110 protein-coding genes, 1 tRNA gene, 1 other RNA gene and 2 pseudogenes (1 of these 114 cut by a window edge) are annotated in these 112,483 nt (G+C 59.2%); 50 read left to right on the top strand and 64 right to left on the bottom strand.

The features are described from left to right. The 4 genes in view from KBY08_RS15930 to KBY08_RS15915 are tightly spaced (at most 43 nt apart) and all read right to left on the bottom strand, a layout consistent with a single transcriptional unit that may run on beyond the window. Window positions 1-455, bottom strand: the 5' portion of a protein-coding gene (locus KBY08_RS15930; protein ID WP_011267320.1) for an N-acyl amino acid synthase FeeM domain-containing protein. The gene continues 205 nt to the left of window position 1, outside the view; the window shows 455 of its 660 coding nt (coding positions 1-455); the start codon lies at window positions 453-455; its stop codon lies beyond the left edge, outside the window. Next, a complete protein-coding gene (locus tag KBY08_RS15925; RefSeq protein WP_011267319.1) occupies window positions 430-1,653 on the bottom strand; it encodes an MFS transporter in 1,224 nt (407 codons plus the stop codon). Before KBY08_RS15925 ends, KBY08_RS15930 begins: the two co-directional genes overlap by 26 nt. A gap of 43 nt (window positions 1,654-1,696) precedes the next feature. Further along, window positions 1,697-2,626: a ThiF family adenylyltransferase gene (locus KBY08_RS15920; protein ID WP_024660676.1), complete on the bottom strand. Its 930-nt coding sequence runs from the start codon at window positions 2,624-2,626 to the stop codon at window positions 1,697-1,699. 15 nt (window positions 2,627-2,641) lie between these two features. Next, complete coding sequence (locus KBY08_RS15915; RefSeq protein WP_080267689.1) at window positions 2,642-3,751, bottom strand: alpha/beta fold hydrolase; 1,110 nt, start codon at window positions 3,749-3,751, stop codon at window positions 2,642-2,644. 143 nt (window positions 3,752-3,894) lie between these two features. On the opposite strand from KBY08_RS15915, the gene KBY08_RS15910 reads away from it, so the two are divergent. Together KBY08_RS15910 and KBY08_RS15905 are read left to right on the top strand one after the other, a co-directional pair. Continuing rightward, window positions 3,895-4,710 (top strand): isocitrate lyase/PEP mutase family protein, encoded by an 816-nt coding sequence (locus KBY08_RS15910; protein WP_024660675.1) that lies wholly within the window; start codon window positions 3,895-3,897, stop codon window positions 4,708-4,710. Window positions 4,711-4,741: 31 nt separating this feature from the next. Further along, entirely contained in the window at window positions 4,742-5,083 is a 342-nt protein-coding gene (locus KBY08_RS15905) for a hypothetical protein (protein ID WP_024650968.1), read from the top strand. A gap of 93 nt (window positions 5,084-5,176) precedes the next feature. Here KBY08_RS15905 and KBY08_RS15900 read toward each other — a convergent pair whose 3' ends face one another. From KBY08_RS15900 to KBY08_RS15885, 4 genes are all read right to left on the bottom strand, one after another. Further along, on the bottom strand, window positions 5,177-6,304 hold the full coding sequence (locus KBY08_RS15900; protein ID WP_024660674.1) for a sensor histidine kinase: 1,128 nt from the start codon (window positions 6,302-6,304) through the stop codon (window positions 5,177-5,179). A gap of 133 nt (window positions 6,305-6,437) precedes the next feature. Then, on the bottom strand, window positions 6,438-6,677 hold the full coding sequence (locus KBY08_RS15895; RefSeq protein WP_011267313.1) for a hypothetical protein: 240 nt from the start codon (window positions 6,675-6,677) through the stop codon (window positions 6,438-6,440). 78 nt (window positions 6,678-6,755) lie between these two features. Further along, window positions 6,756-7,199 carry a LexA family protein gene (locus KBY08_RS15890; protein WP_003407014.1) on the bottom strand — a complete coding sequence of 148 codons (444 nt, stop codon included), beginning with the start codon at window positions 7,197-7,199 and terminating at the stop codon, window positions 6,756-6,758. Window positions 7,200-7,336: 137 nt separating this feature from the next. Then, a complete protein-coding gene (locus tag KBY08_RS15885; protein WP_024640596.1) occupies window positions 7,337-8,599 on the bottom strand; it encodes a M20/M25/M40 family metallo-hydrolase in 1,263 nt (420 codons plus the stop codon). Window positions 8,600-8,951: 352 nt separating this feature from the next. On the opposite strand from KBY08_RS15885, the gene tal reads away from it, so the two are divergent. Beyond that, window positions 8,952-9,893 (top strand): transaldolase, encoded by a 942-nt coding sequence (tal, locus tag KBY08_RS15880; RefSeq protein ID WP_024660673.1) that lies wholly within the window; start codon window positions 8,952-8,954, stop codon window positions 9,891-9,893. Window positions 9,894-9,978: 85 nt separating this feature from the next. On the opposite strand, the gene rssC is transcribed toward tal, so the two are convergent. Together rssC and rssB are read right to left on the bottom strand one after the other, a co-directional pair. After that, the gene (gene rssC / locus KBY08_RS15875; RefSeq protein ID WP_003315067.1) at window positions 9,979-10,464 is read right to left on the bottom strand and encodes an anti-sigma factor antagonist RssC; all 486 of its coding nucleotides are present in this window, start codon (window positions 10,462-10,464) and stop codon (window positions 9,979-9,981) included. Continuing rightward, window positions 10,461-11,645, bottom strand: a complete 1,185-nt coding sequence (gene rssB / locus KBY08_RS15870) for a two-component system response regulator RssB (RefSeq protein WP_003407019.1) — start codon at window positions 11,643-11,645, stop codon at window positions 10,461-10,463. Before rssB ends, rssC begins: the two co-directional genes overlap by 4 nt. 267 nt (window positions 11,646-11,912) lie before the next feature. Here rssB and KBY08_RS15865 point away from each other — a divergent pair, with 267 nt between their 5' ends. Continuing rightward, window positions 11,913-12,212 carry a PilZ domain-containing protein gene (locus KBY08_RS15865; protein ID WP_024660672.1) on the top strand — a complete coding sequence of 100 codons (300 nt, stop codon included), beginning with the start codon at window positions 11,913-11,915 and terminating at the stop codon, window positions 12,210-12,212. A gap of 88 nt (window positions 12,213-12,300) precedes the next feature. Here KBY08_RS15865 and KBY08_RS15860 read toward each other — a convergent pair whose 3' ends face one another. Then, window positions 12,301-13,002, bottom strand: coding sequence for a VacJ family lipoprotein (locus tag KBY08_RS15860; protein WP_003407022.1), 702 nt, complete (start codon window positions 13,000-13,002; stop codon window positions 12,301-12,303). 198 nt (window positions 13,003-13,200) lie between these two features. On the opposite strand from KBY08_RS15860, the gene KBY08_RS15855 reads away from it, so the two are divergent. After that, window positions 13,201-13,809: a hypothetical protein gene (locus tag KBY08_RS15855; protein WP_003407024.1), complete on the top strand. Its 609-nt coding sequence runs from the start codon at window positions 13,201-13,203 to the stop codon at window positions 13,807-13,809. A 103-nt stretch (window positions 13,810-13,912) separates the two neighbouring features. Next, on the top strand, window positions 13,913-14,182 hold the full coding sequence (locus KBY08_RS15850; protein WP_032655219.1) for a DUF4404 family protein: 270 nt from the start codon (window positions 13,913-13,915) through the stop codon (window positions 14,180-14,182). Between the two features lie 253 nt (window positions 14,183-14,435). Here KBY08_RS15850 and queF read toward each other — a convergent pair whose 3' ends face one another. The 4 genes from queF to KBY08_RS15830 form a co-directional block, all read right to left on the bottom strand. Then, window positions 14,436-15,266 (bottom strand): NADPH-dependent 7-cyano-7-deazaguanine reductase QueF, encoded by an 831-nt coding sequence (queF, locus tag KBY08_RS15845; RefSeq protein ID WP_024661067.1) that lies wholly within the window; start codon window positions 15,264-15,266, stop codon window positions 14,436-14,438. Window positions 15,267-15,396: 130 nt separating this feature from the next. Further along, complete coding sequence (locus KBY08_RS15840; protein ID WP_024661066.1) at window positions 15,397-16,641, bottom strand: lipoprotein-releasing ABC transporter permease subunit; 1,245 nt, start codon at window positions 16,639-16,641, stop codon at window positions 15,397-15,399. 75 nt (window positions 16,642-16,716) lie between these two features. Further along, window positions 16,717-17,400 carry a lipoprotein-releasing ABC transporter ATP-binding protein LolD gene (gene lolD, locus KBY08_RS15835; protein WP_172452211.1) on the bottom strand — a complete coding sequence of 228 codons (684 nt, stop codon included), beginning with the start codon at window positions 17,398-17,400 and terminating at the stop codon, window positions 16,717-16,719. Window positions 17,401-17,407: 7 nt separating this feature from the next. Then, window positions 17,408-18,658 (bottom strand): lipoprotein-releasing ABC transporter permease subunit, encoded by a 1,251-nt coding sequence (locus tag KBY08_RS15830; protein ID WP_003405692.1) that lies wholly within the window; start codon window positions 18,656-18,658, stop codon window positions 17,408-17,410. Window positions 18,659-18,760: 102 nt separating this feature from the next. On the opposite strand from KBY08_RS15830, the gene KBY08_RS15825 reads away from it, so the two are divergent. Both KBY08_RS15825 and KBY08_RS15820 read left to right on the top strand, forming a co-directional pair. Then, window positions 18,761-19,348 carry a PilZ domain-containing protein gene (locus KBY08_RS15825; RefSeq protein ID WP_003405698.1) on the top strand — a complete coding sequence of 196 codons (588 nt, stop codon included), beginning with the start codon at window positions 18,761-18,763 and terminating at the stop codon, window positions 19,346-19,348. Window positions 19,349-19,389: 41 nt separating this feature from the next. Beyond that, window positions 19,390-20,112, top strand: coding sequence for a glycerophosphodiester phosphodiesterase (locus KBY08_RS15820; RefSeq protein WP_003405702.1), 723 nt, complete (start codon window positions 19,390-19,392; stop codon window positions 20,110-20,112). Window positions 20,113-20,154: 42 nt separating this feature from the next. Here KBY08_RS15820 and sthA read toward each other — a convergent pair whose 3' ends face one another. Beyond that, window positions 20,155-21,549, bottom strand: a complete 1,395-nt coding sequence (sthA, locus tag KBY08_RS15815) for a Si-specific NAD(P)(+) transhydrogenase (RefSeq protein WP_003436620.1) — start codon at window positions 21,547-21,549, stop codon at window positions 20,155-20,157. A gap of 165 nt (window positions 21,550-21,714) precedes the next feature. Next, window positions 21,715-22,737 (bottom strand): FAD:protein FMN transferase, encoded by a 1,023-nt coding sequence (locus KBY08_RS15810; RefSeq protein WP_161633378.1) that lies wholly within the window; start codon window positions 22,735-22,737, stop codon window positions 21,715-21,717. Window positions 22,738-23,119: 382 nt separating this feature from the next. On the opposite strand from KBY08_RS15810, the gene KBY08_RS15805 reads away from it, so the two are divergent. Continuing rightward, window positions 23,120-24,412, top strand: a complete 1,293-nt coding sequence (locus KBY08_RS15805; RefSeq protein ID WP_003405709.1) for an MFS transporter — start codon at window positions 23,120-23,122, stop codon at window positions 24,410-24,412. A gap of 64 nt (window positions 24,413-24,476) precedes the next feature. Here the strand turns inward: KBY08_RS15805 and KBY08_RS15800 are convergent, their stop codons facing one another. Then, window positions 24,477-25,739, bottom strand: a complete 1,263-nt coding sequence (locus KBY08_RS15800; RefSeq protein ID WP_058399278.1) for an MFS transporter — start codon at window positions 25,737-25,739, stop codon at window positions 24,477-24,479. A 147-nt stretch (window positions 25,740-25,886) separates the two neighbouring features. Then, window positions 25,887-27,350 (bottom strand): glyceraldehyde-3-phosphate dehydrogenase, encoded by a 1,464-nt coding sequence (locus KBY08_RS15795; protein WP_024640601.1) that lies wholly within the window; start codon window positions 27,348-27,350, stop codon window positions 25,887-25,889. Window positions 27,351-27,540: 190 nt separating this feature from the next. On the opposite strand from KBY08_RS15795, the gene mfd reads away from it, so the two are divergent. The 3 genes from mfd to KBY08_RS15780 all read left to right on the top strand — a co-directional run bounded on the left by mfd (window position 27,541) and on the right by KBY08_RS15780 (window position 34,349). Continuing rightward, the gene (gene mfd / locus KBY08_RS15790) at window positions 27,541-30,993 is read left to right on the top strand and encodes a transcription-repair coupling factor (RefSeq protein WP_011267304.1); all 3,453 of its coding nucleotides are present in this window, start codon (window positions 27,541-27,543) and stop codon (window positions 30,991-30,993) included. An 11-nt stretch (window positions 30,994-31,004) separates the two neighbouring features. Further along, window positions 31,005-31,529 (top strand): CsiV family protein, encoded by a 525-nt coding sequence (locus tag KBY08_RS15785; protein WP_011267303.1) that lies wholly within the window; start codon window positions 31,005-31,007, stop codon window positions 31,527-31,529. Between the two features lie 75 nt (window positions 31,530-31,604). After that, the gene (locus KBY08_RS15780; RefSeq protein WP_011267302.1) at window positions 31,605-34,349 is read left to right on the top strand and encodes a DEAD/DEAH box helicase; all 2,745 of its coding nucleotides are present in this window, start codon (window positions 31,605-31,607) and stop codon (window positions 34,347-34,349) included. 13 nt (window positions 34,350-34,362) lie between these two features. Here KBY08_RS15780 and KBY08_RS15775 read toward each other — a convergent pair whose 3' ends face one another. Then, window positions 34,363-34,929, bottom strand: coding sequence for a cysteine hydrolase family protein (locus KBY08_RS15775; RefSeq protein ID WP_058821963.1), 567 nt, complete (start codon window positions 34,927-34,929; stop codon window positions 34,363-34,365). A 113-nt stretch (window positions 34,930-35,042) separates the two neighbouring features. Between KBY08_RS15775 and KBY08_RS15770 the strand changes: the two genes are divergently transcribed. From KBY08_RS15770 to xopG, 6 genes and pseudogenes are all read left to right on the top strand, one after another. Next, on the top strand, window positions 35,043-35,792 hold the full coding sequence (locus KBY08_RS15770) for a 3-oxoacyl-ACP reductase family protein (RefSeq protein ID WP_003315093.1): 750 nt from the start codon (window positions 35,043-35,045) through the stop codon (window positions 35,790-35,792). A gap of 178 nt (window positions 35,793-35,970) precedes the next feature. Next, window positions 35,971-36,060: transfer RNA gene (locus KBY08_RS15765), tRNA-Ser, on the top strand. 639 nt (window positions 36,061-36,699) lie between these two features. Continuing rightward, window positions 36,700-36,933, top strand: a complete 234-nt coding sequence (locus KBY08_RS15760) for a hypothetical protein (RefSeq protein WP_164990223.1) — start codon at window positions 36,700-36,702, stop codon at window positions 36,931-36,933. 60 nt (window positions 36,934-36,993) lie between these two features. Next, window positions 36,994-37,392: pseudogene (locus tag KBY08_RS26825) on the top strand (M91 family zinc metallopeptidase); the annotation flags it as partial. A 172-nt stretch (window positions 37,393-37,564) separates the two neighbouring features. Then, window positions 37,565-38,017, top strand: a complete 453-nt coding sequence (locus KBY08_RS26820; RefSeq protein WP_225651173.1) for a recombinase family protein — start codon at window positions 37,565-37,567, stop codon at window positions 38,015-38,017. Window positions 38,018-38,366: 349 nt separating this feature from the next. Then, window positions 38,367-39,023 (top strand): XopG/HopH/AvrPtoH family type III secretion system effector, encoded by a 657-nt coding sequence (gene xopG / locus KBY08_RS15745; protein ID WP_079998110.1) that lies wholly within the window; start codon window positions 38,367-38,369, stop codon window positions 39,021-39,023. Between the two features lie 22 nt (window positions 39,024-39,045). Here xopG and KBY08_RS26815 read toward each other — a convergent pair. From KBY08_RS26815 to KBY08_RS15730, 3 genes and pseudogenes are all read right to left on the bottom strand, one after another. Beyond that, a pseudogene (locus tag KBY08_RS26815) lies at window positions 39,046-39,959 on the bottom strand (tyrosine-type recombinase/integrase); the annotation flags it as partial. A 434-nt stretch (window positions 39,960-40,393) separates the two neighbouring features. Continuing rightward, window positions 40,394-41,881 carry a M10 family metallopeptidase C-terminal domain-containing protein gene (locus KBY08_RS15735; protein ID WP_060400640.1) on the bottom strand — a complete coding sequence of 496 codons (1,488 nt, stop codon included), beginning with the start codon at window positions 41,879-41,881 and terminating at the stop codon, window positions 40,394-40,396. 629 nt (window positions 41,882-42,510) lie between these two features. Further along, the gene (locus tag KBY08_RS15730) at window positions 42,511-42,768 is read right to left on the bottom strand and encodes a DUF1652 domain-containing protein (protein WP_111522483.1); all 258 of its coding nucleotides are present in this window, start codon (window positions 42,766-42,768) and stop codon (window positions 42,511-42,513) included. Window positions 42,769-42,983: 215 nt separating this feature from the next. Between KBY08_RS15730 and KBY08_RS15725 the strand changes: the two genes are divergently transcribed. The 3 genes from KBY08_RS15725 (at window position 42,984) to KBY08_RS15715 (ending at window position 44,714) form a co-directional block, all read left to right on the top strand. Continuing rightward, complete coding sequence (locus tag KBY08_RS15725; RefSeq protein WP_024651626.1) at window positions 42,984-43,487, top strand: cupin domain-containing protein; 504 nt, start codon at window positions 42,984-42,986, stop codon at window positions 43,485-43,487. 261 nt (window positions 43,488-43,748) lie between these two features. After that, window positions 43,749-44,279, top strand: a complete 531-nt coding sequence (locus KBY08_RS15720) for a hypothetical protein (RefSeq protein ID WP_096103742.1) — start codon at window positions 43,749-43,751, stop codon at window positions 44,277-44,279. A gap of 66 nt (window positions 44,280-44,345) precedes the next feature. Further along, window positions 44,346-44,714 carry a c-type cytochrome gene (locus KBY08_RS15715; protein ID WP_003405739.1) on the top strand — a complete coding sequence of 123 codons (369 nt, stop codon included), beginning with the start codon at window positions 44,346-44,348 and terminating at the stop codon, window positions 44,712-44,714. Between the two features lie 65 nt (window positions 44,715-44,779). On the opposite strand, the gene KBY08_RS15710 is transcribed toward KBY08_RS15715, so the two are convergent. Further along, window positions 44,780-44,950, bottom strand: a complete 171-nt coding sequence (locus KBY08_RS15710; protein WP_003405741.1) for a DUF6021 family protein — start codon at window positions 44,948-44,950, stop codon at window positions 44,780-44,782. A 150-nt stretch (window positions 44,951-45,100) separates the two neighbouring features. Between KBY08_RS15710 and KBY08_RS15705 the strand changes: the two genes are divergently transcribed. Continuing rightward, window positions 45,101-45,520, top strand: coding sequence for a hypothetical protein (locus KBY08_RS15705; protein WP_003405745.1), 420 nt, complete (start codon window positions 45,101-45,103; stop codon window positions 45,518-45,520). Between the two features lies 1 nt (window position 45,521). On the opposite strand, the gene KBY08_RS15700 is transcribed toward KBY08_RS15705, so the two are convergent. Beyond that, window positions 45,522-45,851, bottom strand: a complete 330-nt coding sequence (locus KBY08_RS15700; RefSeq protein ID WP_024641415.1) for an EthD family reductase — start codon at window positions 45,849-45,851, stop codon at window positions 45,522-45,524. A gap of 152 nt (window positions 45,852-46,003) precedes the next feature. On the opposite strand from KBY08_RS15700, the gene KBY08_RS15695 reads away from it, so the two are divergent. From KBY08_RS15695 to KBY08_RS15685, 3 genes are all read left to right on the top strand, one after another. Then, window positions 46,004-46,297 carry a DUF6388 family protein gene (locus KBY08_RS15695; protein WP_003396701.1) on the top strand — a complete coding sequence of 98 codons (294 nt, stop codon included), beginning with the start codon at window positions 46,004-46,006 and terminating at the stop codon, window positions 46,295-46,297. 125 nt (window positions 46,298-46,422) lie between these two features. Continuing rightward, a complete protein-coding gene (locus KBY08_RS15690; RefSeq protein WP_010427065.1) occupies window positions 46,423-47,112 on the top strand; it encodes a crotonase/enoyl-CoA hydratase family protein in 690 nt (229 codons plus the stop codon). 123 nt (window positions 47,113-47,235) lie between these two features. Beyond that, the gene (locus tag KBY08_RS15685; RefSeq protein ID WP_024651623.1) at window positions 47,236-48,207 is read left to right on the top strand and encodes a magnesium and cobalt transport protein CorA; all 972 of its coding nucleotides are present in this window, start codon (window positions 47,236-47,238) and stop codon (window positions 48,205-48,207) included. 63 nt (window positions 48,208-48,270) lie between these two features. On the opposite strand, the gene KBY08_RS15680 is transcribed toward KBY08_RS15685, so the two are convergent. Further along, complete coding sequence (locus KBY08_RS15680; RefSeq protein WP_011267292.1) at window positions 48,271-48,999, bottom strand: amidotransferase; 729 nt, start codon at window positions 48,997-48,999, stop codon at window positions 48,271-48,273. Window positions 49,000-49,608: 609 nt separating this feature from the next. Between KBY08_RS15680 and KBY08_RS15675 the strand changes: the two genes are divergently transcribed. Beyond that, the gene (locus tag KBY08_RS15675; protein ID WP_011267291.1) at window positions 49,609-49,980 is read left to right on the top strand and encodes a rhodanese-like domain-containing protein; all 372 of its coding nucleotides are present in this window, start codon (window positions 49,609-49,611) and stop codon (window positions 49,978-49,980) included. Window positions 49,981-50,035: 55 nt separating this feature from the next. On the opposite strand, the gene KBY08_RS15670 is transcribed toward KBY08_RS15675, so the two are convergent. The 9 genes from KBY08_RS15670 to KBY08_RS15630 all read right to left on the bottom strand — a co-directional run bounded on the left by KBY08_RS15670 (window position 50,036) and on the right by KBY08_RS15630 (window position 58,325). Further along, window positions 50,036-50,866, bottom strand: a complete 831-nt coding sequence (locus tag KBY08_RS15670) for a transglutaminase family protein (protein WP_003371560.1) — start codon at window positions 50,864-50,866, stop codon at window positions 50,036-50,038. Further along, on the bottom strand, window positions 50,863-51,822 hold the full coding sequence (locus tag KBY08_RS15665; RefSeq protein ID WP_003405759.1) for an alpha-E domain-containing protein: 960 nt from the start codon (window positions 51,820-51,822) through the stop codon (window positions 50,863-50,865). Before KBY08_RS15665 ends, KBY08_RS15670 begins: the two co-directional genes overlap by 4 nt. A gap of 12 nt (window positions 51,823-51,834) precedes the next feature. Next, on the bottom strand, window positions 51,835-53,244 hold the full coding sequence (locus KBY08_RS15660) for a circularly permuted type 2 ATP-grasp protein (protein ID WP_003371557.1): 1,410 nt from the start codon (window positions 53,242-53,244) through the stop codon (window positions 51,835-51,837). Window positions 53,245-53,409: 165 nt separating this feature from the next. Beyond that, complete coding sequence (locus tag KBY08_RS15655; RefSeq protein ID WP_162488885.1) at window positions 53,410-53,622, bottom strand: hypothetical protein; 213 nt, start codon at window positions 53,620-53,622, stop codon at window positions 53,410-53,412. Window positions 53,623-53,705: 83 nt separating this feature from the next. Beyond that, window positions 53,706-54,047, bottom strand: a complete 342-nt coding sequence (locus KBY08_RS15650) for a ribonuclease E inhibitor RraB (protein WP_003371555.1) — start codon at window positions 54,045-54,047, stop codon at window positions 53,706-53,708. A gap of 247 nt (window positions 54,048-54,294) precedes the next feature. Then, entirely contained in the window at window positions 54,295-54,531 is a 237-nt protein-coding gene (locus tag KBY08_RS15645; RefSeq protein ID WP_003405762.1) for a hypothetical protein, read from the bottom strand. Between the two features lie 190 nt (window positions 54,532-54,721). Beyond that, window positions 54,722-56,809, bottom strand: a complete 2,088-nt coding sequence (locus KBY08_RS15640) for an LTA synthase family protein (RefSeq protein ID WP_024661024.1) — start codon at window positions 56,807-56,809, stop codon at window positions 54,722-54,724. Window positions 56,810-57,072: 263 nt separating this feature from the next. Further along, a complete protein-coding gene (gene speE, locus KBY08_RS15635; protein ID WP_003371548.1) occupies window positions 57,073-57,933 on the bottom strand; it encodes a polyamine aminopropyltransferase in 861 nt (286 codons plus the stop codon). Between the two features lie 200 nt (window positions 57,934-58,133). Then, window positions 58,134-58,325, bottom strand: a complete 192-nt coding sequence (locus KBY08_RS15630) for a PLDc N-terminal domain-containing protein (RefSeq protein WP_003315122.1) — start codon at window positions 58,323-58,325, stop codon at window positions 58,134-58,136. Window positions 58,326-58,480: 155 nt separating this feature from the next. On the opposite strand from KBY08_RS15630, the gene KBY08_RS15625 reads away from it, so the two are divergent. Next, a complete protein-coding gene (locus tag KBY08_RS15625) occupies window positions 58,481-59,407 on the top strand; it encodes a ZIP family metal transporter (RefSeq protein ID WP_003405769.1) in 927 nt (308 codons plus the stop codon). Here the strand turns inward: KBY08_RS15625 and KBY08_RS15620 are convergent. Continuing rightward, entirely contained in the window at window positions 59,404-59,922 is a 519-nt protein-coding gene (locus tag KBY08_RS15620) for a hypothetical protein (RefSeq protein ID WP_003405772.1), read from the bottom strand. The two genes, KBY08_RS15625 and KBY08_RS15620, sit on opposite strands and share 4 nt — an antisense overlap. Before the next feature lie 100 nt (window positions 59,923-60,022). After that, window positions 60,023-60,568 (bottom strand): ankyrin repeat domain-containing protein, encoded by a 546-nt coding sequence (locus tag KBY08_RS15615; RefSeq protein WP_003405774.1) that lies wholly within the window; start codon window positions 60,566-60,568, stop codon window positions 60,023-60,025. 346 nt (window positions 60,569-60,914) lie between these two features. On the opposite strand from KBY08_RS15615, the gene KBY08_RS15610 reads away from it, so the two are divergent. Continuing rightward, the gene (locus KBY08_RS15610; RefSeq protein ID WP_003315128.1) at window positions 60,915-61,193 is read left to right on the top strand and encodes a DUF3509 domain-containing protein; all 279 of its coding nucleotides are present in this window, start codon (window positions 60,915-60,917) and stop codon (window positions 61,191-61,193) included. Window positions 61,194-61,303: 110 nt separating this feature from the next. Here the strand turns inward: KBY08_RS15610 and KBY08_RS15605 are convergent, their stop codons facing one another. From KBY08_RS15605 to aroC, 6 genes are all read right to left on the bottom strand, one after another. Beyond that, window positions 61,304-62,026 (bottom strand): helix-turn-helix transcriptional regulator, encoded by a 723-nt coding sequence (locus tag KBY08_RS15605; protein ID WP_024640612.1) that lies wholly within the window; start codon window positions 62,024-62,026, stop codon window positions 61,304-61,306. Window positions 62,027-62,280: 254 nt separating this feature from the next. Then, complete coding sequence (mtnC, locus tag KBY08_RS15600) at window positions 62,281-62,964, bottom strand: acireductone synthase (RefSeq protein ID WP_024640613.1); 684 nt, start codon at window positions 62,962-62,964, stop codon at window positions 62,281-62,283. Between the two features lie 16 nt (window positions 62,965-62,980). After that, window positions 62,981-63,526 (bottom strand): 1,2-dihydroxy-3-keto-5-methylthiopentene dioxygenase, encoded by a 546-nt coding sequence (locus KBY08_RS15595; protein WP_011267284.1) that lies wholly within the window; start codon window positions 63,524-63,526, stop codon window positions 62,981-62,983. A gap of 80 nt (window positions 63,527-63,606) precedes the next feature. After that, window positions 63,607-64,221, bottom strand: a complete 615-nt coding sequence (locus KBY08_RS15590; protein ID WP_003405783.1) for a methylthioribulose 1-phosphate dehydratase — start codon at window positions 64,219-64,221, stop codon at window positions 63,607-63,609. Then, entirely contained in the window at window positions 64,218-65,381 is a 1,164-nt protein-coding gene (locus KBY08_RS15585) for an MFS transporter (protein ID WP_111522481.1), read from the bottom strand. The genes KBY08_RS15590 and KBY08_RS15585 overlap by 4 nt, the downstream gene beginning before the upstream one ends. A 30-nt stretch (window positions 65,382-65,411) precedes the next feature. Then, window positions 65,412-66,503, bottom strand: coding sequence for a chorismate synthase (gene aroC, locus KBY08_RS15580; RefSeq protein ID WP_111522480.1), 1,092 nt, complete (start codon window positions 66,501-66,503; stop codon window positions 65,412-65,414). Between the two features lie 141 nt (window positions 66,504-66,644). On the opposite strand from aroC, the gene KBY08_RS15575 reads away from it, so the two are divergent. Beyond that, window positions 66,645-67,676 (top strand): alpha/beta hydrolase, encoded by a 1,032-nt coding sequence (locus KBY08_RS15575; protein WP_058822461.1) that lies wholly within the window; start codon window positions 66,645-66,647, stop codon window positions 67,674-67,676. 143 nt (window positions 67,677-67,819) lie between these two features. Beyond that, window positions 67,820-68,623: a hypothetical protein gene (locus KBY08_RS15570; RefSeq protein WP_024642073.1), complete on the top strand. Its 804-nt coding sequence runs from the start codon at window positions 67,820-67,822 to the stop codon at window positions 68,621-68,623. 94 nt (window positions 68,624-68,717) lie between these two features. Here KBY08_RS15570 and prmB read toward each other — a convergent pair whose 3' ends face one another. Then, a complete protein-coding gene (prmB, locus tag KBY08_RS15565; protein ID WP_024651614.1) occupies window positions 68,718-69,626 on the bottom strand; it encodes a 50S ribosomal protein L3 N(5)-glutamine methyltransferase in 909 nt (302 codons plus the stop codon). A gap of 261 nt (window positions 69,627-69,887) precedes the next feature. Between prmB and KBY08_RS15560 the strand changes: the two genes are divergently transcribed. From KBY08_RS15560 to KBY08_RS15550, 3 genes are all read left to right on the top strand, one after another. Then, window positions 69,888-70,478 carry a cysteine hydrolase family protein gene (locus KBY08_RS15560; RefSeq protein ID WP_003315142.1) on the top strand — a complete coding sequence of 197 codons (591 nt, stop codon included), beginning with the start codon at window positions 69,888-69,890 and terminating at the stop codon, window positions 70,476-70,478. 148 nt (window positions 70,479-70,626) lie between these two features. Beyond that, a complete protein-coding gene (locus tag KBY08_RS15555; protein WP_003405796.1) occupies window positions 70,627-70,944 on the top strand; it encodes a hypothetical protein in 318 nt (105 codons plus the stop codon). A gap of 45 nt (window positions 70,945-70,989) precedes the next feature. Continuing rightward, window positions 70,990-71,547 (top strand): Smr/MutS family protein, encoded by a 558-nt coding sequence (locus KBY08_RS15550; protein ID WP_003405798.1) that lies wholly within the window; start codon window positions 70,990-70,992, stop codon window positions 71,545-71,547. 458 nt (window positions 71,548-72,005) lie between these two features. On the opposite strand, the gene KBY08_RS15545 is transcribed toward KBY08_RS15550, so the two are convergent. Together KBY08_RS15545 and KBY08_RS15540 are read right to left on the bottom strand one after the other, a co-directional pair. After that, window positions 72,006-72,173, bottom strand: coding sequence for a hypothetical protein (locus tag KBY08_RS15545; RefSeq protein ID WP_003405800.1), 168 nt, complete (start codon window positions 72,171-72,173; stop codon window positions 72,006-72,008). Window positions 72,174-72,264: 91 nt separating this feature from the next. Next, entirely contained in the window at window positions 72,265-72,474 is a 210-nt protein-coding gene (locus tag KBY08_RS15540) for a hypothetical protein (RefSeq protein WP_003343114.1), read from the bottom strand. Between the two features lie 488 nt (window positions 72,475-72,962). Here KBY08_RS15540 and folE point away from each other — a divergent pair, with 488 nt between their 5' ends. Both folE and KBY08_RS15530 read left to right on the top strand, forming a co-directional pair. Further along, window positions 72,963-73,508 (top strand): GTP cyclohydrolase I FolE, encoded by a 546-nt coding sequence (folE, locus tag KBY08_RS15535; protein WP_003343112.1) that lies wholly within the window; start codon window positions 72,963-72,965, stop codon window positions 73,506-73,508. A 73-nt stretch (window positions 73,509-73,581) separates the two neighbouring features. Beyond that, window positions 73,582-73,959, top strand: coding sequence for a glutaredoxin family protein (locus tag KBY08_RS15530; RefSeq protein ID WP_003405811.1), 378 nt, complete (start codon window positions 73,582-73,584; stop codon window positions 73,957-73,959). Between the two features lie 21 nt (window positions 73,960-73,980). Here the strand turns inward: KBY08_RS15530 and KBY08_RS15525 are convergent, their stop codons facing one another. From KBY08_RS15525 to KBY08_RS15515, 3 genes are read right to left on the bottom strand one after another with little or no spacing between them, the layout of a single operon-like run. Beyond that, window positions 73,981-74,367 (bottom strand): lysozyme inhibitor LprI family protein, encoded by a 387-nt coding sequence (locus KBY08_RS15525; protein ID WP_024643171.1) that lies wholly within the window; start codon window positions 74,365-74,367, stop codon window positions 73,981-73,983. A 30-nt stretch (window positions 74,368-74,397) separates the two neighbouring features. Further along, a complete protein-coding gene (locus KBY08_RS15520; protein WP_003343108.1) occupies window positions 74,398-75,000 on the bottom strand; it encodes a glutathione S-transferase family protein in 603 nt (200 codons plus the stop codon). Between the two features lie 39 nt (window positions 75,001-75,039). Next, complete coding sequence (locus tag KBY08_RS15515; protein WP_225651172.1) at window positions 75,040-76,206, bottom strand: PLP-dependent aminotransferase family protein; 1,167 nt, start codon at window positions 76,204-76,206, stop codon at window positions 75,040-75,042. Between the two features lie 82 nt (window positions 76,207-76,288). Here KBY08_RS15515 and KBY08_RS15510 point away from each other — a divergent pair, with 82 nt between their 5' ends. After that, entirely contained in the window at window positions 76,289-76,759 is a 471-nt protein-coding gene (locus tag KBY08_RS15510) for a MarR family transcriptional regulator (RefSeq protein WP_024640620.1), read from the top strand. 116 nt (window positions 76,760-76,875) lie between these two features. After that, on the top strand, window positions 76,876-78,069 hold the full coding sequence (locus KBY08_RS15505) for a benzoate/H(+) symporter BenE family transporter (protein ID WP_111522477.1): 1,194 nt from the start codon (window positions 76,876-76,878) through the stop codon (window positions 78,067-78,069). Between the two features lie 28 nt (window positions 78,070-78,097). Here the strand turns inward: KBY08_RS15505 and KBY08_RS15500 are convergent, their stop codons facing one another. Further along, window positions 78,098-79,033, bottom strand: a complete 936-nt coding sequence (locus KBY08_RS15500) for a S66 peptidase family protein (RefSeq protein WP_111522523.1) — start codon at window positions 79,031-79,033, stop codon at window positions 78,098-78,100. A 231-nt stretch (window positions 79,034-79,264) separates the two neighbouring features. Here KBY08_RS15500 and KBY08_RS15495 point away from each other — a divergent pair, with 231 nt between their 5' ends. Continuing rightward, the gene (locus KBY08_RS15495; RefSeq protein ID WP_011267273.1) at window positions 79,265-80,272 is read left to right on the top strand and encodes an NADP-dependent oxidoreductase; all 1,008 of its coding nucleotides are present in this window, start codon (window positions 79,265-79,267) and stop codon (window positions 80,270-80,272) included. 75 nt (window positions 80,273-80,347) lie between these two features. Here KBY08_RS15495 and pyrF read toward each other — a convergent pair whose 3' ends face one another. Further along, window positions 80,348-81,046, bottom strand: coding sequence for an orotidine-5'-phosphate decarboxylase (gene pyrF, locus KBY08_RS15490; RefSeq protein WP_003415842.1), 699 nt, complete (start codon window positions 81,044-81,046; stop codon window positions 80,348-80,350). Between the two features lie 291 nt (window positions 81,047-81,337). Here pyrF and eat point away from each other — a divergent pair, with 291 nt between their 5' ends. Both eat and KBY08_RS15480 read left to right on the top strand, forming a co-directional pair. Next, window positions 81,338-82,702: an ethanolamine permease gene (gene eat, locus KBY08_RS15485; protein WP_024660977.1), complete on the top strand. Its 1,365-nt coding sequence runs from the start codon at window positions 81,338-81,340 to the stop codon at window positions 82,700-82,702. 118 nt (window positions 82,703-82,820) lie between these two features. Next, window positions 82,821-82,988, top strand: coding sequence for a DUF2897 family protein (locus tag KBY08_RS15480; protein ID WP_003405831.1), 168 nt, complete (start codon window positions 82,821-82,823; stop codon window positions 82,986-82,988). A gap of 37 nt (window positions 82,989-83,025) precedes the next feature. Here the strand turns inward: KBY08_RS15480 and KBY08_RS15475 are convergent, their stop codons facing one another. Continuing rightward, window positions 83,026-83,865 carry a substrate-binding periplasmic protein gene (locus tag KBY08_RS15475; protein WP_011267270.1) on the bottom strand — a complete coding sequence of 280 codons (840 nt, stop codon included), beginning with the start codon at window positions 83,863-83,865 and terminating at the stop codon, window positions 83,026-83,028. A gap of 252 nt (window positions 83,866-84,117) precedes the next feature. Between KBY08_RS15475 and KBY08_RS15470 the strand changes: the two genes are divergently transcribed. Then, on the top strand, window positions 84,118-84,660 hold the full coding sequence (locus tag KBY08_RS15470) for an exonuclease domain-containing protein (protein ID WP_003405835.1): 543 nt from the start codon (window positions 84,118-84,120) through the stop codon (window positions 84,658-84,660). 112 nt (window positions 84,661-84,772) lie between these two features. Next, complete coding sequence (locus KBY08_RS15465; protein WP_003343080.1) at window positions 84,773-85,054, top strand: pyrimidine/purine nucleoside phosphorylase; 282 nt, start codon at window positions 84,773-84,775, stop codon at window positions 85,052-85,054. Between the two features lie 59 nt (window positions 85,055-85,113). On the opposite strand, the gene KBY08_RS15460 is transcribed toward KBY08_RS15465, so the two are convergent. Beyond that, window positions 85,114-86,883, bottom strand: a complete 1,770-nt coding sequence (locus KBY08_RS15460; RefSeq protein ID WP_024660978.1) for an ABC transporter transmembrane domain-containing protein — start codon at window positions 86,881-86,883, stop codon at window positions 85,114-85,116. Window positions 86,884-87,170: 287 nt separating this feature from the next. On the opposite strand from KBY08_RS15460, the gene KBY08_RS15455 reads away from it, so the two are divergent. Further along, window positions 87,171-87,341, top strand: coding sequence for a PA1571 family protein (locus KBY08_RS15455; protein WP_003315168.1), 171 nt, complete (start codon window positions 87,171-87,173; stop codon window positions 87,339-87,341). A 74-nt stretch (window positions 87,342-87,415) separates the two neighbouring features. Here KBY08_RS15455 and pdxB read toward each other — a convergent pair whose 3' ends face one another. The 4 genes from pdxB to dnaX form a co-directional block, all read right to left on the bottom strand. Continuing rightward, window positions 87,416-88,558 (bottom strand): 4-phosphoerythronate dehydrogenase PdxB, encoded by a 1,143-nt coding sequence (pdxB, locus tag KBY08_RS15450; protein ID WP_024660979.1) that lies wholly within the window; start codon window positions 88,556-88,558, stop codon window positions 87,416-87,418. An 89-nt stretch (window positions 88,559-88,647) separates the two neighbouring features. Beyond that, window positions 88,648-88,902: a sulfurtransferase TusA gene (gene tusA, locus KBY08_RS15445; protein WP_003371482.1), complete on the bottom strand. Its 255-nt coding sequence runs from the start codon at window positions 88,900-88,902 to the stop codon at window positions 88,648-88,650. 137 nt (window positions 88,903-89,039) lie between these two features. Continuing rightward, the gene (locus KBY08_RS15440; protein WP_002552818.1) at window positions 89,040-89,366 is read right to left on the bottom strand and encodes a YbaB/EbfC family nucleoid-associated protein; all 327 of its coding nucleotides are present in this window, start codon (window positions 89,364-89,366) and stop codon (window positions 89,040-89,042) included. A 61-nt stretch (window positions 89,367-89,427) separates the two neighbouring features. After that, window positions 89,428-91,638, bottom strand: a complete 2,211-nt coding sequence (gene dnaX / locus KBY08_RS15435; protein WP_024660980.1) for a DNA polymerase III subunit gamma/tau — start codon at window positions 91,636-91,638, stop codon at window positions 89,428-89,430. A gap of 100 nt (window positions 91,639-91,738) precedes the next feature. Between dnaX and KBY08_RS15430 the strand changes: the two genes are divergently transcribed. Together KBY08_RS15430 and acpA are read left to right on the top strand one after the other, a co-directional pair. Beyond that, a complete protein-coding gene (locus KBY08_RS15430; RefSeq protein ID WP_024660981.1) occupies window positions 91,739-92,533 on the top strand; it encodes a substrate-binding periplasmic protein in 795 nt (264 codons plus the stop codon). A gap of 93 nt (window positions 92,534-92,626) precedes the next feature. Then, the gene (gene acpA / locus KBY08_RS15425; RefSeq protein ID WP_024660982.1) at window positions 92,627-94,312 is read left to right on the top strand and encodes an acid phosphatase; all 1,686 of its coding nucleotides are present in this window, start codon (window positions 92,627-92,629) and stop codon (window positions 94,310-94,312) included. Window positions 94,313-94,317: 5 nt separating this feature from the next. On the opposite strand, the gene KBY08_RS15420 is transcribed toward acpA, so the two are convergent. After that, window positions 94,318-95,442 carry a mechanosensitive ion channel family protein gene (locus KBY08_RS15420; RefSeq protein WP_003405859.1) on the bottom strand — a complete coding sequence of 375 codons (1,125 nt, stop codon included), beginning with the start codon at window positions 95,440-95,442 and terminating at the stop codon, window positions 94,318-94,320. Between the two features lie 334 nt (window positions 95,443-95,776). After that, window positions 95,777-95,873, bottom strand: an RNA gene (ffs, locus tag KBY08_RS15415) — signal recognition particle sRNA small type. A gap of 226 nt (window positions 95,874-96,099) precedes the next feature. On the opposite strand from ffs, the gene KBY08_RS15410 reads away from it, so the two are divergent. Beyond that, a complete protein-coding gene (locus tag KBY08_RS15410) occupies window positions 96,100-96,588 on the top strand; it encodes a GNAT family N-acetyltransferase (protein ID WP_024660984.1) in 489 nt (162 codons plus the stop codon). A 56-nt stretch (window positions 96,589-96,644) separates the two neighbouring features. On the opposite strand, the gene KBY08_RS15405 is transcribed toward KBY08_RS15410, so the two are convergent. The 5 genes from KBY08_RS15405 to KBY08_RS15385 form a co-directional block, all read right to left on the bottom strand. Then, window positions 96,645-97,811: a putative zinc-binding metallopeptidase gene (locus KBY08_RS15405; protein WP_003405864.1), complete on the bottom strand. Its 1,167-nt coding sequence runs from the start codon at window positions 97,809-97,811 to the stop codon at window positions 96,645-96,647. A gap of 297 nt (window positions 97,812-98,108) precedes the next feature. Next, window positions 98,109-100,472, bottom strand: a complete 2,364-nt coding sequence (gene ligA, locus KBY08_RS15400; protein WP_032655298.1) for an NAD-dependent DNA ligase LigA — start codon at window positions 100,470-100,472, stop codon at window positions 98,109-98,111. Between the two features lie 124 nt (window positions 100,473-100,596). Beyond that, complete coding sequence (zipA, locus tag KBY08_RS15395; RefSeq protein ID WP_003405868.1) at window positions 100,597-101,460, bottom strand: cell division protein ZipA; 864 nt, start codon at window positions 101,458-101,460, stop codon at window positions 100,597-100,599. Between the two features lie 250 nt (window positions 101,461-101,710). Then, a complete protein-coding gene (gene smc / locus KBY08_RS15390) occupies window positions 101,711-105,199 on the bottom strand; it encodes a chromosome segregation protein SMC (RefSeq protein WP_024660797.1) in 3,489 nt (1,162 codons plus the stop codon). Between the two features lie 4 nt (window positions 105,200-105,203). Then, entirely contained in the window at window positions 105,204-105,863 is a 660-nt protein-coding gene (locus tag KBY08_RS15385) for a GntR family transcriptional regulator (RefSeq protein WP_011267259.1), read from the bottom strand. Window positions 105,864-106,140: 277 nt separating this feature from the next. Between KBY08_RS15385 and xdhA the strand changes: the two genes are divergently transcribed. From xdhA to guaD, 4 genes are read left to right on the top strand one after another with little or no spacing between them, the layout of a single operon-like run. Continuing rightward, window positions 106,141-107,595 (top strand): xanthine dehydrogenase small subunit, encoded by a 1,455-nt coding sequence (gene xdhA, locus KBY08_RS15380; RefSeq protein ID WP_024660796.1) that lies wholly within the window; start codon window positions 106,141-106,143, stop codon window positions 107,593-107,595. Beyond that, on the top strand, window positions 107,588-110,107 hold the full coding sequence (gene xdhB, locus KBY08_RS15375; protein ID WP_024660795.1) for a xanthine dehydrogenase molybdopterin binding subunit: 2,520 nt from the start codon (window positions 107,588-107,590) through the stop codon (window positions 110,105-110,107). The genes xdhA and xdhB overlap by 8 nt, the downstream gene beginning before the upstream one ends. Beyond that, entirely contained in the window at window positions 110,104-110,943 is an 840-nt protein-coding gene (gene xdhC, locus KBY08_RS15370) for a xanthine dehydrogenase accessory protein XdhC (RefSeq protein WP_024641687.1), read from the top strand. Before xdhB ends, xdhC begins: the two co-directional genes overlap by 4 nt. A 17-nt stretch (window positions 110,944-110,960) precedes the next feature. Then, window positions 110,961-112,274, top strand: a complete 1,314-nt coding sequence (gene guaD / locus KBY08_RS15365; RefSeq protein ID WP_032655303.1) for a guanine deaminase — start codon at window positions 110,961-110,963, stop codon at window positions 112,272-112,274. Window positions 112,275-112,483 lie beyond the last annotated feature (209 nt).

Genomic DNA, 112,483 nt, shown 5'->3' with positions numbered 1-112,483 from the left:
ACGTCGTAGTTTTTTTCTTTCAGGCAATACTGCAAAGCCGCTTTTACCAAGGCAGCAAAAATACCGTAGGGGTAAGCCGAAAATATCTGATCACGGTGCCTGGCCGGAACCATGAGTCGCGCACATTCGATCAGCGCGCCTTGCGCAGTTGCCCGTATCCCGGAAATGTCGGCAAAATTGTCGATGGGCAGACCTTGGTCCCCGTCGACAATCATGCGCATGACCCCCACGGCGGCTCCCTCGTCGTCAGTGGCGAGCAGGTAGACCGAGTTGGCATGGTAGCGATCATTGCGAGGATCGGTGTCATCCCCGTCCAGCCAACCTAACTCCTCGCTGTACACTTCCTGCCAAACAGCCTTGACCAGGGCGAGTTCGATATCAGAGTTTGCAAGTAACACGTTACCTTTGAAATCCTTCGACGTGGCTTCGTCAAAGGACAGTGTCGATCCGTTCATGTTGTGCATTCCATAGCGTGTAGGTATAGGAAACTGCCATTATTGAAACAATCATTGCGACTGCACTGATGACACCTACGACGGGCGCTTCAACGAACTCGAGAAGTGTTCCCAGCAGGAAAGAACCTATCGGACTGCCCCCCATGAAAAACAACATCAGTAACGCTAACACCTGAGCTTTATTGCCTGAAGGGGCATTTTCCTGAATCAGCGTCTGCCCCATGCTGAGGGCAATACCGCCCAGAAACCCCCAACTCAATACCCCTAAAAACAGAATCCACTCTGTGAGCACGGACGGGATAACCGCCAGCAGTAACGACGCGAGCAGGCAGGAACTGATCAGTGCCCGTAATTTATTTTCTATCCCGCCCTTGACGGTCAAGACAATGACGGAAGCGATCAACCCGACCATAAACACGATATTGAACAGCGCCAACAACGAGGCGTCGTACCCCGGCAACCGGGAAATATGTAGGGGCAGCATGACGAAAAACGAGCCCAGAAAGAACACACCGATCAGGCCGTTCAATAACAGTACCGGGAAGATGACCGGGTGCTGAATGGAAAACCGCAGCGCGGTACTGGTTTCAGCGATCAGGCCGGAATGAGGCTTGCTGGGTGTGGTCACCGAAATATAAGAGGCGGCCAGGGACGACATCCCGAACAGAAGCGACAACAACAAGAACATCAGACCGACGCCCACCTGCGGTGCAAAACCTCCAATGGCGAAACCCACCGTCTGAATCCCGAACTCAATCCCGATGTTTATAGTGACGATCTTTTGCAACTGTTTCTTGCCCAGTACATTCAAGTAAAGTTCTCTGGCAGGCGCACAAAAGGCCGACAGCACGCCAAAGGCCAACGCATACACCAGCACGTTGGCGTAGGTTATTGCGGACTGGTAGCTCCAGACGGCGAAGACCAATGCCGTCAGCGCGCCACCCAGGTACACGCAGACCAATAACCTGCGCACCGGCTTGCGATCGGCAACATAACCGCCATAGATCACCAGCAGCAGCACCGGCAACATCAGGCACATCTGGGCGATGCCAAATTGAAAGGCCGATGCATGAACGACGCTGATCAGTACCCAGGGCAGAAATACGCTTTGTATTCCCACACAAATGAACCACAGACTGGAGGCCAGGAGGAACCTGGAAATATTGTGCCGTTCCTGAGTATCGAGCACTTCGTTCACGGCGCCTTCCTCAAAGGGCTGGCCCCGATCGGGGCCAGCTGGTTCAATTGACATTGAAGTGCTTGCGATGCTCCTCGGGGTTTGCCCACGTGCCGTCGAACTCATAAATACCGTTGTCGAACGTAGAGCCGTCGAACCAGTAATACTTGGGCATGGGGGGAAGTTCGGTGCTGTACGGTGCGCCCTCCAGGTCGCAAAGCATCAGCGCTGAACGACAGAGAATCAGGTAATGCGAGGCCGTCGGTGCCACGGAAAGAATAGGCACGTTTCCTGTGTCTTTCATCCAGCTGAAAATATCGGGAATGCTCGGAAAACGAGGCTGATAAGAGGCCTGGAGCATGACCAGCCTTTCGACCAGTTCAGGTGTCATCTGCGCCTCTTCCGGAATATCGTAAAAATCCTCCAGCGTCAGGCCTGCCTTGTCGAACTTGTAGATGTTGGCGCCCCAACCGACCACCGAGGATGCCAGCAAGCCTTTGCACCTGGCTGAGTGACGGTACGCCCTGTGCAGTGCATAGCGCTCGGCAATGCTGTAGAAGTCCATTTGATCCAGCACCAGATCACAGTCTTCCACAAACGCTTCAGCGGTGTGCTTCTGTATACCCTCCGGAAACACATCAACGCTCACGTCCCCCGCCAAACGGTGAACCAGCTCGGCAACCACCAACGCCTTGTTACGACCGACGGTTTCCACTGAAGCACCAAACTGTCGGTTGATATTGCTGATTTCGAAAGAATCGGGATCGGCAATTTTGATATGCCTTACACCCAACCGTGCCAGCCCGAGGGCCACGGCACCGCCAATACCCCCTGCGCCTGCGACGCCGACAACAGCATTGGAAAGCTTACCCTGATTGGCCATCTGCTCCAGTTTCGAGTTGCCGAGAAAACAACCGCTGCGTGAAACCCGCTCGTTGTATACCCGCTCGTCGAAAACGCCTGGAAATTTAACAATGCGTGCTTTCTTCAACATGATCTGCTCCTTGCTTTAGTTGCGGCCACCGCAAAAACTACAGGCCAGTGACAATCGGTTATATGAGCCTTCCAGAAAAACCCGTACTTCGCGATAGAGTTCGAAACGCTTTTTTTCAAATAACATGGCGTGGGTGCCTTTATCGATCAGCACGTACCGTTTACTGGAAGCATTGCTCAGGTGTGTGTACAGCCAGTCGATATCCGCCGCGGTGGTCAGCACATGATCATAATCACCGCGTGTGATTAACACAGGCACCGTGATTGTGGCAGGGTCCCAATACACGCCATGCCAGGCATCGTAGATATCCTGGGCAAAGCCTCCGGGTACTTTAATCATGTTCTTTTGATGCGCTCTTTCCAGCGCTGCATCACCGGGCCAGTTTTTTATAAACCCTTGTTCAAGCTGCGTCTCGGTGCCCGCCGGACGGTCTTCTTCTATCATGGACAATCGCTTGTCGACCGGAATCTCATAAAAGCTCTTGTCGGGTCTTTCGGCACTGCCGAACAAGCCTCGGACAATCTCCGGGCTTGTGGTATCACGCCGGACGATGGGCGAGTTGAACACGACCTTGTCTACTTTTTCGCCGTGCGCGCTCAGGTAATACCCCACCGGTATCGCGCCCCTGGACGTGGCGATAATCGTCAGCTTTTTAGCACCGGTAAACTTCAATACATAGTCGACGGCGGCATCAATCACGGGCACCAGGCTTTTGGCATTGCCCACCGATTCACCGTTGGCGTGTGGACTGGCCTCGCGCATTTCCGAATAATCATCAGAACGACCATACCCCGGCAGGTCCACCACCCAGGCCTCGCGTCCTGAATTGGCGACGTCTTGGGCCCAGGAATAACCGTCAATGGCGTACCCGGCCGAGAGATTACCTGAAATGGTTGCGCCATGAATAAACAGAACAACTTGTGACTCTTTCATTGTTTGAGTGTGGGTCCCTTTCGGCGAATCACGCCAGAGGGCCATTTTCATCGCGTCAGTTTTTAGCGTGACGGTATGAATTTCCACACCGTCTATATTTGCGGCTGAACTGGCAGGCAGTGGCGCCGCGCTCACCATTAAGGCGGTGGTACAGGACGCAATAAACAACGCAGCAGAAGCAATCCCTTTCATCAGTCGACGTCCTTGCGATAAAGTGGATAAAAGCATTCCATAGGGGCTGCTTGTTGTCTGTTCAAACTTTTTTAAGCCCCTTCACTTTTTTTTAATCATGCGTGCTGCGAAGAGGACTATGCTTGGCCATTCAGGGAGGCGCCATGAACACCAGCCAGGCATTCAGAAAGTTACATGAACGCAATGAGTTATTCGTCATGCCCAATGCTTGGTGTGAGGGAAGCGCGCGCCTCATTCAGCAGTTGGGCTACGCCAGCCTCGGCACCACCAGCGCGGGGATTGCCTATGCACAGGGCTACCGCGATTCATCTCCCTCGATGGACAATGAAGATCGCTTTGCGGCGATTGAACGCATCGTTCGGGCAGTGGACATACCCGTGACGGCAGACCTGGAGAACGGTCTGGCGAAAACACTGAGCAAGGTCGAGGAGCATTTCAGAAGAGCCCTGACCGTCGGCTGCGCCGGTGCGTCCATTGAGGATATATCCGACTATCATGACCCGGACACCCCGCTGTATTTCTCCATCGAAGAAGCGTGCGATCGGGTGCGCGCTGCGAGCGAGGCCGCCCACGCGCTCGATGCCGATTTCATCGTCACCGCCAGGACCGACTATCTGCTTGGAGCGCACGCGTATTCGTTGACCGAGGTTATTAAACGGCTGGTCGCGTTTGAAGAAGCTGGAGCCGATTGTCTGTTCGCACCCGGCGTGAAGTCGATCGAGGACCTTGAGGCGATTCAGAGAGCGCTCAGCAAACCTCTCAACGTCCTGCCTGTTTTCGGTATGACGATTGACAGACTCAGGGCAGTAGGCGTTCGCCGGATCAGCCTGGGCAGTTCATTGTTTCGTAACGCCTACCGGCAGATCTTCACTGTTTTACTTGGATTGGAAGAACCAGAGGGGCTGGATTTTCTACAATCGGGACTGAGTCTGAATCAGCTCGATGAAGTGATGCGTTAGCCAGGATCGAGTGTTTGCATGGAGCATACATGTGATATCCGATAGAAACCGAAATCCCGTTATTGGTCTCGAGAACGGCGTGACGATCAACCGTAGCTCCTTTCGTCTGGCCTGGCGGACGCTGAGGTTTGGTAAAGCAGAGCAGTTGGCAACTGAGATGGCAGGCGTTGAAAACTTACCCGTTTCGACGACAGGCCTGGCGACGGTACTGAGCCCGGCCATGCGGCTTTTTGACGGGTGTGCAGACATGGGTCTATGGGACGATGATACTTATGACCTGTTGATCATTTGTCTTCCCCCCGACGGCAGCAGATCGGACACCTACAGGCATCTCATCCGTGTGGCACGTCAGGGTGTGATTATCCTGCGCTGACTTTCAGGCCATGACGGGCGCGTTATCAGGGACAGGCAGCTCTGATCCGGATGCTCTTCAGTTGCCTCGCAACTCTATCGCCGCCACGCGACCTCACTCCGAATTCAACGGAATAATCACCGCAAACGTAGTCCCCAGATCCGCTTTCGACGTCACCTCGATACGCCCGCCGTGCGCATCGACTATCCTGTCGACGATGAACAGGCCCAGCCCCAGGCTTGAATAAGGTCCGTTGTCGGTCATCTTTTCGGGTGAGTAACGGTCCATCGGGTTGAAGATGAACGGAAGCACGTCTTCGGGAATCGGGCTGCCGGTGTTGTGGACGGTAAAGTGGAGCTCGTTCTTCGAGACGGCCAGCGTCACTTCGACGGGATCGCTGCTATTGCCGTGCTGTATGGCGTTGCCGATGAGGTTGGAGAAGACCTGCTCCAGGCGATCGCCATCGAAGCGGCCAATGACCGGTTCGTCTGAAGTCAGACGAATGTCTGCTTCCGGGTGGACCGTACTCGATTCTTCAACGATGCGGACGCAGATGGGTTGCATGTCTACTTCGGTCTTTTTCAGCGGGATGCCGGGACCGATCTGTGAGCGCGTGAAGTCGAGCAGGTCGCCAACGATCTGGTTGGCCCTTTTCACGCTGGAATAGATCCTCGATGCGACCTTGGTTGGCCGCGCGCCCAGATCATGGGTGCGCAACAACACGTCGGCACCCAGCAGTATGGCGCTTAGCGGGGTGCGCAAGTCGTGCCCGAGAATGCCCAGAAAGATGTTGCGTGACGCCTGGATCGCGCTGGTATAGCTGGAGATAGACTCGGCCAGGGCCTGATCTATCGCCTCGTTGAAACGGATCATGTCTTCGATCTGCTGTTGAGTGTCCAGCGCCTCTCGCGACATCCACTGTTTGATCACGCTCGCCCGTAATGCCCGAAACTCCGAGACCACCTGATCGATGGTGAAGCCCGACATCAATCGAGTGATCGCGTGGCTTTTCGCTGCGGTCTGTTCATCTGACGCGCCGTGCCCTTGCGACTTGTCGACCTGCTGCTGCGACGACTGATCCGTTTGCAGATCAGTGGCGATGGCCCGCAGCATTCGCTCGGCATGGTCCCTGAGCTCTGCGGTATCCAGAGGCTCGCCGAGCGTGGACAGGGTGCGTGCGAAATCGGTCCATTCGCGCACGATAGGCTCGATGTTGTCGAGGATGAAGCCTGATAACCGCATAGCCATTCAAACCTGAACATGAACCCGGCAGACTGCAGATTCGTAGGGTGAGCCAAGTATCCGTCCCGATCAGGCGGACAGATACAATATGGAGTGAAGTTCACACAGGCAAGGGTATAACGGAATACCGAATTTAATCGGCAAGTGCCTGTAAACGAGCCTGAACTGCATCGTCGAAAATGATGTAAAGCGCTTCGGCATCGGCTGGGCGCAGCTTTCTGCTGGTCTCCAGACCGTGAATGTATTCGATCTGCAACGCCGCTTCGGCTTCCACGTCGGCGCGAGTGCTGGTTGCGTCGAGCGCCCTTACCAGATCACTGATTGCTCCCTGTAGAGGCTTGGGGAGCCGTAACTGGTCAAGTCGTTCTTGCATGCGCTCGGTATTCCGCTAAAAGCCAAAGAGTGGGCAGCAGATCATGCAGCGGCGTGCAATGCAAGAACATGCGTCTGTTCATCGATGAGCTGATGATGCAGCGCGGCCCTCCAGCAGGTTTTTCAGGCTGTAGGTCACCACGCCCAGGATGATCAGGTCATCGTTGTCGGTGACATGCAGTGGTGGGTAATCCGGGTTTTGCGATTCCAGAATCACCACATCGCCGCGCATGTGCAAACGTCGGCAGATCTGCCGTGCATTGAGCGAGGCAACGACGATGTCACCGTGCTCGGCGTACTGGCTGCGGTCGACCACCAGCATATCCCCGCTGCACATGCCGCCCCCCTGCATACCTTGATCTTCGATCCTGGCCAGGTAGGCGTGCGGCTCACGGACCTCACAAAGCTCGGCGATGGAAACATGCTTCTCTACCACTGGCGATCTGGAGCCAACGGACGACAGCGATATGAACGGGAGTTTGATGCCCCCTGCCGACAACGGGCCAAGGAAGGTAACACTCATGAGGCGAGCCTTTTCTGATTAACTGTATACATATACAGTTAATCGTTTATCGGCGGTCAGGTCAATCGCAATGCCAGATACCTCGACAGATGGCGCGGACCGAAGACCACGCCTTTCAGCGCTCACCTCACAGGCCATCAGGGCGTTGCATCACCCTTCGACAACTGCGTAATCAACGCCACGGTCAGGTAAAGCCTGGGTGCGATGCTCGATAACTCGATGTATTCATCGTCGGCATGCAGGCCGGCACCGACCACGCCCATGGTTTCGAGCACCGCAGGCTTTGCACTGCCCGGCACGTAGGCATAGCCAGCGTCGGTACCGAAACGCATGGCAATCGGCTCCAGAGTGCGACCGGTTTTCTGGTAAAGCGTCTGCGCGGTTTTCGCCAACTGGTCGGAGCCAGGATTTCTGGCCAGCGGCGGCCGGCCTTTTTCCATTCGCAAGGTCACTTCGGTGCCATCGACCAGCGTCTTCTTCACGATCTTTTGTCCGTCAGCCAATACGCGATCGCTCTCGCTGAGGTCGGAATAGCGCATGTCCGCCTCGGCCGAGGCGCTGGATGGAATGATGTTGCGCTTCTCCCCGCCCTTGATCAGCGTCCAGTTAACGGTCGTGCCTTTGCCCGGGTCGCCGAGGTCCTTGAGTTGCAGCAACTGATGCGCCAACTCGATGGCCGCATTGCGCCCGGCCTCGGGCGCGGAGCCTGCGTGTGAAGACTTGCCTTTGACATCGAGGAGCAGGCCATTGATGCCGTTGGTGGCGACGGTGACGGCATCCTTGTCTGGCGGCTCGAACGAAAACACGTAGTCATGCTGGCGGGCGAGTCCGGCGATGACTTTTTTCGAGCCGCTGGAGCCGGTCTCCTCGTCCGGGTTGAAGAGCACAGTGAGCGTGCCGAACGCCTTGAACCGCTCATTCTGCAACAGCTGCAGCGCATGCAGAATCATCGCCACGCCGCCCTTGGCGTCTGCCACGCCCGGACCATAGGCGCGCTCGCTGTCGAGTCTGAACGGACGCTTGGCGGCGGTGCCCGGCCCGAACACCGTGTCGTAGTGAACCATCAACAGAAAAGACCGTGTGCCGGTGCCTTTGAAAGTACCGACGATATTGTCCCCCGCCGAAGGCTCTGCCGGCGTGGTGGAGACTTCTGCGCCCAGCGCCTTGAGACGTTCGACCAGCATTGCGCTGACGGTCTTCAGCCCGGGAGCCTGGCCGGTGCCTGTATCGACATCAACGAGCTGGCGGACAGTGTCGAGGTAGGCCGGTTGTTCGGCCTGGGCTTTTTTCAGCAACTGATCGGGTGACAGCTCGGCGGCGTCGGCAACCATGGAAAACACGCCCATGGACACCAGGTAAAGTCCGATTGCGGCAGTGATGGGGAAGCGTCGTGAATGCATGCTGGTTCCTTCAGATGATCGCGAGTTGAACAGCATCTTTACCCCAATGCGCCGCTCGACGCCACAGGCCAGACCGGTTGCGAGACCGGCTCATCTCAAGGCAAATGTCTGCTGCCAGAGGCCCGATGGCCTGATAGGTCCGGCAATCGTGCAGCGCGCAGGCCGCTAGGCAGAGGTTAAATTCATATCGAGGGAACAAGCGGTCAGTGCGAGGCTCAAAAACAGTCTAGACAAAGGTATTCACGACAATGCCGTCCCTCAAGGCCTATCATCGGCAGCAGAAACGCTGCGGCCTTGAGTGGTCGACAGCGCTCGGGTAATGTCATCCAACCGCACAGGACAGAGCACGCTCATGACTTCCAAGCTGGATCAACTCAAGAAATTCACCACCGTTGTTGCTGACACCGGCGACTTCGGCGCAATCAAGAGCCTCGAACCCGAGGACGCCACCACCAACCCTTCCCTGCTGCTCAAGGCCGCTTCCGACGCAAACAACGCCAAGATGCTGGGCGAAGCGTTCGACGGTAGCAAGGGCGACATCGGCCTGGCCTGCGACCGCTTTGCAGTCGCCATCGGTCAGGAGATTCTCAAGGTGGTTCCGGGCCGCGTATCCACTGAAGTGGACGCACGCCTCTCGTTCGACACCAACGCGCTAATCGAGCGCAGTGAGGGTTTGATCGGTCTGTACGACGCCGCAGGCATCAAGCGTGATCGGGTGCTGATCAAACTGGCCGCCACCTGGGAAGGTATCCGCGCAGCTGAGAAACTCGAGAAGGATGGCATCCAGACCAACCTGACCTTGCTGTTCTCCTTCGCCCAGGCAGTCGCCTGCGCCGAGGCCGGGGTGTTCCTGATTTCGCCGTTCGTGGGCCGTATCTACGACTGGTACAAGAAGTCGACAGGCACCGACTACACCGGCGCAGAAGACCCGGGCGTGCAGTCGGTAACGCGCATCTACAACTACTACAAGGCCAACGACTTCAAGACCGTGGTCATGGGTGCGAGCTTCCGCAACCTGAACCAGATCGAACAGCTGGCCGGTTGTGATCGCCTGACCATCAGCACCGATCTGCTCAAGAAGCTGGCGGAAGATACCGGCACTCTGGAGCGTAAGCTTACCCCGGATAAAGCAGGTGAGAAACGTTCGGATACGGTCAAGAACTTGACCGAAAGCCAGTTCCGCTGGGCTTCCAACGAAGATGCCATGGCTACTGAAAAGCTGGCTGAAGGTATTCGCCAGTTCGCTCGCGATCAGGAAAAGCTGGAAGCACTGCTCTCCGCCAAAAAAGCCTGAACATGAAAAAGGGCGACACCTTCGCAGGTGTCGCCCTTTTTGCTGCCTGCCGTTCTGAGATCAAAGAGACAGACGCAACTGATGCCTAGCGCTGACCTTCCAGTGCATTGACCAGATCATGGAACGCTTCACGATTGGAGTCGTTGAGGCCCATGAGGATCTTGTGCGCTTCGAGCACCTTGGCTTTCACCACTTCTTCGCACTGGTCCTGTGAAGGCAGATCAGTCAGGCACTCAGGCCGCGGCAGAGGCCGGTCAACGATGTTGAAGACCTGGTCAAAGCCCATCGACTGCAACAGGCGCGTGATGTCCTCGTGAGTGGTCACAAGGGTCGGCAACAGGCCTACCTTCTGGCGCGACAGAATCGACAGTTTGGCCAGCAAGCCCAGCGTGGTGCTGTCAATGCTGCGCGTCTCGGTCAGATCAATGACCACCGCCGAGAAATTCAGCGCAGTGAAGATGCGCTCGATAGTCGCATCCAGGGCCGAACACAGCGTCAACCGCACTTCACCCACGAACTTGAGAACGAAGGTGCCTTCCTGCTCGGCGAACTGGATTCTACCGGTACTCATTCAAGATTCCTGCTTAACACTAACAAGGCGATATCATCCGGCATCTCCCCTAGCGTTGCCAATTCAAAAACCCGCTGCAAGCCATCCAGGCTGCCGCCAGCCGCCTTGACCAATTCGGGAAGGACGGCTTCTTTCTCTTTGAGTGTATCACCGGGTAACAAGTCCAGTATGCCATCAGACAACATGGTCAGACTGAAGGACTCGGGCAGATCGATTTCGTGATCCTGATAGGTGGCCTCGTTGAACAACCCGACAGGCAGTCCACGACCTTCCAGATAATGCGCCTGCCCTTCGGAATACAACACAGGCAATGGCAGATGTCCGCCCACTGCGTACGTCAGTTTACCTGACTCTTCGTCGATGACACCGCCGACCATCGTAACGTGCTTGCCCAGCTTGCAACTGATGAGGCCACGGTTGATATGCCCCAGCACATCAGACGGCTTGAATTCCGGAAGCGTGCCGCCACGCTTGGACTCGAACAGCAGCCGAGTGGTCATGAACTTCAGCAGCACGGTGATGAACGCCGATGACGCACCATGCCCTGAAACATCAGCCAGATAGAAGGCGACGCGCCGTTCGTCGACCCTGAAATAATCGACAAAGTCGCCGGACAGGTACAACGATGGAATGATCTGGTGCGCGAACTTGAACGCGTCAATTGACCACGGCGTGATCGGCAGCATGTTCATCTGCACTTGCCGACCCGCGTCCTGGTCTTCCTGCAACAGATGAAGACTGGCTTCGAGTTCGCGATTGGCCTTTTCCAGCTTTTCGCGATAGACCTGGTTTTCAGTGAGCAGGCGCGCCCGATCCAGCGCACGACGCACCGAATGCTCGAGTACGGCAAGATCTTCGAGGGGCTTGATCAGGTAGTCGGCAGCGCCGAGACGCAAAGCTTCGACTGCATCGCTCATCACGCCCGCGCCGGAGACGACGATGACAGGCGTCTGAGGAGCAATGGCCGTCACCTGACGGATCAGCTCAAGCCCGCCCATCTGTGGCATGCGTAGATCGCAGACCACCAGATCGGGGTTCTCCTGCTCGAATATCTGAATTCCCTGCAAGCCATTACTCGCTTGCAGAACGCTGAAGCCACTGTCTTCAAGGTAGGCGGCAAGACTTGCGCGCACTACGTCGTCGTCATCGATAATCAGCAGCTTGGCACTGGTTTTTGGCATGGGGGCAAACGGCGCCAGATCAGGTTGGCGTAGGCGGCCCGGGATTACCGGAACCCGCTTACTGGATTCGCTTCTAGCCTCTCCGCAATAACACGCAACAACTTGATAAGTCTGTCGTGTTTCAGAGGTGCCCTTCAAGGCGCAGACGGTACTCCCATCCGACGGGTGTTTCAAGCATGCTCCTACCCTCACTTTGCGCTCTTTACATCGCAAATCACCCAGAGTTATAAGAACTCACAAATCAGCAACTAAAACGAAGGACTGTACATGAGTCGAAATGATCGCGACTACGAGGAAAAACGGGATTACATCCGCATGCGCGTCGATGCAGACGTCAACCTGATCCATGCCGGCCAAGTGATTCCCGCCGTGTGCATTGACCTTTCCAGCTCGGGCATGCAGGTTCAGGCGCCACGCTCGTTCCAGGTGGGAGACAAACTCAGCGTGAGCATTGTCTCCGACCATCCTGCGCTCAAGGGGCTTGAAGCCGAAACCGAGGTGGTCTGGGTGAATGATGAAGAAGGTGGTGGACAGAAACTGGGGCTTTCAATCATCTCGATGAAGTGAAAACGGGCGGAACAGGTTCACACTTTTACAAAATAATAAAGGCGACCCAGGGTCGCCTTTATTGATTCAAGCCGATGCAAGGTAGCGATTAAAAATCGTCTTCGACCTTGCCGTCCTTGACCTTGAACTCGCGGTTCTGCAGGTAGGCATTGCGAATGAAGGTGTAGCGATCGCCGCTGACCATGCGCTCGGCAGACAACAGGCTGGCACGCGTATCGATCAGGTTGACGCCCAGTGCAGTGTTACGGGTCGGAACGTGATCGATGTAGCGGTAGGGCGAGGTATAGGTGTCCGGGTACTTGGCGATTGCATCACGTACAGTGCTTGGCCCCAGCAACGGAATGACCACGAACGGGCCGCTCGGCACGCCCCAATAGCCCAGCGTCTGACCGAAGTCCTCATCATTGCGTTGCAGGCCCATGCGGGTGCCAACGTCGATGAAGCCCAGCAGGCCGAAGGTGGTGTTGACGATCAGACGCGCAGTGTCGACGCCAGCCGCTTCAGGCTTGGCTTGCAGCACGTTGTTCGCCAGATTGCCGACATCGCCGATGTTGCTGAAGAAGTTATGGATACCGTCTTCGACGAATTGCGGTGCGATGTACTGATATCCCTTGGCCAACGGCTTGAGCGTGTAAGCGTCAAGGATATCGTTGAATTTGAAAATGGGACGGTTGATGCCTTCCCACGGATCATCTTCAGCGGCCTGCACGGCCACCGGAACCAGCGCGATGCCGGCACACAGGGACAATTGCAGCAAACGTTTGATAAAGCCTGCACCGGTCACGGGCATAGCTGACACTCCTGATCGAGATATCGAAATAATGACGCGGGTGCTACGCCCCACACGCTAGGACAGGGAGTATAAAGCCTTCTGTCGAGAATAAGGCAGGTCTGTCAGCAAAGGGTTGCTGATAAACTCCGTCATCGCACCTTCATCGAAGTGTCACAAAAGATCGGTAGCGTTTCTCGATATTTCAGAGAGATCCTCATGCTCGCCCCGGTCCTCACGCCTCTGCCAACCTTCCCTGCCCTGCTGTTCGGCCTTAGCGGCTGCCTGGTGGACTTCGGTGCGCAGGCCGCAAACTCGCGCGCACCCGGCCATGAGCACACGCAGCTCACACCGGGTGCAAAGGCTATTCTGCAGACCCTGCGTGACCAGAGCATGCCTTGCGCCTGGCTCGATGAACTGCCTGAAAACGTGAGCGCTGCACTGGCTGCACCGGTGAGTGACTGGATGATTCCCGCCCCACGCCCGACCGCAGGCTGGCCCGCCCCGGATGCCTGCTGGATGGCATTGATGGCCCTGAAAGTCAGCCACCTGGATGGCTGCGTACTGATCAGCGGCGACCCGCGCCTGTTGCAGTCCGGGCTGAACGCCGGGCTGTGGACCATTGGCCTGGCATCCTGCGGCCCACTGTGCGGGCTCTCGCCTTCACAATGGCAGGCACTCAGTGATGCCGAACGCGAACGGCGACGCGCGCAGGCCACACTCAAACTCTATTCGCTGGGGGTGCATTCGGTGATCGACCACCTGGGCGAACTGGAATCCTGCCTGGCCGACATCGCACTGCGTCGCAGCAAAGGCGAAAAACCCTGATACATATGCAGCCAGGTGCAGACTGGATTAGTCTTGAGTGAACATGGACCTTTAGCTCTTCGGCGAAGTCCATGAGACAGACTTATCAATCAAGGAGCACCTCATGCCTGCCCGCGAACTGCAAGAACAACTCGATACCCTGCGCGAGCAACTGGAGCACAACCCGCCGATGTCAGAGTCCGAGCGGGAAAATCTGCGCGAACTCATGCAACAAATTGAAACTAAAATTCAGCTGGAACAGGCCACCCACGAGCAGGACAGCAGCCTGGCTGATGGTGTGAATCTGGCCGTCGAGCGTTTCGAGCTGGAGCATCCGACCATTGCCGGGACCTTGCGCAACATCGTGCAGACGCTGGGTAACATCGGAGTCTGATCGGGGAATGCCGCTCTGCTGGCTCTGCGTCCGGCCGCTGATACGCGGTGCGACGCGGAGTTGTGACGCAGAGCGTCACCCAATGCATGCCGACGCGGAGCGTCGGCACGATAATCCTAAACCTGGAAACGTCAGACAGTGGGCGCCGACGCGTTGCACCGGCGCTGATGACCACACACCTATCGTTCCTCACGCTCCGCGTGGGAATGCCGTCCCGGACGCTCTGCGTCCACTCCCATGGTGCCAGACGATACTACTGCCGCGCCAGCCTGCGATTGTCCAAGTCGAGTGTTTCAGTGCTGCGGTACGGGTTGATGTCCAGACCACCGCGGCGCACGTAGCGCGCATACACGGTGAGCTTCTCCGGCTTGAGCAGGCGCTGCAGGTCGAGGAAGATTCTTTCCACGCACTGTTCATGAAAATCCGAGTGCTGGCGGAAGCTGACGATATACGCCAGCAGGCTGGCGTGATCCAGCGCTGCGCCGCGATATTCGACCACTACGCTGCCCCAGTCAGGCTGGCTGGTGACCGGACAGTTGGATTTGAGCAGATGACTGTGCACGCTCTCTGCCACCACCCGCGAGTCATCACAACACAGCAACTCTGGCTGCGGCCGGTCATAGCTGCTGACCGAGATGTCCAGGTCGTCGATACACACGCCCGGCAACGCAGCAACACCCTCCTCTTCGATTTCCGCCAGGCTGCGAATACGCACGCCAACCGGCTTGCCCGCAGCAGCCGAGAGATCCTGTTCGAGGGTGGTCTGCAGCTGTTCGACGGTCGCGAAAGCCGTCTGATTCAACGAATTGAGGTACAGCTTGAATGACTTCGATTCGATGATGTTCGGCGATTCGGCCGGGATACTGAACTCGCCAATGGCCACCACCGGCTTGCCGGAAGGCAGCAGCCATGACAGCTCGTAGCAGTTCCAGAAATCGACACCCTGATAAGGCAGCGTCTGCGCGGTGAGCCCAAGCTCGGCCCATTTGGCGGCACGCGGGATCGGGAACAACAGAGACGGCGTGTAGGTGGCGATGTACTCACTGGACTTGCCCAGCGGCGAGTGTTCGGCTGCGGGATGCATGGCGATACCTGGATCATGAATGAACGCGGCGAGTTTATAGCGTTTGCCTGGGGCTTTCAGCGAAAATCCGCTCTGCCCCGCCACCCTCGCAGGCCGCCCTGCGGCCTCGACGAAGGTGACTCAGGCCCTGTCACTCGTAACGCAGTGCATGCGCTGGCTGGATCTGCGCGGCGCGCCATGCGGGGTAGATGGTCGCCAGAAAGCTCAGGATAAACCCGGCACCGCAGATCAACAGCACGTCACCGGCCTGCAGTTCGGAAGGCAGGTTGCTGATGAAATACACATCGGAACTGAAGATGTGCTGACCGCTGACCCGCTCGACCCAGCCCACCAGGCTGCTGACGTTCAGCGCCGCAATAATCCCCAGGATGCCGCCGATCAAGGTACCGACGATGCCGATGACGGTGCCCTGAACCACGAAGATCGCCATGATCTGCCGCGGCGTGGCGCCGATGGTGCGCAGTATGGCGATGTCTGCGCCCTTGTCGTTGACCACCATGATCAGCGTGGCAATGATGTTGAACGCTGCCACGGCGACGATCATCAGCAGCAACAGACCGATCATGGTCTTTTCCATCTTCATGGCGCTGAACAGGCTGCCCTGGGTGTGGGTCCAGTCATCGGCGCGATAGCCCTCACCCAGACCGGCGGCAATGGCGGTGGACACCTGGGGTGCCTTGTACAGATCCTTGAGCGCCAGCCGCACGCCCTGAACCTGATTGGGCTGCCAGCGTTGCATCTGCGCCGCATCGGCGATGTTGATCAGGCCCATCGAACCATCCAGTTCGGCACCGACCTTGAAGATACCCACGACGGTCAGGCGTTGCATGCGCGGCGTGATGCCGCCAGGAGCGCTGCTGACTTCCGGGACGATCAGGGTCAGCTTGTCGCCGATGCTCAGGCGAAAGCGGCGCGCGGTGATGTCGCCGAGCACTACGCCGAACTCGCCCGGCTTGAGGTCTTCGAGGTTTCCGCGGGTGATGTGCTGCGTGACGATCGACACCTCATGTTCCAGCGCCGGGTCTACGCCGCTGATCTGGATCGGCTGCATCGAGCCCTTGTAGGAGAGCATGCCTTCCATGTCGGTGAACGGCACGGCAGCGGTCACTTCAGGGTTTTTCAGCGCCGCGTCGGCCAGCGGTTTCCAGTCATCGACCGGAGTGCTACCGGCAATCACCGCGTGCGGCACCATGCCGAGAATCCGCGAGCTCATTTCCCGCTGGAAACCGTTCATGACCGACAGCACCACGATCATCGCCAGGACACCGAGTGCCAGACCGATCATCGAGGTCATCGAAATGAACGAGATGAAGCTTTTGCGGCGTTTGGCGCGGGTATAGCGCATGCCGATGAAGATGGGTAACGGTCTGAACATTCGCGAAGCACCGTGGGAAAATACACCGTATAAAAACTGGAACCCGACGCGACGAATTGCGCCGGGCCGGGTCGATCAGGCCTCGACGAGCCGGCCGTCTTCCAGACGCAGGACACGGTCCATTTGCCGGGCCAGGCTCATGTCGTGGGTCACGATCAGAAACGCCGTGCGCGATGACGTGCTCAATTCACGCATCAGGTCCTGGATGCCCTGCGCGGTGTGGTGATCGAGGTTGCCGGTTGGCTCGTCAAGCATCACCAGACCCGGCTGATTGATCAGGGCGCGGGCAATCGCCACGCGCTGACGCTCGCCACCAGACAGCTCCGAAGGCTTGTGCGCCAGACGATGACCGAGGCCGACACGCTCCAGCAATGCAGTGGAGCGCTTGCGGGCTTCGGGGATCGGCGTACGGCCGATCAACAACGGCATGCAGACGTTTTCAAGCGCGGTGAATTCGGGCAGCAGGTGGTGGAACTGGTAGACGAAGCCCAGCGCCCGGTTACGCAGCAGGCCGCGAGCCTTTTCGCCCAGCGCCGACAACTCTTCGCCCGCCAGCCAGACACTGCCTTCGGACGGCGTGTCCAGACCGCCCAACAGGTTGAGCAAGGTACTTTTGCCCGACCCCGAACTGCCGACGATCGCGACACGCTCGCCAGGGTGCAATTCCAGCTGCAGGCCGGACAACACCACCACCGACTCCGGGCCTTCCTCGTAGGATTTACCCAGGTTGCGGCAACTCAATACTGCTTTATCAGACATGCCCGACTCACTCATAACGTAACGCCTCCGCCGGCTGGGTGCGCGCAGCACGCCAGGCGGGATACAGGGTGGCGAGGAAACTCAGGACCAACGCTGCACCACAGACCTGGAACACGTCCTGGGCCATCAGTTGCGAAGGCAGGTAATCAATGAAGTAGACATCGGCGTTGAGAAACTTGTGGCCGATCAGCCCTTCGAGTGCGGAAATGGCTGCGCTGACATTGAGCGCCGCCAGAATCCCCAGTGCCGCGCCGATCAGCGTGCCAACCACGCCGATCACCGTGCCTTGGACCATGAATATCGCCATGATCTGTCGCGGCGTAGCACCCAGGGTACGCAGAATCGCGATGTCGCCCTTCTTGTCATTGACCACCATCACCAGCGTGGAAATGATGTTGAAGGCCGCCACCGCCACGATCAGCAGCAGCAACAGACCGATCATGGCTTTTTCCATGCGGATCGCCTGATACAGGTTGCCGTGGGTGCGCGTCCAGTCACGCGAGTAGAAATTGTTTTCGCCCAGCTTCTGCGCGATTTCCCACGAAGTGCGTGGCGCGGCGAACAGGTCGTCGAACTTGAGACGCAGGCCCTGCACCTGATTGGGCTTCCAGCGGTGCAGACGGCCCAGGTCATCAAGGTTGGTCAGCCCCAGGAAGCCGTCGATTTCGCCGGCGCCGACGTGAAAGATGCCGGTCACCTCGAAGCGCTTCATGCGCGGGAACATCCCGGCTGGCGTCACCGTCACTTCAGGCGCAACGAAGGTCAGCTTGTCGCCGATGCCGACGCCCAGCTTGGCCGCGGCCTTGTCGCCGATCATGATGCCGAAGCTGCCGGGCGACAGACTGTCGAGCTGGCCCTGCTTGATGAAGTGGTCAATGATCGAGACCTTGCGCTCTTCAAGCGGGTCGATACCGTTGAGCAGCACTTTCTGGACCTTGCCGTCGTGGGTCAGCAAGCCCTGCATCTGGGTGAACGGCGCAACGGCCAGCACCTGCGGGTTTTCCTGAACCTTCGCGGCCAGACCGCGCCAGTCGGTGATCGGGTCAGCCGATTCGATGGTCGCGTGCGGCACCATGCCGAGCACGCGGGTACGCATTTCGTGATCGAAACCGTTCATCACCGATAACACGACTATCATGACCACAACGCCCAGGGCGAGGCCGATCATGGAGGTCAGGGAGATGAAGGAAACAAAATGATTGCGTCGCTTCGCACGGGTGTAGCGCGTGCCGATAAATACAAAAAGAGGTCTGAACATGTAGGAATTTGTTCGCAGGAATGAGGACGTCCGTGTGGCGGGCCTTGACGTGCAGCTTTACACTCGAAACTCTCTGACCACCGCCGCTAGCTTGGGTTCGCCATGTCGACATTAGATGAAGCAGGACGCCGCGAATACTACCGTATCGACGACAGCGTCGCACTGGAAATTAACCCCCTGTCTGCCGCCGACCAGGCAAGCCAGGATGCCATGCAGGACACCTCGACGCTGTTCGACCTGCTCAGCGAGCTGCATGTCAGCGAGTTCGAGTCGCAGCATCTGATGCGCCAGCTCGACGAGCGCGACCGGGTGCTGAACAGTTTTCTCAAGTCGCTGAGCAAGCGCATCGACCTGCTGGGCGAAGTGGTTGCCCACACCGCACTGGGCAAGCTGGGCGCGCCTCAGCCGGTCAAGCTGTCTGAAGGCGGGATTCAGTTCAATTCGCAACAGGCTTTTGCCGTCGGCGAACAACTGTCGATCAAGATGGTGCTCATGCCCCAGGCCGCGGGTCTGATGCTGCGCGCCAGGGTTTCGCAATGCGACACGCTGGCCGACGGCAATTTCTATATCAGTACCGAGTTCGTCAATCTCCCGGATGCGCAGCGCCAGTTACTCGCCCGCCATGTATTGCAGCGTCAGGCTCAGCAGCGGCGTCAGGCGCTGGAACAAGGCCAGCCCTCCGGAAATTGAACGCCCGGCCCCTTTATCACTATCAGTAGCCAGGAGTAAACGTGACCCTTATCTACGGCCACCGCGGCGCCAAGGGCGAAGCACCGGAAAATACCCTGACCAGCTTTCAGGAATGCCTCAAGCACGGCGTGCGCCGCTGTGAACTGGACCTGCATCTTTCAAAGGATGGAGAGTTGATGGTCATTCATGACCCGACCCTCAAACGCACCACCGACCGGCGCGGCAAGGTCAATGAACACCTCGCCGCCGACCTGGTGACCTATGACGCGCGCAAGGGTGGCCCCGGCTGGGTCTCGCCGTGCCCGATTCCACGCCTGGAAGAACTCTTCGAACAATGCGCTTTCGAGCACTGGCAGTTGGAAGTCAAAAGCGCCTCACGCACTCGCGCCGCCAATACCGTGCTGGCGATTCGTGAAATGGCTCAGCGCCATGGCTTGCTGGACAAGGTGACGATCACCTCCAGCTCACGCGAAGTGCTGCGCGCCGCTCTGGACCTGACGCCGGACATCTCGCGCGGGCTGGTAGCCGAGTACGCCTGGCTCGACCCGTTGAAGGTCGCCCAGAGCTACGGCTGTGAAATTCTGGCATTGAACTGGACACTGTGTACCCCGGAGCGCCTGCAGAAAGCACAGCGTCAGGGCCTGCATGTGTCGGTATGGACAGTCAACGAGCCTGCACTGATGCGCAGGCTCGCTGATTTCGGCGTCGACAGCCTGATTACAGACTTTCCCGGTTTGGCCACCGCCACGCTCGGGAATCACTGAAATCGGTCTCCCCGGCCGGCTCAGGCCACCGGCCGGAGTCGCTTAAAAAAGCCGGTTGAGGCCGTCGTATGCGGCTACCCGATAGGCTTCGGCCATGGTCGGGTAGTTGAACGTGGTGTTGACGAAGTACTTCATGGTGTTCGCTTCACCCGGCTGGCTCATGATTGCCTGACCGATGTGCACGATCTCGGACGCCTGGTCGCCGAAGCAATGCACGCCCAGCACCTCGAGCGTCTCGCGGTGGAACAGGATCTTCAGCATCCCGACCCGCTCCCCGGAAATCTGCGCGCGCGCCATGCCCTTGAAGAACGCCTTGCCCACTTCGTAAGGCACCTTGGCCTGCGTCAGTTCGTGTTCGTTCTTGCCGATCGAGCTGATCTCGGGAATCGTGTAGATCCCGGTCGGCACATCGTTGACATAACGCCAGCTGCCATTGTCGACCATGCTGCCCGCGGCCGAACGACCCTGGTCGTAAGCAGCACTGGCCAGGCTTGGCCAGCCAATCACATCGCCGGCGCCGTAGACGTTGGAAACGCTGGTGCGGTAGGTCTCGTCCACTTCGATCTGACCACGGCCGTTGGCCTTCAGACCGATGTTCTCAAGACCCAGCTTGTCGGTGTTGCCGGTACGGCCGTTGCACCACAGCAAGGCATCGGCCTTGATCTTCTTGCCGGACTTCAGGTGCAGGATAACGCCGTTATCCAGACCTTCGACCTTCTCGTACTCTTCGTTGTGGCGAACCATCACGTTGTTGTTGCTGAAGTGATAGCTCAGCGCCTGGGAGATTTCCGAATCCAGGAAGCTCAGCAACTGGTCACGGTTATCCACCAGCTCGACCAGCACGCCAAGGCCGCTGAAGATCGAGGCGTATTCGCAGCCGATCACACCGGCACCGTAAATGATCAGCTTGCGCGGGGTATGGCCCAGGCTGAGGATGGTGTCGCTGTCGTAGATGCGCTTGTGACTGAAATCGATGTCGGCCGGCCGATAGGGGCGCGAACCGGTGGCGATGATGATCTGGTTGGCCACCAGCTTTTCCACCACACCGTTGGTGCAGACCACGTTGATGCTGGTCTCGTCGGCAAAACTGCCGGTGCCGAAGAACACGTCGACGCGGTTGCGGGCGTAGTAACTGGTGCGCGAGGCCACTTGCTTGGAGATGACCATTTCAGCGTTTTTCAACACATCCGGAAACGAAAACCAGCGCGGCTCGCCGATGGCACGAAACATCGGGTTGGTGTTGAACTGAATGATCTGCTTGACCGAGTGACGCAGGGCCTTGGACGGAATGGTGCCCAAATGGGTGCAGTTACCGCCCACTTGCCGACGGCTGTCGACCATGGCGACCTTGCGCCCCGCCTTGGCGGCGTTCATTGCCGCGCCTTCTCCGGCAGGGCCGGAACCCAGTACCACTACGTCGTAGTTGTAGACAGCCATGCGTACTCCTTTAAACAGACCGAGGCGCCACTCTGGCATCTCTGGCTAAATCACGCGGCGCAGTCTAGCGCTGCACCGAGGCGGCGAACATTAACCCTTGGTCGCGTCGAAGGCCAATTTTTGTCTGCACATGGCGCAACTGACCGGATGATCCGGCCCGCTGAATTACCGCGGCTGCTGCACAACCAGATGATCAAACGACGCGTTGCTGCGGATGATAAAGCGCTTATCGGCACGAATCACAAAAAAAGCAGGGATTTTATGTTCTTGCGCATAATCCCAACCGCGCTGCGGGCCGAGAATCAACAGCAGGGAAGACAGACCGTCAGCCATCAGCGCCGAGGGATGAATGACCGTCACCGACGCCAGACTGTGGCTGATCGGCTTACCGCTCAAGGCATCGAGCGTATCGGAAATGCGCCACCCGGCATGGTCGACGTAGCGACGATAGTCGCCCGACGTAGACACGGCGTAGCCTTTCAGCGGAAACACTTTTTGCGTGACAGTGCCATCATCGAGCGGCGCGTCCAGGGTCACTCGCCAGGGCGAGCCGTCGGGCTTGAGCCCGCTGACTTTCAGTTCACCCGTGGCCTGCACCAGATAATCGTGCAAGCCGAGCGCGTCCATCCGTTCGCTGATCCGATCGACCGCATAGCCGGCGGCGATGCTGTTGAGGTCCACTTGCACGGCGGCACTCTTGCACAACCGGTCGCCGACGATGCGCAGGTTGCGATAACCGACCAGCGCCTGAGTCCGGGCCAGTTGCCGCACCAGCGGCATCTGCTCGAACAGCGTATGAGGCCCCAACCCCCACAGGTCCATCAACGGCTTGACCGTCAGATCGAAGGCTCCGTCGCTCTCCTGCGCCAACTGTTCGCCCACGCCGATCAGTTTCAAGACCGGTTCCGGCATCACCTGGCAGCTATTGGCAGGTAATGCATTGAAGCGCTCGATATCCGAATCCGCGCGCCAGAGCGACATCTGCTGATCGACCTCGTCCAGAAGCGCTTCGACCTCGGGACGCACAGCCGCAGGCTCCGGCTGCCCGGAAGCGCGCGCATACACCACGGAATAATGACTGCCCATGGTCGGCCCGCCAAAGCTTTCCAGCTTGCGTTCCTGACCACAACCACTGCACACCAGCAACACGAGGCACCCTGCAACCTTGCCAAACCTACGCAAACCCATGCCCCGCACTATAAAAAACCTTCAGAGTGACTTACTGCCTTTGGCGAACAAGCCAGAAAAGCGTCCATAACCTGCTCTGACACCCAGTGAACCGTCCCGATACAAGGCCGACCCTCATATTGAGTGGTCGAGGGCCATTAATGCTCCCTGCGCGCCCGGTCTGTTCATCAAGTTTCATCAAAACGACACGCCGCACGTTCTCAATTGTCTTGACCTGTCAAGCGTCAGTTAACTGATAGCAAATCGCCGAAACGGTTGTCTTTGAGCCCTGTTACACATACTGTTACAAGTGCGCATCGCCAGTTGCACACACGAAATGGCGATGCGAACGGGATAAAAACGACAACGGACTCCAAGCCGACGAGCCTGAGCGAGTAACTAAATGGCCTCCACAACAAGTAAGGGCAAAGCGATCTTTCGCGTTGTCAGCGGTAACTTCCTCGAGATGTTCGATTTCATGGTCTACGGCTTCTATGCCACGGCCATCGCAAAAACCTTCTTCCCTTCCGACAGCGCTTTCGCTTCGTTGATGCTGTCGCTGGCGACCTTCGGCGCAGGCTTCTTGATGCGTCCGCTGGGCGCAATCTTTCTCGGTGCCTACATCGACCGTCACGGGCGTCGCAAAGGGCTGATTATCACCCTCGCGATGATGGCAATGGGCACTCTGTTGATTGCCTGCGTGCCGGGCTACTCCACATTGGGCGTCATCGCCCCCTTGCTGGTGCTGCTCGGTCGTTTGCTGCAAGGTTTCTCTGCAGGTGTGGAACTGGGTGGTGTTTCGGTGTACCTGGCTGAAATCTCGACACCGGGCCGCAAAGGCTTCTTCGTCAGCTGGCAGTCCGCCAGCCAACAGGCCGCCGTGGTCTTCGCCGGCTTGCTGGGCGTGGGTCTCAACCACTGGCTGAGCCCGGAGCAGATGGGTGAATGGGGCTGGCGCGTGCCGTTCCTGATCGGCTGCCTGATCGTGCCGGCCATCTTCATCATCCGTCGCTCGCTGGAAGAGTCGCCGGAGTTCGAAGCCCGCACGCATCGCCCGACGCTGAGTGAAGTGGTGCGCTCTATCGGCCAGAACTTCGGTCTGGTGCTGGGCGGCATGGCGCTGGTGGTCATGACCACCGTGACGTTCTACCTGATCACCGCTTACACCCCGACCTTCGGCAAGAACGAGTTGAACCTGACCGACCTTGAAAGCCTGCTGGTGACGGTCTGCGTTGGTGTGTCCAACTTCATCTGGCTGCCGATCATGGGCTCGTTCTCGGACCGCATCGGCCGCAAGCCGCTGCTGATTGCGGCGACTGTACTGGCTATCGCCACCGCTTACCCTGCCCTGTCGTGGCTAGTCGCACACCCAAGCTTCGGCAACCTGCTGATGGTCGAGTTGTGGCTGTCGTTCCTGTATGGCTCCTACAACGGGGCAATGGTTGTGGCGCTGACCGAGATCATGCCGGTCGACGTCCGCACCACCGGCTTCTCGCTGGCCTACAGCCTGGCGACTGCGACCTTCGGTGGTTTTACCCCGGCGGCCTGTACTTACCTGATTCACGTACTGGACAACAAGGCAGCGCCAGGTATCTGGCTGACCGGCGCAGCGGTGCTGGGTCTGGTTGCGACGCTGATACTGTTCCGCAAGGGTGGGCAGAAGCTTGAAGCGCCTGTCGCGGCTTCCGCCAGCTGATTGATCGCGGCATTGCAAAAAGAAAACCCCGGCTCGAGAGTCTCTCGGCCGGGGTTTTGCGTTTTCAGACCTTGCGTTTCCAGGGCCGAAAGCTGAGCCAGAGCAACACACCAGGCAATTGCAACGCCACCATCAGGCCCAACGACCACTGATAAGCCTCAAGCGGGTGACCGGCACCCTGGGACGCTGGCCACAGATTAAGTACTGCTCCCATCAGCCACTGCAGGAAAAACGCCAGCACGAACACCACCAGATTGAACGAGGAACTGACCCTGCCCGCCAGCTCCGGCGACACCGATTGCGCCACAATAGCGTAGTTCATGGTCGTCGAGGTGCCAAAGAAGCTGAAGCCCATGGCAATCAGGTAAGGCGATACCGGCAAGCCGCTGGCCATCAGCACCTGAAAGCCGATAAAGATCAGCATACCGGTGCCACAGATCATGATCGGCTGTACGCCGAACCTGCGCAGGTAATCGGTGATCGCGCCGAACGTCAGGGACCCCGCCACCATCGCGATAGCTCCGAACAACAGCACATTGGCCATCCCGGAATCGCTCAAGCCCGCCATATCGCGTAGCCACGGCCCCATCCAAAGAGACAGTACCGACATGTAGATGGCGTGCGCGAACACCGAGTACAGCGCCAGACGCCAGAACGTCCACGACGCGTACAGCTTGCCGACAGCGGCAAACATGTCGGCGTAGCGAGTGTTTTTGCTCTCGTAGGTCTTGGGGACGCTGAGGTGTATGACCACCACCACACAAAAGGTCAGCAGCGCCAGAACCAGAAACGCTTCTCGCCAGGTCAACCAGCTCAGCAACGCATGCAATGGCGTGGTCGACGCCATTGCGCCCAGCCCGCCGATCGACAGCAGGCAGGCAGTACTCAGTGGCAAACGCTCGACCGGCAACCAGATGGCGCACGCCTTGATCGCACTCATCAGCGAGCCCGCTACCCCCAGGCCAATCAGCCCTCGCCCGATCAACAACCCTGTCTCGGTGCTGGAAATACTGAAGATGACCGAACCGGCGACCGCGAACAGCAGCATCGGCGCCTGCACGCTGCGTGGCCCATAGCGGTCCAGCATCACGCCAAGCGGAATCTGCGCCGCCGCGAAGGTCAGAAAATACACGCCAGTCAACAACCCCAGGCTGCTCGCGGGCAAACTCAGGTCGGCTTGCAGGTCGACGTAAATCACTGCGTTGACGGTGCGAAACAGGTAGGAAACGAAATGCCCCAGCCCAAAGGGGATGAAGATCGTCAGAAACAGCAGGAAGAAGCTGCTTTTGAGGGGGTGTTGCGAACCGTCCAGGGCCGAACTGCTCATCCTTGGTGACTCCATCGTCCAGAAAATCTGCGCGTGACAGATTCTCATGGTCAGCCACAAAACAAAACGGGCCGAAGCCTGCCTGCGCAGGGTTCGGCCCGTTTATCTGCTGTCCCGGTCAGACCGGGCAGCTCAAGCGTTCAACGTTTACTGCGGGAAAGCTGGCGGATTGACGTCTGCCATGTCTTCCATCACGCGAACCACCTGATGGCTGTAACCGAATTCGTTGTCGTACCAGACGTACAGCACAACGCGGTTGTCGTTGACGATGGTCGCTTCGGCATCCACGACACCAGCGTGACGCGAGCCAACGAAGTCAGTGGAGACCACCTCCTGCGAGTTCACGAAGTCGATCTGCTTGTGCAGGTCCGAGTGCAGCGCCATGTAGCGCAGGTACTCGTTCATTTCTTCGCGAGTGGTCTGCTTCTCGAGGTTGAGGTTGAGAATGGCCATGGACACGTTCGGCGTCGGAACGCGGATCGCGTTGCCGGTCAGCTTGCCGGCCAGCTCGGGCAATGCCTTGGCAGCAGCGGTGGCCGCACCGGTTTCGGTGATGACCATGTTCAACGCGGCGCTACGGCCGCGACGATCGCCCTTGTGGAAGTTGTCGATCAGGTTCTGGTCGTTGGTGTACGAGTGAACCGTTTCGACGTGACCGTTGGTGATGCCGAACTTGTCGTTGACCGCCTTGAGCACCGGCACGATGGCGTTGGTGGTGCAGGATGCCGCCGAGACGATCTTGTCGTCCGCAGTGATTTCACCGTGGTTGATACCGTGCACGATGTTCTTCAGCTTGCCTTTGCCCGGCGCGGTCAGGACCACGCGGTCGATGCCAGGGCAGGCCAGATGCTGACCCAGACCTTCGGCATCACGCCATACACCGGTGTTGTCCACCAGCAGAGCGTCCTTGATACCGTACTGGGTGTAATCCACCTCGGACGGGTTCTTGGCGTAGATCACCTGAATCAGGTTGCCGTTGGCGGTGAGCGTGCTGTTGGCTTCGTCGATGGTGATGGTGCCATCGAACGGACCGTGAACCGAGTCACGGCGCAGCAGGCTGGCGCGCTTGACCAGATCGTTTTCCGCGCCCTTGCGGACCACGATGGCGCGCAGACGCAGGCCGTCGCCACCACCGGTCTTCTCGATCAGGATCCGCGCCAGCAGGCGACCGATACGACCGAAACCGTACAGCACGACGTCGGTGCCCTTGCGTGGGCTGGCGCCCTGCTGACCCACTACACTGGCCAGTTCTTCACGGACGAACTGCTCTGGCGTGCGGCCATTGCCTTCGGTCTTGAACTTCACCGCCAGCTTGCCCAGGTCCACCGAAGCGGCACCCAGCTTGAGCTCGCTCATCGCCTTGATCAGCGGGAACGTCTCGTGTACGGACAACTCAACCGCATCGGACTGACGATGACGCGCAAAGCGGTGAGCTTTGAGAATCGCGATGACTGAACGGTTGATCAGGCTACGGCCATAGATCGAGCTCACCACATTATTATTGCGGTAGAGCTGACCGATGAGCGGGATCATCGCTTCGGCGAGAGCTTCACGATCAATCCATTCACCAAGACACTGGTCGGGCTTCTGAGTCACGGGAACCTTCCACATGTAGGGGCTGAAAAAAGGGGCTACATTATGACTGCGCCTTTGTTTATGAGCAATGCACGGCTGTCATATCGACGCGCACTACATAATTTTCGCCCGTAAATACTCGGTAATACTCCGGAAAACTGACAGCCACCACCTTCCCCCGTTACAATCGCCGCCCCTGTTGCAACGCCTGGAGCCCGACCTTCCCGTGCCAGTTCTGCGTCTACCGCATCTTTCTGCCGCTGCAGGCAAACAACACTGGGGCAATCTTCCCGGTGCCACACTGAGCCTGGCCATTGCCGAAGCCGCCAGCGCGGCCAAGCGCTTCACCCTGCTGCTGACCGCCGACAGCCAAAGCGCCGAGCGGCTCGAGCAAGAGCTGAAGTTTTTTGCACCTACGCTGCCGGTTCTGCACTTCCCGGACTGGGAAACCCTGCCCTACGACCTGTTTTCGCCGCACCAGGACATCATTTCCCAGCGTATTGCCAGCCTCTATCGCCTGCCGGAACTGGAGCATGGCGTTTTGGTAGTTCCCATCACCACCGCCCTACATAGACTGGCGCCGACCAAATTTCTGCTCGGCAGCAGCCTGGTGCTGGATGTCGGCCAGAAGCTCGATGTGGAAGCCATGCGTACGCGCCTGGAAGCCAGCGGCTACCGGTATGTGGATACGGTCTACGAACATGGCGAGTTCACCGTGCGCGGGGCGCTGATCGATCTGTTCCCGATGGGCAGCAAGCTGCCGTTTCGGATCGACCTGTTCGACGATGAAATCGAAACGCTGCGCACCTTCGATCCGGACACCCAGCGCTCCATCGACAAGGTCGAGTCGGTGCGCCTGTTGCCTGCCCGTGAATTCCCGTTACAGAAAGAAGAAGTCACACGCTTCAAGGCGCGCTTTCGCGAGCGCTTCGATGTGGACTTCCGACGCAGCCCGATTTTCCAGGACTTGAGCAGCGGCATCACGCCTGCCGGCATCGAGTACTACATCCCGCTGTTCTTCGAGGAAACCTCGACGCTGTTCGATTACCTGCCGCAGGACACCCAGGTGTTTTCCCTGCCGGGCATTGAGCAGGCTGCCGAGAACTTCTGGAACGACGTGCGCAACCGCTATGAAGAACGCCGCGTCGATCCTGCGCGGCCGCTGCTGCCGCCCGCAGAATTGTTTCTACCGGTAGAAGACTGTTTCGCGCGCCTGAAAAACTGGCCGCGCGTGGTCGCCAGCCAGCAGGATGTCGACGCCGGTGCCGGACGCGAGCGCTTCCCGGCGCAGTCCCTGCCGGACCTGTCCATCGAAGCCAAGGCCACTCAACCACTGGCGGCCCTGTCGACGTTTCTGGATGACTTCCCCGGTCGCGTGCTGTTCACCGCCGAGTCCGCCGGACGCCGGGAAGTGCTGCTGGAACTGCTCGAACGCCTCAAGCTGCGACCCAAAACCGTCGACAGCTGGCTGGATTTCGTCGACGGCAAGGACCGACTGGCAATCACCATCGCACCGCTTGACGAAGGCCTGCTGCTGGAACAACCAGCCCTGGCGCTGATCGCAGAAAGCCCGCTGTTCGGCCAGCGCGTCATGCAGCGCCGTCGCCGCGAAAAGCGCACCGACGGCGGCAACAACGATGCGGTCATCAAGAACCTCACCGAGCTGCGCGAAGGCGCGCCGGTGGTGCACATCGATCATGGCGTGGGTCGTTATCTCGGGCTCGCGACCCTGGAAGTCGAAAACCAGGTCGCCGAATTCCTGATGCTGGCCTACGCCGAAGACGCCAAGCTGTACGTCCCGGTCGCCAACCTGCACCTGATTGCCCGCTACACCGGCAGCGACGACGAAACCGCGCCGCTGCACCGCCTGGGTTCGGAAACCTGGCAGAAAGCCAAACGCAAGGCTGCCGAGCAGGTCCGTGACGTGGCGGCCGAACTGCTGGATATCTACGCGCGTCGCGCGGCCCGCGAAGGCTATGCGTTTGCCGACCCGAAAGCCGATTACGCGACCTTCAGCGCAGGCTTCCCGTTCGAAGAGACACCGGATCAGCAGACCACCATCGACGCCGTGCGCGCCGACATGCTGGCGCCCAAGCCGATGGATCGTCTGGTCTGTGGCGACGTGGGTTTCGGCAAGACCGAAGTGGCCATGCGTGCCGCCTTCATCGCCGTGCATGGCGGGCGTCAGGTGGCCATTCTGGTGCCGACCACCCTGCTCGCGCAGCAGCACTACAACAGTTTCCGCGACCGTTTCGCCGACTGGCCGGTGACCGTCGAGGTGATGAGCCGCTTCAAGTCGGCCAAGGAAGTCAGCGCCGCAGTTGCCGATCTGGCCGAGGGCAAGATCGACATCGTCATCGGCACGCACAAGCTGTTGCAGGATGACGTCAAGATCAAGAACCTCGGCTTGGTGATCATCGACGAAGAACACCGGTTTGGCGTGCGCCAGAAAGAACAGCTCAAGGCGCTGCGCAGCGAGGTCGATATTCTGACCCTGACCGCAACGCCGATCCCGCGCACCCTGAACATGGCCGTGTCGGGCATGCGCGACCTGTCGATCATCGCTACGCCACCGGCGCGCAGGCTGTCGGTGCGCACTTTCGTGATGGAGCAGAACAAGCCGACCATCAAGGAAGCCCTGCTGCGTGAGCTGTTGCGCGGCGGCCAGGTCTATTACCTGCACAACGACGTCAAGACCATCGAGAAATGCGCCGCCGATCTGGCCGAGCTGGTGCCGGAAGCGCGTATCGGCATCGGACACGGGCAGATGCGCGAGCGCGAACTCGAACAGGTGATGAGCGACTTCTACCACAAGCGCTTCAATGTGCTGATCGCCTCGACCATCATCGAGACCGGCATCGACGTGCCGAGCGCCAACACCATCATCATCGAGCGCGCCGACAAGTTCGGTCTGGCCCAGCTGCACCAGTTGCGCGGTCGTGTCGGGCGCAGTCACCACCAGGCTTACGCCTACCTGCTGACCCCGCCACGCAAACAGATTACCCACGACGCCGAAAAGCGTCTGGAAGCGATTGCCAATACTCAGGACCTGGGCGCGGGCTTCGTGCTCGCCACCAATGACCTGGAGATCCGTGGCGCAGGCGAACTGCTCGGGGACGGCCAGAGCGGCCAGATCCAGGCGGTGGGCTTCACCCTGTACATGGAAATGCTCGAGCGCGCGGTGAAGTCGATTCGCAAGGGCGAACAGCCCAATCTCGATCAGCCGCTGGGCGGCGGACCGGAAATCAACCTGCGCGTGCCGGCCTTGATCCCCGAAGCCTACCTGCCGGATGTGCACACGCGCCTGATTCTCTACAAGCGCATTGCCAACGCTGCTGACGAAGAAGCACTGAAGGACCTGCAGGTCGAAATGATCGACCGCTTCGGCCTGCTGCCGGAACCGACCAAGAATCTGGTGCGTATCACGCTGCTCAAACTGCACGCCGAACAGCTGGGCATCCGGAAAATCGACGGTGGCCCGCAAGGTGGCCGTATCGAGTTCGCAGCCGAGACGCCGGTTGATCCTTTGACCCTGATCAAGCTGATCCAGAGCCAGCCCAACCGCTACAAGTTCGAAGGTGCCACGCTGTTCAAATTCATGGTTCCCATGGAGCGCCCGGAAGAGCGCTTCAATACGATCGAAGCGCTGCTTGAGCGCCTGACCCCGAAAACTGCTTGAAGGATTCACGCATGCTTCTGTTTCGTTCACTGATCCTGCTGCTGACGCTGATCGCGCCGGCCGCGTTCGCCGATGGCCTGTATCAGGTCGAGATTCTGCTGTTTCGCCAGAGCGGCGAGCCGGCCTCGACCCGCCAGCTTGTACCGGAAAACTGGGACAAGGGCGCACAGAAGATCGACGCGAACGATGAACGAAGCCCCGCCCTCAATGATCTGGCGAGCAAACTGCAAGGCAGCGGCCACTATGAAGTGCTGATGCAGCGCGCCTGGCAGCAGAGCATCGGCACCGAACCGGGCAAGGTCGCCATCACCAGTGGTGAAGAGCGGCTTGGGCATTTCCCGATCGAGGGTACCGTGAGTCTGGCGATGGCACGCTTCACCGATATTGGTGCACAATTCTGGGTCAACCAGCTGGACCCGCATGGCGTGGTCATCAGCAGTGAACGATTGAAGCAGACTGCCAGGGTAAAGAACGGTGAGCTGACCTATCTGGACAATGGCAACCTCGCGTTGCTGATCAAGGTTTCTCCTCTTTGATCTTTACGTACGCAAGGGACGCCCAAGCGTCCCCTTTCTTTTTGAGCATCGCTGCGGCGTAGGGCTTTTTAAAACTTGTCGTCCATTCTCGAAAAAGTCCTGGCTGCGGCCTGGACAGACCTATTCCACGAGCGAACGCTTGAGCGAGGGCGCGACTACGCCCGGCAAAAACGCATCGTGCTGGAAGACTCCAGCCCGCAGATCATCCGCACCGCCTGTCGGGGCTCGGGCCTGGAAATCTACACCCAGACGCTGCTGTTCAAGGACCCTGATCGCTACAAGAACTACCTGACCTGCAAATGCACGTGCCCGGTTCGCAACGACTGCAAACACTGCGTGGCCGCCCTGCTGTTTCTGCAGGACCCGCACAACCGTCCGCTGCTGCAGGCCGCGCTGGCCTCGCACCAGCAAGAGATGGAAAAGCCTGTCGAACAAAAGCCCAGGTTGCCGGAGCGCCTGATCGATGACCTGCAGCCACGGCCCAGGCTGATTCTGGCCAGCATCGAGTTCAGTGCCTACGAGCCGCGCAACGGGCGTATGCAGCGACACATCCAGCACCGTGCCGCGCTGGCCTTTGCCTACGGCAAGCATTACGCGGTCGGCACCACCAACGTCAGCATTCTGGTCAGTTCGCTGGGCAGCGATCTGGTGAACCAGAAAAGCGACATCATCGAACACACCGACACCGAAACCCTGCGCATCCGTCGTCAGGGCGAACGGGAGCGGCAGTTGCGTCAGGAACTGGCCGATCTGGGTTTCAAGGTTGCCACCCGGCAAAGCAAGGCACTGCCCGACAGCGCCGGCGACATGTACGAACTGCCCAACGACAAGGCCTGGCTGCATTTTGTCCTCGATGACCTGCCGCGGCTGCGCGAGCAAGGCTGGGAAATCGACATTCAGGAAGAGTTCGGCTTCGACGTCACGCCGGTGGAAGACTGGTACGCGGTCATCGATGAAGAGAACGAGCGCGACTGGTTCGATCTGGAATTGGGCATCATCGTCAACGGCGAGCGCCTGAGCCTGCTGCCGATCCTGATCAACCTGATCCGCAGCCATCCCGAACTGATGAGCCCGTCGGCCGTGGCCAAGCGCGGCGACGAAGAACAACTGCTGGTGCAGCTCAACCACTTCACGCAAAGCGGCGGCAGCCCGGTACAGATCGCCCTGCCCTACGGCCGGCTCAAGCCGGTACTGGCGACGCTGGGGGACTTCTACTGGCGCCAGGAGGGCAACAACGCGCTGCGCATGAGCAAAGCCGACGCGGCACGCCTTACCCAGCTCGAAGACCTGCCGCTGACCTGGCAGGGCGGCGACCGCCTGCGTCACTTTGCCGAACGCCTGATCAACATCAAGGACGCGCCGGTCAGCCTGCCCGACGGGCTGAACGCTACGCTGCGCCCGTATCAGCTGGAAGGCCTGAGCTGGATGCAGTCGCTGCGCGAGCTGGAAGTCGGCGGCGTGCTGGCCGACGACATGGGCTTGGGCAAGACCCTGCAGACCCTGGCCCACCTGCTGATGGAAAAACAGGCCGGACGCCTCGATCGCCCGGCACTGGCGGTCATGCCGACCAGCCTGATCCCCAACTGGCTGGACGAGTCCGAGCACTTCACCCCGGACCTCAAGGTGCTGGCCCTGTACGGTGCCAACCGCCACCAGGATGCCGGCAACCTTCAGGATTACGACCTGATCCTGACCACCTACGCTTTGCTGCCACGGGACCTGGAGTTGCTCGAAAAACAGCCCTTCCACGTGCTGATTCTCGATGAAGCGCAGTACATCAAGAACCCCAACAGCAAGGCCGCCCAGGCCGCACGCAACCTCAACGCCCGCCAGCGCCTGTGCCTGAGCGGTACGCCGCTGGAAAACCACCTGGGCGAGCTGTGGTCACTGTTTCACTTCCTGATGCCCGGCTGGCTGGGCAACAGCAAGGAATTCAACAGCAACTACCGCACCGCCATCGAAAAGCATGGCAACCAGGACCGCCTGCATCACCTCAATGCGCGCATCAAGCCATTCCTGCTGCGTCGTACCAAGGAACAGGTGGCGACCGAACTGCCACCCAAGACCGAGATCATCCACTGGGTCGACCTCAACGACGCGCAGCGCGATGTGTACGAAACCGTGCGCCTGGCGATGGACAAAAAGGTCAGGGACGAAATCACCCGCAAAGGCGTGGCACGCAGCCAGATCATCATTCTCGAAGCGCTGCTCAAGCTGCGTCAGGTCTGCTGTGACCTGCGCCTGGTCAATCAGGACATGCCGGTCAACAGCAAACAGGGCACCTCGGGCAAGCTCAACAGCCTGATGGAGATGTTCGAAGAATTGCTGGCCGAAGGTCGCAAGATTCTGTTGTTCTCGCAGTTCACTTCGATGCTGAGCCTGATCGAGGAAGAGCTCAAGCAACGCGGTATCGCCTACGCCCTGCTGACCGGCTCGACCCGCGATCGCCGCACGCCGATTCATGACTTCCAGAGCGGCAAGCTGCCGATTTTCCTGATCAGCCTCAAAGCAGGCGGCACCGGCCTCAACCTCACCGCCGCCGATACCGTGATCCACTACGATCCGTGGTGGAACCCGGCAGCGGAAAATCAGGCGACCGACCGCGCGTACCGTATCGGCCAGGACAAGCCGGTGTTCGTCTACAAGATGATCGCGCGCGGCACCGTGGAAGAGAAAATCCAGCGCCTGCAACGGGAAAAATCAGCGCTGGCCTCGGGTGTGCTTGACGGTCGCACAACCGGCGACTGGAAGCTGCGCGACGAAGATTTGCAGGCGCTGTTCGCCCCATTGCCCGCCGCACCGAAGAAAACCCGCAAGTAGGCGTGTCAGGCGCTTATTCGACAGCCACCTGCTGGAGAATCTGCGCCGTCGACAGGACCGTAGCGTACTCGCCATGCAGATTGGCCAGCGACATTGCGTGCACCTCTTCGGCACTGCGCGGCGTGCCGAAGAAGTCCTTTTGATCAAAGGTAAAGCAGGCATCGTGCGCAACCAGCACGTCAAACCCCAGATTACCGCCACTGCGCGCGGTCGACTCGACAGAGTTGTTGGTGACCACACCGGCGATCACCAACTGCCTGATGCCGTCGGAGCGTAACCACATTTCCAGAAAGGACCCGCAAAACGCGTCGGGGACCTGCTTGCTCAGCTCACGCTCATCAGCTTGCGGCACGAACGCCGGCTGGTACTCGACCCCTGACTGTTGCGGCCAGAACACTGATTCGGGTGACGTCGAAAAATGCCGGACGTGAATAACCGGCCGCCCGGATTGCCGCCAGGCACTGAGCAGAGCGCTGACATGGCTCTCGGCCAGTGGGTTATTACGTCGCCCGAGCCTGGGATGATGGATGCCCTGCTGCAGGTCGATCAGGATCAGCGCGCTGTTGTCTTGAATATCCATGATGAATCAGTCCGAACTTTTGGTTCAGCAAGACTATCGCAATCAAGGTCTATTCTGGTCGCAATCGTCGACAGCCTCAGGCTTGTCCGAGACCTGCCCCCAAGGAGAACATCATGATCGAACACCTTAAACTCGCCGGCAAAGTAGCGCTCGTGCAGGGCGGCTCACGTGGCATCGGCGCAGCCATCGTCCAGCGCCTGGCCAAAGAAGGCGCTGCCGTGGCGTTTACCTACGTCAGCTCCGAGGTAAGCGCTCTGGAGATTCAGGACAGCATCGTCGCCAATGGCGGCCGCGCATTGGCCATTCGCGCAGACAGCGCCGACGAAAAAGCCATCCGCCAGGCCGTGCAGACCACTGCCGAGACCCTTGGCAGGCTGGATATCCTGGTCAACAACGCCGGCATTCTGGCCATCGCGCCGCTCAATGAATTCAGCATGCAGGACTTCGACAAGACCCTGGCCATCAACGTGCGCAGCGTATTCATCGCCAGCCAGGAAGCCGCCCGGCATATGGAAGAAGGCGGCCGCATCATCAACATCGGCAGCACCAACGCTGACCGCATGCCCTTTGCGGGCGGCGCCACGTACGCCATGAGCAAATCGGCGCTGATCGGCCTGACCAAAGGCATGGCCCGCGACCTCGGCCCGCAAGGCATCACCGTCAACAACGTTCAGCCCGGCCCGGTGGACACCGACATGAACCCGGCGCAGGGCGAATTCGCCGAAACCCTGAAAGCGCTGATGGCCCTGCCCCGCTACGGCACCAGCGAAGAAATCGCCAGCTTCGTCGCCTACCTCGCAGGCCCGGAAGCGGGCTACATCACCGGTGCCAGCCTGACCATCGACGGCGGCTTCAGCGCCTGACGCCACCACCACAAACGGCCCTTTGCCCAAGGGCCGCATCCCGTGCCAGAGCCTTTTACTGGCGAATCAGCGTTTATTTGCTTAAGCGCATGAAAAATCTGAAAAAAAGTTTTGCGTTAGGAAAAGCTTTCGACTACATTAGCGCGCCTCGGCAGACACAACGTTGTCGTCGAGATACGGTGAGGTGTCCGAGTGGCTTAAGGAGCACGCCTGGAAAGTGTGTATACAAGAAATTGTATCGAGGGTTCGAATCCCTCCTTCACCGCCATATTGAAACAACGCGAAGCCCCTGAATTCTGAAAGGAATCCAGGGGCTTTGTGGTTTCTGGGGTCTGAAAAAATGGCCGTGGGACGCTCCATGGGACAGATATGGGACAGAACAGCAAGATTCGCTGTCTTGCTGCTCTCAGCTGTAGTGAGGCCTGAAAAGCGCTGGTCCGGCGCAGCGCATCGACTGACGAGGAACGCAGGCCATGGCTTTAGGGAATTTCAGATGCCGCCTGCGGGATTCCGTGGAAATACTCGCGACCCACAAAAGCGATGTTAAAACTCGGCTTTATCTAGCAATTAATAATCGTCTCGTTTTTGCCAATGTTCCTGAAGTGCCTGAGCTGCCCGAGCAATTCAGAATTGCCATGCCCCTTTGGCTCATGTCGCCGTTTATGTGGAATGGAAAATCAACCAAAGGTCCGGAGAGACAGTGGAGCTTGGTAAGCAGGATCATGCTTTGGCGTCTTGTGACCGCGCCCCAGAGACTCGCTGACTGCTGCCATTAAGTGCGCAAGTCAAGCATGTGCAGCGCTGGCCCTACATACAGCCCTTGTAGCTCTCTGAAGCGAGTCCGTTGAGGCTGGAACTATTTTCCACGTTAAGCCACTCAACCTCTCCATGATCACTGGAGCCCCCCATGCCTCGCATTAACCCAACTAGCTTTACTGGAATCTATATTGAAACGACAGGCAATCCGAATCGAAGTGACTACTACAAGGAGACCACATCTGCGTTGGATGAGCTGAATAGAGGACACGCCGGTCGGACGGTAATTCGCAATATTGAGGCCGCCTGTGAAATGGATCCGGAGAAGCGGGTGGTCATCTCCAAGACAGATCAGGGCTCGGAAGCCAACATGCCAGGGCACTAGACTGGCTGCGCGCGGCCGACTCGCGACCCTTTTGTACCCTTTGTAGCCGGGAGAGGCGAGTCTGTCGCGGTACGATATAACTCTAGGTTTGGTAGACGGTTCGATGACCAGTCTGTCAATGGGCAACCTGACCCAAGCCTTGCTTACGTCTTTCTCGGTCATGAACTTATTCATGCATCCAGAACGTTACAAGGTACTCAATACCGAGTGAGTCGAGGCCGACCGGATGTCGACGAAGATAGCGGAGCGGCGGAGGAAGAACTCCGAACGGTTGGCATCGGGCAGTACGAAGACGAATATCCGTCAGAAAACGCAATACGTCGCGAGCATGGATTGGCGCCTCGCACAAGTTACTCAGGGAATACAGGAACAAATTTTCGTGAGCCGCCTGAACGGAACTCGCAATATACGGAGGCACGGCTCAGATCGCTCAACGCCAGACGCTGGTCAGATATGTAATCCAGCTGATGGAGTACCGGGCGGCTTTGTAGCTGGCGTTGATGGGTATGGGGAGCCATGGAACATCGTGCGCATAGGTGCCGTAGGCTTAGCGCACGATGTTCCCGAATTCTGTGGGCGCTCCCCTCTTCTCTTTGCTACGTGGCGGTTCTGGCTGTCGCCAGGCAGCTTCATGGTCGGCAGCAATTGCCCGCGCACCATCCACGGATCAGCACAAGCAGCATCAGCCCTTGCGCCGTATTCTTACCTCTCGTCCCCGCATGGTCGGATGCTGGCGACGTTTCTCTCCGGCATTGCGGAGTTCGAACGTTATCTGATCTGCGAGCGAATCAAATCGGGTCTCGCGGCTGCTCGTGCTCGAGGACGTAAACTAGGGAGCCAAGCGGGAGTACGTCCAAAATCCGACAAGCTTGACCCAAAAGTCATGGACGCAATTGCCGCAGCTACAGGTGAATCGCCTGAGATCCTGATATCAACAAAAGCACCTTCACTGAAATTGCGCGCAGGCATCGCGAAGCGGCTTAGGGTGTCATTTCGCTCTCAGCCGCAACCCCCCCCCTATTTTGTCCGTTTTCTCTCTCACCCCCAAGTATCTGAGGACCTGAGGGGGGGGAAGTGCGCCTGAAATTAACGAAACACGTCGTAAAGTCGCATAGGACCCGTTTTTAGAGGCCGATGAGGCGTGAAAAAAGCGTTTCCCCAACATCAATGCCACCTTAGCATCACGCAGAGGATGCCTTTTTCGACTGATTGCACACTACGTTACCTTTGTATGGAACCGAACCCATCTCAAGGGCCACTCAAGCAGCGCAACATATCTACGACATAGATGTATGCACACGGGAGTGTAATTTTCAGGTAATCCTGGATGGTCCATTGGACTCCCTGCCAAACCATGTCAGCAACAATTGGGGTAGCGCCAATAGTTGCAATTTCAAGCGATCATACAGCTCAATTAACTTCTTAGGATAGTCATGATCACTCCGTCTCGATACCCAGGCATCTATATCGCCCCCCTCAGTAGCGAACCGACAGCAGCTCACACATTCAAAGAACAGGCAGAGGAAGCGCTTGACCATATCAGCGCCGGCCCCTCTGGCGATAAGCTATTGCGAAAAATATCCACTCTTGCCAGTCAAAAAGATAGAAAAGTCACACTAAAAGAGATTGAAATAAATAACCAGTGTTATACCGAAGCTGTTCTGAGCAGGAGGCAACTGGAAAAGTACGAACCAGAAAACTTTAACGAGAATCGACACATTGCATCACAGCTATCACGAAAGGGGACCTTTACCAAAGGTGAAGGAAGCAATGCGATTATTGGCTGGTCACCAGACAAAGCAAGCATACGCTTAAATCAGAATGGCTCACCGTTACACCTTGGAATGGATAACGACGACAAAATCACGACCTTGGCTCATGAGCTCGTTCATGCTCGACACGTGTTAAGTGGGAGTTCCTTAGCGGATGGCGGAGATCGCTATAATCCACGTACGGGATCTGGCAAAGAGGAACTTAGGGCCGTTGGATTAGACAAGTACCGCTATTCACTTACAAAAAAACCGTCAGAGAACTCCATCCGTGCTGAACACGGTCTGCCTCTGCGCATGAAGTACAGGCCACATCAATAGGACAACCTACTGTAAGTAAATTCAAAGTGGTCTTCGGATCCCGGTGACCTGCATAGGCTGTCAATTCATGCAGTTTCCACCCCGCACGGGCCAAATGGGGTGAGTCGCAGATGACGAAAAGTGTGTGTGCTAAGGCAGGACAGATTTGAGTCTGTGGCCCATCTTTCTACCGTTTTACTCCACGTCCACCGCGTGAGTGCCAAACCACGATTGCGATCAGACTCGGATCGAAACAGGGCTCCTTTTGACCAACCGGCCAGACGAAGCGCATGAAGATGCGTTCCAAGCATCGGCGCAATGTCCGGGCTGTAGCACACGACGCGGCTGCGTCGGCCTTTGGTCGTCTCTGCGCGCACTGAAATGAGTCGATGGGCGAGATCCAGGTCTTCGATTCTCAGGGCCACCAGTTCGGCACGACGGAGCGCACCGCAGTACGCCAACGAGAGCATAAGCCGATCACGAATAGACGACCTGGCCGCGATACTCAGAAAGTATCGCCACTGCTCATCCGTGGGGATGTCGGGCAGCTTTATCAAGCGAGATACCAGCCCTCTCACAAAGCCTGAATGTCCAGGGACCTGACACAAGCGGCCGTGCTGGCCGCGAGGTACCGGATTCTGTGCGCAACGCCCCTGAAAGACCAGGTAGTCGTACCACAGGCGGATCGCGGTGAGGCGCTGGTGCAAGGTCGAATTCGCCACCGCGTTTTCTTGCCCGGGCAGTAGCCGACGGATGTAGAGCGTTACTTGCTCAAATGTGACGGATTCAGCCTCCAGACCGGAGGCTTCGCAGTGGAGCAAGTAAATGCGCCAATCCCCTGCCGTACGCATCCAAAGTAGCCGGCGCTCTTCCCAGGTTATCGAGCAGTGTCAGCCATTCCTGAACGCTTGGGTAGCGGTGAAGCACGTGCTCATAAGAGGCAGTTGTAGAGGCCATGGCGATCCCCCAGAACGTCGACAGAATCAGGGTAGCTCAGAAGCATTCCACCTAACTTACTAGAGGGCATAGTTACTGCTGAACGCCAGGATGCCCTTGCGCTTCAACAAATCCTTGACCTGATAATAAGGCGCGCCCATCTTGACGTGATCTTTCGCATCATAGCTGCGGGCGATCACACAGCCGTCGTTATATATGAATGATACTAACTGCTAGCAGCTCACAACCTACTGATATTCAAGTTAAATTATTCATTAATAGATATTCCGGTTAGATCATGCAGGTCTGATCCAGACAGCCCGGTGGTCCATGAAGGCTACCGGGCTCTTTGTCATTGGCCGAGAAGCCACGTATCAGTGCCTGTCCAAGAGACACTGGCTGAGCTCGCCGCGATTCACTAACATCTCGACGATGAGCCAGTGTGGATTATTGCACTATCCCACCAGATGGTTATCTGCTGGCGCAACGCCTACCAATTCAACGGTAGCGTGCTCGGCTGTTGAAACGGTGCCTGCAACGATCAGGTTGTCTGCTGTGAAGGTCTTAGTGAAGGTACCGACCAAACCGATCTCAAAGCGTTGACCGTCGGCGTTCAAGTCGTAATCCTTGAGGTAGGTGTGGTGGAGCTCCTTGTCGTAGACCAGCTTCAAGGTGCCGTTGGTGCCGTCACCGAGGCCCGTGTAGCCGAGGGCGGCCACGTCAATCTTGTCGTGGGCTACATCGAAGTTTTTGATCAGGTCGGCGGCGCCATGGACGCTGTCGCTGCTGTCCAGATAGCGGAAGGTATCTACCCCTGAACCGCCTGTCAGCGCATCGCCCGCGCCGCCACCAATCAGAACACCGCCCGCGTCTTGCGTGTGCAGCGAATCCCAACCCGGCTTCCCGGTCAGGGTCTGGTCTGCATCGTCATGGCTGTTGTCACCGGCGAAGATAAAACCATCGGCATCTTGGTAAGCAATGCTACCGTGGCGGTTGGACTGGTCGATATACACTTCGAAGCGGTTGCCCTGGGCATCAGCTTCGAAAGACTGCACCACGATATGCCCAAGGGTCTTGTCATAGGCGTAATTCAGCGTGCCGTCATAGCCATCGCCCAGGCCAGTGAAGCCTAGCGCGGAAACGTCCAATACATCCCCACGGAACAGGTTGAAATCGCTGATAAGGTCAACGCTGGCCACACCCGAGGCGTCATTGACGAAACTGTCGCTGATCTGGTGATAGAGGAAGGTTTCGGCGTTGGTATTGCCGATCAGGTGATCAGCACCGGCGCCACCGTCCAGTACACTGCCGGTTTTCCCGGCATACAGCGTATCGTCGCCGTCCAGGCCATTGAGCACGTATTGCTTGGTGCTGAGGCTATAGAGCGTGTCGTTGCCGGCCGTGCCGTCATTACGCAGTACAAAGTTGGAGGTGCTTAGCTTGCCTTGATAATCGCCCGCCAGGCGTACCTCGAAGAAATTACCGCTGGCGTCTTTGTCCAGCGAGCGCAGGTAGGTCATATCCGAGGCCGCGTCATAGCTTACGGCCAGGTCGCCATTATGGCCGTTACCGATCCGCTCCAAGTGCAGGGTGGTCAGGTCCAATACGTCGTATTCGCTGAAGCTGGTAATCAGGTCCGAGTGGGAGCCTTGGGCGTTGGCGTAACTATCGGTAAGCGACGTGAACACGAATTTCACCCCGTATCCGTAGGTTTCTCCGCCGGTGAGGGTATCTACCCCAGCGCCGCCTATCAATGTGTCGCTGCCACTATGTCCATCCAGGGTGTCATCCCCGGCGCCGCCGAGCAGGTGATCGTCCCAATACGTACCGGCAAGTGCGTCGTCGCCTGACGTACCCGTGTAGGTATTGAAAGAAGGCCGTTTATGAAACGTAATTTGTTCATCTAGTTCTGATGACAGAGCAGATTGTAAGACGGTAGACATGATAGTTCGCCTGAACAGGACGGAAATTTCCCATGGATGGACTGCTCGGCCCTGCCTGAATGCAAGGGCTCACATCGATGAGCGCACTCATTACAGCATCATACAGACCGTGATTGTGGCTCAAGATTTCCTAACAATCGGTATCGCTCAGATTGTTGTTCCTCAGCAGCCTAATGGCCGAGTCGCCCCGAAGCTTGGCTTTCAACGTGATGAGCGCTTTGCTAGACATCTCGTCTAGCTGGGAAAGGTATTCGGCGTGCTATGGGACATCTGGGTTTAGGTGATGATGTAGCCATGACAAAGTTTTGTGTCGTGTCTAGGGCTGGAGCTTTACGACCTTAGCAAACTAGGTGATCACATTTTCGCCCAGGAACTGAACGATTCGCTTAATGGTAGCGGCTCGACCAGCACGCCATTGACGACTACTTGAGACCCCCTCCTTCACCGCCATATCGATACAACGCAAAGCCCCTGAATTCTGAAAGAAATTCAGGGGCTTTGTGGTTTCTGACGCTTCAAAAATCGGCTGTGCGACGTTGCATGGGCGAATGCCCGCTATTAGCCTGCTGGAGACGATAGGCCGTCGTGAATGCGATCAAAAAACCGCAATCAAAATACGAGCCCAGTCCTTACGCCATCCGCCTCAGAGACAAATTCATCTGCCCCATCAAATCTCTCTGTTCTCTCAACGAGAGCACCAGCCGTGCGATGGATCGGCTGCTGCCTACCTCGGACAAGGACAGCCCCGTTACGTAGAGCTGGATATCACCTGACTCGGGGTGGATAAGCTTCACCGAGAAGGTTTCATTTGGCGCTACGACGCACTCGCACTTTGAAGGCAGAAAAGCTGTTTCAAGAACTCGCTGAATATCGGGTTTTGAAAACATGGTGCGTCCTCTGGAAGGGGCCAAATCGTGATGTGAAGTGTAGACGAGTTTCAGGCGAATAGGTTTCCGACCCGCGCAACGGACGCATGCGTCGCGGAAGGTTTTTTGTGGCGAATGTCTGGGGCTGTTTTTGCCTGATCGAGGTAACTGCCTGCAACACCTCACGCTCTCTGGTCTAAAGTACCCTCTCCTGAACTCCCCGAGCCTCGACCGATATGAATGAACGCGCACGTGAGCTGGCGTCTCGTCTGATTCGCAATTTCAACGAAGCTCCCCTCGAACATGAAGTTCGTGAACCGCTGTATGAAAGCTCTGCCGCTCGCCTGGGCACAGGCACGGCAGCGCAAAAGCTGGGGGCGTCGATTGACGTGGTGGCGCCGGGCAAACGCTCCTGCCCTTATCACTTTCATCATGTGCAGGAAGAGATGTTCGTGATCATCGAGGGCGAAGGCAGTTTGCGTGTTGCGGGCGAGATGCTGCCGATCAGGACGGGCGATATCCTGTTTATCCCCGCGGGTGCCGACTACCCGCACCAGATAATCAATACCTCGCAGGCGCCGCTGAAATACCTGTCGATCAGCACCCGGGAAACACCGGAAGTGTGTGAGTACCCGGACTCGGGCAAGTACCAGGCCATGGTGTCCGTTCAAGGGACCCGAGTGTTCACCGCCAACCAGCGGACCACGGAAAACCTCGATTACTGGGACGGCGAGCCCTGATTTGAATTGTTTGTAAATTGTATCCGGCAGTTCACGCTTTTTTCACGTTCGCGGGTTTATTGTTAACTCAATTCCCAGCAAGACCTTAAGCCCGCTACCCCCCATCGCGGGCTTTTCTTTGTCTGCGATTTGAGCATGCAACGTCTGGCATGGGTCAAGAGACATCAGGGACACGACTGCTCAAGCAAGCGTCGGGCAGACAGGGAACATCATGCAGAAAACGATTTCCAAGCCCTACCTCCCGGATGAAACCCGTCAATCATGAAAAACACCCTGAAAAAACTGCTTCTCGCTGTTGCGTGTCTGGCGACGGCTCCTGCGTTCGCTGCGTGTCAGATGACGCCGGTGGAGTACGACATGCCTTCGCAACGTCTGGACGAGGCCTTGCAGCAGTTGGCCCATCGATCCGGCTGCCCGGTGACGGTCGACCTGGGCGCGGACAGCAGCAGAAAGGTCAAGAAATTCAAGGGTAGGTTCACCCCTGATCAGGCGTTGTGGCTGGTTTTGAAAAAAACCGGGCTGGAAGGCTATGTCGAAAATGACGGGCTCACGGTTGACCGTCGCGGCCAGGATTTTGTAAACCAGCGGGCAACAGAGCTACGCACGGCTATCGATGCGGCAGGTACACGGATGGAGGCCAGAAAGAAGAAGCGCTTCCTTCATCAACTGGACACTATCGAGTCCGGAGCTAAGAAAGTGGTCCTTGAACAGAGCTTTGTCAGCGCAGCCGAGATGGCGAGTTACAAGCGCGACTTCGACGAACTGTCGAGCCAGATACCGGCCAGCAAGTGATCCGCCGATAATTGCGCTAAAATCTGCCACTTTTGAGCGCAAGGCAGAACGCGCTGTGGATTATCGATGAAAAAAACCACGTTACTCCTATTGGCACTGACCCTGCCTGCGCTTGCCAAGGGCGCGGGCGATGCGGAGGCCGGGAAAGCTGTGTTCACCCGCCTCTGCTCGGGTTGCCACAAGATCGGCCCCTCTGCACGCAGCGCATTTGGCCCGCCCCTCAACGGCATCATTGGTCGTCAGGCGGGGCAACAGGAAGGCTACGTTTACACCGACGCGATGAAGAATTCGGGGCTGGTCTGGACGCGTGAAGCGTTGCGCACCTATATCAAGGACCCGAGCGCCGTTGTACCTGGCACCCGCATGAAGCTGTGGTGGATGGGTAACGATGAGCGAATGGAGGATCTTCTGGAATACCTTGACGCCAACAAGTAGTACGCGGGGTAAAGCGAGGTTCGGATATGAATCGCCCCCGGTACTCACCGAGGGCAATCTGTCAGTTACTTGTCCGGCGTGTAAGGCGGGTAATCGTCCTTGCTGCCTTTATCGGTGGCAGGAGTCTTCGCAGGCTCGGTAGGGTCGATCTGCGGGTCTTCGGTATTCGGTGACTTCTCGTCAAAACCCGGATCATTCTTGTTTCCGTTGCTGCTGCCTGGCTGGGTGCCGGTCATATGCGCCTCCGTTTGTTGAATTCAGGACCTGATATTCAGAGAGCCCCTCAACACAGCCGTGCGATGTGTCTGACGAACGGAACATTGCAAAGAGGCATCTGGCGGCAGTCAAGGGCAAATGGTAGCCTTGCGCCATGTAAGGAGAGAATCATGAAAAGGCTTTCAATCACACTGGCAATGACCGCTTTGCTGGGCAGCGGCGCAGCGTACGGCGAGATCTTCAAATGCACATCACCGCAAGGCAAGGTGAGTTATGCATCGATCCCGTGCGATGAAAACGCGCAAAGCGCATTGCAACGCCAGGGGCCGTCATACATGCGATGGGAAGACGAGCCGCTGGACTACGTTCACAAGACCAACCTCAAGGCTACCGAATACCTGAAGGTCGGCGGTCGCACTCGAGTGCAGGTGATCGAGACCGAGCGCTACAAGGCCTTCCAGAGAAACCGCCCGCCTCCGCCGAACATTCCTTCGCAGTGCCAAAGCCCGCATTACGACAGTCAGTGTTTCGATCCATCGGGTGGAATGTCCTCAAAAAAACAGGCGGCCTCTCGGGATACCGCTCGATAACTTACAGAGCGGTTTTCACATCGGCACGCACTTCGCTGATCTGAATTTCAGGGATCAGGTCGGTGTAGTTGATGATATCGGCATTGATCTGCTTTGAATGCGGGCCCATGCCGGCTTCAAAGTCTTCAATGGAATCACAGTAAATGTGGCACATGCCTATATACACGGGGTCCGAGCCTGGCGTTGCTCCGCCTATGCCCCGGTCCACGCTGTAACCCTTGCAGTACTTGCCCATCATTTCCTGCACCAGCGGCATGTGTTTATCACGGTAGTAATCGTGGTCGAAACGGGCACCCTCTTCATACGCATACAGCACGCTGACTTTGATCATAACGACAGGCTCCTGTTCAAGTGGTCAATAAATTCGTGTGGACAGCGGCTTGCAAGTGCTGACACCAAAGGCCTCCTCCCTCACAATCACGCCGTCTTGCCAGACTATTTCAACAGACAGCCTGGCTATCGAAACGTTTGAGGAAAAACCGCATGAATACACTTGAGTGGAACGAGGCCGCGCTGGCGAAATACCTCGCGACCCATCCGACCCTGAAGGATGAAATCAGCGCCTTGAGCCCCAAGGAGCAACAGCAGCAAGTGCAGTGGGCGTTCGAAGACGAAGCCGAGAGCCAGGGTATCGAGACCTGGGAGCTGGCGCTGGAACTGATTGCCGAGTCGCCCGAACAGTTGCAGAGCATGCGCCTTGAAGCCCATCGCCAGGTCGCCGAAGCGCTGGGGATGGACTGGGAAGAGTATTGCGGATTCAACGATATCCAGCCATGACGCGGAGCGCAGTCGGCGCTGAATCAGCCATTGATCGGCACACTGTTCAGTGACCCGGCAGTCAGCGCTTTACCTGTTCCTTATGGATGAGTAACGTCTGCTCACTTCAATAAAGGAATCACGCCATGAGTGATCTGGTCTCGTACCATCTGGACGACGGTGTCGCCACGCTGACCCTGAACAACGGCAAGGTCAATGCCATTTCCCCGGACGTGATCGTTGCGTTCAACGCCGCACTGGATCAGGCCGAAAAGGATCGGGCCATCGTTATTCTCACCGGCCAGCCGGGCATTCTGTCGGGCGGCTACGACCTCAAGGTCATGACCTCCAGCGCCGAGGCCGCGATCGAGCTGGTCGCACAGGGCTCGACGCTGGCACGGCGCATGCTGTCGCACCCCTTCCCGATCATCGTCGCCTGCCCCGGCCACGCGGTTGCCAAGGGCGCCTTTCTGCTGCTGTCCGCCGATTATCGAATCGGTGTCGCCGGGCCGTTCAGTATCGGCCTGAACGAAGTGCAGATCGGCATGACCATGCACCACGCCGGTATCGAACTGGCGCGCGACCGCCTGCGCAAGTCGGCTTTCAATCGCTCGGTAATCAACGCCGAGATGTTCGACCCTGAAGCAGCGATGGCCGCCGGTTTCCTCGACCGGGTGGTCAGCATCGAAGAGCTGCAAAGCACCGCGCTGGCCGTCGCCGGGCAGTTGAAGAAGATCAATATGAGCGCGCACAAGAAGACCAAACTCAAGGTCAGAAAGGCTTTGCTCGACACGCTGGAGGCCGCGATCGAACAGGATCGACAGCACATGCTGTGATCCCCAACCGAAGCCCGTGCAAACGGGCTTTCGTTTATCGGCGAACTCATACGCATTTGATCAATCTGATCAGCGACCGCGCATGTTTTTGCGCCACTGACAAATTGAAGAAGCGATAGCGCCATGGGCCGAGTTGTTGCAGCAGCGGTGTACAGCAAGGGCAAAAAAGTCCGTGATATCACCCTCGATGAGGGCGCCGCCTGGGCGGCCAAGCCCGATCATTTCGTCTGGATAGGACTGGAGCAGCCCACCAACGCGGAGCTGACCAGCCTCAAGGATCAGTTCAATCTGCATGAGCTGGCCCTTGAAGACGCGCTGGAGGTGCATAGCCGTCCGAAGCTGGAAACCTTCGGTGATGCGCTGTTCATCGTGACTTACGCCCCCGTACGCGACAACGGCAAGCTGCTGTTCATCGAAACCCATATATTCGCCGGCAAGGGCTACGTCATCACCTCGCGCAACGGCCACTCCAAGTCCTACGGACTGGTGCGTCAGCGCTGCGAGGCCAGACCACTGCTGCTGGAGCACGGCGAAGACTTCGTGCTCTACGCGCTTCTGGACTTCGTGACCGAGAACTATCAGCCGGTGACCGAAGCCATCCACGCCGAGCTCGAGCAACTGGAGCAGAGCGTCATTGGTGGTTCGTTGCGCGAGTCCGACATCCAGCACATTCATGCCCTGCGCCGCGACCTGTTACGCATGCGCCGCTACGTGGCACCCATGGTGGAAGTGGGCGAAGAATTGCAGAGACTCAGTTTTCCGTTCATCGACAAGAACATGCGCCCCTACTTTCGCGATGTCGAAATTCACGTCAAGCGGCAGATGGAAGACCTCGGCAACCTGTGTGACATCGCCAGCCAGACGATCGAAATCGGCCTGCTGCTGGAGTCTTCGCGACAAAGCATCGTGCAGCGCAAGTTTGCCGGCTGGGCGGCGATTCTGGCGTTCCCGACGGCCATTGCCGGCATCTACGGCATGAATTTCGAGAACATGCCTGAACTCAAGTGGGAACACGGCTACTTCATCGTGCTGGGTGTCATTCTGGGCGGGTGTACGGCGCTGTTCGCCAGCTTCAAGCGCTCCGGCTGGCTATAACTCCGCCACCGCATTCCCATCCAGACAGTCCGGCCAGCGCATGACAATGCGCCATGCGCCGGGTCAGACGGACTGTTTTTCCGGTTTATGCGCCACGAAGCGCATCATCCACTCCGCCACTGTCGCGCCATGATGGTCGTGATCCAGGCTGGCGACACCCTGCTTGTAAATCTGCTCGCCCAGCGCTTCCTGACGAAGGTCAAGCAAGGTGCGGGAAAAGTCATGGATGAACTCGGGATGCCCCTGGAAACACAGCACCTGATCATTGATATGGTAGGCCGCAAACGGGCAGAACTCGCTGGACGCAAGCACCGTCGCGTTTTCGGGCAGAGCAGTGACCTGATCCTGATGGCTGATCAGCAGCGTGAGCTTGTCCATCGCCGGCGTCATCCACGGCCTGGCGGGGGCCAGTTGATAATGGTGAATGCCGACGCCCCACCCTTGCACCGCACGCTCGGTCCTGCCGCCCAGCAGCAACGCCAGCAACTGGTGACCGAAGCAGATACCCAGCAGTTTTTCGCCGCGCTGATACAGTTCCAGCAGATAGACCTTCAAGGTCTGAATCCACGGGTCGGTGCCAAATGAGTCGGCCTTGCTGCCGGTCACCAGGTAAGCATCGAACTGCTCATCTGCAGGTGGATAGTCCCCTTGCACCACGTTGTAAACCGTCAGCTCTGCGGCGATGGGCTGGCGAGCGAAGAGTAATTCGAACATCCGCCCATACCCATGATACTGCTCGACCAGTTCAGGTCGCAGATTGTCGGTTTCCAGAATACAGATGCGTAAAGACATAAGAGAGACCCTGAAGCAGTAATGAGGCAGTAGCGCACCGGCAGAGCCTGCCTTGAAGACCTCGGCAAATCAAGCAGCACCCCGGCCCGTTTCAGACGTTTATTCCATGTAGGAAAATTCTGTCCCGGACGAACGGTGCAAAACTGCAGGCCACCGACGAAGCGTCTAGAAAAGGCCTGAGCATTCAGCGCCCCACGCGGTAATAGCTTTCGATTCTAGATAAACACGTTTAGATTCCCAACAGTTCTAAACTATAGGGCACCTCGGCTCTATGGTTATATCTGTAACAGGAGGCGCGCAAAATCCTTTCAGCGCTCGGGCCAGCGGTCGAATGACCGGACCCACCTGTTCAATGCACAACCTTGCCAGCAGTCGATTATCTGTTTTGCAGATCGGGCCTGCTTTTGTCGCTCAGGAATAACAACAAAAGGCGGTCAGCCATGTTCAAGTTCAAACACTCCAAAATACGTCAGGCGGGATTGATCCTCTTCACTACTGCGCTGTTATTGATCGTGCCTAACCTGAATCGATTGTTTGGTTGATCCACGCGCTTTCGATCAACGTTCATCTGTGCCACTCTTTCCCTTCGCACTGAGGGAGGTTGAATGTATGCGCCAATGGATTGCTGTTTGTGCACTTGTCAGCAGTTTCGCAGCACACGCGGGGATGGTCGATCAGGCTGCAGCCGTGGCGGCGCTTAAGGAAGGCAAATTGGCGATGGATGTGCGTAGCCAGACCGACTATGACGCAGGTACGGTACTGAACGCGGTACGCGTCGATGATCGACGGCTGGTCAATCAGATGAAACAGGTGCTCACCGACCGCAATGCGGTGTTCGTGATTTTCAGCAGCACGGACAGCAAGGCCGACAAGGCCCAGGAAAAGCTCCGGGCTGCCGGCTACTTCAGCGTCATCAATGGCGGCAACTATGAAGAGCTGCACAACGCGCTCTACGACATCACCGACGACCCCGCCGAATGAACAATGGCCAGGCAATTGAGCCCGGCCACTTCATGATGCGCAGACCCGCTGCGGATTACTGATGCTGCGTCTGGACCTGCACGCGGGTTTTCACTTTCGGCGTGCCGGTCATGGGCGACACCACGACCTTGGCGTGCATCTGCTCGGACCCGCCGCCGCGCCGCATGCCGCGTACCGGACAGGCGTCCAGATAGTCCAGCCCTACCGCCAGTTTCAAGTGACGCTCGGGGATGGCCAGCTGATTGGTGACATCAAAACTGTACCAGGCGTCGTCTATCCAGGCCTCGGCCCAGGCGTGGCTGGACAGATGCTCGCTGTCTTCGCTGCACAGATAGCCGGAGACATAACGAGCCGGTACCCCAAGGCTGCGGGCACAGGCAAGAAACGCGTGGGTATGGTCCTGACACACGCCCGAGCGTCCGGCGAAGGCCTGCGCGGCACTGGTGTCCACTTCGGTTGCGCCCTGGGTGTAGGTCATGTGCTGGTTGAGCGCCTGCATCAGGTCGATCAACCCCGTGCGGTCAGCGCGCTTGCGGCACTCCATGGCCGCAAAACTGCGAATCGCCTCGTCAGGCTCGGTCAGTCGGGTCACGCGCAAGAACGGCAATGCCGACTGGCTTTCGTGCTCGGCCTCGCGGGTCTCGTCGATTTCAACCTGCCCGCGCGCGCCAATGATGATCGCTTCGTGCGGCTCTTCCAGGCTCAGAACATGCAGGATATTGCCAAAGGGGTCGATCTGCGCGCGCACCGGACGTGGCAACGTCAACTGCCAGCTGAGCACTTGCTGACGTTCACTGTCGTGAGGCGTCAGACGCAGATACTGGATACTCGAGCGCACTTGGTCATCATAGTGATAGGTGGTCTCATGGCTTATCGAAAGTCTCATGCAGCCTCCAGGTACGAAGTGTGAATGGCATCACCCAGTTGAGCCAGCAGCGGAATGAATTCGTTCAACCACTCGTGCAGGCCTTCAGCCAGAATCTCGTCGATGCTGGTGTAGCGCAATCTCGCGTCCATCTCGGCCGCCATGCGCTGCGCAGGTCGACCGTTGACGCCGGGCAGGCTGGCCAGAATGACGTCCATCTCCTCCAGACACGCGCGTAGCGAACGCGGAATGTCGGCACGCAGCAGCAACAGTTCGGCAACCTGACGCGCGCCTGGCGCATCCCGATAGACTTCAGTGTAAGCCTCGAACGAAGACAGTGCGCGCAACAAGGCACTCCACTGGTAATAACCGGCCGCCGAGTTGTCCGCCGCAGCGTTAGCCTGTGGCCCGCGTAATTCAAGCATTTCATAGCGGGCATCGAGCATGCGCATGGTGTTGTCGGCGCGCTCGATGAACGTACCCAGACGGATGAAGCGGAACGCATCGTTACGCATGATGGTGCCGTAGGTCGCGCCACGGAACAGGTGCGAACGCTCCTTGACCCATTCGCAGAAACGGCTCATGCCGTAGCGGGTCAGCCCCTGCTGGGCGATGCCGCGAATCTCCAGCCAGGTGGAGTTGATGTTCTCCCACATGTCTGCGGTGATGCGACCGCGCACGGCATGCGCACTGACCCTTGCTGCGCCCAGGCAGCTGTAGATGCTGGCCGGGTTGGTGGCGTCCAGAGCAAAGAAATGCAGCATGCGCTCGGCATGCAGCTCGCCATGACGCTCGATATAGGTTTCCAGCGTTCCGGTGATCAGCAACGGCATGGCTATTTCATCCAGCCCGTCGCCCCGCCCGTCCTGCGGCATCAGCGACAGCGAATAGCTCACGTCCAGCATGCGGGCGAGGTTCTCCGCTCGCTCCAGGTAACGCGACATCCAGAAAAGATCAGAGGCAGTTCTACTTAACATTGGCAGGCATCCTTAATCCTCGACCACCCAGGTGTCTTTGGTTCCGCCACCCTGTGACGAATTGACCACCAGTGAGCCTTCACGCAAGGCCACTCGGGTAAGCCCGCCAGGCACAACGCGGGTTTCACGACCGGACAGAACAAACGGGCGCAAATCGATATGTCGCGGGGCGATGCCGTTCTCGACAAAGGTCGGACAGGTCGACAGGCACAAGGTGGGTTGGGCGATGTACGCATGCGGCTTGGCCTTGAGGCGCGCCCGGAAGGCTTCGATCTCGGCGGCGGTCGCTGCGGGGCCGACCAGCATGCCGTAGCCGCCGGAGCCCTGGGTTTCCTTGACGACCAGGTCGCCCAGGTTGGCCAGCACATGTGACAGCTCTTCGGGCTTGCGGCACTGCCAGGTCGGCACGTTCTTGAGAATCGGCTCTTCGTCCAGATAGAAGCGAATCATATCGGTGACGTAGGGATAAACCGACTTGTCATCCGCAACGCCGGTACCAATCGCATTGGCCAGCACCACGTTGCCGGATCGATAGGCAGACAGCAGCCCCGGGACGCCCAGCATCGAGTCAGGGTTGAAGGCCAGCGGATCGAGAAATGCGTCATCGAGACGACGATAGATCACGTCAACGGCTTTCGGGCCATCAGTGGTGCGCATGAACACGCGGTCATCGCGGACAAACAGATCAGCACCTTCCACCAGTTCGACGCCCATCTCGCGAGCCAGAAATGCATGCTCGAAAAAAGCGCTGTTGAAGCGGCCAGGCGTCAGCACCACGACACTCGGGTTGTCCAGATGGCTGGAACTCTTGAGCGTGTCGAGCAACAGATTCGGGTAGTGGTCAATCGGCGCAATGCGCTGCGCGGAAAACAGCTCCGGGAACAGGCGCATCATCATCTTGCGGTCTTCGAGCATGTAACTCACGCCGCTCGGGGTGCGCAGGTTGTCTTCCAGCACGTAATAGGTGCCGTCACCGTCGCGCACCAGATCGACGCCGGAAATATGCGAGTACAGATCGCGGTGCAGGTTCAGGCCCTGCATTGCCAGCTGATACTGCTCGTTGGCCAGCACCTGTTCGGCGGGAATTATCCCGGCCTTGATAATCCGCTGGTCGTGATACAGATCCGCCAGAAACATGTTCAGCGCCTTGACGCGCTGAATGCAGCCACGCTCGACAACCCGCCATTCGCTGGCCGGGATGCTGCGCGGGATGGTATCGAAAGGGATAAGCCGCTCGGTGCCCTGCTCATCACCATAGAGTGTGAACGTGATCCCGGCACGGTGAAACAGCAGATCAGCTTCGCGCCTGCGTTGAGCCAAAAGCTCGGGAGGTGTATCACCCAGCCAGCGGGCGAACTCCCGATAGTGCGGACGGACTACGCCGCCCGCATCGTACATCTCGTCATAAAAGGTGCGGATCATGCCGTACTCCTTGTCACCATGGACACCAAGACCATCGCAAAGCCCGTGCCACCGGCATAAACGCTTTGATTTCAAAAGGTTATGTAACCACTCGACGTTCCACGCACCATTCCTGTGCACTAAACACCCAAGCCAATTCTTTCGCGCTTCATTCGGAGGCGTCATTCAACCGTGAAATCTATGATCAGCATAGTCAGAGTTGATTTCCGCCAACGACATTAGTTCGCCACACTCCATAGCAACCGAGCAAACAGGGCGCCAAACGCCGCTTTTGCCGCAACCGATATTTTGTCCAGCAGGCGAGAAATGCCTGCGGATTTTAAACAGACTTCCCTTTGCGCCACTCGTTTGAGTGGCTTTTTTTTGACCACTGTTCATGAACAAGGACCAGAAACAGAACCGGCCGATCCGGGACGTGTCCCGAATCAGCCGGTGGTGTATTGCCTGACAATCCGCAGCCATCAAGCGTGCAGTCTTCTGATCTCCTGAGTAACGCCCCATCCCTCGACTTCGCCGTCCATAGGTGAGATGACCGTCTGGAAGTCCTGCTCGAAGTCACCAATGCCGTGATAAGTCGCGTACATGACCTTGCTCAATTGCAGGTGCCAATGGCCGTCATCACGTACGTTTACCTGAGTGTTGAGGGATTCGCCGCGAAATTGCTCTGCGGCCTGCCGTGCCCGCTCCTCGTCCGGGAAGATGGCGTAGAACTCGATGGGATAGATTCGTGCGAAGTCAAAACCGCCTTCTTTCATGCGGCGCAGTACATTACTGCTGATGTCCTCTTGATAGGCTGTGCTCATGAAACGTCCTCCTATGCAACGATAGATAGAGTTTCAACTCTTCCAGAGCGACCGCCGAGTCTTCGGAGGTCGCCTCACGACAGATAATCCGGCGCGGGGAATCAAGCATGTAGCTGACCAGACCAGGCTTGGCGCCGGTCGGGTATCGAGATGTCAGAGGCTGCCTGAACAGCCTCATCTGCAGAGTAGCCCTATCGTGGGCCGGATGCCAAGTGGTTGCCACGAAAAGGTTTTTGATCAGCGCAGATCAGGCGACTTCTGTAATGGAAACGATCTGCACACTGTTATGGTCCTTGAGCGTCTTCACGGTAGGTTCCTCAGTGCGCCCATCAAGATCATTCAGATCCAGCTCGTCGGTGACCGGGTAAAGGTCCTTGCGCAGGAAACGCGCGGCCTCCTCCTCACTGGGACGCTGATCAAAACCAGCCTCGCGGCGTTGCTGCACACCATCCTTGTCCAGATACACAATGGCCCACTGTTTCATCAATGCCTCCCGTACGAAGCCAGGCACTCTGGCTTATGTGATCTGGACCTTTTGGCCCGCGTATTCGTTCAACCGATTACGCCGCGGGGCCAGCCATGCCGGGCAAAAAAAAGACCCTCGCAGTCAATGCCGAGGGCCTTCGTCGCTTGACTGATCCGACTCGCCGGTCAGCCGGACGAGTCAGTTGTCATCAGTTGCGGTTCTTGCTGGCTTCTACACCTGCCGTGTTGTCCAGAAGGCTCTTGGTGGCCGTCTGCAGGAAACTTTCCAGCTTGCGCTTGAGCTCCTGCGTGTCGGGCGCATCAGGCACTTCTTCGGCATGCGGCTTGGCGCCAAGGGTGTAGGTCAACAGCTTGGCAGGCATCTCGGTCGGTTCGATCAGGATACGGTTGCCGCTGATGATAGCAACCACCTGCTCACTGCCCGACGGCTTGATCACGCCGAAGCCCTTGTCACCCTCAGGCAGGTTCAGCAGATCGCGGCCCCAGCACTGGTTGCGGTTCAGACCACCCAGACGCCCCATGATGGTCGGCACGACGTCGACCTGCGTACCCACGGTGCTGCTGCGCTGGCCGAACTTCTCCTGCACACCAGGACCAATCAGCAGCAGAGGCACGTTGAAACGGCCCAGGTCCATTTCGGTCAGTTGCTTGTCGTTACCGAAACCATGATCACCCAGCACCACAAACAGCGTGTTCTTGTAGTAAGGCTCTTTTTTGGCCTTCTCGAAGAACTGGCCCAGCGCCCAGTCGGCATAACGCATGGCGGTCAAATGCTCGTCCAGCGAGCCGTGTCCGGTGACACGCTCGACCGGCAGAGGATCCGGCAGCGCATACGGCGTGTGGTTGGACAGGGTCTGCAGCAACGCATAGAACGGCTTGCCATCCTGACGGGCCTTGAGCTCCTGCGCGCCACGGTCGAACATGTCCTGGTCGGAAACACCCCAGGTCGGATCGGAGAACACCGGATTGACGAAGTCTTCACGGCCGACGAAGTTGGTCATGCCCTGGTTGCTGAAGAAACCCGACTGGTTGTCCCAGGCAAAGTTGCCGTTATAGACGTAGACGTCATCGTAGTTGCGGCCCGTGCTCAGCAATTGCGGCAGACCCGACAGCTTGTGGCTGCCTTCCGGCGTCTGCATCAGGTACTCGAAGCCCGGCAGGTTCGGGAAGCACGCCATGGTGGCGAACATGCCCTGGTGGGTGTGAGTACCGTTGGAGAAGAAGTGATCGAACAACAGGCCTTCCTTGGACAGCTTGTCGAAGTACGGCGTGATGTTGGCATCGTTGCCCAGCGCGCCTACCGAATGACCGGCGAAGCTTTCCATCAGGATCACGACCACGTTGCGGATCGGCAAGGTGTTCTCTGCCGGCGGCGTGAAGTCGCGGCGCACAGCGGCAATATCCGGCTCGACCAGCTTGTCGTTCGGGGTCAGCAGCATGTCACGCACGGTCTGCTGGGCCTCGGCCTGTGGCAGCGTGGCTTTCCAGATGTTGTCGCGATCTTCGGACATACGGCTCTTGGCCGCAGTGATCAGCGTCAGTGTGCCGTTGAGGCCCAACTGGTTGGCGAAATTGGAATCAGTGGTGTAAGCGTCGCCCCAGCGCAGCGGCGGGCCCTGGCGCAAAGTGCCACGGATGCAGACCACCATGACCAGCAACACCAGCACGAATACACCGGCGCGCGCATACCACGGCGCAACGGAGCGAGTGGCTTGCGGACTGGTTTTTGCAGCGACACGTGGACGGGTTGCACGGTCAATGCCCTTGAACACCAGACTCAGCAGCCAGGTCACCACGGCCCATGCCAGCAGGTAGCGGACCACCGGGAAACCGTACCAGAGCATACTCAGAACAGTCTTCGGGTCTTCCTTGACGTATTGAAACACCAGGCCGTTCAGGCGCTGGTGAAACTCACGGTAGAAGTCCATTTCCATCAAGCCGAAGAACAGCGTGATGCTGCCGACCAGGGTCAGCCAGAAACGGAAGAACCCGCGGGCCGCCATGGCGCGGGCGCTGAACAGCGACAGCACCAGCGGAATCAACAGGTACATGGTCAGGCGCAGGTCGAAGCGCGTGCCGTTGAACAGTGCTTCAAGGAACGTCGAGGCTGGCGTGTCGCCAATCATCTCGCGGTTGTAGACCAGCAGACCGATACGCAACAGCGTGTACATCACCATCAGGGCGAAGCCGCTGAGCAGGATGTACGCCAGATGCGATTTGACAGTGGGGTTTTGCAGGCGGGCTTGCCGATGAATCTGGGCGTCCGTTTTGGCCATGGTTGTCAGGATCCGGTGGATTCAGGGGTAGGTTCAGAGTGCAGCGCCGCCCTCCTCTTGAGGGAGACGGCGCGCGACAGGGCGCAGATATTACTTGATTGCGGGTCGCCAGGGGCCAGGTCGGCCCATGAAGACGCGTGCCTGTTCAGCTTCGCGCGCAATTTTGTGACAGACCGTGTGAAATTTCTGTCGCGAATTAAGCGCTTATAAAGCCTCACAGGCCACGCTCGAGAAAATCCGGCTCGAGGAGCCGGACCGACTCATCAGTCGTTGCTGGCCTTGCCTACGGCCTGCAGAACGTACTGTGGCAAGGCGAATGCGCCGATGTGGACTTCCGGATTGTAATAACGCGTAACAATACCGCTGCCCGAGAAACGCTGACGCAGGGTTTCCAGCGGCAGTTTGCGATAGCTCTTGTCGGTCGAACCCCAGGCGAAAGTCATTGCGCCGCCAATGTAGGTCGGGATCGCTGCGTGATAGAAATGCCAGTCGGCAAACAGACCGTTCATGCGCCCGGCCGTGGTCTGCACACCGCTCAACTGCATGAAAGGCGTGCCGTTCTGGGTGACCAGAATGCCGCCTTCATTGAGGCAGCGATGGCAGGCCTGATAAAAGTTTTCCGAGAACAGGACTTCACCCGGGCCGATCGGATCGGTGGAGTCGGAGATGATCACGTCGAACTTCTCTTCGGTGGTCGCGACGAAGCGCATGCCGTCGTCGATCACCAGGTTCAGACGCGAATCGTCGAAGGCACCGCTGGAATGATTGGGCAGATATTCCTTGCACATCTCGACCACGGTCGCATCGATCTCGACCATGGTGATATGTTCGACGCTCATGTGCTTGGCGACTTCACGCAGCATGCCGCCGTCGCCACCGCCGATGATCAGTACGCGCTTGGCTGCACCGTGCGCCAGAATCGGCACATGGGTGAGCATTTCGTGGTAGATGAATTCGTCCGCTTCGGTGGTCTGAATGACGCCGTCCAGCGCCATGACGCGGCCCATGCGCGGGTTCTGGAAGATAACCAGGTGCTGGTGATCGGTACGTACTTCGTGAAGCATTTTTTCCATACGAAAGCGTTGGCCGTAGCCTTCGTATAACGTTTCCTGATAATCGCTCATGGGTAAGCTCCCGCTGGGTACTGATGACAGGACGGCCGACCGCCCACAACAAAGGCGCGCATTCTACGTCGAGGAACATGACAGGTCGAACCTCTATGCAGCCTGGCGTGGCATTGCCGCTGCAAATGCCCGCCGCATGAAACGAAAAACGCCTGACTACCCAAGGTAATCAAGCGTTATTTGCCCAGCGTATGGACGTATCACATGCGTACGTTACCACGCGGCCCGAGGATTGCCCAGATGATCAGGCCCACCACGGGAAGCAGTACGATCAGCAATACCCAAAGGATTTTCTTGCCCGTCTCGGCACCGCTTTTCAAGACGTTGATGATGGCCCAGATATCGAGCGCCAGAATGATCAAGCCGACCAGGCCGTTGAAGCTAGAACCCATGGTGTTGCCCCTAAATTAAATGCTTACCCTCCTAGGATAGTCGCGCCGTTCGGGGGTTCCGTTGAACCAACCTTATATTCTCGGGCTCCCAGACGGGGTCGACTTTATATTTCAGTCACCCTTGCTTCTCCCCCTTTACAAAGGTAGCCCTATCAATGCCTACGCCCGCATCATCCCGAACGCCCTGGGCGGCCTGGTTAAACCAGCTTCAGGGCAGCCCGCTGGTAAGCCTGGGCTTCGCCCTCGCCCTGCTGATCGTCGTCGGCCTCGGTGGCATCAGCCTTTACAACGCCTTCTATGGCACCAGTCAGGTCAACTTCAATCACGCCCTGCTGGGCGGTATCGCTGGTTTTCTGGCGACGGCGCTAGGCGCAGTGATGGCGGTTGCCCTGCGCAACGTCTCGCAACGCGCTCAGGACATCATGCTCGGGTTCGCTGCGGGGATGATGCTGGCGGCCAGTTCGTTCTCGCTGATTCTTCCAGGCCTGGAAGCCGCCCGGGACATTACCGACAGCGGGCCGTGGGCAGCTGCGACGGTTGTCGCCGGCCTGGGGCTGGGGGTGCTGCTGATGCTGGGGCTGGACAGGTTCACCCCGCACGAACATGAAAGCGTAGGCCGCCAGGGGCCTCATTCGGATCGAATCAGTCGGGTCTGGCTGTTCGTGCTGGCGATCACCCTGCATAACCTGCCCGAGGGCATGGCGATTGGCGTCAGTTTCGCCAGCGGCGACATGAACGTCGGCCTGCCATTGACCACGGCCATCGCCATTCAGGACATTCCCGAAGGTCTGGCCATTGCGCTGGCCCTGCGTGCGACCGGACTGTCGGCCTTCAAGGCGATGTTGGTGGCCATCGGTTCCGGCCTCATGGAGCCGCTGGGCTCACTGGTGGGCCTGGGCATCTCCAGCGGCTTTGCCATCGCCTACCCGTTGAGCATGGGGCTGGCGGCAGGCGCGATGATCTTCGTGGTCTCTCATGAAGTCATCCCGGAAACCCACCGCAATGGCCATCAGACCTCGGCAACCCTGGGCCTGATGGGCGGCTTTGCGGTGATGATGTTTCTCGATACGGCGCTGGGCTAACCGCGCAAGGCTTGCAGTGCAGGTGCGGCATGGATGCCGGCCGTTGCTGCCAGCTCGACTACGCGTGCTTCGTCACGGCCATACACCAGCACCGCTTGCAACTCGTCATCCAGTGGCTGGCTGAAGTTCATCAGCACATAGCCGCCCATCTCCTTGTTCATGCTGCTCAACTGAATCTGAATGCGATTGAGCGCGACCAGCGGCTCTACCTTGGCCAGCTGCCTGGGCTTGATGTTGAAGGTCACGTCCTTGCCAAACGACTGCACGATCTGCTCGAACAGGTCCATGTAGCTGTCGGCCTGGAACAGTACGGTTTCCGGCAGGCTGCCCACCACGACCCACTCGCCCAGCGGGATCGGGAATGTATCGTCGTAGTTGATATCAGGGTTGGCCGCCAGAAATGCCTGCGGATCGGCATACGCCTGCGCGGCTTCATCGGCGATATGCACGATCTCATCGTCGCCCATGCAGCCGGAGCTGACTTTGCTGATTAATTCGACCAGTGAGTCTTTCATGGGGGCGATCCTGATAGCGGGCAAAAAAAGAGGCGCGAAGGATAACGGTAAATCCATCGCGCCTCTATGTGTTCATGCCTTGCGGTCAATGCACTCGCCGTCAGGACCGGGCTGGCTGCACGCCCATTTTGCTCAACTGCTCGATGGTGACGGTCGCGCCCATTGCCTGAGCGGCGCCCAGTGCAGTGATGCCCTTGGCATCGGTGGCATGCGGGTCCGCGCCCTGACTGATCAGATAATCGACTATTTCGTTGCGATTGAACATCGCTGCCATCATCAATGCGGTACGCCCATCAGCAGAGGCACCGTCTATATCGGCACCCGCCTCGACCAGCAACCTGACCACTGCCAGATCGCCCTTGAACGCTGCGCCGGCGATGGGGCTTTGGCCATTATCGTTGCGGATTTCAGGATCAGCCTTGTGGTTCAGCAGCACACGGACCGCATCCGCATGGCAGTGATAGCTGGCCAGCATCAGCAGCGTATCGCCCTTGTGGTTGCGCAGATCTGCCGGCAGGCCCTTTTCAAGCAGACGCTCGAGCATGACGGCATTCCCCTGGCGAGCCACATCGAATACCTGCTCGGCGAACTCGGCAGCTTCGTCTTCAGTCATGGTTTTCGAAGCGCTGATATCTGTATCGGTCATTAACTACTCCTTGGCGCACGGTACTCCGGGTATGCGTTGACCCGGCATCGATAAACACACTGACCTCAACTCTCGCCAGCTGTTCGATTGGCATCGATCCCCATGCGCAATGCCTGCTCATGATCGCCGCAATGCATGCAATCGCCCTTCTGCCCGATGCCCATCGTGCAAGAAACGGCAAAATGCAGGGCGCACGACGGGCGTTCATGCAAAATGCACGAAGCCTGAAAACAAGAGATATTTCAAGTTATTGATTTTAAAGGATTAAATCTCAAGTAAAGTCTGGCACAGACACTGCAATAGTACTTGCAAGCTTGTTATCCCATGAGCAATGGAGCCGCCTCACATGACTTTTATTCAAGAAAAATTCGCTTCCGTATTCTCCGACTACACCGTCACCACTCAACCGCGTCCCGATGGTGGTGTTCTGTTGTCACTGCGTACCCAGGATGGTAAGCAGATCCGTCGCTCAGTCTCTTATGCTCAGTTGCACACTCCGGTTCAACTGGAATGGGTAATCAGTGCCATCCGCCGTGACCTGGCTGCACAAGCCAGCGAGTTGCCAGCCATCTCGATGCTGCAAAGCCAGCACCGTTTTGATCTGCCGACGTATCACACACGTTGATTTGCCCGCCACCCTCTTGGGTGGCACCCGCTGTACGCTCTCTCATCCCTTGTTTGCCGCGATTACACCTTGTTCTCGCGGCTTTTTTTTGCCTGCGTTTTGTCCGCCGACTATCTGATAAGGCCACGACACAGTGCTTCGCCCACCGCTTGTGCCCTGTTGGCAACGCCGAGCTTGGAGTAGATGGTCTTGAGGTGATACTTCACCGTCGACTCCGACACGTCGCGGATCATCGAGATCTCCCAGGCCGTCTTCCCGTCTCTGGCCCACTGCAAGACTTCCAGCTCACGATGGGTCAGACCGCGCGAACAGAACTTCAGACCCCGCGCGACACTGTGCAGCACCGGCATGAGACTGCTCATGAGGTACTTTTGTTCAGCGCTGATGGGCCGCGCCACTTCGCCCAGGCTACACACCGATGTCACGCTGTCGGCACCGCGGCAATGATTGGTGTAGCCGTAGGAGATGGCCGGAAGCAGTTCACAGGCATCGACCAGCTCGTCATAAAAGGCGGATACCGGGTATTGCCTGAACGCATCCTGCCAGTTAAGGAAGCCCAGTTGATTGCGATAACAACGGATTACCGGGTCCTGCATGATCAGATCGTGCTGACGGTAGGCATCGCCCCACGCTTCGTCGACGTTGGAGGTGATGAACGTCAGCAACAGCGGCCCCTTGAACTGAAAGAACATCGCGCGCTCGCTGTTGCATTCGCGCCGTAACCACTCGAGTGCATTTTCGATGGCGGTCTGCCCATCGAGCTCGGTAATCGTGCTCACCATCTGCTGTATCAATAAGTCCCTGGTTGCGCTTTCTGTCATGGCACTGCACATCGCTGCCGCTCCTTGTTCGCCCGTGAATCGGTACAGGTGTTGTCCGTGACCCCGTTGGCGATGGCGCAGAACTTACACGAATAATCACGTTGAAAAACGGCGAACAGAACAAACAGATTCAACGCACTTTCAACCCGGCAACAGCTCACCAGAAAGCAGGAAAAGTCCTACAGACGTAGTGCGTGAGCCTTGCGGCAGGCAGTTTTCAATGCAGCGGCATCAGGACGATGCCGCGCACAGCAGGCGGGAGTCTTCTAGAAAGCGGCTGGGTCGATAAGCGCAAAACTGGTCACATACCGGTGCCCGGCAAGTGCCCCGCCATCACGCGCAAGACCACAGGTGGCCATGCCGGCGGCCTGTGCGGCATCGAGTTCTTCGACGATATCCGACAGGAACAGAATGTCCCCGGCAGGACAGTCCATTGCCTGGGCAATCGTCCGGTAGGACTGCGCTTCGCGCTTGGGGCCGGAGGTCGTATCGAAGTAACCGCTGAACAGGCCGGACAGATCGCCCGCCTCGGAACAGCCGAAAATCAATTGCTGAGCCTGAATAGAGCCCGAGGAATAAACGTAAAGCCGGTAGCCCTGTTGATGCCAGTGTTTCAAGGCATCGACAGCATCCGGATAAACATGCCCCTTTAGCTGTCCGGCGTTGTAACCCTGCTCCCAGACCATCCCCTGCAGGGCCTTGAGCGGTGTGGCTTTGCGGTCCTCGGCGATCCATTCCAGCAGGAGTGCAATGACGCGCTCGACATCGGCGTCCGGCTCACCGGCCAGGTCGCGCACCGCCTGCAACTGCTGCGCCACGGCCGGTTGCTCGGCATGTTCGCGAACGAATGCGGGCAGGTGCTTTCTGGCGAACGGAAACAGCACGTCGAAAACGAAACTCACTGCACTGGTGGTGCCTTCGATATCCGTGAGGATAGCTTTGATGGGCATCAGAATCGGGCTCCTGTCAGTCTTCCAGCCGTGGAAAACGGCCGGCAATGTCTTCACCGGTAAAATTGGCCACCCAGCCTTCCGGGTTGTTGAACAGGCGGATGGCCACGAAGTGCGGGTTTTCGCCCATATCGAACCAGTGCCGCGTGCCGGCCGGTACGGAAATCAGGTCGTTCTTTTCGCACAGCACGGCGTACACATAGTCGTCGATGTGCAAGGTGAACAAGCCCCGCCCGGCGACGAAAAAGCGTACTTCGTCTTCGCCGTGGCGGTGCTCTTCAAGAAACCTGGCGCGCAATTCGGCTTTTTGCGGGTGATCGCTGTTGAGACTGATGACGTCCACGGTGACATAACCGCGTTCGGTCATCAGCGTGTCGATCTGCGTGCGATAGGCGCTGATCACCTCTTCCTGACTGGCACCGGGAGTGATCGGCGTCGCGGCTTCCCAACGGTCGAACGCCACGCCGTGCTCGGCCAGTGTCGACGCGATGTCTTCCAGATGGGTCAGCACCTTGTTGGGCATATCAGGGCTTGAAACGTGATAAACGGACAGGCTGCTCATGCGTGAATCCTCGGTTTGGTGCAACGCCTTCCGGCTTTTACAGGCCGGTCAGGCTTACAGACTGGTTTGGCAAGACGTTGTCAGCGGTTCATTACCGCGCGCATTTTCAGTTCGCACTCGAACAGGAACTCGAACGCTTCGATCTGGCGCAAGGCGTCGCTCATTTTAGCCCCCCAGGTGTAGAGGCCATGACCGCGGATCAGGTAGCCGGCGCACTCGGGATGGGTGTCCAGCCAAGGCTGCACCTTTGCCGCGAGACGGGCAATGTCCTGATCGTTGTCGAAAATCGGTACCACGACCTGCGACTCGTGAGTGACCACGCCGCTAAAGGCCTTCTGCAGTTCGTAATCCTCGAACACCAGATGATCGGCCGTGGTCAGCCTCGACAACACGGTCGCGTTCACCGAATGGGTGTGCAGCACCGCGCCGACTTGCGGCCTGCAGCTGTACAACTGGGTATGCAGCAAGGTTTCGGCAGACGGCTTTTTACCGGGCTCCAGGCTGTTGCCAGCCAGATCGGTGGCCAGCACATCGTCAGGGCCCAACTGGCCCTTGTGCTTGCCGGATACGGTCAACAACGCCTCACTGGCAGAAAGGCGCGCAGAATAATTGCTGCTGGTGGCAGGCGACCAGCCACGGCCGTACAGAAAACGCCCGGCCTCAATGATTTCCAGGCTCAATTGTTCGCGGCTCATACACCTTCCTCTTTCTTGGGTGTGACAATCATGACGGCAGCGGCAAAGGCTGCAAGGCTGGCGATGGCAAAGGTCCAGGTCGGCCCCAGCGCGTTCCAGCTGTAACCGGAATACAGAGCGCCCAACGCCCCGCCGACCCCGGACAAGGCAGCATAAAGCGCTTGCCCCTGACCTTGCTGACGCGGACCGAAGCTACTTTGCACGAAATGAATGGCAGCGGCGTGAAAGCTGCCGAACGTGGCGGCGTGCATCACCTGGGCAATCAGCAGCGCGGTGAGGTGATCGGCAAACAGCCCCAGCAGCAGCCAGCGCAGTGCGGCCAGCAGAAAACTGGCGAACAGTACCTGGCGCACGGTGAAGCGCTGCAGAATCCGGCTCATGACCATGAACATCAGCACTTCAGCCACCACGCCGACCGCCCATAGCAGGCCGATCAGGCCGCGGCTGTAACCGAGCGCTTCGAGGTGCAGGGTCAAAAAGGTGTAATACGGCCCATGGCTGAGCACCATCAGCGCAACACTGAGGTAGAACGCCCATACACCGGGGCGCGCCAGTTGCCTGAGAAAGCCGCCCGACCCGGTTTCGCGGCTCGACGGTGAGGGTTGCGCATTCGGCACCCACCAGCTGCTGATAACGATACCGGACATGATCGTCAGCGCGATGTAGGGGAACAGGTCCAGGCTGAACCATTCAAACACCCGCCCCAGCACCACGACGGCCAGAATGAAACCGATCGAACCCCACAGCCGAACCTGGCTGTAACGCGAGGCCTGGCCTTGCAGGTGCGCGAGGGTGATGACTTCGAACTGCGGCAGGATGGCGTGCCAGAAGAACGCATAGAGCGCCATGACCATCGCCAGCCAGGCATAGCTTTTTTCGACCAGAATCAGCGAAAACGCCAGCAACGTGCAGATGGCGCCAGACCGCACAATGGTCAGACGCCAACCGGTGTGATCACCCAGCCACCCCCAGAGATTGGGCGCGACGCAGCGCATCAGCATGGGAATGGCGACCAGCTCGCCGATCCGTGCGCTGGAAAAACCCAGATGATGCAGGTAAAGGGCTATGAACGGCGCCGACAGGCCCAGCAAGGCGAAATAGCATACGTAGAACCCGGACAGCCGCCAGTAAGGCAGCTGTCCGCCGCCAGGTTGCGCCACGCTAGCAATCCGCAACCGTGACGGCGTGCATTACACCTGCCCCAGCACAGGTGTGTTGACGCTGACGTCGGCGTTCTGACCGCGATGGCGCAGCAGGTGATCGAGCAGAACGATGGCCATCATTGCCTCGGCAATCGGTGTGGCACGGATGCCGACACACGGGTCATGCCGACCTTTGGTGATGACATCGGCGGCGTTGCCATCGACATCGATCGAACGCCCTGGCGTGGTGATGCTGGAGGTCGGCTTGAGCGCCAGATGCGCGATGATCGGCTGGCCGGAGGAAATGCCGCCGAGAATGCCGCCCGCGTGATTGGACAGGAAACCCTGTGGCGTCATCTCGTCGCGGTGCTCGGTGCCGCGCTGGGCAACACAGTCGAAACCGGCACCGATTTCCACACCCTTGACCGCGTTGATGCTCATCAGCGCGTGCGCGAGCTCAGCGTCCAGACGATCGAAGATCGGCTCGCCGAGACCCGGCATTACCCCGTCTGCGACCACGGTGATTTTCGCACCGACCGAGTCCTGATCACGTCGCAGCTGGTCCATGTAGGCTTCCAGTTCCGGCACCTTGTCAGGGTCGGGGCAGAAAAACGCGTTGTCTTCTACCGAATCCCAGGTCTTGAACGGGATCTGGATCGGGCCAAGCTGGCTCATGTAGCCGCGAATGACGATGCCCTGGCTTGCCAGATACTTCTTGGCGATGGCCCCCGCAGCCACACGCATGGCGGTTTCCCTTGCCGAACTGCGTCCGCCACCGCGGTAGTCGCGGATGCCGTACTTGTGGTGATAGGTGTAATCGGCGTGGGCCGGGCGGAACAGGTCCTTGATCGCCGAATAGTCCTTGGATTTCTGATCGGTGTTGCGGATCAGCAGGCCTATGGACGCGCCGGTGGTCTTGCCCTCGAAGACACCCGAGAGTATCTGGACCTCATCGGCTTCCTGACGCTGCGTGGTATGGCGGCTGGTGCCCGGCTTGCGCCGGTCCAGGTCGCGCTGCAGGTCTTGCAGGTCCAGCTCCAGCCCCGGCGGGCAGCCGTCGACGATAGCGACCAGCGCCGGGCCGTGGCTTTCGCCGGCGGTGGTGACAGTGAACAGCTTGCCGAAAGTGTTGCCGGACATGCGGGCGCTCCGAAAAATCAGCCAAAAAACCAGATCGTTAAACCAAGCGCGCCAGTATACGCAGGCTCGCGGTTCAGTTCATCCTCGAACCTTCTGTCACCGCGTGCGTCCAAGCGTGACTCCCCCAATGATGGCCTTGCGATGTTATCCGGTATTTCCCTGCTTCGAGTTCCCAACGCGCTGCGTCTGCTGGCCCTGCCGATAACCCTGATCCTGAGCCTGGCCGCCGCAACCGCCAGCGCTGCGGCGCCCGGTACGGTGCAGCGGCCGATAAGCGTGGATACCGAGAACGGCAAGCTGTACGGCACGCTGCTCATGCCGCGTTCCGACAAACCGGTGCCGGTGGTGCTGATCGTCGCCGGTTCCGGCCCCACCGACCGCGACGGCAACAACCCGGAGGGTGGACGCAACGACAGCATGAAACGCCTGGCGGTGATCCTGGCCAGCAACAATATCGCCAGCGTGCGCTACGACAAACGCGGCGTCGCGGCCAGCAAGGCGGTCACGCCGGATGAACGCAACCTGAGCGTCGAGCGCTACGTGGCCGATGTGCAGCTCTGGGCCAGAGCGCTGAAAGCCAACCCGCGCCTGGGCCAGTTGATTCTGTTGGGCCACAGCGAAGGTGCGCTGGTGGCGACGCTGGCGGCTGAAAAGGTAGGTGCAGCGGCGCTGATTTCCGTGGCCGGCACCGGGCGACCGGTGGATCAGGTGCTGCGCGAACAGTTTCAGGAGCGCCTGCCACCGGACCTGCTGCAGCGCAGCGATCAGTTGCTCGACGAACTCAAGGCCGGCAAGACCGATGACAACGTGCCCGCCGAGCTGGAAGTGGTGTTCCGCCCCAGTGTCCAGCCGTACCTGATCTCGCTGTTCCGCCAGGACCCGGCGGCGGCTTTCGGTGCCTTGCACATTCCGGCGCTGATCGTTCAGGGTCGCAACGACATTCAGGTCGGTGTGGGTGATGCGCTGCTGTTGCAGAAGGCCAAGCCGGATGCACAGCTGTCCCTGATCGACGGCATGAATCATGTGCTGCGCATCGTCCCGGACGATTTGCAGCAACAACTGCTCTCCTACCGCAATCCGACCCAGCCGCTGGCCAGTGAAGTGACCGAGCGGATCCTGAGCTTCATCAAGGCGCTGCCTCACCCGGATGCCACACCCGGGAAAAAGATCTGACGCGCGTTAGTCAAAAGCCCTTCAGTCCTGGCGAATCTGGCCGATAGCGATTTGCTGGCCCTGTGTTCCGGCACCTTAGTGTTTCGGCACCTTTATGCCCCGGCGAACGTGCTCCGGGGCAAGGCCCAGGAAAGGACACCCTTATGACAGACGCAACTACCATGACTGAAACCCCCGCAGAACCGGCCAGCGCAGAAGTCGCAGTGCCGGTGCCCCCGCAGCCGTGGGAAGACGTTCTGCCCGAAAGCTTTCAGATGCTGCGTCTGTCGCCGCTGCCCACCGACCGCGCGACCGGCGGCCGCCCTCTGCGCTTCGTACAGTTCGGCCGTGCCGAGCGGCACAGCAAGGCGTTGAGCCTGCTGCGCATCACGGTGCAATTGCCAGGTCAGCGGGTGCGCAAGGAACAGAACCATCTGGATATCTGGGCCGACCACGAAAAACGCATGGTGCGCTTCGGTCCCGAGTCAGGCTTGCAGATCGAGCCATGGAACCGCGGTATCGGACGCTTCATGATTGCTCATGCGGTGCATTGGGCGCAGAAAAGATGGTCTTCCTACAAGATTGAAGGCGTGGCGCTGGCCAGCAAGGACGGTCTGAACGAAGACACACGTCTGCGTCGCGATCACTTTCTGCGCACGCTGGGCTTTGAAGTGACGTATGCCGATGCCCAGCACATGAAAGGCGCGATCAAGGATGTACACGTCGGCAACCTGCACAGCACCTGGAACAACGACAAGGTGCAGATCATCGAGATTCTCGAAGCCTCGCAGATGCTGGAAAAGGCCGAGAAAAATCTGATCGAGCAGGAAGTGACGATTCGCCAGCATGAAGACCGGGTCAGCAAATACAAGCGTGAAGACAGCGGCCTGCGCTTCACGATTGCCTGTCTGGTGACCTTCGCGGTGTTCCAGGCCGGGCTGCTGATCTGGATCGCAACGCACCGATAAGAGACGCGCCGATAAAGCCGTTAAAATAAAAAAGGGAGGCTGATATCAGCCTCCCTTTTGTCTCAGCCTCAGCCGCTTATCGCGGCTGTTGAGCTCAAACCTTCGACTGGAACAGTGCCTGATGGTCGCGGCACTGTTCTGCCGTGAGCATGAACACACCATGCCCGCCGCGCTGGAAGTCCAGCCAGGCGAAATCGACCTCCGGGTACAGCGCCTGCACGTGCACCTGGCTATTGCCGACCTCGACGATCAACAGGCCCTTCTCGTTCAGATGATCGGCGGCCTGGGCGAGCATGCGGCGGACCAGGTTCAGACCGTCGCTGCCACAGGCCAGCGCCAGCTCCGGCTCATGCTGATACTCGTCGGGCATATCGGCAAAGTCTTCGGCGTCCACATAGGGCGGGTTGGACACGATCAGGTCGAAGCGCTGACCCGGCAGGCCGTCGAATCCGTCGCCCTGAACGGTGTAGACGCGATCCTCCATGCCGTGACGTTCGATGTTCTGATTGGCCACTTCCAGTGCGTCGTAGGACAGGTCGGCCAGGGCCACCTCGGCTTCGGGAAACACCTCGGCGCAGGCGATACCGATGCAACCGGAGCCTGTGCACAGGTCGAGAATCCGCGCCGGCTCGTCGGCCAGCCAGGGGGCGAAACGCTCTTCGATCAGCTCGGCGATGGGCGAACGCGGGATCAAGACGCGGTCATCGACAATGAACGACATGCCACAGAACCAGGCCTCGCCCAGCAGATAAGGAGTTGGCACACGCTCATCGATGCGACGCTTGATCAAGCGTTGCAGTTCGGATATTTCATCGACTTCCATACGGCAATCCAGGTAGCTGTCGGCAATTTCCCAAGGCAGGTGCAGTGCGCCCAGCACCAGTTGCCGTGCTTCATCCCAGGCATTGTCGGTGCCATGACCGAAAAATACGTCTTCCTCGTGAAAGCGGCTGACGGCCCAGCGTATATGGTCGCGCACGGTACGCAGACGGGAAGTGATCATGGACAAACTCCTTGAAAGGCAACGAACTGCTGTAAGACGAGCCTCGGTGAACAGTCTGGTTACGAACAACGTGCATTCTTCGTACCCGATAGGCGGGGAAGTTTCCATGATTCGTCTACCGCCATCAAGGCAAACCGCCAGCCACCCCCTCCTGCAACTGCCCTGCAGGCCATAAAAACCGTGGCCTGCGATGGTTGCCATTCCCAGAACGCTTCAGCCAGAGGACAATGTCGCAAAAGCCCCACACCAAGGAGCCCGTGAATGTCCGATTTAAAGACCATGTTTCAACTCAGTGGCAGGGTGCATGCGCCCGCCCATCTGAGTAACGCGACGCTGATCATCATCGACGCGCAAAAAGAATACCTCCGCGGCCCGCTGGCCCTGACCGGCGTCAGAGAAGCCATGGCCAACATCGGCCGGCTGGTCGAGAAGGCACGTGCGGTCAAGTGCCCGATCGTTCACATCCGCCATCTGGGCACTGTGGGCGGCCCGTTCGACCCCCATGGCGAGCGCGGTGAACTGGTGCCGGAGCTGTTGCCGCAGGGCGATGAACATCTGGTCGAGAAGCGCCTGCCCAATGCCTTCAATGGCACCGGGCTGCATGAACTGCTGCAGAGTCTGGGGCACCTGGACCTGATCGTTTGTGGCTTCATGAGTCATTCGAGTATCAGCACCACGGTTCGCGCCACCAAGGACTACGGTTATCGCTGCACCCTGGTCGACGATGCCTGCGCAACCCGCGACCTGCCGAGCCCGCACGGCGTGGTCAGCGCAGAGGTCGTGCACCGAACCGAGATGGCAATCATGGCCGACAACTTCGCCACCCTGGCACTGACCAAAGATCTTGTCTGACGCGACACAGGCGAGGAAGCGTGTGACAGCGTTCACATAACCGCCCATCCTGTGCCGTCATGGATCGTCCCGGAGGCGGGAACCACCCCTCCTTCCCCGGGTCAGAGCGCCGATACTCCATTGAGCTGATACCTGTTGAGGAAAAGGCATGAAAACGTCAGATGGTTTCGATGCACGTCGCCTGCGCCCCAGGGGTCAGGGCAACTGGGGCAAACGCATCGGCACGCTGATCGCACTGCTCCTTGTGGTCGCGGGCCTGTTGCTGACGATTGCCGGTGCATCCAGCCTCACGGTTCATCCGCAGATGCTCGGTGAACTCAACGCCAGTCCCGGCGGCGCGGCGTTTGTCGCCATCGGCGGATTGCTGGTGCTGTACATGGGTGTCTGGCTATGGCGCCGCTGCCGTCGTCAGCGCAGTGCTGGCGGCTTGAGTATCTCTTCGCATCTGATGAAAAAACACAACTGACCCTCTCGCCGGACCGGTTAGAATGGCCTCCTTCGCGGAGGCCCCATGCAAGACGACGATTTTTCCCTGTTCAGAAGCGAGACACGTGGCGTCAAGCCGCTCAAGCATGAACACGCCGATGTCGGCAAACCCAAGACCGATCGAAAAATGCTGGCCCGCCTGCGCCAGTCGGCGACCTTGCGCACCGACTCGGTGACCGTCGACGGCTTGTCGGATCAATTCGTGATCGACGTCGGTCCTGAAGATGTTCTGAGCTGGTCGCGTGACGGTGTGCAGGAAGGTCAGATGCGCAAGCTCAAACTCGGGCAGATCAGCTTCGAGGGCAGCCTGGACCTGCATGGCATGAGCGTGGAAGTGGCGCGCGAGACGCTGTGGGAATTTCTGGCTGAAGCAACCCGTCTGGAAATACGCTGCGTACGCGTCACCCATGGCAAGGCGGTACGCCTGGACGGCAAGCGGCCGATGATCAAGAGCCACGTCAACACCTGGCTGCGTCAGCATTCGCAGGTACTGGGCTTTTGCTCCTGCCTGGCCAAACATGGCGGTGCAGGTGCGGTGTACGTGATCCTCAGGCGCACCATGATGGAAGGGCGCGACGAGTAGAACCCGCCGCGCCCTTCCAGTCAGTCAGACTCGTCGTCGGGCTGCATGTTGCCGCCCCGCTGGTGACTCAGCGACCCGGGCCAGGACCGCCAGGACCAGGACCACCGCCCTCATGATGCCCGCCACCGCCGCCATGTCCGCCCGGACCAGGCCAGAACGGCCAGCAACCGGAAACCGACGACAGTACAATCGCGAACAACGCTATTTTTGCTACTCGACTCAACATCCGGGTTTACTCTCTAGACAGGCAATGGATTGATGACCTGCCTACTCAGACCGCAATGGACCTCGGAAGTGGGTAGCGATCTGGTCGCCAACGTGTAAGCGAGAGGATACAAAAGCTGTAAAAGCGGATTTTTCAGGGCAAACAAAACAACAGCCAGCCAGACACAAAAAAGCCATACGACTTTGGACCTGACTCAGGCGACTAACTGCCCTGACATAGCTATCGCAGGCCTTCAGAACCAGACCTTGAATGCAAGCCATGAAAAAACCAGAGCAAATACTGCACCGGATGCAGCAGACACCAGAACGTTTCGTGGTTCATGGGCAGGCATGTTGCGGACCTCGTTGCCCAACTGCTCGAGGTCTTCGCGCATCCGCTTTATGACTTGATCGTGACTCATACTCATCTTCTCTCGAAATGCCGATTCATGCGTTGCGTACACACTTTCGCTTGGTCCAGCCTGAATCTCAAGCGCTGCAAGTCGCTGTCCGCTACTGGATACTGGCTGCCTGGAGCTTGTGAATGAAAGCGGCAGCAGTAACTATTACGGTGATCAACCCACCAGCCGCCACGAATGGATAAAAGCTCGTTTCGCGCTGGAGCTTATTGGTCTCTGCGATCATTTTTCGTGCCTCAGCCACAAACTTGTGAACCTCAGCCTGGAGTTTCTCAAGTTCCAGCTCGTCCTTTTGACTCGGCATCCAACCTCCTATCAGAGTCTGACCTTAATCTCACAAGCCGCCTTCATGAAGCAAGGATACGCTTCAGATCTGCTTTGCAAACGCTTGAAAAAGCTACGACATATGTCATTCCAGCACTCCAATCAAGGCAACAGAAACGCATGTCGGAGAGCCCAAGCCAAAACACATGCTCCCTGCATTCGCTTTTCTGCGGCTCTGAAAAGCACCTGGCTATAGCGCAATGCAGGGCAAAGTCTAAAAACCGGCGCTGATTGCGAAAGCATTACGAGGCCACGGCAGTACAACTGCGAGCACACCTACGCTAACATGTGCCCAATCGCCGGGATAAACCTCGCTTTCATCGCCAATCGACGAGATCCGCAGGTTACGTATGCGCAATCGCCCAACTCCACTGGAGCGGGATCGGCAAACGGGACACCAGCTCGATTGGTAAAAAATCGGTACAGACCCAAACGTACCGCTCTGAAACCTATACGGAATCACCCTCTGTGACACTGGAACAGAATTACACCGCCATCCTCGGGCAACTGGGCGAGGACGTCTCGCGCGAAGGTCTGCTGGACACCCCCAAGCGCGCCGCCAAGGCCATGCAGTATCTGTGTCGCGGTTACACGCAGACCCTGGAAGAAGTGACCAACGGCGCGCTGTTCAGCTCCGATGCCAGTGAAATGGTGATGGTCAAGGACATCGAGCTGTACTCGCTGTGCGAGCACCATCTGCTGCCGTTCATTGGCAAGGCACATGTGGCCTACATCCCGCAGGGCAAGGTGCTTGGCTTGTCGAAAGTGGCGCGTATCGTCGACATGTATGCCCGCCGTCTGCAGATCCAGGAAAACCTCAGCCGCCAGATCGCCGAAGCCATCCAGCAGGTCACCGGCGCGCTGGGCGTTGCGGTGGTGATCGAAGCCAAGCACATGTGCATGATGATGCGTGGCGTCGAGAAGCAGAACTCGGCCATGATCACCTCGGTGATGCTGGGCGAATTCCGTGAAAACGCGGCCACCCGCAGTGAGTTTCTCAGCCTGATCAAGTGATCGTTCAGCCTGCGTTCACCTGCCGTGAGGCAAGCTGAACGCACGGCTGGGCACGCCACCGCCCGCAAGAGGTATGACCTTGTTCATGAAAGCGTTAAGAGTCGGCCTCGGCCAACTCGTCATCGGCATCGATTTCCTGACTCGCCCGAGCAGGAAGAAACGTGATCCGCAGGCCCAGGCGGCTGTCGCTGAAGCGGCTCAGAACCTGACGCTGTATCAGTTCCATGCCTGCCCGTTCTGTGTGAAGACGCGTCGCGCCCTGCGCCGCCTTAATGTTCCGGTCGCGTTGCGCGATGCGAAAAACAACGAGCTTGATCGCCAGACCCTGCTCAACGAGGGCGGCAGGATCAAAGTGCCTTGCCTGCGCATCGAGGAAGGTGACAAAACCGTATGGATGTATGAATCCAAGGTGATCATCGACTACCTGAACCAGCGCTTCGGCGCGATCTGACCGCCGTTTGCCCGGCGCCTCTCAGCGCGGGCAACCTTCCGCGCGACAGGCCACATAGGCTTGCAGCTGCTTCACTCGTACGCGGGTCTGCTCGGCCAGGCATTGCGACTGCAGCAATGGCCAGATAGAGCCTGAATCCTCGGGCTTGCCCGCCTGATACAGGCAATCGGCGTCACGCAGGGCTATCCACTTTCGTTGCGCATCCTTGAGTGCCTGCTTTTTCGCCGGGGTCTTCAACCACGCCATCTGCGCGTTGTACTGCTTGTTGAGATCGGCATCGAGCGCTGCCTGCTCATTGGCAGCGCAGCGGTTCATGCTGGCCTGATTGGCGTCGCAGTCCTCGGCCTGGGCCGAGCAGCCGATACCCAGCGCAATGAAAGCACCCAGCAGTACGATTGGAACGCGCATACATTTCCCTTTGTTCAAATGACGGATGTGTCAGTCCAGCATACCGATATAACCCGGCTGTGCCTTGACCCGATCCAGCCAACGGCGGATCCCGGTGTAGGGTGCCAGATCGAAACCGCCCTGATGCGCGACGTGGGTGTAGGCATACAAGGCAATGTCGGCGATGGAAAAATTCTCGCCGACCAGAAACGGCGTACGGTCGAGCTGCTGCTCCATCACCGCCAGTGCGCGATAGCCGGCCTTCTGCATGGCGCGATACTCGGTCATGCGTTCGGCCGGCAAGCCCAGATAGAACTGGATGAAACGGGCCACCGCAACCGACGGCTCATGGCTGTATTGTTCGAAGAACTGCCACTGCAGCACCTGGGTACGCAGCCTGGGTTCGCTCGGCAGGTACGAAGAGCCGTCAGCCAGAAAGTTGAGAATCGCATTGGACTCCCACAGGCAAGTGCCATCTTCCAGCTCCAGCACCGGAATCTTGCCGTTGGGGTTCTTTTCCAGAAACGCCGGGGTCTGGGTTTCGCCGTTGAGAATATCCACCGGCACCCACTCGTACTCGCTGCCCAGCAGGTTAAGCATCAGCTTGACCTTGTAGCAGTTGCCCGAGTTGTAATCGCCATAAACCTTGTACATCAGACTGCTCCCTTGCTGCGTCTATGTTGACGTCTTGGATCAGGCGGCCTGCAGAAGGTGTGCTGCGCGGACCACCGACGCCAGTCGTTTTATACCCTCATCAAGCCGTGCAGGGTCGATATGGCTGAAATTGAGCCGCAAGTGACCGTGATTGGCGTCCGGATCGGCAAAGAAAGGTTCGCCCGGCATGAACGCCACATCGTGCGCCAGCGCTGTATCCAGCAAGGTGCGCGTGTCCAGCGGCTGCTTCAGCGTCAACCAGAAGAACAGTCCGCCTTGCGGGCTGTTCCAGGTGGCCAGGTCGGAAAAATGCGTTTGCAAGGCACTCTCGAACGCATCACGACGGCCCCGGTAAAACTCGCACAGCGTCACCAGATGCTCACGATAGTGCTCAGTACCAATCCACTGCAAGGCCTGCCACTGGCCGAGGCGATTGGTATGCAGATCGGCCGACTGTTTCAGGCGCAGCAAGTGCGGAAACAGATCGGGGCTGGCGATCAGATAGCCCACTCGCAGGCCCGGCAGCAGCGTCTTGGAAACCGTGCCGGTGTATATCCAGCTGGCCGTCTTCAAAACGCTGACGATCGGCCTGGCACTGCCGCCGTCAAAGCTCAGTTCACGATACGGCTCGTCCTCGATCAAGGTGACACCGAACTCGTCGAGCAAGGCCGCAACGGCATCGCGACTGGCCTGGCTGTAGCGCACCGCCGAGGGGTTCTGGAACGTCGGGATGAGGTAGGCGAAGGCTGGCTTGTGCTGTTCCAGACGCTGACGCATGGCCAGCAGGTCCGGGCCTTCGGCCTGCAGCGGCACGGTGATGCAGTCGGCGCCGAACAGCTGGAATATCTGCAGCGCCGCCAGATAAGTAGGCGCCTCGAGGAGAATTTCGGTGCCCTTGTCGATGTACAGCTTGGCCGCCAGGTCCAGTGTCTGCTGAGAACCGCTGACCACCATGACCTGACGGGCATCGCAGTCGATACCCAGGGCGCGAGCATCGGCGGCCAGCACTTCGCGCAGCGCAGGTTCGCCCTCGCTCATGCCGTACTGACCCAGCGCAACAGGCATGTCGGCCCACTCCACTTTGGGCAGCATCGACTCGGCGGGCAGACCACCGGCGAACGACATCACTTCCGGACGCTGAGCGGCGGCGAGGATCTCGCGAATCAGAGAACTTTTCAGACGGGAAACGCGTTCGGAGAAAGCCATGGCAGTTACCTGTAGCCGAGACAATTGGAAATACGTCAAACTGATTGACTCAAATTACGACGATCAACCCGGATACGTCAACATGCTTGACCTTAAAAAACCTGCCAATCAACAAATGGCCATGGAAGCCTTCTTCTTCGGCTATCAGGCATTCACTGCCAAGGCTGATGAAATGCTGGCCAGACGCGGCTTCAGTCGCGTGCACCAGCGCATCGTATTTTTCATCGCCCGTTACCCCGGCCTGAGCGTCAAGGAGCTGCTCACCGTATTGGGCGTGAGCAAACAGGCCCTCAATGCTCCGCTGCGCCAGCTGATCGCCATGAACCTGGTGCACAGCGCGGTCCCCGAAAATGACAAGCGCAAACGACTGCTGGGCCTTACCGATGAAGGCGCCCTTTTTGAACAGGGCTTGCGTCGCGAACAGGTCAAACTGCTGCAGCGGGTGTTCGCCGAAGCGGGTCAGGATGCCGTGGACGGCTGGCTGATGGTCAATCGGGCGCTGGGGCAGACCCTGCAGTCCGGCGCTTGCCCGGCCGGGGCTGACGCCGAGTAAACGCCACGGCTGCAACTGTGCTGGCGTTTACTCGTGTCGCTGTATTGCAAGGCCGGGCAGCCATGCGTTTAGGCTTGGCGCCCTTTGCTATCTGCCCGCTTCAAGGAACGCCCAGCATGAACCAATCCCTCAAGGTGCCATTGCGCCCGCTGACAGACTCATCGCCGTCGGCGGTGGTTGCCGGTTTCATCGCCATGATGACCGGCTGCACCAGTTCGCTGGTGCTGATGTTCCAGGCGGGCCAGGCGGCAGGGCTGAGCAGCGTGCAGATTTCATCCTGGCTGTGGGCGCTGTTCATGGGCATGGCGGTGTGCAGCATCGGCCTCTCGCTGCGCTACCGCATGCCGATTACCGTGGCGTGGTCGACACCCGGCGCCGCCCTGCTGATCACCAGCCTGGGCGGTGTCAGCTACCCACAGGCCATTGGCGCATTCATGACCAGTGCGCTGCTGGTGATTCTGTGCGGAGTGACCGGCAGTTTCGAGCGCATCGTGCGGCGCCTCCCAGCCTCGCTGGCCGCGGCCTTGCTGGCAGGGATTCTGTTCCGGATCGGCAGCGAGATCTTTATTGCCGCACAGCACCACACCAGCCTGGTGCTGGGCATGTTTTTCACGTACCTGCTGGTCAAGCGCCTGTCGCCACGCTATTCGGTGCTGCTCGCGCTACTGGTCGGCATCGGCATCTCCGGCCTGCTGGGCTTGCTGAACTTTGATGGCCTGGCGCTGGAAGTCGCCATACCGGTCTGGACCACGCCCGAGTTTTCATGGGCGGCGACGGTCAGCATCGGTATCCCGCTGTTCGTGGTGGCCATGACCTCGCAGAACATGCCCGGTGTGGCCGTGTTGCGAGCCGACGGCTACTACCCGCCGACCTCGCCGCTGATATCGGTGACAGGTCTTGCCTCATTGCTCACGGCACCGTTTGGCTGCCACGGGATCAATCTGGCAGCAATCAGTGCCGCCATCTGTACCAGCCCTCATGCCCATGAGGACAAGTCAAAACGTTATACAGCGGCGATCTGGTGCGGGATTTTCTATGCAATAGCCGGCATTTTCGGTGCAACCCTGGCGGGTCTGTTCAGTGCGTTCCCCAAGGAGCTGATGCTCTCGATTGCCGCACTGGCGCTGCTCGGATCGATCACCAATGGCCTGACTGTTGCGATGGCCGAACCGAGGGAGCGCGAACCCGCCTTGATCACCTTCATGGTGACCGCTTCAGGACTGACGCTGTTTTCCATAGGCTCGGCATTCTGGGGCATCGTCGCGGGCTTGCTGACCTTGCTGATCCTGAACACACGCAAGACCGATTAGGCCAGCCGCCAGCAGCACGACAGAGACATCAGCTACGCGCGGCGGGGGCTACCAGCAGAGTTCCGGCGTCGGCATCGAGTATCGCCTGAGTGCCCAGTGGCACGGCCTGATTGAGATCTCCATGCCCTACAGGCACACCGCCGAGTACCGGGATGCCGAGACTGCCCAGCCGCTCCAGCAACACATCGGCAGGGCTGATGGTGCGGCCAGTGTTAGCGGCAGGGGTAAATTCGCCGACGGCAATGCCGGCCAGAGACGCAAGAATCCCGCAGTTGCCCAGGTGGGTGAGCATGCGGTCGACCCGGTAGGCAGGTTCGTTGACCTCTTCGATGAGCAGGATCGCACCGCTCAGGTCAGGCATGAACGGCGTACCCACAGAGGTGTCGAGGATACTCAGGTTGCCACCCAGCAGCAGGCCCTGTGCGCTGCCAGCGGTTCTTACCCTGGCGGTTGGCGAGGCCGGATCAGCCTTGAGCAAGACCGGCTCGGTGCTCATCAGCACATGGCGCATACCGCTGACGAACAGGCCACCACGTTCCAGCTGCGAAGCGACCGGCCCATGGATGGTCGCCAGGCGCGCGTGGTTCCACAGCGCACCGTGCAACGCGGTGATGTCAGAAAAGCCAGTCACCAGCTTGGGGTCACAACGCACCGCGTCCATATCCACCTGCTGGACAATCCTTTGCACGCCATAACCACCGCGAGTGCAGATGACCGCACGGATTTCCGGATCGGCCAGCGCGGCGTTGAGGTCGGCGAGCCGCTGTTCATCGGTCCCGGAATAGAACGAGTAGCTGCCCAGCGCATGCGGATAGACCCGAGGACGCAACCCCCACCCCTCAAGCACCGCCACCGCCGCCTGGATCTTGCCGGGGTCCACAGGCCCTGCCGGAGATACCAGCGCAACGGCGTCGCCAGGTCGCAGAGCCCGGGGGTGGAGAGTGTTCGAAGAGGTAGCAGGCATGATGTCTTCCAAGTGTTGATCGAACAAGGAATCTAGAGCACTGAGGGTGGGCGACTCAAGCCATATCCGTCGTCAGAATGTTTCATCCGCAGATCCGTCTGAACGCCAGTGGCGCAACGTACTCCTATCAACCACATGGATCAAACGGCATTCGCTGGGTGATCGCTTCTTGCCCGAATGGCGCGATGAGCGTTTGAATCCATTCTTGAACCCTTTTCAGGAGACCCTGCCATGACCGATCTTTCCAACCGCCAGTTCCTGCTCGCCAAACGCCCTTCGGGCGATGCGCGCCGTGAAGACTTCACCTATCAGGAAGTCCCGGTCAGCGCACTTGCCGACGGGCAGATTCTGGTCAGGAGCAAATACCTGTCACTGGACCCGGCAATGCGTGGCTGGATGAATGAGGGCAAATCCTACATTCCAGCCGTAGAGCTGGGCGAAGTGATGCGTGCCATCGGCGTGGGTGAAGTAATAGAATCGAAAAACCCCAAGTTCGCTGTAGGTGACCATGTTCAGGGACGCCTGGGCGTGCAGGACTACTTTGCCGGTGAACCGAAGGGCTTCTACAAGGTGGACACCAACCTTGCGCCCCTGCCCCTTTATCTATCGGCACTGGGCATGACCGGCATGACCGCCTACCTGGCGCTGCTGGACGTCGGCCAACCGAAAAGCGGTGACACCGTGGTGATTTCCGGTGCGGCGGGTGCTGTCGGCAGCATCGCCGGGCAGATTGCCAAGCTCAAGGGCTGCCGGGTCGTCGGCATCGCGGGAGGCACGAAAAAATGCCGTCTGCTGACCGAGGAGCTGGGCTTTGACGCAGCCATCGACTACAAATCCGAAGACGTCATGGACGGTCTGAAACGCCACTGCCCGGATGGCGTGAACGTGTACTTCGACAACGTCGGTGGCGACATCCTCGATGCGGCGCTCAGCCAGCTGGCGGTCGGCGCGCGCGTAGTGATCTGTGGTGCCATCAGCCAGTACAACAGCACCAAGGCGATCAAAGGCCCGGCCAACTACATGTCGCTGCTGGTCAACCGCGCTCGCATGGAAGGCTTCATCGTACTGGACCATCCGGAACGCTATGCAGAAGCGGGTCAGGTCATGGCCGGCTGGATCAAGGAAGGCAAGCTCAAGAGCAAGGAGCACATCGTAGAAGGCCTCGAGACGTTCCCGGAGACCTTCCAGATGCTGTTCAGCGGTGAGAATCAGGGCAAGCTGATCCTGAAAGTGGAATAAACCCGCGGGCTTTTCGCAGCGTCACAGCTCTTCGCCACTCTGTGGGTAGAGCCGTGATGTTACGCATCCATCTACTCAAGCCAGCTCGGCAACCACCGCCGCCAGGGCCTTCGCCGGATCAGCCGCCTGGCTGATCGGGCGGCCGATGACGAGGTAGTCAGAGCCTGCATCCAGTGCCTGACGAGGGGTCAGGATACGGCGCTGATCGTCCTGCGCACTGCCCGCCGGACGGATGCCGGGCGTCACCAGTTGCAACGACGGGTGAGCGGCTTTCAGGGCCTGCGCTTCCAGTGCCGAGCAGACCAGACCATCCATTCCGGCCTTCTCGGCCAGAGCCGCAAGGCGCAGCACCTGTACCTGCGGGTCGATGTCCAGGCCGATACCGGCCAGGTCTTCACGTTCCATGCTGGTCAGAACGGTCACGCCGATCAGCAACGGCTGTGGACCGGTGCGCTGCTCAAGCACTTCCCGACAGGCCGCCATCATGCGCAAGCCGCCCGAGCAGTGCACATTGACCATCCACACGCCCATCTCGGCCGCCGCCTTGACCGCCATCGCCGTGGTGTTGGGGATGTCGTGGAATTTGAGATCCAGAAACACTTCGAAGCCCCTGTGGCGCAGGGTCTCGACGATGTCGGCCGCGCAACTGGTGAACAGTTCCTTGCCGACCTTGACCCTGCACAGTTTGGGGTCGAGCTGATCAGCCAGGCGCAAGGCGGCTTCGCGGGTCGGAAAATCCAGGGCGACGATGACAGGAGTCTGGCAGGCGGACATGAGCGTGGTCTCAGGTAAGTCGAAATCGGCGCGCATTGTAGCCGAACCGGCGCACCGGCGGGACCCATCGATCGGCATTTGCCCGAACAGCGTCCTGAGCCTTCTGAATTCCATGCACCCCTGGCGGTCATCGCCGCACCAAACCGGATCAAACCTGTACAACGAGTTGAATCGATTCACCCTGACGTTCTGTAAACGACCCGTTTTGAAGCATCACGACAGTGATCCGTGCACTGGCACGGCCTCTGCAACAGGATGTTTCAACGTTTATCGAATCCCAGGGAGAGAACAATGAGCACACAACTCAAGCCGACGCTCGGCACGATTCATTTATGGGGGATCGCGGTAGGGCTGGTGATTTCCGGCGAATACTTCGGCTGGAGCTACGGCTGGGGCGTTGCGGGTACGCTGGGCTTTTTGGTAACAGCCCTGATGGTTGCCACCATGTACACCTGTTTCATTTTCAGTTTTACCGAGCTCACCACCGCCATCCCGCACGCCGGCGGTCCGTTCGCCTACAGCCGTCGTGCCTTTGGCGAAAAAGGCGGACTGATCGCAGGCATGGCCACCCTGATCGAATTCGTCTTTGCGCCACCGGCCATTGCCATGGCGATCGGTGCGTACCTTAATGTGCAATACCCGGGTCTTGACCCCAAGCATGCGGCAGTCGGCGCCTACATCGTCTTCATGGCGCTCAACATCGTGGGCGTGAAGCTCGCCGCAACCTTCGAGCTGGTGGTGTGCATTCTGGCCGTCGCCGAGTTGCTGGTGTTCATGGGCGTCGTCGCGCCTGCCTTCAGTTTCAGCAACTTCGCCCTCAACGGCTGGGCCGGTTCGCAGACCTTCGGACCCGAAGCCATTGCCGGCATGTTCGCTGCCATCCCCTTCGCCATCTGGTTCTTCCTGGCCATCGAAGGCGCTGCAATGGCCGCCGAAGAAGCCAAGGACCCGAAACGCACCATCCCGAAGGCCTACATCAGTGGCATTCTGACCTTGGTGATACTGGCGATCGGCGTCATGCTGTTTGCCGGTGGCGTGGGCGACTGGCGCACCCTGGCCAACATCAACGATCCGCTGCCGCAGGCCATGAAAGCCGTGGTCGGTGACAGTTCCGGCTGGCTGCACATGCTGGTGTGGATCGGCCTGTTCGGTCTGGTCGCCAGCTTCCACGGGATCATCATGGGTTACTCGCGCCAGTTCTTCGCCCTCGCCCGCGCCGGCTACCTGCCCGCCTCGCTGGCCAGGCTTTCGCGCTTCCAGACGCCGCACCGGGCAATCATCGCCGGCGGTCTGATCGGCATCGCCGCGATCTACAGCGACGGCCTGATCAACCTGAGTGGCATGACGCTGACCGCTGCGATGATCACCATGGCCGTGTTCGGCGCCATCGTCATGTACATCATGAGCATGCTCAGCCTGTTCAAACTGCGCAAGACCGAGCCTGGCCTGGAGCGCACGTTCCGCGCCCCCGGTTATCCGGTAGTGCCCGGCATCGCCTTGGCGCTGGCCGTCGTGTGTCTGGTGGCAATGGCCTGGTTCAACGCATTGATCGGCCTGATTTTCCTCGGCCTGATGGCCATCGGCTTCATCTACTTCAGCCTGACCGCCAAATCGCGTGCCGACGCGCCGACCGACGTGATGCTGACCGGGGAGTAACTGCCAGGTTCCAAGGGGTTGCGGGCGAATGCTTTCGCACGCAACCCTTCAGGGCGCATACTCTTGAACCATTAGGCAGCCGTGCTGCTCAAAGCGGTATCACAATAAGGAGAGCGCTATGCCCTGGTATGCCTGGTTAATTCTGCTCGTAGCCATTGGCTCGATCGTCGGCGGTCTGATGATGCTGCGCGACACAGCCAAGAAACTGCCCCTCACCGAAGAACAGCTCAAGCGCGTCCACGAGCGCAACGCAGAAATGGATGCCAAGGACGCCAACGACCGCTGAGTGCCTCCGGGTGGCAGGCGCAAAACCTGCCCCTCTGCTAGTTGCCGGGCATCCCGGCATTCACCGGAAGCACCTTGATGTGCAGCGGCTCGAAAATCTTCGCCAGTTGCCCATCTGCACGCAGCCTTTCCAGTAGCTGCTTGAAGTGCGGCACATCAATATTGCCATTCGGACGCAACAACGCGTATTGACGGTAGACCTGATCGACACGCTCGGACACCATCAGTTGCGCCGCTTCTTCCTTGTTATGCGCCATGAAATCAATCAGATACGAACGGGTAACGGGCGCCACATCGGCGCGGCCACGCACCACCATCAGCAAGTTGCTGTCGTGGGAGTACGTGGAGGTAATGGTGAAGTGCTCGCTCAGGTACTTCTGATCGGTATTGAAGTTGGCAAATCCATAATGATAGCCACTGAACAGTGCCAGACGTTTGTCAGCCAGGGTGTCGAAGTAATCCTGCCCACGTCCTTCCACTCGGCGCGCCACATAGACCTCGGCATCCTCGAGCCCCATATCGATCTGTTCATGGGGAATGTCCTTCCAGCCCCAGCCGGGGTTTTCGAAGACTGCAACATCGAAACGCCCTTCCGTGAAGTCACGAAAACGCCGAGGCACTGAAGTGGGGACCATCACGAATTCATAGTCGTCCTGCTCGCCATTCAGGGCATTGATCAGTTGGGGTAAAAGACCGGCGTCTTCACCTTTTTCAGGACGCACCATATAAGGGGGGAAATGCACTGCAGCCACCCGCACGATCTGCGCGGCGAAGACCTGCGGCGTTGCCATCAACGGAATGAAGAGCATGACACCGGTAACGATCGTGCGCGCCATACCGTCAATTAACACTGCAAGTCTTTTCATAAAACACGACATCAATCAAAGCCGTTCAAGCTATGCGGTTTCCAGGATTTAAACAACTGTCAAATCGACAGCGTCAGCGCTCTGCGGTGCGCTTGCAGTATTCGAACAGGCAAGTGAAAGCCGCCTGCGAGGCACCAATGCAATCACCTGTGGTCACTGTAGGGGCAGTTGTAACAACAAGAATGCCGATGCAAAGCCCTGAGTGTGCGCAACGGGTTAATCTGGCTACGCTGAAGCCATTGACTATCGTAAGGAAGCTGGATGATGCCGCACTGGCTGGTGATTGATCTTGAGGCCACGACCGAAGAAGGTGGATGGCCGGTCGCAGAAATGGAAGTCATCGAGATAGGCGCGACGCTGGTCAATCAGGACGGACGCGAGCTGGACCATTTCGAACGCTTCGTGCGCCCGGCACGCAGGCCGTTGCTGACCCATTTCTGCCGCGAGCTGACCCATATCAACCAGAGCAGCATCGACAGCGCCGCGCCGCTGACGACGGTGTGGCCGCAGTTCGAGCGCTGGTTGAGCCATCATCGGGCACGCATCGTGGGCTGGGCCAGCTGGGGGGACTACGATCGTCAGCAACTGGAAGAGGAATGGCGCCACCACCACCTCGACAGTGCGCTGTCCAGCATGCCGCACGTCAATCTCAAACAGCGTTTCGCCCAGGCCCGCCACTTGCAGAAACCGATAGGGCTGAACAGTGCCTTGCAACTGGCAGGCATGCAGTTCAGCGGGCAACAACACCGCGCCCTGGTCGATGCGCGCAATACTGCCAGGCTGCTGCCGTTGATCCTGCCCAATTGAATGCTACTGCAGGTCGACGTTTCGTCAGCGTCGACGTGCAAGGGGCGTGACGAGTTTTACCGTGTTGGGCATACTGGCGAGCCATTTTCAGCCCTTTCAAAAGGAACCGCCCATGTTCAAGGTCAACGAGTACTTCGACGGCACCGTCAAATCCATCGCCTTCACCCAGGCCGATGGTGAGGCAACCATCGGTGTCATGGCAGCGGGCGAATATGAGTTCGGTACGGCGCAACGGGAAATCATGCATGTGATCTCCGGCGAGTTGAGCGTGAAACTTCCGGACAGCACTGACTGGGAAACCTTTGCCACCGGCAACCAGTTCAACGTACCGGCCAACAGCAAGTTCCAGATCAAGGTCAAAGTCGATACCGCCTACCTGTGCGAATATCGCTGAGGCTCACCGAGTGGGAGGCTTGACCTCCCACGTTCCCCACAAGCCCTTCTCGCCCTCTCCTACTCAACCCCGGCATTGAACTGCAACGCCGCCAGTCGCGCATAAAGCGGGTTGCTGGCGATCAACTGCTGATGGGTGCCCACCGCGACCAACCGCCCCTGATCCATGACGGCAATCCGGTCGGCATTCTGCACCGTGGCCAGCCGGTGGGCGATGACCAGCGTGGTACGCCCCTGCATCAAGCTCGGCAGAGCCTGTTGAATCAAGTGCTCACTCTGCGCGTCCAGCGCACTGGTCGCCTCGTCCAGCAACAGGATCGGCGCATCGACCAGCAAGGCTCGGGCAATCGCCAGACGCTGCCGCTGTCCGCCGGACAAGCCCACCCCGCCCTCACCCAGATGCGTACGGTAGCCGTCGGCCATGTCGAGAATGAATTCATGCGCATGGGCAATGCGCGCCGCCGCCTGCACCTGCTCGAGGCTCGCAGTGGCGTTACCGTAACGAATGTTGTCCTCGACAGTGCCGAAAAACAGCGCGGGCGATTGTGAAACCAGCGCGAAGCAGCGGCGCAGGTCATGGGGATCGAGCTGCGCGATCGGCACGCCCTCGATCAGGATGCGCCCTTGAATCGGGTCGTAAAAACGCAACAGCAGATCGAGGATGGTCGACTTGCCTGCTCCGGAGGGCCCGACCAGCGCCAAGGTTTCACCAGGCTCGATGCTCAGGGTCAAATTATCCAGTGCATTGCGCTCGGGACGCGACGGGTAAGCGAAGGTGACATTCTCCAGCGCCAGACGCCCGCTGATGCGCGGTGGCAGGCTCTGCAGGTCGGTGGTGGGCACGCTGATCTCGCTGCGCGCCTGAAGCAGCTCGCCGATCCGCTCTGCGGCACCGGCGGCGCGCTGCAGATCGCCAATCACCTCACTCAACGTGCCGAACGCCATGCCGACCATCAGCGCGTAGAACACGAACGCTGCCAACTCACCGCTGGAAATGCGGCCGCTGATCACGTCCATGCCGCCCACCCACAACATCACCGCCACCGCACCCAACACCAGGACGATCACCAGCGTGATCAGCCAGGAACGCTGCAGGATGCGTTTGCGAGCGGTCTCGAACGCCTGCTCCACCGTATGCGAGAAACGCTGCTTGTCCTGCTGCTGGTGATTGTAGGCCTGCACCGTCTTGATCTGCCCCAGGGCCTCGGCCACGTAGCTGCCCACATTGGCGACCCGGTCCTGGCTCTCGCGCGACAGGTTTCGTACCCGCCGCCCGAACATGAGAATGGGCGCGATGATCAGCGGTAACGCCACCACCACGATGCTGGTGAGTTTGGGATTGGTGATGAACAACAGCACGATGCCGCCGATGACCATCAGCGCATTGCGCAGGAACATCGACAGTGACGAGCCGATCACCGACTGCAACAGCGTGGTGTCGGCGGTCAGTCGCGACTGGATTTCCGAACTGCGATTGTTCTCGTAGAAGCCCGGATGCAGCTCGATCAGGTGATCGAACACCTTCTTGCGCAAGTCGGCAACCACACGCTCGCCGATCCATGACACCAGATAGAAACGGGCGAAGGTTCCGACGGCGAGGCCGACCGTCAGCAGCATGAAAAACCCGATCGAGCGCTCGAGCAACTGCGGTGAACGGGTCATGAAACCCTGATCGACCATCAGTTTGATGCCCTGCCCGATCGACAGGGTGATGCCCGCGGTAATGACCAGTGCCAGCAATGCGCCGAGCGCCTGCCAGCGATACGGCGCGATGAAACTCGCAGCCAGACGCAAGGCCTGGCGATGACGTCGGGTAATCCGTGAAATCATGAACGATGAACCTGCCTGTCTGCCCGATCTGTCTGAATTGCAAAGCCTACACCTGTGTTGCCGGGCGCGCCGAACATCATTTCGAATGAACTTGCGGCCGGTTTCCAGAGTCAGGTTATGACTGCTTTACAGAGGCCGCTATAAGACATCGATCTAAGCGTCTGCTGGCAGATTTGCATCATATCTGTTGCACTTGGAGCGCGTTTGAGCGGCTGACAGTACGTGTCACGGACCGGTCATCAAGCGCGGTTAACTTAACGCCGTTACCTGATGAAAGGAGAAACACCATGAACCCGCAAGAGCGCAGCAACGAAGTTCAAGTCGTTCGAGCCACGCCCAATCTGCCGGTTGGCGGTGCAGTTCTCGACCAGCACGGGGAAGAAGTCCTGATCACCGAAGAAATGGTTCAGGCTGCCTGCCAGGAATGCGATAAGAACTGGGTAACCCCGGAAAAATAAAACCGAGCCGTACCAGACATTTGAAACCCGACCACTTGGTCGGGTTTTTTATTGTCCGCCAGCCCGGCTGGCGATCAGACCAGCACCGCACCCAGCGCCCGCACCAGTTGCGCCAACGCCTCGGACTCGCCCTCCAGGCGCACCTTCAGCCCTTCTATTTCCCGGCGTGGCGGGTACTGCTTGCGCAATGCATCAAAGGCCAGACGCTGGCTGGCGGTGTCACCGGTCAGGCTGCGGCGGAAGTCCGCATCGTCACGTCGCGGGTCATACACGCCGCGGCACAGCATGTTAAGTGCCCAGACCGGGTCGCAGGCCGCGTCGAGACTGACCTGGGCCAGCCAGGGTTTTGGCAGCAGATCGTCCAGCTCGATCGTCGCAGGCTGATCAAGAAAGCCGCAAAGCGCCTGATAGATCTGTGCCGTGCCGCGCTGCCTGCCATCCAGGCTGTAGCCGGCGATATGCGGCGTCCCCAGAATGCACAGATCAGCGAGTGCGACGTTGACCTGCGGCTCGCCTTCCCACACATCCAGCACAGCCTGCAGGTCTTCCCGCTCAAGCAGGACGTCATGCAGCGCCGCGTTATCCACTATGGCGCCACGGCTGGCATTGATCAGCCAGGCGCCTTGCCGAAGCTGACGCAGGCGCGCGTCGTCAAGCAGATGCCAGGTCGGTGACGCTCCGGTTTTGCTCAGCGGCGTGTGCAGGCTGATGACGTCACAGCGCTGCAGGATCTCGTCGAGGCTGACGAAATCGCCGCCTTCGGCAGCCTGGCGTGGCGGATCGCAGACCAGCACGTTCCAGCCCAGGGCCTTCAATACGCTGATCAGCCGAGCACCCACCTGCCCTGCACCGACCACTCCGTAGGTGCGCTGCGCAAGGTCGACACCTTCGATTTCAGCCAGGGTCAGCAGGCTGCCGAGCACGTAGTCCACCACGCCACGCGCATTGCAGCCCGGAGCACTGGCCCACTGGATACCGGCTTGCTGAAACCAGTCCAGATCCAGGTGATCGGTGCCGATGGTGCAGGTCCCGACAAAACGTACCGGGCTGCCTTCAAGCAGTTCGCGGGTCACTGCGGTGACCGAGCGAACCAGCAGGATGTCGGCATCCGCCACCGCGGCGCGATCCATGGCGCGGCCCGGCAAGCGATGGATTTCACCAAAATGAGCAAAAAAGGCGTCGAGCAGGGGAATATTTTCGTCGGCAACAATGCGCATGGAAGACTCTCTGGGTCTGGCGAACAGGGACCTGCTCGAATCGGGAACAGGCGTGTCGTGAACAGGCGCGGGTTGCAGCGATATGGCGATCAGTCGGACTTCTTGCGGATCCAGTAGAGGAACGTGCCCTCTTCGGCTTGCTCCGCAACCAGCTCGTGACCGAGGAATACACAGAATTTCGGAATATCGCGACGCGTGGACGGATCGGTTGCAATGACCTTGAGCAGACCGCCCGCAGGCAGATCACGCACCTTCTGGTGCAACATCATCACCGGTTCCGGACAAAACAGCCCTACGGCGTCCAGCTCGGCGTCGACAGTGAGGTTTTCAATGGGCTCAGACATGGGGCACTCCAGAGACGGGGGAGGATTGTCGCTCAATTCAGTCGATCAGGCCAAATGCTGATGGCGGCGCGCGGCCAGACAGCAGACAGAAAAATGCCAGGCACGGGGCCTGGCATTGATCATGAGCCGGGCGACCGTCAGAACGGCAGCTTCATACCGGGCGGCAACTGCATGCCAGCGGTCATGGAAGCCGTCTTGTCCTGGCTGGCCTGCTCGATCTTGCGCACGGCGTCGTTGACGGCGGCGGCGATCAGGTCTTCCAGAACTTCCTTGTCTTCCTGCATCAGGCTGTCATCCAGGTTGATACGCTTGACGTCATGACGACCGGTCATCACCACGCTGACCAAGCCTGCGCCCGATTGACCGGTGACTTCCGCGTTGGCCAGTTCTTCCTGCATCTTGGCCATTTTTTCCTGCATTTGCTGCGCCTGCTTCATCAGGCCAGCCATGCCACCTTTCATCATGGGATATCTCCTCGAAAATGGATGGTTCGTTTGCGTGGCGCCAGCGGCACCCTGTGTTCAGTTATTGAGCCTGCACCGCAGGCGCGTCAACGGGTTTGATCGTGTCTTCCCGGATCACAGCGCCGAACTGTTGCAGCATCTGCTGGATGTACGGGTCGGCCTGGATCGAGGCTTCGGCCTGGCGCTGGCGCTCGGCACGCAGCCGTGAAGCGGCCTGCGCAGGGGTTTCCTGCTCGGGCTTGATCAGCTCGATACTCAGATTGATCGTGCGCCCATGGTACTGGTTCAACGCATCGTTCAGACGCCGCTGCTGAGTCGAGTTGAACAGCGCGCTGTGCGCCGGGTCCAGGTGCAGCAGCCAGTTATCGCCATCGACCGAGATCAATGTGCAGTTGGCCGCGATGCTGCCGGTCATGCCGGAGATCGGCAGCTTGGGGAACACGTCCAGCCACTCGGCCGCAAGACCGGTGGCCGGTTTGGCGGCCGGAGCAGGCTCCGGCTCGACCGCTTCAAGCTCGACGACACTTTCGTGGGCCAGCTCGTCCAGATAGCTGTAGGACGCCGGGTCTATGTCGATATCCGGCTCGACGTAATCATCATCCGCTGGCGGTTCGTCATCACGCCCCATCGGCCCGGAGTCGGAAGACATCGAATCGGTGTGCGTGGACAGATACGCAGAGTCCGGGATGGCTTCGAGCATTGCCGGCGCGTCCTGCTGCTCGGCAACCGGCTGCTCAGGCTCGGCCTCGGGTGCGGCCGGCACCGGGCTGGCGGGCGCAGGCGTCGGCATGGGCGTCAGGTCAGGCTGCTCGGAAACGGTCTCCAGAACCGGCTCGGCGACTGGCTCGGTATCGGTATCGGTATCAGGCGCAGTTTCGGCGGCGGGTTCGGCAGCCGGGGATTTCGGCTCATTCCACGGCAGGTCGAGGTCTTCGACTGGCGCGGCTTGTGGCTCTGGCTTCGATTCCGGCTGCACCGCGGGCTCTGGCCGGGCGGCGGGCGGCTTCGGCGCCGCTGCAGGCGGCAGCGCTTCGAAGGCCGGATCGGGCGCAGCCATCACCGGAGCGCTCGACACTGCGGGAGCTGCCGATGCAACAGGTGTCGCATCAGCCACTGCTTTTCGGGAATCAACCGTGGCCTGGCTGATCCCCACTGGCTTTAGCGGCTGCCTCGGCGCGTCCTCGCTGTCGGCAGGACGAAACGCCAGCATACGCAGCAGGACCATCTCGAAGCCGCCACGCGGATCAGGGGCCAGTGGCAAGTCACGACGACCAATCAAGCCCATCTGGTAGTAAAACTGCACATCTTCGGCAGGCAGGGCCTGCGCCAGGGCCAGCACCCGGTCACGATCGCCGTGACCGTTGTCGACGCCTTCCGGCAGCGCCTGGGCAATCGCCACACGGTGCAGCACGTTGAGAATTTCCGAGAGCACGCCATTCCAGTCAGGGCCCTGCTCGGCCAGATGGCGTACCGCCTCCAGCACCCCGCGGGCATCGCCTTCCAGCAGCGCGGTCAGTACATCGAAGACCTGGCCGTGGTCCAGCGTGCCGAGCATGGCACGTACATCGGCAGCCATGACCTTGCCTTCACCGAAGGCAATGGCCTGATCGGTGAGGCTCATCGCATCACGCATCGAACCGTCGGCGGCGCGCCCGAGCAGCCACAGCGCGTCATCTTCGAACGGCACGTTCTCGACGCCCAGCACGTGGGTCAGATGCTCGACCACGCGCTCGGGCGTCATGTTTTTCAGCGAGAACTGCAGGCAGCGCGAAAGGATGGTCGCCGGCAGTTTTTGCGGATCGGTGGTGGCCAGGATGAACTTGACGTAGGGCGGCGGCTCTTCAAGCGTCTTGAGCAAGGCGTTGAACGAGTGGCTGGAAAGCATGTGCACTTCGTCGATCAGGTAGACCTTGAAGCGACCGCGACTGGGCGCGTACTGCACGTTATCCAGCAGCTCGCGCGTGTCTTCGACCTTGGTGCGGCTGGCGGCGTCGATTTCGATCAGGTCGACGAACCGGCCCTCGTCGATCTCCTTGCACACCGAGCAGGTGCCGCAGGGCGTCGAAGTAATGCCGGTTTCACAGTTCAGGCACTTGGCGATGATCCGCGCGATAGTCGTCTTGCCGACGCCCCGTGTGCCGGTGAACAGATAGGCATGGTGCAGGCGCTGGCTGTCCAGCGCGTTGATCAGGGCCTTCAACACATGAGCCTGGCCGACCATTTCGCGGAACGAGCGCGGACGCCATTTACGTGCAAGAACCTGATAACTCATTTAAAACCGTCGCAACTGGTAAGCGGAAGACCGCCAATGCTAGCCGAGCAGGGGCAAAATTGCATCTGGTGTCCGCCTCTATTGTGGCTAAGCTGTGCAAATGACTCTATTGACGCGCTTTATCCGGGCCTTTACCACGCCGCGGCTGCCTCGTGCAGCGGCGGTCTGCCTGCTATTGCTGTTGCCGCAAAACGGCAGCGCGGCGCAGAGGACCTTGAGCTTTGCGGTCAACGAAGGCTGGACCATGCCGATGATGCACATCACCGACTTTCGTCCCGAATCCGGCATTCTGTTCGACATCATGCAAAGCCTTGCGCACCATGTGGGCCTCGAAGCCCGTTATCACGTGATGCCGCGCCTGCGTATCCAGTCGGCGCTCGAGCGCGGCGAAGTCGACATGCACTGTTACAGCGCCCAGGCGTGGTTCCCCGACCTTTCCGGCGACTACCTGTGGAGCCTGCCGATTCTCTATCAGCGCGACTGGCTGGTCGCTTCGGCCGCAACAGCTGCCGGCCCCTACCCCGAGCAGTTCGACAACGAAACCGTCGGCACCGTGCTGGGCTACACCTACCCGGCCCTCGAGCACCTTTTCGAAACTCATCAACTGGTCCGTGAAGATGCACGCACGCAAAACCAGACGCTCGGCAAGCTGATGGCCGGGCGCTACAACTACGCGGTGACCAATCAGTTGATCCTCGAATGGACCAACCGGAACCTGCCTGACGGCAAGAAACTCAAGCCGATCTCACTGGTCGCCGAACAGCCGGCCGCCTGCATGATCCGCAATAACCCCGAACTGCCAGTGGGCAGAATTTTGCGCACGCTGGTGCAGATGCGTCTGTCGGGCGAGATCCAGCAAATCATCGATCACTACACCACACCCACCGCACCCTGATCCTTGATCTGCGCTGTCGCAATAGCGTCATATTCCATGGTTACGCTCGCGTGAAATCTTTGGTAACACATTAACCAGCGCGAGTATTTGGCGATGAGCGACAGACCAGACGACGAAGAGACCAACGAAAACCCCAGCCGCCGTCGTTTTCTGGGCGGGATGGCTGCCCTGGGTGCAGGTGTCACCCTTAGCAGTTACGTTTCTGCCCACGAGAAGCCGCCTGGCGACAACGAACGGCATCATCACCTTGCCGGACCCGCGCTGGATCGCGCCTTGCGCGAAAATGTGAAAACCATTGTGGTGATCTACGCCGAGAACCGTAGCTTCAATAACCTGTTCGGCGATTTCCCCGGTGTCGAAAAGCCGCTCTCCTCGCTCAGGCCTTCCGATTACGAGCAGCGCGACCGCGACGGCACGCGCTTGTCCAAACTGCCCCCGGCCTGGGGCGGCGTGCTGCAGGTCGGACCGCAAACCGTCGATGGCGTGACCTATCCGGTGGGCGAGCAATTTCAGCAAGACCTGCCCAACGCGCCGTTCCCGCTCAAGGGACCAAACGGTGAAGACCTGCCGCTGAGCCTGGTGACCCGCGACCTATGGCACGTCTTTTACCAGAACCAGATGCAGATCAACGACGGCAAGAACGACCGCTTCGTGGCCTGGGCCGATGCAGGCGGCCTGACCATGGGCAACTACGCACAGACTCAGTACTCGCTGCGCCTGTGGGATGTGGCCGAGGAGTTCGTACTGTGTGACAACTTCTTCCAGGGTGCTTTCGGCGGCTCGTTCCTCAACCACCAGTACCTGATTTCAGCCACGGCGCCTGTTTACCCGAACGCCGCCGAATCGCCGGCCAAGTCACAAATCGCCACCCTGCAGAGTTTCAACCCGCAGGACCCGCGCCTCAAACCACTCGACAAGTCGCCGGCCAGCGCCATGGACGGGCCGCCGCAGTTCGGCCCCAGCGCCATCACGCCGGACAACTACGCCGTCAACACCATGGCCCCGCCGTACTGGCCAACCTGGCTGCGTGACCCGCAGAACCCTGATTACTCGAAACCGGATCTGCCCAACGTGCTGGTTCCGCAAAGCCACGAGCACATCGGTGACAAACTGTCGAAAAGGAATGTCGACTGGGCCTGGTATGCCGGTGCCTGGCAAGTGACGCTGGATGAATTCAAGGACTCCACCGGGATCCCGAAAATCCCCAACTTTCAATACCATCACCAGCCGTTCAACTACTTCAAGCAGCAGGGTCCGCAGCACCCTGAAGAGCGCAAGAAACGCCTGCGTGACGGCGGGCTGGGTGACGAGTCGAGCACCAATCGCTTCCTCGCCGATGCCGAAGCGGGCAAGTTGCCTGCCGTTACCTTCTACAAACCCCAGGGCAACCTGAACATGCACGCCGGTTACGCCGACGTGGCTGCGGGTGACCGGCACATCGACCGGGTGATCAAGGTGCTGCGCAAGAGCCCGCAGTGGGACAACATGGTGATCGTCGTCACCGTCGACGAGAACGGCGGCTGGTGGGACCACGTCGCGCCGCCCAAGGGCGACCGCTTCGGGCCCGGCACCCGTGTTCCGGCGCTACTCATCTCCCCTTTCGCCCGCAAGGGCAAGGTCGACCACACGGTTTACGACACCGCCTCGATCCTGCGCCTGATCACCCGCGTGCATGGCCTGGAAAAGCTCGACGGCCTGAAACGCCGCGACGAGGCCATGATCGCGCGTGGCCAGACGCCAATGGGCGACCTGACCAACGCGCTGCAGTTTCCGGCCTGATTCGATCAGGTCGTCGCGTCGGCTGCTTCAAGCGCAGTCGGACGAGCGGTTTTAACCGGTGGCAGGGACGCCACGTACACCGTGCGGGACGGGAACGCGAAACGCACATCCAGTTCGGCAAAGGCTTCCATGATGTCCAGATTGATCGCCTGCTGCACATCCATATAGACGTTGTAGCTGGGGTCGAGCACGATGAAAACGGTCTCGAACTCCAGCGATGTCTCGCCAAAACCCCGAAAATGCGAACGGTCGAAACGTGCAAGTTTCTGCGCGTTGATGATCGCTTCGACTTTCTTCGGCACTTCCCTGATCTGATCGACCGAGCAGTCATAGGTCAGCCTGAACTCAAAGACAATGCGTCGTTCCTGCAAGCGTTTGTAGTTCTGGATGGTGTTGTTGATCATGTCGGCGTTGGCCATCACGATCTGCTCGCCACCCAGGCTGCGGATCCGCGTGGTTTTCAGGCCCACGTGTTCGACCGTGCCGGACAGCGCACCGACGACGATGAAGTCGCCGACCTCGAAAGGCTTGTCCACTGCGATGGACAGCGAGGCAAACACGTCGCCCAGAATGTTCTGCACCGCCAGCGCGACCGCAATGCCGCCGACCCCGAGGCTGGCGACAAACGCGGTGATATTGACCCCGACGTTGGACAGCATCGCCATGACCACCGTGGCCCACAGCAACACCTTCGCGCCCCACAGACTCAACGTGGCCAGCGCACTGCCCTGAAAGGTGCCGCCGGCGTTGTGACGCACGAAGTAGCGCTGCAACGCCAGCGCGATCGCCCGGTTCGCCCACAACCCGACCTGCAATGCGGCGACCACGAACCATAGGCTGCTGACCCGCCCGAGCCAGCGTTCCGGCAGATCGAGCATGCCGATGCCGATCAGGATCGAAGCCAGCAGCAATAACGTATTACTGGTGCCCGACAGCACCTGAACCACGATGTATCGCATATGCGTGCTGGGCGCCTGGGCACGCGAACGCATCTTTCTGAGCACAAAACCGATCACGCCCCTGACCAGAATAAAACTCAGGGTCGAGGCAAAAATAGCCAGTATCCAGTTAGCGAGCGATATGCCCAGAAATTGCGAGTCTGTGAAAAATCTGATGATGTCCTGTTCCATCCGGCCCCCGGCTCCACTGCTGCGAGACGCCTGACCGAAAAGCCTGTGACACCCGCAGCGACTTGAATTGCCCCTTGCCGTAAAACGGTTTCAAGCGACGCGTAAGGGGTTAGGTGGCACATGGCGCGGAGGGTTCAGACGAATTCGGATCGCATTACCGACCGCTCTACATCAGGATGGCCACACGCGTTGCAAAAGGTATCCATGCGCGGACACAAAAGCAGGAATAGCTAAAGCGCGTTCGGCATATGGCGAGGGTTCGGAGGTACTGGGAGATAGGGGGATTGCAGTGCAACTGCGTCGAGGACCGACTGAAGATTCGTTAAGGTGGTGCCCCCACCAGCCACACCCCGGCACACAATGTTCCCGCTGTGGCTGCTTCCTTCCGGATCTGACCAGGTTCACGGGTAATCGTTGCGGGGGGACCGATGGGGTCACCATAACGACACTCACCAGTTGGCGAGCCGCGCCATTGTACCGGTCTTGCGCGAGTTTACAACCGTTGCTGCGGATAAAAATTTCGAGGGGGCTCAAGCACTTGTGTGCCGGGGCTGAACGGCAAATGCGTACCGGTCATCAGCGTTACAAATCCTCGAAACGACCCCATTCGATCCTGTACCCTGCCCGCCTCAACAATAATCAGCCAGCAGGTTGCTCATGCAGACTCGATTGGTCGACTACCACGACCTCACCGCCCCTCAACGCCAGCAGCTCGGATACCTTGAGGTTACGCAGGAACAGATACAGTTTTCCGGCGACATCTACACCGCGCTCAATACGCTTCTGGTCAGACCCAGTCCGAATATTTGCGGCTTCGCGCTGCTCGGTGACGAGAAGCCGGTGGGGTTTTTCCTGCTCAAGCGCGATGATTGTCTGCCGCATTGGGCTCAGGAGGATCTGACGGCAACACTGCATGCGTTGCAGATCGATCACCGTGAACAGGGCAAGGGGCTGGGCAAGGCGTGCCTGCAAGCGCTGCCTGCGGCGTTGCGTCTGAAATGGCCGGACATCACTCAATTGATGCTGTCGGTGGATGCGGACAACTCGGCCGCCATCGGGCTTTATACAGGCCAGGGCTGGACCGATACCGGTGAGGCGTATCGCGGGCGCATCGGCTTCGAGCGCAGACTTACCCTGACGCTTTGAACCGTTTTTGAACAAACGCCTGACACGCCGCCGAAGCGTGTCAGGCACGACCCGCGTTACTGGGCCTGCAGAACCTCATCAGCCTTGCCACCGGCATCCTGAATCACCAGATGGATGAAGTGCAGCTTGGCGATGACTGCTGGAGGCAGCACGAACGGATAGAAATCCGGCTGCCCCATGCTGCGTGACAGCTCGTTGAGCATGCTCGCCAGCTCGATCCAGGCATTGACGAACGACAGGAACGCCGGGCCGCCCGGATGCTGAGGGTCGTAGAGCACTTCCAGCGGAAACGGCTGGTAATCGAGCTCCATGTCGCGAGCGCTCATGCCAAACCCCAGCGCGGTGTCGACCGCATCCATCATGTGCAGGTAATGCGCCCAGGTTTCGGCCCAGTCTTCCCACGGATGCATGGTCGCGTAGGCACTGACGAAGCTTTCCTGCCAGTTGTCCGGCGCGCCGTTCTTGTAGTGGTGATCGAGCGCGTCCGCATAGCTGGCGCGCTCGTCGCCGAACAGGTTGCGATAGCTGTCCTGCCAGTGGGTATTGGCGATGAGCCGATCCCAGTAGTAATGACCGACTTCATGACGGAAATGGCCGAGCAAGGTGCGATAGGGTTCGTGCATCTGTACACGCATCGCTTCGCGGTGTGCGTCGTCGGCTTCTTCGATGTTCAGGGTGATCAGACCGTTGGCATGGCCTGTGGTTGGCAGGTTGCCTTCCAGATCGACACCGACAAAATCGAAGGCCAGGCCGGTTTCTTCGTCGATAGTCTTGGGGATGACCTGCAGCCCCAGGGAGATCAGCTGTGCGACCAGGCGACGTTTGGCGGTCTCGACCTTGCGCCAGCGCTCGCCGTTTTCAACCACGGACAGGTCGGGAATGGTGTGATTGAGGCTGCACGCGACACAGAATTCGCCAGCATTGTGCTCTGGAAAAAGCCAGTTACAGGCTGCCGGAGTGCCGAGGTTGGCGCAACGCCGATACAGCCCGGCACCCGGCTCATCGCTCAAGCGCCAGGTAGTGGGCTCAGGCCCTGCTTCGAGCGTAGCGACGCGTCCCTGCTCAGGCAGGTAGCCCAGCGCTGCCGAACAGGCCAGGCATTGGGTATTGGGGAAAAACACCGACTGGCCACAGGTGCACTGCCAGACCTTGCTGTTACGTTTGGATTCGCCGACAAATGGGGCGGTGATGCGTGAACTCAGTTGCTCGAAGAAGCGATACATGGCGATCTCTCGTTGACCTTGCATGGACTAGATCATGCCGACGCTTCAGGGGTTCAAAAATATTATCGAGCGGCATGAATGATAAGGCTGACGGCGTGTTTATGGACCAAAACGGTGCGTCGCACGGTAGTCGGGATTATCGTTCCTCACGCTCCAGCGTGGGAATGCAGTGCGTGACGCTCCGCGTCACAGATCTACGCCGCACCCTCACACTCAAGATCGGACGCAGAGCGTCCAGAACTGCATGCGACGCGGAGCGTCGCACGATCATCAGGGCATACGCAGCGTCGGCCTTCCTCAATCAACCGCCACGCCCAGCTCGGTCAGGCGTTTGAGTAGTGCATCTTCGTCCAGCACGGTAAGGCCCAGTTCGTTGGCCTTGGTCAGTTTCGAGCCAGCACCCGGCCCGGCGACCACGGTGTGGGTCTTGGCCGAGACCGAGCCGGACACCTTGGCACCGAGGCTTTCGAGTTTTTCCTTGGCGACATCGCGGCTCATGCGCTCCAGCGAGCCGGTCAGCACCCAGGTCTGGCCAGCCAGCGGCAAGCCTTCGACGGTTTTTTTCTCGCTGCGCCAGTGCATGCCGAAGTCCTTGAGCTGGGCTTCGATGGCGCGGGCGCGCTCTGCGTTTGCGCTGTCGTCGAAGAAGTCACGAACCGACTTGGCCTGTTTCTCCGGCAGTGCCTGACGCATGTCCAGCCAGTCGGCGCTGATGATGGCCTCCAGCGTACCGAACCGGTCCGCCAGTTTCTGCGCAGCACCCGGTCCTACCGACGGAATGTGCAGTTTGTCGATCAGCCCTTCCAGCGTGGTGCTGGCCGCGAACTCGGCGCCCAGCTCGCCCTGATCCTGCAATTGCAGCCCGCATTCACCGAGCAGCGCATCGATGACGCTACGGTTGTGCTCGTCCTCGAAGAAGCTGTGAATCTCGTAAGCCACTTCCAAACCGACATCCGGCAGGTAGGTCAAGACTTCCGGCAAGGCCTGTTTGACACGCTCCAGCGAAGCCAGCGAACGCGCCAGGACCTTGGCCGTCTCTTCACCCACATCGGGAATGCCCAGCGCATAAATGAAGCGCGCCAGGGTCGGCTGTCGGCTGTCGGCGATGGCCTTGAGCAGCTTGTTGCTGGAGATTTCCGCGAAGCCTTCCAGGTCGATGATCTGTTCGTATTTCAGCTTGTACAGATCGGCAGGCGAGCCGATGAGTTTCTCATCGACCAGTTGCTCGATGGTCTTGTCACCCAGCCCTTCGATGTCCATGGCGCGACGCGACACGTAATGGATGATCGCCTGCTTGAGTTGCGCACCGCAGGCCAGACGCCCGACACAGCGATACACTGCGCCTTCGGTGACGGTTTCCTTGCCTTTGCTGCGCTTGATCAGTTGCGTGCGCTCGACATGCGAGCCGCACACCGGGCAGGTCTGCGGAACCTGCACTGCCCTGGCATTCTCGGGGCGGCGCTCGGCAACCACCTGCACCACCTGCGGAATCACGTCACCGGCACGCCGGATGATCACCGTGTCGCCAATCATCAGGCCGAGCCGCGCCACTTCGTCCATGTTATGCAGCGTGGCATTGGCGACCATGACGCCTGCCACCTTGACCGGCTTGAGCCGCGCGACCGGCGTCACTGCGCCGGTACGGCCCACCTGGAACTCGACATCCAGCAGTTCGGTCAGCTCTTCCATGGCGGGGAATTTATGAGCAATCGCCCAGCGCGGCTCACGGGCGCGGAAGCCCAGTTCGCGCTGCGCTGCCAGGTTGTTGACCTTGAACACTACACCGTCGATCTCGTAAGTCAGCGTCAGGCGCCGCTCACCGATATCGCGGTAATAGGCCAGGCACTCCTCGACGCCATTCGCCAGTTTCAGCTCGCGACTGACCGGCATGCCCCATTTTTTCAGCGCTTCAAGCACGCCGATATGCGTGTCGGCGATTTCCGCCGACGTCTGGCCCAGACCATAGCAGCAGAACTCCAGCGGCCGGTTGGCCGTGATCTTGGAATCCAGCTGACGCAGGCTGCCTGCGGCTGCGTTGCGCGGGTTGGCGAAGGTCTTGCCGCCGATTTCCAGCTGGCTGGCGTTAAGCCGCTCGAAACCGGCCTTGGACATGAACACTTCACCGCGCACTTCCAGCACATCCGGCCAGCCCTTGCCCTGCAGCTTGAGCGGGATGTTGCGTACTGTGCGCACGTTGACACTGATGTCTTCGCCGGTGGTTCCGTCGCCGCGTGTCGCGCCCCGCACCAGCGCACCGTCGCGATACAGCAGGCTGACGGCCAGACCGTCCAGCTTGGGCTCGCAGCTGTACTGCACCTTGCCGCCTTCGCCAAACAGGTCGCCGGCCGGCAGATCCAGCCCCTCGGTGACCCGCCGATCAAATTCGAGCATGTCGTTTTCTTCGAACGCGTTGCCCAGGCTGAGCATCGGCATTTCGTGACGCACCTGGGTGAACGCCGACAAGGCCGCGCTTCCGACCCGCTGCGTCGGCGAATCTGGGGTGACCAGATGGGGGTTTTCCGCCTCCAGGGCCTTGAGCTCGTGAAACAGGCGGTCGTACTCGACATCCGGAATGCTCGGTTCATCCAGAACGTGGTAGCGGTAGTTGTGCTGATCCAGCTCTGCACGCAGTTCCAGGATTCGGGTTTCGACGGCCTTCATACGGTGTTCTCTCAAAAAGCAAAAAAGCAGCCGAGGCTGCTCAATCTGTTGGCTCTGTTCTGTTCAGGTCCCGACAAGGCGTGCCGCAGCACGCTCATGATCGGGGACCCGCCCAAGGGCTTGCTTAACCGCGACGCTGGGTCAACGCACGACGCTCGAACTCGACGATGCGCTGGCGATAATGCTCGATGGTCTGCGCGGTCATGACGCTGCGCTGATCATCCTTCAGTTCGCCATCCAGCTCGTGAGCCAGCTTGCGAGCCGCGGCAACCATCACGTCGAAGGCCTGCTTGGGATGACGAGGGCCTGGCAAGCCGAGGAAGAAGCTGACCGCACGGGTACTGAAATGGTCGATATCGTCCAGGTCGAACACGCCGGGCTTGACCGCATTGGCCATCGAGAACAGCACTTCGCCGTTGCCAGCCATGCTCTCGTGACGGTGGAAAATATCCATCTCGCCAAAACGCAGGCCGCTTTCCAGAATGTTCTGCAACAGTGCCGGGCCCTTGAAACCGCCTTCGCTGCGCGAGATCACGCTGATGACCAGCACTTCCTCCACCGGAGGCAGATCCTTGTCTTCAGTGATGCGCTGGGTCGGCTTGTCATCCGGGAAATCGTCGTCGCGGCCCGTGAACAGGCTCGGGCCGTCGAGATCCAGGTTCAGGTCGCCCTGCTGTGGCTCGTCCTTGCGCTTCTTGTCACTGCGTTTGTCGCTGTTGCTACGCTTGCCTTCACGCGGGCTGGCGCTCATGGACGGCAGATCGTGCTCGTCGAGCTGCGGCTCCTTGTGCGTATCCAGCACACGGGGCGGCCCCAGCACTTCGGCAGACGTGGTTTCTTCTTCATCCGGAAGGTTGGAGAAGCTCCGATCCAGTCTGAATTTCAATTTACCCTTGCTGCCGCGCATACGGCGCCAGCCATCAAAGAGAATACCGGCGATGACTATTATGCCGATGACGATCAGCCACTCGCGCAGACCGATTTCCATGTAATCCAGTGCCTCTAATGAAGAAATCTGAAAATAAGGGCCTAAACCCCTTTAATACGTGGTGCCAAGTCTATGTTCTGACTGGCAATTCGCCCACGCGAAAATAAAAAGTGTTCACTAAACTAGCACGACCAAAGGTAACTTTACACCGTCTGTTACGTCTCTTCGCCGCCCAAATTGCCATCTCATGTACCAACGTCTCACTTTCAGGCCTCCGGGCGGCCACTTGTCCGCAGAACGAGGCGTCGAATCAGGCATCAACCAGCGCCATCGCCTGCTCCACATCCACAGCTACCAGCCGCGAACAACCGGGCTCGTGCATCGTCACCCCCATCAGTTGATCGGCCATTTCCATGGCGATCTTGTTGTGGGTGATGTAGATGAACTGCACCGTTTGTGACATTTCTTTCACCAATCGTGCATAGCGCCCCACGTTGGCGTCATCCAGCGGCGCATCCACCTCGTCAAGCATGCAAAACGGCGCAGGATTGAGTTTGAAAATGGCAAACACCAGCGCCAGCGCGGTCAGGGCTTTTTCACCACCCGAGAGCAAATGGATGGTGCTGTTCTTCTTGCCAGGGGGACGCGCCATGATTGTCACCCCAGTATCGAGTAAATCTTCGCCTGTCAGTTCCAAATAAGCGGAGCCACCACCGAAAACTTTTGGGAAAAGTGCCTGAATTCCGCTGTTTATCTGATCGAAGGTATCCTTGAAGCGGTTTCGCGTCTCCTTGTCGATCTTGCGGATGACGTTTTCCAGGGTGTCCAGCGCTTCGACCAGATCGGCATCCTGCGCATCCAGATAGCGCTTGCGCTCGGACTGCTGCTGATACTCGTCGATGGCCGCGAGGTTGATTGCGCCCAGGCGCTGAATACGCCCGGCGATGCTTTCCAGTTGCTGCTCGGCAGCCTGTTCGCTGGCTTCCGGCGTCAGCGTGGCGAGCACGCCATGCAGGTCGTAGCCGTCCTCATGCAACTGGTCCTGCAAGGCTTTGCGACGCACCGTCAGCGACTGCCACTCCAGACGCTGCTGTTCCAGCTGGCCACGCAGCAGTTGCGATTGCTGCTCGGCCTGGGTGCGACGTTTTTCTGCCTCACGCAATTCGCGATCAGCGTCTTCGAGTGCGTTCTTGGCGATGCGCATTTCGTCATCGACCACCATGCGCCGCTCCAGCAGCTCTTCAAGCTTGAGGCGCAGCTCTTCGAGCGGTGCCTCGCCCTCCTCCAGATTCAGGCTAAGTTGCTCGCGCTTCTCGGTAAGCCTTTCGGACTGCATGCGCAGGCGCTCCAGCGCCTGACGGGTCGAATCGTATTGCGCCTTGATCGAGCCCAGACGCACCGCCAGTTGATGACTGTGATCCTTGTGTTGCCGCGCATCCTGACGTATCCGGTCCAGACGCTCACGCAGCGCATCACGCTGGGCCTGCAGCACTTCGCGCTGCTCGGTATCCTGCGCCATGCTGTCCAGTGCGTCCTGCAATTGCAGGCGCGATTCGCCAAGGTGTTCGTGCTCGACCGCGCGCTGCTCACCCAGCTCGGCCAGTTCTTCATCAAGGCGGGTGCGGCGCAGGGTCAACTGCTCGACTTTTACCCGGACCGCCGACAGTTGCGCTTTCAGTTCGCTTTGCTGGCGGGTTTCGTCCTGTACGCGCCGGCGCAGCTGCTCACGCGCGTCTTCCTCCTGCGACTGTTGCTCGCGCAAGACCAGTAATTGCTCTTCCAAAGTGGCCAGCGTCGCTTCGCGCTCATCGCGCTCCAGACTCAGCCGCTGCAATTCCTGACCGCGCGCCAGCACACCGCTCTGCGCTTCACTGGCGCGGCGTACACGCAAAAAGTGCCGGCCCACCCAGTAGCCGTCTCGGCTGATCAAGCTTTGCCCGGCGCTGAGTTGTGCACGTCGCGCCAGCGCCTCATCCAGGTTCTCGACCGGAATCACCTGGCCCAGCCAGGCCGACAGGTCGACCGTGCTGTCGACCTTTTCCAGCAAGCTGCCCGGCGCGCGAATCGTGTCGGCACCCACGCTGAGCAAACGCAGATCGCCCTGTTCGAAATTGGCCAGATCGAGCCCGTCGAAGTCATCGACCAGCACGGCCTGCAAATCGGCACCCAACACAGTTTCCACGGCCAGTTCCCAGCCGGCTTCGACGCTCAGCCCCTCGGCCAGACGCGGTCGCTCGGCCAGTTGCTGATCACGCAGCCACTCGGCGGTGCCGGTGTCCGGGTCAAGTGCCGCCTGCTGCAGCGCTTCGAGGGACGCCAGCCGGCCGTTGAGACGTTGCAGCTCGCCCTGCGCCTGCTGTTGCGCCTGGCTGGCGTGCTGCAACGCCTCGCGCAATTGCTCAAGACGCTCGACCGCCTGCTCCTCGCCCATGTGCAGCTCTTCAAGGGTCATGTCGCGGGTGGCGAGGTCTTCGCTCAATTGCAGAATGGCCGCATCTTCCGGGTCCGCGGCCAGCAGTTGACGCTCTTCGGCCAGACGCCGCTGGCGCTCGGCCAGGCGTTCGATGCTCTGTTCCAGTTGCTGAATGCGTGACTGCTGGACCTGTGCCTGACGCTGCGGCTCGGCGGATTGCTGATTGAAGACGTCCCACTTCTCCTGCCAGCCCTGCATGGCCGCTTCGGCGTCTTCCAGAGCGATGGCCGACTCCTCGGCGGCGGCGCTGGTCATTTCCTGTTCGGGCTCGAGCATCTCCAGCTCTTCGCCGAGGGTGGCAAGCAACGTGGTGTCGTGCCCAAGGTGCGATTCGGTTTCCTGGCGGGCACGTTCGGCTTCACGCAGGTCATCCTGCAATTGGCGCAGCCGCTGCTGACCGTGCTGAATGCTCTGCTCGACGCGGGCAATGTCGCCGCCGACCGAATAAAAGCGGCCCTGCACCAGGTTGAAGCGTTCGGACAGGTCATGGTGGCCGTCGCGCAGCCTTTCGATACTGGCATCGGCGCTTCGCTGATCGGCCACCAGCGCCTCGAAACCGACCTCCTGATTGCTGATCACCGCCTCGCGCTGACCCACCAGATCATTCAGCGCCTGCCAGCGCAGGGCCGACAATTGCGCTTTCAGCTGGCGTTCTTCGGCCTTGTATTCCTGATATTTCTCGGCCGCCTGAGCCTGCCGGTGCAGACGCTCCAGCTGACGCTCGAGCTCTTCACGCAGATCGGTCAGGCGCGCCAGGTTCTCATGGGTACGACGAATGCGGTTTTCGGTTTCCCGACGCCGCTCCTTGTACTTGGAAATCCCTGCGGCTTCTTCGATGAAGTTGCGCAGGTCTTCGGGCTTGGCTTCGATCAGCTTGGAGATCATGCCCTGTTCGATGATCGAATAACTGCGCGGCCCCAGGCCGGTGCCGAGGAAGATGTCGGTGATGTCGCGACGGCGGCATTTGGTGCCGTTGAGGTAGTAGCTGTTCTGGCTGTCGCGGGTCACTTTGCGGCGAATGGAGATTTCCGCATACGCCGCGTACTCGCCCACCAGCGTGCCGTCGGAGTTGTCGAAGACCAGCTCGATGCTGGCCTGGCTCACCGGCTTGCGGCTGGTGGAGCCGTTGAAGATGACGTCGGTCATCGACTCGCCGCGCAGGTTCTTGGCCGAGCTTTCGCCCATGACCCAGCGCACGGCGTCGATGATGTTGGATTTGCCACAGCCATTGGGGCCGACGACAGCCGCCATGTTGCTGGGGAAGTTCACCGTGGTGGGGTCGACGAAAGATTTGAACCCCGCCAGCTTGATGCACTTCAGGCGCACGGCGTCAGCCCGCTGCCAGGGCGGCCAGCACCAGCTGGCAGCTGCGCTGACAGTAGCTGACCAGCACGACACGAATCTTCGGCATATCCCGCGCCACCACTGCGCCAAGCAGATCGCCGAACAACGCCAGGTAGTCACCCATGTCAGCCTTACGTTGCTCGAGCGCGATGAAATAGCTGCGGCTCATGGAAGGCTGCAGGTTCTCGACGGTTTCTTCGAGGTACGGGTTGCTGGCGAACGGGTAGGCCGCGCGCATGACATTGAAGCTCTCTTCGACGAATGCATTGACGTCCTGCTGCTCGAAACTGGCCTGCAGACGCTGTTGTATCTGCAGAAACGGCGCAAGATCCTCTTCGGTCTTCCAGCGCTCGACCACCGCATTGGCCAGCAGAATGTACAGCTCGCTCATCAGGCTGCACAGGCTAATGACATTGTGCGCATTGAGCACCGTGACCTGTGCGCCACGACGCGGCAGGATCACTACCAGGTGGCGGCGCTCCAGAATCAGTAATGCTTCGCGCACGGAGCCACGGCTGACGTTCAACGCCTGCGTGACTTTCTGTTCCTGGATACGCTCTCCAGGCTTGAGCTCACCGCGAATGATCCGCTCGGCAAGATGATGAGCAATTTGCTCAGCGAGGCTGTCCGGGGCCTTGAACGTCATGACTATCCTTCAGAAAAAACCAGTTCCGCATGCAAGTCGCGGAGTGTATCTCAACCGGCACGGGTGGCGCAGGGCCATAAACGCGGAAACTGGCACGAAATACGCAAAACCTTGAATCACAGCCGACAGGCGATTCAAGAACCAGAGGCTCTTTGATCGGCAGATTGCCGAAAAACTCAATTTCCTGACTCGGAAGTCAGAAACAAATTGACCCAATAAACAGAGCTGATAGATTCATCGACATGTCTGATGACAATAAACGTGAGGGCTTTGCGCCGTGATTCAGTTCCTTTTGAACCAAGAGCTAAAAACCGAGCGCAGCCTGAATCCGAACATGACCGTGCTGACCTACCTGCGTGAGCAGGCACACAAGCCCGGTACCAAGGAAGGTTGTGCCAGTGGTGACTGCGGTGCCTGCACCGTCGTGGTGGGCGAGTTGCACAGTGACGGCGACGGCGAGCAAACGCTGCGTTATCGCAGCCTCAATTCGTGCCTGACGTTCATGGCGTCGCTGCACGGCAAGCAATTGATCAGCGTCGAAGACCTCAAGCATCAGGGGCAGTTGCACAGCGTGCAGAAGGCGATGGTCGAGTGTCATGGCTCGCAATGCGGCTTTTGTACCCCCGGCTTTGTGATGTCGCTGTTTGCCCTGCAAAAGAACAGCAGCGAAGCCGATGCCCATCAGGCCCACGAAGCCCTGGCCGGCAACTTGTGTCGTTGTACCGGTTATCGCCCTATTCTGGCCGCTGCCGAGCAGTCGTGCGCGCAGCGCCTGCCGGACCAGTTCGATCAGCGCCAGGCGCAAACCGTCGAACGCCTGCGCGCCATCGCCCCGGCCAGCACCGATGGACTGAATGACGGCGAAAAACGCTGTTTCATCCCGCTGACCGTGGCGGATCTGGCGGACCTCTACGACAGCCATCCGCAGGCGCGTCTGCTGGCCGGCGGTACCGATCTGGCCCTGGAAGTCACGCAGTTTCACAAACAGTTGCCGGTGATGATTTACGTCGGACACATCGACGAGATGAAGGGCGTGAAGCGTTTCGACGACCGCCTGGAGATCGGTGCGGCAACCCCGCTGACCGATTGTTATGCAGCACTCAAGGCCGAATACCCGGACTTTGGCGAGTTACTGCAGCGCTTCGCCTCGTTGCAGATCCGCAATCAGGGCACGCTGGGCGGCAACATCGGCAACGCCTCCCCCATCGGCGACTCCCCGCCGCTGCTGATCGCCCTCGGTGCGCAGATCGTGCTGCGCAAAGGCAACAGTCAACGCACCCTGGCGCTGGAAGACTATTTCATCGACTACAAGGTCACGGCCCGCCAGGAAAGCGAGTTCATCGAAAAGATCATCGTGCCCACTGCCTCTTCGCGACAGATTTTCCGCGCCTATAAAGTCTCCAAACGGCTGGATGACGACATCTCGGCGGTCTGCGCGGCTTTTCGTCTGACCCTGGAAGGCGGCGTCATCCACGAGGCTCGCGTAGCGTTCGGTGGTATGGCAGCGATTCCCAAGCGTGCAGCGGCCTGCGAACAGGCGCTGATCGGGCAACCATGGAGCCATGCAACCGTCGAGCGCGCCTGCGCGGCACTGAGCGAGGACTTCACCCCACTCTCGGATTTCCGGGCGAGCAAAGAATACCGCCTGTTGAGTGCGCAAAACCTGCTGCGCAAGTACTTCATCGAGTTACAGACCCCAGCCGTTCCAACGCGGGTGACTGACTATGTCTGAGCATTCCTCAAACAGCACCCAGGCGGAGATGCTGGCGGTATTTCAGCAGGGTCTGAACACCGGCGTGGGCCGCAGCGTCAAGCACGACAGTGCCGACAAACACGTGTCCGGCGAAGCGGTGTACATCGATGATCGCCTGGAATTTCCCAACCAGTTGCACGTGTACGCACGCCTTTCCGACCGCGCCCATGCGCGCATCGTCAGCATCGATACCTCGCCCTGCTACGCCTTCGAAGGTGTACGCATCGCGATTACCCATCAGGATATTCCGGGGCTCAAGGACATCGGGCCGTTGCTGCCCGGCGACCCGCTGCTGGCCATCGACAAGGTGGAGTTCGTCGGACAACCGGTGCTCGCCGTGGCGGCTCGCGACCTGGACACTGCACGCCAGGCGGCGATGGCGGCGATCATCGAATACGAAGACCTGCAACCGGTGCTGGATGTGGTCCAGGCCCTGCGCCAGAAACACTTCGTGCTCGACAGCCATACGCACAAGCGTGGCGACTCTGCCGCTGCGCTGGCGCGCGCAACCCACCGCCTGCAGGGCAACCTGCACATTGGCGGCCAGGAGCATTTTTACCTGGAAACCCAGATATCCTCGGTGATGCCGACCGAAGACGGCGGCATGATCGTCTATTGCTCGACCCAGAACCCCACGGAAATCCAGAAACTGGTGGCCGAGGTGCTGGGCGTGCCAATGAACCGCATCGTGGTCGACATGCGCCGCATGGGCGGTGGTTTTGGCGGAAAGGAAACCCAGGCGGCCAGCCCGGCCTGCCTGTGCGCAGTGATCGCCCGATTGACCGGCCAGCCCACCAAGATGCGCCTGCAACGTTTCGAAGACATGCAGATGACCGGTAAGCGCCACCCGTTCTACATCGAGTACGACGCGGGTTTCGATGATGACGGTCGTCTGCAGGGTATACATCTGGATCTGGCCGGCAACTGCGGCTATTCGCCGGACCTGTCGGCGTCCATCGTCGACCGCGCCATGTTCCATGCCGATAACGCGTATTATCTGGGCGAAGCCACCGTCAACGGCCACCGCTGCAAGACGCACACCGCGTCCAACACCGCCTACCGGGGCTTCGGCGGCCCGCAGGGCATGGTCGCCATCGAAGAGGTCATGGACTGCATTGCACGTTTCCTGGGCAAGGACCCGCTGCACGTGCGCAAGGCCAACTATTACGGCAAGACCGAGCGTAACGTCACCCACTATTACCAGACGGTCGAACACAACCTGCTGGAAGAGATGACCGCCGACCTCGAGCAAAGCAGCCAGTACGCCGAGCGCCGCGAGGCGATTCGTGCGTTCAATGCCGGCAGTCCGGTTTTGAAAAAAGGCCTGGCGCTGACGCCGGTCAAGTTCGGCATCTCGTTCACCGCCAGCTTTCTCAATCAGGCCGGTGCGCTGATTCATATCTACACCGACGGCAGCATCCACCTGAACCATGGCGGCACTGAAATGGGCCAGGGCTTGAACACCAAGGTCGCGCAGGTGGTCGCCGAGGTGTTTCAGGTGGACATCGAGCGCATCCAGATCACCGCGACCAACACCGACAAGGTGCCGAACACCTCGCCGACTGCGGCTTCGAGCGGCACGGACCTGAACGGCAAAGCCGCACAGAATGCCGCTGAAATCCTCAAGCAACGGCTGGTGGAGTTTGCTGCCAGGCACCATCAGGTGAGCGAAGCGGAGGTCGAATTCCGCAACGGCCATGTGCGGATCGGCGAGCTGTTCCTGCCGTTCGCCGAACTGGCGCAATTGGCATGGATGGGCCAGGTGTCGCTGTCGAGCACCGGCTATTACAAGACGCCGAAGATTTTTTACGACCGCAGCCAGGCGCGTGGCCGGCCGTTCTATTACTACGCCTTTGGTGCAGCCTGCGTGGAGGTCATCGTCGATACGCTGACCGGCGAATACAAGATGTTGCGCACCGACATCCTGCACGACGTCGGCGCGTCGCTGAACCCGGCCATCGATATCGGTCAGGTCGAAGGCGGCTACATTCAGGGCGCCGGCTGGCTGACCACCGAGGAACTGGTGTGGAACGACAAGGGCAAGCTGATGACCAGCGGCCCGGCGTCCTACAAGATCCCGGCAGTGGCAGACATGCCGCTCGATCTGCGCATCAAGCTGGTAGAGAACCGCAAGAACCCGGAAGACACGGTGTTCCATTCCAAAGCCGTCGGCGAGCCGCCGTTCATGCTCGGCATCGCCGCCTGGTGCGCGATCAAGGACGCCGTGGCGAGTCTGGGCGACTACCGTCATCAACCGAACATCGACGCCCCGGCAACACCGGAAAAAGTGTTGTGGGGCTGTGAACAGATGCGCCAGAACAGCGCTGCGCGTCGCGCATCCAGCGAAGGCGCCGAGCCGATTGTTTCTGCCTCTTCGCGGGCAAGTGAAGCTTCGCCAGGCTCGCCTTCACCTATTCAGGATGCCCCCGTGGGAGCAAGCTTGCTCGCGAAGGCACCTGGCCTGGATCACTCTGTCCTGGAGCAGAAATGAACAACTGGATCAGCGCCCTGGCCGAGCTGCAGGCCCGTGGAGAACCCGGCATTCTGGTGACGATCATCGAGGAGCTGGGCTCCACGCCACGTAATGCCGGATCGAAAATGGTGGTCTGCGCCGAGCACATCCACGACACCATCGGTGGCGGCCACCTGGAATACAAGGCCATGGAGATCGCCCGCGAGATGCTTGCCAGCGGCACCCGGCAGACGCGCCTGGAACGTTTCAACCTGGGTGCAAGCCTGGGCCAGTGCTGCGGTGGCGTGAACGTGCTGTTGTTCGAACCGATGGGCGAGCCCGTCGCGCAGATCGCCGTATTCGGTGCCGGTCATGTCGGCCGAGCGCTGGTGCCGTTGCTGGCCAGCCTGCCCTGCCGGGTACGCTGGATCGACAGCCGTGAGCAGGAATTCCCCGAACAGATGCCCGAGGGCGTGACGAAGATCATCAATGACGAGCCGGTCGACGAGGTCGCGCAACTGCCGGTCGGCACCTATTGCATCGTGATGACCCACAACCATCAGCTGGATCTGGAACTGACGGCCGCCATCCTCACGCGCGGCGACTTTGGTTACTTCGGGCTGATCGGCTCGAAAACCAAACGGGTCAAGTTCGAACATCGCTTGCGGGAACGCGGTTTCGACGCCAGTCTGCTGCAACGCATGCGTTGCCCGATGGGCCTGGCCGAAGTCAAAGGCAAACTGCCCATCGAGATCGCGGTGTCCATCGCCGCGGAAATAATCGCCACTTACAATGTCAGCTTTGGCCAACACACCGCCAATGCCGAACCTATCGCCAGACTGCTGCCTGTATCGCGCCGCAGTCGGTCGCAATGAGTCACAACGAGAGTGCCATGAGTTCAGTTTCCCGCCGTAAAGCCTACCGCGCCGCCATCGTTCACAGCCTCGCCGACCCGGCCGAAGTGGCGCTGGAGGCATCCTGTGAATACTTTGCCGACGGCTTGCTGCTGGTCGAGGACGGCACGATCGTTTCGGTGGGTCACGCTGCCGATCTGCTGGAGCGGCTCGACGACGATGTCGAGCTGATCGAGTACACGGACGCACTGATCACACCGGGGTTCATCGACACCCATATCCACTTGCCGCAAACCGGCATGATCGGCTCCTACGGCGAGCAATTGCTGGACTGGCTCAACACCTACACCTTCCCCTGCGAAAGCCAGTTCGCCGACCCCGCGCATTCGGCGCAGGTGGCCGACATCTTCATCAAGGAGCTGCTGCGCAACGGCACCACCACGGCGCTGGTGTTCGGCAGCGTGCACAAGGAATCGGTCGAGGCGTTTTTCAGCGCGGCCCAGGCACTTGATCTGCGCATGATCGCCGGCAAGGTGATGATGGACCGCAATGCGCCGGATTATCTGGTCGATACGCCAGAATCCGGGTATGCCGACAGCAAGGCACTGATCGAGCGCTGGCATGGCAAAGGTCGTTTGAGTTACGCAGTGACGCCGCGATTCGCGCCGACCAGCAGCCCGGAGCAATTGAGCCTGGCCGGCCAGTTGCTCACCGAGTATCCCGGCCTGTACCTGCAGACCCACATCAGCGAGAACCTTCAGGAGATCGAGTGGGTCAAGGCGCTGTTCCCGGAGCGCAAGCATTACCTGGACGTCTACGATCACTTCAACCTGCTAGGCGAGCGCTCGGTGTTCGCCCATGGCGTTCACCTGTGCGACGAACAATGCGCCCGACTGGCGCAGGCCGGTTCGGCGATTGCCTTCTGCCCGACCTCCAACCTGTTTTTGGGCAGCGGCCTGTTCAACCTGCCGATGGCCGAGAAGCACAAGGTGAATGTCGGTCTGGGCACCGACGTGGGCGGCGGCACCAGCTTTTCGATTCTGCAGACCCTGAACGAGGCCTACAAGGTCATGCAGATGCAGGGCGCACGGCTCAATCCGTTCAAATCACTGTACCTGGCAACGCTGGGCGGCGCGCGGGCGCTGCGTCTGGAAGACAAGGTCGGCAGCCTGAAGCCCGGCAACGAGGCCGACTTCCTGGTGCTCGACTACAACGCCACCCCACTGCTGTCGTATCGCTTGAAGCAGGCGAAGACTATCGAAGAGATTCTGTTCGTGCTGATGACCATCGGTGATGACCGGACGGTGAAGCAGACCTGGTCGGGTGGGCGATTGGTGCATGACAGAGGCTAGCACCTCGTTCCTCACGCCCCAGCGTGCCAAGAGGACGCAGAGCGTCCGGAACGGCATGCCGACGCGGAGCGTCGCACGATAGTTGAATTACGACGCAGAGCTTCAGCACGAAGTTAAGATTATCGTTCCTCACGCTCTGGTGTGACCCCCGAAGGTTGGATGCAACCTTTGGAGGCGTCATGGGTAAATATACAGAGCAGGCAAAACTC

The sequence above is a fragment of the Pseudomonas sp. P135 genome (genome assembly GCF_020312125.1).
GTDB lineage: Bacteria > Pseudomonadota > Gammaproteobacteria > Pseudomonadales > Pseudomonadaceae > Aquipseudomonas > Aquipseudomonas fragariae.
Note: the sequence above shows the minus strand (reverse complement) of the source record. Positions and strands in the feature narration are given on the sequence as shown.

What these genes read in the sequence shown, in the direction of transcription:
- KBY08_RS15615 (WP_003405774.1), bottom strand. Translation starts at nt 60,568, where the DNA reads ATGACCGATACAGATATCAGCGCTTCGAAAACCATGACTGAAGACGAA.
- acpA (WP_024660982.1), top strand. Translation starts at nt 92,627, where the DNA reads ATGAGCGACAGACCAGACGACGAAGAGACCAACGAAAACCCCAGCCGC.
- KBY08_RS15510 (WP_024640620.1), top strand. Translation starts at nt 76,289, where the DNA reads ATGCTTGACCTTAAAAAACCTGCCAATCAACAAATGGCCATGGAAGCC.
- KBY08_RS15680 (WP_011267292.1), bottom strand. Translation starts at nt 48,999, where the DNA reads ATGTCTTTACGCATCTGTATTCTGGAAACCGACAATCTGCGACCTGAA.
- KBY08_RS15865 (WP_024660672.1), top strand. Translation starts at nt 11,913, where the DNA reads ATGAGTCGAAATGATCGCGACTACGAGGAAAAACGGGATTACATCCGC.
- ligA (WP_032655298.1), bottom strand. Translation starts at nt 100,472, where the DNA reads ATGAAGGCCGTCGAAACCCGAATCCTGGAACTGCGTGCAGAGCTGGAT.
- aroC (WP_111522480.1), bottom strand. Translation starts at nt 66,503, where the DNA reads ATGTCCGGCAACACTTTCGGCAAGCTGTTCACTGTCACCACCGCCGGC.
- KBY08_RS15605 (WP_024640612.1), bottom strand. Translation starts at nt 62,026, where the DNA reads ATGTGCAGTGCCATGACAGAAAGCGCAACCAGGGACTTATTGATACAG.
- mtnC (WP_024640613.1), bottom strand. Translation starts at nt 62,964, where the DNA reads ATGCCCATCAAAGCTATCCTCACGGATATCGAAGGCACCACCAGTGCA.
- xopG (WP_079998110.1), top strand. Translation starts at nt 38,367, where the DNA reads ATGATCACTCCGTCTCGATACCCAGGCATCTATATCGCCCCCCTCAGT.
- KBY08_RS15560 (WP_003315142.1), top strand. Translation starts at nt 69,888, where the DNA reads ATGTCCGATTTAAAGACCATGTTTCAACTCAGTGGCAGGGTGCATGCG.
- KBY08_RS15805 (WP_003405709.1), top strand. Translation starts at nt 23,120, where the DNA reads ATGGCCTCCACAACAAGTAAGGGCAAAGCGATCTTTCGCGTTGTCAGC.
- KBY08_RS15675 (WP_011267291.1), top strand. Translation starts at nt 49,609, where the DNA reads ATGCGCCAATGGATTGCTGTTTGTGCACTTGTCAGCAGTTTCGCAGCA.
- queF (WP_024661067.1), bottom strand. Translation starts at nt 15,266, where the DNA reads ATGCATCCCGCAGCCGAACACTCGCCGCTGGGCAAGTCCAGTGAGTAC.
- sthA (WP_003436620.1), bottom strand. Translation starts at nt 21,549, where the DNA reads ATGGCTGTCTACAACTACGACGTAGTGGTACTGGGTTCCGGCCCTGCC.
- KBY08_RS15575 (WP_058822461.1), top strand. Translation starts at nt 66,645, where the DNA reads ATGTTATCCGGTATTTCCCTGCTTCGAGTTCCCAACGCGCTGCGTCTG.
- KBY08_RS15735 (WP_060400640.1), bottom strand. Translation starts at nt 41,881, where the DNA reads ATGTCTACCGTCTTACAATCTGCTCTGTCATCAGAACTAGATGAACAA.
- KBY08_RS15545 (WP_003405800.1), bottom strand. Translation starts at nt 72,173, where the DNA reads ATGAGTCACGATCAAGTCATAAAGCGGATGCGCGAAGACCTCGAGCAG.
- KBY08_RS15500 (WP_111522523.1), bottom strand. Translation starts at nt 79,033, where the DNA reads ATGCCTGCTACCTCTTCGAACACTCTCCACCCCCGGGCTCTGCGACCT.
- KBY08_RS15480 (WP_003405831.1), top strand. Translation starts at nt 82,821, where the DNA reads ATGCCCTGGTATGCCTGGTTAATTCTGCTCGTAGCCATTGGCTCGATC.
- KBY08_RS15825 (WP_003405698.1), top strand. Translation starts at nt 18,761, where the DNA reads ATGTCGACATTAGATGAAGCAGGACGCCGCGAATACTACCGTATCGAC.
- tal (WP_024660673.1), top strand. Translation starts at nt 8,952, where the DNA reads ATGACTTCCAAGCTGGATCAACTCAAGAAATTCACCACCGTTGTTGCT.
- KBY08_RS15515 (WP_225651172.1), bottom strand. Translation starts at nt 76,206, where the DNA reads ATGGCTTTCTCCGAACGCGTTTCCCGTCTGAAAAGTTCTCTGATTCGC.
- KBY08_RS15410 (WP_024660984.1), top strand. Translation starts at nt 96,100, where the DNA reads ATGCAGACTCGATTGGTCGACTACCACGACCTCACCGCCCCTCAACGC.
- rssC (WP_003315067.1), bottom strand. Translation starts at nt 10,464, where the DNA reads ATGAGTACCGGTAGAATCCAGTTCGCCGAGCAGGAAGGCACCTTCGTT.
- KBY08_RS15385 (WP_011267259.1), bottom strand. Translation starts at nt 105,863, where the DNA reads ATGACGTTCAAGGCCCCGGACAGCCTCGCTGAGCAAATTGCTCATCAT.
- KBY08_RS15920 (WP_024660676.1), bottom strand. Translation starts at nt 2,626, where the DNA reads ATGTTGAAGAAAGCACGCATTGTTAAATTTCCAGGCGTTTTCGACGAG.
- KBY08_RS15760 (WP_164990223.1), top strand. Translation starts at nt 36,700, where the DNA reads ATGCCTCGCATTAACCCAACTAGCTTTACTGGAATCTATATTGAAACG.
- xdhC (WP_024641687.1), top strand. Translation starts at nt 110,104, where the DNA reads ATGAACAACTGGATCAGCGCCCTGGCCGAGCTGCAGGCCCGTGGAGAA.
- KBY08_RS15655 (WP_162488885.1), bottom strand. Translation starts at nt 53,622, where the DNA reads ATGAACAGTGGTCAAAAAAAAGCCACTCAAACGAGTGGCGCAAAGGGA.
- KBY08_RS15405 (WP_003405864.1), bottom strand. Translation starts at nt 97,811, where the DNA reads ATGTATCGCTTCTTCGAGCAACTGAGTTCACGCATCACCGCCCCATTT.
- KBY08_RS15895 (WP_011267313.1), bottom strand. Translation starts at nt 6,677, where the DNA reads ATGCAAGAACGACTTGACCAGTTACGGCTCCCCAAGCCTCTACAGGGA.
- KBY08_RS15890 (WP_003407014.1), bottom strand. Translation starts at nt 7,199, where the DNA reads ATGAGTGTTACCTTCCTTGGCCCGTTGTCGGCAGGGGGCATCAAACTC.
- KBY08_RS15715 (WP_003405739.1), top strand. Translation starts at nt 44,346, where the DNA reads ATGAAAAAAACCACGTTACTCCTATTGGCACTGACCCTGCCTGCGCTT.
- KBY08_RS15460 (WP_024660978.1), bottom strand. Translation starts at nt 86,883, where the DNA reads ATGATTTCACGGATTACCCGACGTCATCGCCAGGCCTTGCGTCTGGCT.
- KBY08_RS15705 (WP_003405745.1), top strand. Translation starts at nt 45,101, where the DNA reads ATGAAAAGGCTTTCAATCACACTGGCAATGACCGCTTTGCTGGGCAGC.
- KBY08_RS15440 (WP_002552818.1), bottom strand. Translation starts at nt 89,366, where the DNA reads ATGATGAAAGGTGGCATGGCTGGCCTGATGAAGCAGGCGCAGCAAATG.
- KBY08_RS15550 (WP_003405798.1), top strand. Translation starts at nt 70,990, where the DNA reads ATGCAAGACGACGATTTTTCCCTGTTCAGAAGCGAGACACGTGGCGTC.
- KBY08_RS15430 (WP_024660981.1), top strand. Translation starts at nt 91,739, where the DNA reads ATGACTCTATTGACGCGCTTTATCCGGGCCTTTACCACGCCGCGGCTG.
- KBY08_RS15810 (WP_161633378.1), bottom strand. Translation starts at nt 22,737, where the DNA reads ATGGGTTTGCGTAGGTTTGGCAAGGTTGCAGGGTGCCTCGTGTTGCTG.
- KBY08_RS15530 (WP_003405811.1), top strand. Translation starts at nt 73,582, where the DNA reads ATGACCTTGTTCATGAAAGCGTTAAGAGTCGGCCTCGGCCAACTCGTC.
- KBY08_RS15785 (WP_011267303.1), top strand. Translation starts at nt 31,005, where the DNA reads ATGCTTCTGTTTCGTTCACTGATCCTGCTGCTGACGCTGATCGCGCCG.
- speE (WP_003371548.1), bottom strand. Translation starts at nt 57,933, where the DNA reads ATGAGCGATTATCAGGAAACGTTATACGAAGGCTACGGCCAACGCTTT.
- KBY08_RS15525 (WP_024643171.1), bottom strand. Translation starts at nt 74,367, where the DNA reads ATGCGCGTTCCAATCGTACTGCTGGGTGCTTTCATTGCGCTGGGTATC.
- KBY08_RS15700 (WP_024641415.1), bottom strand. Translation starts at nt 45,851, where the DNA reads ATGATCAAAGTCAGCGTGCTGTATGCGTATGAAGAGGGTGCCCGTTTC.
- eat (WP_024660977.1), top strand. Translation starts at nt 81,338, where the DNA reads ATGAGCACACAACTCAAGCCGACGCTCGGCACGATTCATTTATGGGGG.
- zipA (WP_003405868.1), bottom strand. Translation starts at nt 101,460, where the DNA reads ATGGAAATCGGTCTGCGCGAGTGGCTGATCGTCATCGGCATAATAGTC.
- KBY08_RS15540 (WP_003343114.1), bottom strand. Translation starts at nt 72,474, where the DNA reads ATGCCGAGTCAAAAGGACGAGCTGGAACTTGAGAAACTCCAGGCTGAG.
- KBY08_RS15690 (WP_010427065.1), top strand. Translation starts at nt 46,423, where the DNA reads ATGAGTGATCTGGTCTCGTACCATCTGGACGACGGTGTCGCCACGCTG.
- KBY08_RS15850 (WP_032655219.1), top strand. Translation starts at nt 13,913, where the DNA reads ATGCCTGCCCGCGAACTGCAAGAACAACTCGATACCCTGCGCGAGCAA.
- KBY08_RS15720 (WP_096103742.1), top strand. Translation starts at nt 43,749, where the DNA reads ATGAAAAACACCCTGAAAAAACTGCTTCTCGCTGTTGCGTGTCTGGCG.
- KBY08_RS15465 (WP_003343080.1), top strand. Translation starts at nt 84,773, where the DNA reads ATGTTCAAGGTCAACGAGTACTTCGACGGCACCGTCAAATCCATCGCC.
- KBY08_RS15710 (WP_003405741.1), bottom strand. Translation starts at nt 44,950, where the DNA reads ATGACCGGCACCCAGCCAGGCAGCAGCAACGGAAACAAGAATGATCCG.
- KBY08_RS15695 (WP_003396701.1), top strand. Translation starts at nt 46,004, where the DNA reads ATGAATACACTTGAGTGGAACGAGGCCGCGCTGGCGAAATACCTCGCG.
- KBY08_RS15610 (WP_003315128.1), top strand. Translation starts at nt 60,915, where the DNA reads ATGACTTTTATTCAAGAAAAATTCGCTTCCGTATTCTCCGACTACACC.
- KBY08_RS15885 (WP_024640596.1), bottom strand. Translation starts at nt 8,599, where the DNA reads ATGCATTCACGACGCTTCCCCATCACTGCCGCAATCGGACTTTACCTG.
- KBY08_RS15685 (WP_024651623.1), top strand. Translation starts at nt 47,236, where the DNA reads ATGGGCCGAGTTGTTGCAGCAGCGGTGTACAGCAAGGGCAAAAAAGTC.
- KBY08_RS15495 (WP_011267273.1), top strand. Translation starts at nt 79,265, where the DNA reads ATGACCGATCTTTCCAACCGCCAGTTCCTGCTCGCCAAACGCCCTTCG.
- KBY08_RS15900 (WP_024660674.1), bottom strand. Translation starts at nt 6,304, where the DNA reads ATGCGGTTATCAGGCTTCATCCTCGACAACATCGAGCCTATCGTGCGC.
- KBY08_RS15660 (WP_003371557.1), bottom strand. Translation starts at nt 53,244, where the DNA reads ATGATCCGCACCTTTTATGACGAGATGTACGATGCGGGCGGCGTAGTC.
- KBY08_RS15555 (WP_003405796.1), top strand. Translation starts at nt 70,627, where the DNA reads ATGAAAACGTCAGATGGTTTCGATGCACGTCGCCTGCGCCCCAGGGGT.
- KBY08_RS15520 (WP_003343108.1), bottom strand. Translation starts at nt 75,000, where the DNA reads ATGTACAAGGTTTATGGCGATTACAACTCGGGCAACTGCTACAAGGTC.
- KBY08_RS15570 (WP_024642073.1), top strand. Translation starts at nt 67,820, where the DNA reads ATGACAGACGCAACTACCATGACTGAAACCCCCGCAGAACCGGCCAGC.
- KBY08_RS15770 (WP_003315093.1), top strand. Translation starts at nt 35,043, where the DNA reads ATGATCGAACACCTTAAACTCGCCGGCAAAGTAGCGCTCGTGCAGGGC.
- KBY08_RS15830 (WP_003405692.1), bottom strand. Translation starts at nt 18,658, where the DNA reads ATGTTCAGACCTCTTTTTGTATTTATCGGCACGCGCTACACCCGTGCG.
- KBY08_RS15505 (WP_111522477.1), top strand. Translation starts at nt 76,876, where the DNA reads ATGAACCAATCCCTCAAGGTGCCATTGCGCCCGCTGACAGACTCATCG.
- KBY08_RS15855 (WP_003407024.1), top strand. Translation starts at nt 13,201, where the DNA reads ATGCTCGCCCCGGTCCTCACGCCTCTGCCAACCTTCCCTGCCCTGCTG.
- KBY08_RS15595 (WP_011267284.1), bottom strand. Translation starts at nt 63,526, where the DNA reads ATGAGCAGCCTGTCCGTTTATCACGTTTCAAGCCCTGATATGCCCAAC.
- KBY08_RS15640 (WP_024661024.1), bottom strand. Translation starts at nt 56,809, where the DNA reads ATGGCCAAAACGGACGCCCAGATTCATCGGCAAGCCCGCCTGCAAAAC.
- KBY08_RS15590 (WP_003405783.1), bottom strand. Translation starts at nt 64,221, where the DNA reads ATGAGCCGCGAACAATTGAGCCTGGAAATCATTGAGGCCGGGCGTTTT.
- KBY08_RS15455 (WP_003315168.1), top strand. Translation starts at nt 87,171, where the DNA reads ATGAACCCGCAAGAGCGCAGCAACGAAGTTCAAGTCGTTCGAGCCACG.
- KBY08_RS15650 (WP_003371555.1), bottom strand. Translation starts at nt 54,047, where the DNA reads ATGAGCACAGCCTATCAAGAGGACATCAGCAGTAATGTACTGCGCCGC.
- KBY08_RS15475 (WP_011267270.1), bottom strand. Translation starts at nt 83,865, where the DNA reads ATGTCGTGTTTTATGAAAAGACTTGCAGTGTTAATTGACGGTATGGCG.
- tusA (WP_003371482.1), bottom strand. Translation starts at nt 88,902, where the DNA reads ATGTCTGAGCCCATTGAAAACCTCACTGTCGACGCCGAGCTGGACGCC.
- KBY08_RS15795 (WP_024640601.1), bottom strand. Translation starts at nt 27,350, where the DNA reads ATGTGGAAGGTTCCCGTGACTCAGAAGCCCGACCAGTGTCTTGGTGAA.
- KBY08_RS15730 (WP_111522483.1), bottom strand. Translation starts at nt 42,768, where the DNA reads ATGTTTTCAAAACCCGATATTCAGCGAGTTCTTGAAACAGCTTTTCTG.
- KBY08_RS15420 (WP_003405859.1), bottom strand. Translation starts at nt 95,442, where the DNA reads ATGGAACAGGACATCATCAGATTTTTCACAGACTCGCAATTTCTGGGC.
- KBY08_RS15620 (WP_003405772.1), bottom strand. Translation starts at nt 59,922, where the DNA reads ATGAAAGACTCACTGGTCGAATTAATCAGCAAAGTCAGCTCCGGCTGC.
- dnaX (WP_024660980.1), bottom strand. Translation starts at nt 91,638, where the DNA reads ATGAGTTATCAGGTTCTTGCACGTAAATGGCGTCCGCGCTCGTTCCGC.
- pyrF (WP_003415842.1), bottom strand. Translation starts at nt 81,046, where the DNA reads ATGTCCGCCTGCCAGACTCCTGTCATCGTCGCCCTGGATTTTCCGACC.
- KBY08_RS15840 (WP_024661066.1), bottom strand. Translation starts at nt 16,641, where the DNA reads ATGTTCAGACCGTTACCCATCTTCATCGGCATGCGCTATACCCGCGCC.
- KBY08_RS15910 (WP_024660675.1), top strand. Translation starts at nt 3,895, where the DNA reads ATGAACACCAGCCAGGCATTCAGAAAGTTACATGAACGCAATGAGTTA.
- KBY08_RS15625 (WP_003405769.1), top strand. Translation starts at nt 58,481, where the DNA reads ATGCCTACGCCCGCATCATCCCGAACGCCCTGGGCGGCCTGGTTAAAC.
- KBY08_RS15665 (WP_003405759.1), bottom strand. Translation starts at nt 51,822, where the DNA reads ATGTTAAGTAGAACTGCCTCTGATCTTTTCTGGATGTCGCGTTACCTG.
- KBY08_RS15800 (WP_058399278.1), bottom strand. Translation starts at nt 25,739, where the DNA reads ATGAGCAGTTCGGCCCTGGACGGTTCGCAACACCCCCTCAAAAGCAGC.
- xdhB (WP_024660795.1), top strand. Translation starts at nt 107,588, where the DNA reads ATGTCTGAGCATTCCTCAAACAGCACCCAGGCGGAGATGCTGGCGGTA.
- pdxB (WP_024660979.1), bottom strand. Translation starts at nt 88,558, where the DNA reads ATGCGCATTGTTGCCGACGAAAATATTCCCCTGCTCGACGCCTTTTTT.
- KBY08_RS15860 (WP_003407022.1), bottom strand. Translation starts at nt 13,002, where the DNA reads ATGCCCGTGACCGGTGCAGGCTTTATCAAACGTTTGCTGCAATTGTCC.
- KBY08_RS15915 (WP_080267689.1), bottom strand. Translation starts at nt 3,751, where the DNA reads ATGAAAGGGATTGCTTCTGCTGCGTTGTTTATTGCGTCCTGTACCACC.
- KBY08_RS15670 (WP_003371560.1), bottom strand. Translation starts at nt 50,866, where the DNA reads ATGAGACTTTCGATAAGCCATGAGACCACCTATCACTATGATGACCAA.
- KBY08_RS15725 (WP_024651626.1), top strand. Translation starts at nt 42,984, where the DNA reads ATGAATGAACGCGCACGTGAGCTGGCGTCTCGTCTGATTCGCAATTTC.
- KBY08_RS15775 (WP_058821963.1), bottom strand. Translation starts at nt 34,929, where the DNA reads ATGGATATTCAAGACAACAGCGCGCTGATCCTGATCGACCTGCAGCAG.
- KBY08_RS26820 (WP_225651173.1), top strand. Translation starts at nt 37,565, where the DNA reads ATGGTCGGCAGCAATTGCCCGCGCACCATCCACGGATCAGCACAAGCA.
- KBY08_RS15470 (WP_003405835.1), top strand. Translation starts at nt 84,118, where the DNA reads ATGCCGCACTGGCTGGTGATTGATCTTGAGGCCACGACCGAAGAAGGT.
- KBY08_RS15645 (WP_003405762.1), bottom strand. Translation starts at nt 54,531, where the DNA reads ATGAAACAGTGGGCCATTGTGTATCTGGACAAGGATGGTGTGCAGCAA.
- lolD (WP_172452211.1), bottom strand. Translation starts at nt 17,400, where the DNA reads ATGTCTGATAAAGCAGTATTGAGTTGCCGCAACCTGGGTAAATCCTAC.
- prmB (WP_024651614.1), bottom strand. Translation starts at nt 69,626, where the DNA reads ATGATCACTTCCCGTCTGCGTACCGTGCGCGACCATATACGCTGGGCC.
- rssB (WP_003407019.1), bottom strand. Translation starts at nt 11,645, where the DNA reads ATGCCAAAAACCAGTGCCAAGCTGCTGATTATCGATGACGACGACGTA.
- guaD (WP_032655303.1), top strand. Translation starts at nt 110,961, where the DNA reads ATGAGTTCAGTTTCCCGCCGTAAAGCCTACCGCGCCGCCATCGTTCAC.
- KBY08_RS15630 (WP_003315122.1), bottom strand. Translation starts at nt 58,325, where the DNA reads ATGGGTTCTAGCTTCAACGGCCTGGTCGGCTTGATCATTCTGGCGCTC.